The organism is Rhodococcus sp. AQ5-07, from assembly GCF_009707305.1.
Taxonomy (GTDB): domain Bacteria; phylum Actinomycetota; class Actinomycetes; order Mycobacteriales; family Mycobacteriaceae; genus Rhodococcus_F; species Rhodococcus_F erythropolis.
Window position 1 is genome coordinate 57,672 of the sequence record NZ_CP046099.1, and the last position, 115,343, is coordinate 173,014.

110 protein-coding genes and 1 riboswitch (2 of these 111 cut by a window edge) are annotated in these 115,343 nt (G+C 62.6%); of the genes, 55 read left to right on the top strand and 55 right to left on the bottom strand.

The window, feature by feature from the left end:
* The 5 genes from GJB56_RS00290 to GJB56_RS00310 all read left to right on the top strand — a co-directional run.
* Positions 1-254, top strand: partial view of an RDD family protein gene (locus GJB56_RS00290; protein ID WP_113682319.1) — the 3' portion only. 220 nt of this gene lie to the left of the window's left edge; 254 of the gene's 474 nt are visible here — the last part of the coding sequence; the start codon falls outside the window, past its left edge; its stop codon occupies positions 252-254.
* On the top strand, positions 251-598 hold the full coding sequence (locus tag GJB56_RS00295) for a YidH family protein (protein WP_019749510.1): 348 nt from the start codon (positions 251-253) through the stop codon (positions 596-598). The genes GJB56_RS00290 and GJB56_RS00295 overlap by 4 nt, the downstream gene beginning before the upstream one ends.
* A 108-nt stretch (positions 599-706) precedes the next feature.
* Entirely contained in the window at positions 707-1,720 is a 1,014-nt protein-coding gene (gene fgd / locus GJB56_RS00300) for a glucose-6-phosphate dehydrogenase (coenzyme-F420) (protein ID WP_003944371.1), read from the top strand.
* A gap of 146 nt (positions 1,721-1,866) precedes the next feature.
* Positions 1,867-3,945 (top strand): phosphate acetyltransferase, encoded by a 2,079-nt coding sequence (pta, locus tag GJB56_RS00305; protein WP_003944313.1) that lies wholly within the window; start codon positions 1,867-1,869, stop codon positions 3,943-3,945.
* A 2-nt stretch (positions 3,946-3,947) separates the two neighbouring features.
* Positions 3,948-5,147, top strand: coding sequence for an acetate kinase (locus GJB56_RS00310; protein WP_113682320.1), 1,200 nt, complete (start codon positions 3,948-3,950; stop codon positions 5,145-5,147).
* 15 nt (positions 5,148-5,162) lie between these two features.
* Here GJB56_RS00310 and GJB56_RS00315 read toward each other — a convergent pair whose 3' ends face one another.
* Genes GJB56_RS00315 through GJB56_RS00325 form a run of 3 tightly spaced genes read right to left on the bottom strand, consistent with a single transcriptional unit; the run spans position 5,163 to position 9,890 of the window.
* Entirely contained in the window at positions 5,163-7,520 is a 2,358-nt protein-coding gene (locus GJB56_RS00315) for a serine/threonine-protein kinase (RefSeq protein ID WP_113682321.1), read from the bottom strand.
* Positions 7,521-7,527: 7 nt separating this feature from the next.
* Positions 7,528-8,514, bottom strand: coding sequence for a glutamate ABC transporter substrate-binding protein (locus GJB56_RS00320; RefSeq protein WP_020968847.1), 987 nt, complete (start codon positions 8,512-8,514; stop codon positions 7,528-7,530).
* 14 nt (positions 8,515-8,528) lie between these two features.
* A complete protein-coding gene (locus GJB56_RS00325; protein WP_113682322.1) occupies positions 8,529-9,890 on the bottom strand; it encodes a hypothetical protein in 1,362 nt (453 codons plus the stop codon).
* A gap of 158 nt (positions 9,891-10,048) precedes the next feature.
* Between GJB56_RS00325 and GJB56_RS00330 the strand changes: the two genes are divergently transcribed.
* Complete coding sequence (locus tag GJB56_RS00330; RefSeq protein WP_029254778.1) at positions 10,049-10,693, top strand: NUDIX hydrolase; 645 nt, start codon at positions 10,049-10,051, stop codon at positions 10,691-10,693.
* A 78-nt stretch (positions 10,694-10,771) separates the two neighbouring features.
* Here GJB56_RS00330 and GJB56_RS31890 read toward each other — a convergent pair whose 3' ends face one another.
* Together GJB56_RS31890 and thiE are read right to left on the bottom strand one after the other, a co-directional pair.
* Complete coding sequence (locus GJB56_RS31890) at positions 10,772-10,903, bottom strand: hypothetical protein (protein WP_003944354.1); 132 nt, start codon at positions 10,901-10,903, stop codon at positions 10,772-10,774.
* 248 nt (positions 10,904-11,151) lie between these two features.
* Complete coding sequence (gene thiE, locus GJB56_RS00335) at positions 11,152-11,847, bottom strand: thiamine phosphate synthase (RefSeq protein ID WP_019749516.1); 696 nt, start codon at positions 11,845-11,847, stop codon at positions 11,152-11,154.
* Positions 11,848-11,873: 26 nt separating this feature from the next.
* Positions 11,874-12,019, top strand: a riboswitch (TPP riboswitch).
* Here thiE and thiO point away from each other — a divergent pair.
* The 7 genes from thiO to GJB56_RS00370 all read left to right on the top strand — a co-directional run bounded on the left by thiO (position 12,019) and on the right by GJB56_RS00370 (position 18,512).
* The gene (gene thiO / locus GJB56_RS00340) at positions 12,019-13,098 is read left to right on the top strand and encodes a glycine oxidase ThiO (protein ID WP_080910214.1); all 1,080 of its coding nucleotides are present in this window, start codon (positions 12,019-12,021) and stop codon (positions 13,096-13,098) included. (Overlaps the previous riboswitch by 1 nt.)
* Positions 13,095-13,310, top strand: coding sequence for a sulfur carrier protein ThiS (thiS, locus tag GJB56_RS00345; RefSeq protein ID WP_003944402.1), 216 nt, complete (start codon positions 13,095-13,097; stop codon positions 13,308-13,310). Before thiO ends, thiS begins: the two co-directional genes overlap by 4 nt.
* On the top strand, positions 13,303-14,055 hold the full coding sequence (locus GJB56_RS00350; RefSeq protein ID WP_113682323.1) for a thiazole synthase: 753 nt from the start codon (positions 13,303-13,305) through the stop codon (positions 14,053-14,055). Before thiS ends, GJB56_RS00350 begins: the two co-directional genes overlap by 8 nt.
* 129 nt (positions 14,056-14,184) lie before the next feature.
* Positions 14,185-15,174: an ABC transporter ATP-binding protein gene (locus GJB56_RS00355; RefSeq protein WP_046378165.1), complete on the top strand. Its 990-nt coding sequence runs from the start codon at positions 14,185-14,187 to the stop codon at positions 15,172-15,174.
* Complete coding sequence (locus tag GJB56_RS00360; RefSeq protein WP_019744508.1) at positions 15,174-15,944, top strand: ABC transporter permease; 771 nt, start codon at positions 15,174-15,176, stop codon at positions 15,942-15,944. The genes GJB56_RS00355 and GJB56_RS00360 overlap by 1 nt, the downstream gene beginning before the upstream one ends.
* A 132-nt stretch (positions 15,945-16,076) precedes the next feature.
* Positions 16,077-17,531: a M20/M25/M40 family metallo-hydrolase gene (locus GJB56_RS00365; protein WP_195849572.1), complete on the top strand. Its 1,455-nt coding sequence runs from the start codon at positions 16,077-16,079 to the stop codon at positions 17,529-17,531.
* Positions 17,532-17,660: 129 nt separating this feature from the next.
* The gene (locus GJB56_RS00370; RefSeq protein WP_019744506.1) at positions 17,661-18,512 is read left to right on the top strand and encodes an adenylate/guanylate cyclase domain-containing protein; all 852 of its coding nucleotides are present in this window, start codon (positions 17,661-17,663) and stop codon (positions 18,510-18,512) included.
* Positions 18,513-18,516: 4 nt separating this feature from the next.
* Here GJB56_RS00370 and thiD read toward each other — a convergent pair whose 3' ends face one another.
* Both thiD and thiC read right to left on the bottom strand, forming a co-directional pair.
* On the bottom strand, positions 18,517-19,359 hold the full coding sequence (gene thiD / locus GJB56_RS00375; RefSeq protein ID WP_113682324.1) for a bifunctional hydroxymethylpyrimidine kinase/phosphomethylpyrimidine kinase: 843 nt from the start codon (positions 19,357-19,359) through the stop codon (positions 18,517-18,519).
* Positions 19,356-20,987, bottom strand: coding sequence for a phosphomethylpyrimidine synthase ThiC (gene thiC / locus GJB56_RS00380; RefSeq protein WP_113682443.1), 1,632 nt, complete (start codon positions 20,985-20,987; stop codon positions 19,356-19,358). The genes thiD and thiC overlap by 4 nt, the downstream gene beginning before the upstream one ends.
* A gap of 248 nt (positions 20,988-21,235) precedes the next feature.
* Here thiC and GJB56_RS00385 point away from each other — a divergent pair, with 248 nt between their 5' ends.
* Positions 21,236-21,667, top strand: coding sequence for a GNAT family N-acetyltransferase (locus GJB56_RS00385; protein ID WP_223257849.1), 432 nt, complete (start codon positions 21,236-21,238; stop codon positions 21,665-21,667).
* 44 nt (positions 21,668-21,711) lie between these two features.
* Here the strand turns inward: GJB56_RS00385 and GJB56_RS00390 are convergent, their stop codons facing one another.
* From GJB56_RS00390 to GJB56_RS00400, 3 genes are read right to left on the bottom strand one after another with little or no spacing between them, the layout of a single operon-like run.
* A complete protein-coding gene (locus GJB56_RS00390; protein ID WP_019744503.1) occupies positions 21,712-22,512 on the bottom strand; it encodes an exodeoxyribonuclease III in 801 nt (266 codons plus the stop codon).
* Positions 22,513-22,528: 16 nt separating this feature from the next.
* Complete coding sequence (locus GJB56_RS00395) at positions 22,529-23,470, bottom strand: N-acetylglutamate synthase, CG3035 family (RefSeq protein WP_419789798.1); 942 nt, start codon at positions 23,468-23,470, stop codon at positions 22,529-22,531.
* Positions 23,471-23,480: 10 nt separating this feature from the next.
* The gene (locus GJB56_RS00400) at positions 23,481-24,080 is read right to left on the bottom strand and encodes a peptide deformylase (protein ID WP_019744501.1); all 600 of its coding nucleotides are present in this window, start codon (positions 24,078-24,080) and stop codon (positions 23,481-23,483) included.
* A gap of 244 nt (positions 24,081-24,324) precedes the next feature.
* On the opposite strand from GJB56_RS00400, the gene GJB56_RS00405 reads away from it, so the two are divergent.
* From GJB56_RS00405 to GJB56_RS00425, 5 genes are all read left to right on the top strand, one after another.
* Entirely contained in the window at positions 24,325-24,675 is a 351-nt protein-coding gene (locus tag GJB56_RS00405) for a DUF3263 domain-containing protein (RefSeq protein WP_019744500.1), read from the top strand.
* Positions 24,676-24,728: 53 nt separating this feature from the next.
* Positions 24,729-25,325 (top strand): LytR C-terminal domain-containing protein, encoded by a 597-nt coding sequence (locus GJB56_RS00410; protein WP_020968855.1) that lies wholly within the window; start codon positions 24,729-24,731, stop codon positions 25,323-25,325.
* 95 nt (positions 25,326-25,420) lie between these two features.
* Positions 25,421-26,122: a superoxide dismutase[Cu-Zn] gene (gene sodC, locus GJB56_RS00415; protein ID WP_019744498.1), complete on the top strand. Its 702-nt coding sequence runs from the start codon at positions 25,421-25,423 to the stop codon at positions 26,120-26,122.
* Positions 26,123-26,212: 90 nt separating this feature from the next.
* Positions 26,213-27,337: a glutamate--cysteine ligase gene (locus tag GJB56_RS00420; RefSeq protein WP_003945034.1), complete on the top strand. Its 1,125-nt coding sequence runs from the start codon at positions 26,213-26,215 to the stop codon at positions 27,335-27,337.
* A gap of 105 nt (positions 27,338-27,442) precedes the next feature.
* On the top strand, positions 27,443-28,810 hold the full coding sequence (locus tag GJB56_RS00425) for a phosphatase PAP2 family protein (RefSeq protein ID WP_019744497.1): 1,368 nt from the start codon (positions 27,443-27,445) through the stop codon (positions 28,808-28,810).
* Here GJB56_RS00425 and mnhG read toward each other — a convergent pair.
* The 6 genes from mnhG to GJB56_RS00455 are packed head-to-tail and all read right to left on the bottom strand — an operon-like array spanning position 28,776 to position 35,115.
* Positions 28,776-29,120 carry a monovalent cation/H(+) antiporter subunit G gene (mnhG, locus tag GJB56_RS00430; protein WP_003945045.1) on the bottom strand — a complete coding sequence of 115 codons (345 nt, stop codon included), beginning with the start codon at positions 29,118-29,120 and terminating at the stop codon, positions 28,776-28,778. The two genes, GJB56_RS00425 and mnhG, sit on opposite strands and share 35 nt — an antisense overlap.
* A complete protein-coding gene (locus GJB56_RS00435; RefSeq protein ID WP_003945061.1) occupies positions 29,117-29,386 on the bottom strand; it encodes a monovalent cation/H+ antiporter complex subunit F in 270 nt (89 codons plus the stop codon). Before GJB56_RS00435 ends, mnhG begins: the two co-directional genes overlap by 4 nt.
* Positions 29,383-29,955: a Na+/H+ antiporter subunit E gene (locus GJB56_RS00440; protein ID WP_003945063.1), complete on the bottom strand. Its 573-nt coding sequence runs from the start codon at positions 29,953-29,955 to the stop codon at positions 29,383-29,385. Before GJB56_RS00440 ends, GJB56_RS00435 begins: the two co-directional genes overlap by 4 nt.
* Positions 29,952-31,652 (bottom strand): Na+/H+ antiporter subunit D, encoded by a 1,701-nt coding sequence (locus tag GJB56_RS00445; protein ID WP_069146183.1) that lies wholly within the window; start codon positions 31,650-31,652, stop codon positions 29,952-29,954. Before GJB56_RS00445 ends, GJB56_RS00440 begins: the two co-directional genes overlap by 4 nt.
* Positions 31,649-32,281, bottom strand: a complete 633-nt coding sequence (locus GJB56_RS00450; RefSeq protein WP_019744495.1) for a Na(+)/H(+) antiporter subunit C — start codon at positions 32,279-32,281, stop codon at positions 31,649-31,651. Before GJB56_RS00450 ends, GJB56_RS00445 begins: the two co-directional genes overlap by 4 nt.
* Entirely contained in the window at positions 32,278-35,115 is a 2,838-nt protein-coding gene (locus GJB56_RS00455; protein ID WP_019744494.1) for a Na+/H+ antiporter subunit A, read from the bottom strand. Before GJB56_RS00455 ends, GJB56_RS00450 begins: the two co-directional genes overlap by 4 nt.
* A 190-nt stretch (positions 35,116-35,305) precedes the next feature.
* Here GJB56_RS00455 and GJB56_RS00460 point away from each other — a divergent pair, with 190 nt between their 5' ends.
* Positions 35,306-35,731, top strand: coding sequence for an NUDIX hydrolase (locus tag GJB56_RS00460; RefSeq protein ID WP_031331804.1), 426 nt, complete (start codon positions 35,306-35,308; stop codon positions 35,729-35,731).
* Here the strand turns inward: GJB56_RS00460 and GJB56_RS00465 are convergent.
* The 4 genes from GJB56_RS00465 to GJB56_RS00485 are packed head-to-tail and all read right to left on the bottom strand — an operon-like array spanning position 35,688 to position 40,599.
* Complete coding sequence (locus GJB56_RS00465; protein ID WP_230091108.1) at positions 35,688-37,067, bottom strand: hypothetical protein; 1,380 nt, start codon at positions 37,065-37,067, stop codon at positions 35,688-35,690. The genes GJB56_RS00460 and GJB56_RS00465 overlap by 44 nt on opposite strands.
* 48 nt (positions 37,068-37,115) lie before the next feature.
* On the bottom strand, positions 37,116-38,528 hold the full coding sequence (locus GJB56_RS00475; RefSeq protein WP_113682325.1) for a hypothetical protein: 1,413 nt from the start codon (positions 38,526-38,528) through the stop codon (positions 37,116-37,118).
* Positions 38,529-38,541: 13 nt separating this feature from the next.
* Entirely contained in the window at positions 38,542-39,954 is a 1,413-nt protein-coding gene (locus GJB56_RS00480; RefSeq protein WP_020968861.1) for a hypothetical protein, read from the bottom strand.
* A 9-nt stretch (positions 39,955-39,963) separates the two neighbouring features.
* Complete coding sequence (locus GJB56_RS00485; RefSeq protein WP_020968862.1) at positions 39,964-40,599, bottom strand: TetR/AcrR family transcriptional regulator; 636 nt, start codon at positions 40,597-40,599, stop codon at positions 39,964-39,966.
* 128 nt (positions 40,600-40,727) lie between these two features.
* Between GJB56_RS00485 and GJB56_RS00490 the strand changes: the two genes are divergently transcribed.
* Genes GJB56_RS00490 through GJB56_RS00500 form a run of 3 tightly spaced genes read left to right on the top strand, consistent with a single transcriptional unit; the run spans position 40,728 to position 43,817 of the window.
* Complete coding sequence (locus tag GJB56_RS00490) at positions 40,728-41,996, top strand: cytochrome P450 (RefSeq protein WP_020968863.1); 1,269 nt, start codon at positions 40,728-40,730, stop codon at positions 41,994-41,996.
* A gap of 46 nt (positions 41,997-42,042) precedes the next feature.
* A complete protein-coding gene (locus GJB56_RS00495) occupies positions 42,043-42,795 on the top strand; it encodes an isocitrate lyase/PEP mutase family protein (protein WP_007730096.1) in 753 nt (250 codons plus the stop codon).
* Between the two features lie 2 nt (positions 42,796-42,797).
* On the top strand, positions 42,798-43,817 hold the full coding sequence (locus GJB56_RS00500) for a DUF2804 domain-containing protein (protein ID WP_020968864.1): 1,020 nt from the start codon (positions 42,798-42,800) through the stop codon (positions 43,815-43,817).
* An 88-nt stretch (positions 43,818-43,905) separates the two neighbouring features.
* On the opposite strand, the gene GJB56_RS00505 is transcribed toward GJB56_RS00500, so the two are convergent.
* The 8 genes from GJB56_RS00505 to GJB56_RS00540 all read right to left on the bottom strand — a co-directional run bounded on the left by GJB56_RS00505 (position 43,906) and on the right by GJB56_RS00540 (position 52,683).
* On the bottom strand, positions 43,906-45,144 hold the full coding sequence (locus GJB56_RS00505) for an HNH endonuclease signature motif containing protein (protein WP_113682326.1): 1,239 nt from the start codon (positions 45,142-45,144) through the stop codon (positions 43,906-43,908).
* Between the two features lie 65 nt (positions 45,145-45,209).
* Positions 45,210-46,832 (bottom strand): amidohydrolase, encoded by a 1,623-nt coding sequence (locus tag GJB56_RS00510; protein ID WP_113682327.1) that lies wholly within the window; start codon positions 46,830-46,832, stop codon positions 45,210-45,212.
* A 9-nt stretch (positions 46,833-46,841) separates the two neighbouring features.
* Entirely contained in the window at positions 46,842-49,019 is a 2,178-nt protein-coding gene (locus GJB56_RS00515; RefSeq protein WP_113682328.1) for an AAA family ATPase, read from the bottom strand.
* A 21-nt stretch (positions 49,020-49,040) separates the two neighbouring features.
* Complete coding sequence (locus GJB56_RS00520; RefSeq protein ID WP_029254795.1) at positions 49,041-49,871, bottom strand: CDP-alcohol phosphatidyltransferase family protein; 831 nt, start codon at positions 49,869-49,871, stop codon at positions 49,041-49,043.
* Between the two features lie 59 nt (positions 49,872-49,930).
* On the bottom strand, positions 49,931-50,644 hold the full coding sequence (locus GJB56_RS00525) for a phosphatidylserine decarboxylase (protein ID WP_003941540.1): 714 nt from the start codon (positions 50,642-50,644) through the stop codon (positions 49,931-49,933).
* Positions 50,645-50,716: 72 nt separating this feature from the next.
* On the bottom strand, positions 50,717-51,736 hold the full coding sequence (locus GJB56_RS00530) for a DNA polymerase III subunit beta family protein (RefSeq protein WP_113682329.1): 1,020 nt from the start codon (positions 51,734-51,736) through the stop codon (positions 50,717-50,719).
* Entirely contained in the window at positions 51,726-52,178 is a 453-nt protein-coding gene (locus tag GJB56_RS00535; protein ID WP_019744481.1) for a hypothetical protein, read from the bottom strand. The genes GJB56_RS00530 and GJB56_RS00535 overlap by 11 nt, the downstream gene beginning before the upstream one ends.
* Positions 52,179-52,212: 34 nt before the next feature.
* Positions 52,213-52,683: an SRPBCC family protein gene (locus tag GJB56_RS00540; protein WP_003941500.1), complete on the bottom strand. Its 471-nt coding sequence runs from the start codon at positions 52,681-52,683 to the stop codon at positions 52,213-52,215.
* Positions 52,684-52,872: 189 nt separating this feature from the next.
* On the opposite strand from GJB56_RS00540, the gene GJB56_RS00545 reads away from it, so the two are divergent.
* Positions 52,873-54,264, top strand: coding sequence for an amino acid permease (locus tag GJB56_RS00545; RefSeq protein ID WP_113682330.1), 1,392 nt, complete (start codon positions 52,873-52,875; stop codon positions 54,262-54,264).
* Here GJB56_RS00545 and GJB56_RS00550 read toward each other — a convergent pair.
* Both GJB56_RS00550 and GJB56_RS00555 read right to left on the bottom strand, forming a co-directional pair.
* Positions 54,236-55,489, bottom strand: coding sequence for an NAD(P)/FAD-dependent oxidoreductase (locus tag GJB56_RS00550; protein ID WP_113682331.1), 1,254 nt, complete (start codon positions 55,487-55,489; stop codon positions 54,236-54,238). The genes GJB56_RS00545 and GJB56_RS00550 overlap by 29 nt on opposite strands.
* Positions 55,490-55,645: 156 nt before the next feature.
* Positions 55,646-56,791: a PucR family transcriptional regulator gene (locus tag GJB56_RS00555; RefSeq protein ID WP_113682332.1), complete on the bottom strand. Its 1,146-nt coding sequence runs from the start codon at positions 56,789-56,791 to the stop codon at positions 55,646-55,648.
* A gap of 82 nt (positions 56,792-56,873) precedes the next feature.
* Between GJB56_RS00555 and GJB56_RS00560 the strand changes: the two genes are divergently transcribed.
* The 3 genes from GJB56_RS00560 (at position 56,874) to groL (ending at position 60,197) form a co-directional block, all read left to right on the top strand.
* The gene (locus tag GJB56_RS00560) at positions 56,874-57,659 is read left to right on the top strand and encodes an HAD-IIA family hydrolase (RefSeq protein ID WP_003941506.1); all 786 of its coding nucleotides are present in this window, start codon (positions 56,874-56,876) and stop codon (positions 57,657-57,659) included.
* Positions 57,660-57,740: 81 nt separating this feature from the next.
* Positions 57,741-58,298 (top strand): DUF6764 family protein, encoded by a 558-nt coding sequence (locus tag GJB56_RS00565; RefSeq protein ID WP_019744475.1) that lies wholly within the window; start codon positions 57,741-57,743, stop codon positions 58,296-58,298.
* A gap of 273 nt (positions 58,299-58,571) precedes the next feature.
* Positions 58,572-60,197 (top strand): chaperonin GroEL, encoded by a 1,626-nt coding sequence (gene groL / locus GJB56_RS00570; RefSeq protein ID WP_003941476.1) that lies wholly within the window; start codon positions 58,572-58,574, stop codon positions 60,195-60,197.
* A gap of 342 nt (positions 60,198-60,539) precedes the next feature.
* Here the strand turns inward: groL and GJB56_RS00575 are convergent, their stop codons facing one another.
* Entirely contained in the window at positions 60,540-61,034 is a 495-nt protein-coding gene (locus tag GJB56_RS00575) for a hypothetical protein (RefSeq protein ID WP_020906712.1), read from the bottom strand.
* A 1,274-nt stretch (positions 61,035-62,308) separates the two neighbouring features.
* On the opposite strand from GJB56_RS00575, the gene GJB56_RS00580 reads away from it, so the two are divergent.
* From GJB56_RS00580 to GJB56_RS31305, 5 genes are all read left to right on the top strand, one after another.
* Positions 62,309-62,503, top strand: coding sequence for a hypothetical protein (locus tag GJB56_RS00580; RefSeq protein WP_020906713.1), 195 nt, complete (start codon positions 62,309-62,311; stop codon positions 62,501-62,503).
* Positions 62,504-62,962: 459 nt separating this feature from the next.
* Complete coding sequence (locus tag GJB56_RS00585; protein ID WP_113682333.1) at positions 62,963-64,423, top strand: wax ester/triacylglycerol synthase domain-containing protein; 1,461 nt, start codon at positions 62,963-62,965, stop codon at positions 64,421-64,423.
* A 136-nt stretch (positions 64,424-64,559) separates the two neighbouring features.
* Positions 64,560-66,005 carry a wax ester/triacylglycerol synthase domain-containing protein gene (locus GJB56_RS00590; protein ID WP_113682334.1) on the top strand — a complete coding sequence of 482 codons (1,446 nt, stop codon included), beginning with the start codon at positions 64,560-64,562 and terminating at the stop codon, positions 66,003-66,005.
* Between the two features lie 212 nt (positions 66,006-66,217).
* Complete coding sequence (locus GJB56_RS00595) at positions 66,218-66,403, top strand: hypothetical protein (RefSeq protein ID WP_223304379.1); 186 nt, start codon at positions 66,218-66,220, stop codon at positions 66,401-66,403.
* A 63-nt stretch (positions 66,404-66,466) separates the two neighbouring features.
* Positions 66,467-66,610: a hypothetical protein gene (locus GJB56_RS31305; RefSeq protein WP_003941503.1), complete on the top strand. Its 144-nt coding sequence runs from the start codon at positions 66,467-66,469 to the stop codon at positions 66,608-66,610.
* A 93-nt stretch (positions 66,611-66,703) separates the two neighbouring features.
* Here the strand turns inward: GJB56_RS31305 and GJB56_RS00600 are convergent, their stop codons facing one another.
* Positions 66,704-66,907: a PspC domain-containing protein gene (locus GJB56_RS00600; RefSeq protein ID WP_003941534.1), complete on the bottom strand. Its 204-nt coding sequence runs from the start codon at positions 66,905-66,907 to the stop codon at positions 66,704-66,706.
* A 145-nt stretch (positions 66,908-67,052) separates the two neighbouring features.
* Between GJB56_RS00600 and ppk2 the strand changes: the two genes are divergently transcribed.
* A complete protein-coding gene (gene ppk2 / locus GJB56_RS00605; protein ID WP_075835193.1) occupies positions 67,053-67,967 on the top strand; it encodes a polyphosphate kinase 2 in 915 nt (304 codons plus the stop codon).
* A 51-nt stretch (positions 67,968-68,018) separates the two neighbouring features.
* Positions 68,019-68,852: an alpha/beta hydrolase family protein gene (locus tag GJB56_RS00610; protein ID WP_020906717.1), complete on the top strand. Its 834-nt coding sequence runs from the start codon at positions 68,019-68,021 to the stop codon at positions 68,850-68,852.
* A gap of 4 nt (positions 68,853-68,856) precedes the next feature.
* Here the strand turns inward: GJB56_RS00610 and GJB56_RS00615 are convergent, their stop codons facing one another.
* The 3 genes from GJB56_RS00615 to GJB56_RS00625 all read right to left on the bottom strand — a co-directional run bounded on the left by GJB56_RS00615 (position 68,857) and on the right by GJB56_RS00625 (position 73,314).
* Positions 68,857-70,908, bottom strand: a complete 2,052-nt coding sequence (locus tag GJB56_RS00615) for a prolyl oligopeptidase family serine peptidase (protein ID WP_113682335.1) — start codon at positions 70,906-70,908, stop codon at positions 68,857-68,859.
* Positions 70,909-70,992: 84 nt separating this feature from the next.
* A complete protein-coding gene (locus GJB56_RS00620) occupies positions 70,993-72,009 on the bottom strand; it encodes an alpha/beta hydrolase (RefSeq protein WP_007733734.1) in 1,017 nt (338 codons plus the stop codon).
* A gap of 255 nt (positions 72,010-72,264) precedes the next feature.
* Positions 72,265-73,314, bottom strand: a complete 1,050-nt coding sequence (locus GJB56_RS00625) for an alpha/beta hydrolase (RefSeq protein WP_007733735.1) — start codon at positions 73,312-73,314, stop codon at positions 72,265-72,267.
* 233 nt (positions 73,315-73,547) lie between these two features.
* On the opposite strand from GJB56_RS00625, the gene GJB56_RS00630 reads away from it, so the two are divergent.
* The 3 genes from GJB56_RS00630 (at position 73,548) to GJB56_RS00640 (ending at position 77,163) form a co-directional block, all read left to right on the top strand.
* On the top strand, positions 73,548-74,534 hold the full coding sequence (locus GJB56_RS00630) for a dipeptidase (protein ID WP_020906719.1): 987 nt from the start codon (positions 73,548-73,550) through the stop codon (positions 74,532-74,534).
* Between the two features lie 49 nt (positions 74,535-74,583).
* Complete coding sequence (lpdA, locus tag GJB56_RS00635) at positions 74,584-75,987, top strand: dihydrolipoyl dehydrogenase (protein ID WP_003941477.1); 1,404 nt, start codon at positions 74,584-74,586, stop codon at positions 75,985-75,987.
* Between the two features lie 183 nt (positions 75,988-76,170).
* On the top strand, positions 76,171-77,163 hold the full coding sequence (locus tag GJB56_RS00640) for an iron-siderophore ABC transporter substrate-binding protein (RefSeq protein WP_019744462.1): 993 nt from the start codon (positions 76,171-76,173) through the stop codon (positions 77,161-77,163).
* On the opposite strand, the gene GJB56_RS00645 is transcribed toward GJB56_RS00640, so the two are convergent.
* Entirely contained in the window at positions 77,139-77,588 is a 450-nt protein-coding gene (locus GJB56_RS00645) for a winged helix-turn-helix transcriptional regulator (protein ID WP_007735410.1), read from the bottom strand. The two genes, GJB56_RS00640 and GJB56_RS00645, sit on opposite strands and share 25 nt — an antisense overlap.
* 118 nt (positions 77,589-77,706) lie before the next feature.
* Here GJB56_RS00645 and GJB56_RS00650 point away from each other — a divergent pair, with 118 nt between their 5' ends.
* Positions 77,707-78,558 (top strand): SDR family oxidoreductase, encoded by an 852-nt coding sequence (locus GJB56_RS00650; RefSeq protein ID WP_030535537.1) that lies wholly within the window; start codon positions 77,707-77,709, stop codon positions 78,556-78,558.
* Positions 78,559-78,610: 52 nt separating this feature from the next.
* Here GJB56_RS00650 and GJB56_RS00655 read toward each other — a convergent pair whose 3' ends face one another.
* Positions 78,611-80,212 carry an MFS transporter gene (locus GJB56_RS00655; protein ID WP_003941517.1) on the bottom strand — a complete coding sequence of 534 codons (1,602 nt, stop codon included), beginning with the start codon at positions 80,210-80,212 and terminating at the stop codon, positions 78,611-78,613.
* A 68-nt stretch (positions 80,213-80,280) separates the two neighbouring features.
* Here GJB56_RS00655 and GJB56_RS00660 point away from each other — a divergent pair, with 68 nt between their 5' ends.
* Complete coding sequence (locus GJB56_RS00660; RefSeq protein WP_019744460.1) at positions 80,281-80,856, top strand: TetR family transcriptional regulator; 576 nt, start codon at positions 80,281-80,283, stop codon at positions 80,854-80,856.
* Positions 80,857-80,859: 3 nt separating this feature from the next.
* Here GJB56_RS00660 and atzF read toward each other — a convergent pair whose 3' ends face one another.
* From atzF to GJB56_RS00690, 6 genes are all read right to left on the bottom strand, one after another.
* Entirely contained in the window at positions 80,860-82,569 is a 1,710-nt protein-coding gene (gene atzF, locus GJB56_RS00665) for an allophanate hydrolase (protein WP_113682336.1), read from the bottom strand.
* 17 nt (positions 82,570-82,586) lie between these two features.
* Entirely contained in the window at positions 82,587-83,288 is a 702-nt protein-coding gene (locus tag GJB56_RS00670; protein ID WP_024487732.1) for a GntR family transcriptional regulator, read from the bottom strand.
* Between the two features lie 76 nt (positions 83,289-83,364).
* Positions 83,365-83,898, bottom strand: coding sequence for a carboxymuconolactone decarboxylase family protein (locus GJB56_RS00675; RefSeq protein ID WP_019744457.1), 534 nt, complete (start codon positions 83,896-83,898; stop codon positions 83,365-83,367).
* A complete protein-coding gene (locus GJB56_RS00680; protein WP_021343376.1) occupies positions 83,895-84,701 on the bottom strand; it encodes an SDR family NAD(P)-dependent oxidoreductase in 807 nt (268 codons plus the stop codon). The genes GJB56_RS00675 and GJB56_RS00680 overlap by 4 nt, the downstream gene beginning before the upstream one ends.
* A 97-nt stretch (positions 84,702-84,798) precedes the next feature.
* Positions 84,799-85,995 carry an MFS transporter gene (locus GJB56_RS00685; RefSeq protein ID WP_113682337.1) on the bottom strand — a complete coding sequence of 399 codons (1,197 nt, stop codon included), beginning with the start codon at positions 85,993-85,995 and terminating at the stop codon, positions 84,799-84,801.
* A 9-nt stretch (positions 85,996-86,004) separates the two neighbouring features.
* Entirely contained in the window at positions 86,005-86,994 is a 990-nt protein-coding gene (locus GJB56_RS00690) for an LLM class flavin-dependent oxidoreductase (RefSeq protein WP_020906723.1), read from the bottom strand.
* 227 nt (positions 86,995-87,221) lie between these two features.
* Here GJB56_RS00690 and GJB56_RS00695 point away from each other — a divergent pair, with 227 nt between their 5' ends.
* From GJB56_RS00695 to GJB56_RS00705, 3 genes are read left to right on the top strand one after another with little or no spacing between them, the layout of a single operon-like run.
* Complete coding sequence (locus GJB56_RS00695; protein ID WP_019744453.1) at positions 87,222-87,851, top strand: SipW-dependent-type signal peptide-containing protein; 630 nt, start codon at positions 87,222-87,224, stop codon at positions 87,849-87,851.
* Positions 87,852-87,858: 7 nt separating this feature from the next.
* Complete coding sequence (locus tag GJB56_RS00700) at positions 87,859-88,476, top strand: hypothetical protein (RefSeq protein WP_020906724.1); 618 nt, start codon at positions 87,859-87,861, stop codon at positions 88,474-88,476.
* Positions 88,477-88,486: 10 nt separating this feature from the next.
* A complete protein-coding gene (locus tag GJB56_RS00705; RefSeq protein WP_030535532.1) occupies positions 88,487-89,095 on the top strand; it encodes a signal peptidase I in 609 nt (202 codons plus the stop codon).
* A gap of 352 nt (positions 89,096-89,447) precedes the next feature.
* On the opposite strand, the gene GJB56_RS00710 is transcribed toward GJB56_RS00705, so the two are convergent.
* The 8 genes from GJB56_RS00710 to urtA all read right to left on the bottom strand — a co-directional run bounded on the left by GJB56_RS00710 (position 89,448) and on the right by urtA (position 96,017).
* Positions 89,448-89,669 carry a hypothetical protein gene (locus GJB56_RS00710; protein ID WP_125461331.1) on the bottom strand — a complete coding sequence of 74 codons (222 nt, stop codon included), beginning with the start codon at positions 89,667-89,669 and terminating at the stop codon, positions 89,448-89,450.
* A gap of 114 nt (positions 89,670-89,783) precedes the next feature.
* Positions 89,784-90,299, bottom strand: coding sequence for a hypothetical protein (locus GJB56_RS00715; protein ID WP_154606637.1), 516 nt, complete (start codon positions 90,297-90,299; stop codon positions 89,784-89,786).
* 190 nt (positions 90,300-90,489) lie between these two features.
* Entirely contained in the window at positions 90,490-91,179 is a 690-nt protein-coding gene (locus tag GJB56_RS00720; RefSeq protein ID WP_020906727.1) for a GntR family transcriptional regulator, read from the bottom strand.
* Between the two features lies 1 nt (position 91,180).
* Complete coding sequence (urtE, locus tag GJB56_RS00725) at positions 91,181-91,873, bottom strand: urea ABC transporter ATP-binding subunit UrtE (RefSeq protein ID WP_003941544.1); 693 nt, start codon at positions 91,871-91,873, stop codon at positions 91,181-91,183.
* A 3-nt stretch (positions 91,874-91,876) separates the two neighbouring features.
* Positions 91,877-92,713 (bottom strand): urea ABC transporter ATP-binding protein UrtD, encoded by an 837-nt coding sequence (gene urtD, locus GJB56_RS00730; protein WP_019744448.1) that lies wholly within the window; start codon positions 92,711-92,713, stop codon positions 91,877-91,879.
* Positions 92,710-93,816 carry an urea ABC transporter permease subunit UrtC gene (gene urtC, locus GJB56_RS00735; protein WP_021333894.1) on the bottom strand — a complete coding sequence of 369 codons (1,107 nt, stop codon included), beginning with the start codon at positions 93,814-93,816 and terminating at the stop codon, positions 92,710-92,712. The genes urtD and urtC overlap by 4 nt, the downstream gene beginning before the upstream one ends.
* Positions 93,813-94,697 (bottom strand): urea ABC transporter permease subunit UrtB, encoded by an 885-nt coding sequence (gene urtB / locus GJB56_RS00740; RefSeq protein WP_003941514.1) that lies wholly within the window; start codon positions 94,695-94,697, stop codon positions 93,813-93,815. The genes urtC and urtB overlap by 4 nt, the downstream gene beginning before the upstream one ends.
* Before the next feature lie 63 nt (positions 94,698-94,760).
* A complete protein-coding gene (urtA, locus tag GJB56_RS00745) occupies positions 94,761-96,017 on the bottom strand; it encodes an urea ABC transporter substrate-binding protein (RefSeq protein ID WP_019744446.1) in 1,257 nt (418 codons plus the stop codon).
* A 267-nt stretch (positions 96,018-96,284) separates the two neighbouring features.
* Between urtA and GJB56_RS00750 the strand changes: the two genes are divergently transcribed.
* From GJB56_RS00750 to GJB56_RS00790, 9 genes are all read left to right on the top strand, one after another.
* Positions 96,285-97,052 carry a TetR/AcrR family transcriptional regulator gene (locus GJB56_RS00750; protein WP_024487733.1) on the top strand — a complete coding sequence of 256 codons (768 nt, stop codon included), beginning with the start codon at positions 96,285-96,287 and terminating at the stop codon, positions 97,050-97,052.
* Between the two features lie 126 nt (positions 97,053-97,178).
* Positions 97,179-98,363, top strand: coding sequence for an ABC transporter substrate-binding protein (locus tag GJB56_RS00755; protein WP_113682338.1), 1,185 nt, complete (start codon positions 97,179-97,181; stop codon positions 98,361-98,363).
* Between the two features lie 15 nt (positions 98,364-98,378).
* A complete protein-coding gene (locus GJB56_RS00760; RefSeq protein ID WP_113682339.1) occupies positions 98,379-99,254 on the top strand; it encodes a branched-chain amino acid ABC transporter permease in 876 nt (291 codons plus the stop codon).
* Positions 99,254-100,282 carry a branched-chain amino acid ABC transporter permease gene (locus GJB56_RS00765; protein ID WP_019744442.1) on the top strand — a complete coding sequence of 343 codons (1,029 nt, stop codon included), beginning with the start codon at positions 99,254-99,256 and terminating at the stop codon, positions 100,280-100,282. The genes GJB56_RS00760 and GJB56_RS00765 overlap by 1 nt, the downstream gene beginning before the upstream one ends.
* Positions 100,279-101,052, top strand: coding sequence for an ABC transporter ATP-binding protein (locus GJB56_RS00770; RefSeq protein WP_113682340.1), 774 nt, complete (start codon positions 100,279-100,281; stop codon positions 101,050-101,052). The genes GJB56_RS00765 and GJB56_RS00770 overlap by 4 nt, the downstream gene beginning before the upstream one ends.
* A 1-nt stretch (position 101,053) precedes the next feature.
* Positions 101,054-101,758: an ABC transporter ATP-binding protein gene (locus tag GJB56_RS00775; RefSeq protein ID WP_020906733.1), complete on the top strand. Its 705-nt coding sequence runs from the start codon at positions 101,054-101,056 to the stop codon at positions 101,756-101,758.
* Positions 101,759-101,767: 9 nt separating this feature from the next.
* Positions 101,768-103,408: a class I adenylate-forming enzyme family protein gene (locus tag GJB56_RS00780; RefSeq protein WP_042951163.1), complete on the top strand. Its 1,641-nt coding sequence runs from the start codon at positions 101,768-101,770 to the stop codon at positions 103,406-103,408.
* 68 nt (positions 103,409-103,476) lie between these two features.
* Positions 103,477-104,496, top strand: a complete 1,020-nt coding sequence (locus GJB56_RS00785) for an alpha/beta hydrolase (protein WP_113682341.1) — start codon at positions 103,477-103,479, stop codon at positions 104,494-104,496.
* A gap of 131 nt (positions 104,497-104,627) precedes the next feature.
* Positions 104,628-105,650 carry an alpha/beta hydrolase gene (locus GJB56_RS00790; RefSeq protein WP_019744437.1) on the top strand — a complete coding sequence of 341 codons (1,023 nt, stop codon included), beginning with the start codon at positions 104,628-104,630 and terminating at the stop codon, positions 105,648-105,650.
* Positions 105,651-105,655: 5 nt separating this feature from the next.
* On the opposite strand, the gene ramB is transcribed toward GJB56_RS00790, so the two are convergent.
* The 4 genes from ramB to GJB56_RS00810 form a co-directional block, all read right to left on the bottom strand.
* Positions 105,656-107,068 carry an acetate metabolism transcriptional regulator RamB gene (gene ramB, locus GJB56_RS00795; RefSeq protein WP_113682342.1) on the bottom strand — a complete coding sequence of 471 codons (1,413 nt, stop codon included), beginning with the start codon at positions 107,066-107,068 and terminating at the stop codon, positions 105,656-105,658.
* Between the two features lie 121 nt (positions 107,069-107,189).
* Positions 107,190-108,449, bottom strand: a complete 1,260-nt coding sequence (gene fmdA / locus GJB56_RS00800; RefSeq protein WP_019744435.1) for a formamidase — start codon at positions 108,447-108,449, stop codon at positions 107,190-107,192.
* Between the two features lie 81 nt (positions 108,450-108,530).
* Positions 108,531-108,818 carry an FmdB family zinc ribbon protein gene (locus GJB56_RS00805; RefSeq protein ID WP_113682343.1) on the bottom strand — a complete coding sequence of 96 codons (288 nt, stop codon included), beginning with the start codon at positions 108,816-108,818 and terminating at the stop codon, positions 108,531-108,533.
* Positions 108,819-108,897: 79 nt separating this feature from the next.
* Complete coding sequence (locus GJB56_RS00810) at positions 108,898-109,521, bottom strand: hypothetical protein (RefSeq protein ID WP_020906738.1); 624 nt, start codon at positions 109,519-109,521, stop codon at positions 108,898-108,900.
* A 504-nt stretch (positions 109,522-110,025) separates the two neighbouring features.
* Between GJB56_RS00810 and aceA the strand changes: the two genes are divergently transcribed.
* The 4 genes from aceA to GJB56_RS00830 form a co-directional block, all read left to right on the top strand.
* Positions 110,026-111,315, top strand: a complete 1,290-nt coding sequence (aceA, locus tag GJB56_RS00815; protein ID WP_003941533.1) for an isocitrate lyase — start codon at positions 110,026-110,028, stop codon at positions 111,313-111,315.
* A gap of 184 nt (positions 111,316-111,499) precedes the next feature.
* Positions 111,500-112,396, top strand: a complete 897-nt coding sequence (locus GJB56_RS00820) for a 3-hydroxybutyryl-CoA dehydrogenase (RefSeq protein ID WP_003941541.1) — start codon at positions 111,500-111,502, stop codon at positions 112,394-112,396.
* A 91-nt stretch (positions 112,397-112,487) separates the two neighbouring features.
* Complete coding sequence (gene metE / locus GJB56_RS00825) at positions 112,488-114,794, top strand: 5-methyltetrahydropteroyltriglutamate--homocysteine S-methyltransferase (RefSeq protein WP_019744430.1); 2,307 nt, start codon at positions 112,488-112,490, stop codon at positions 114,792-114,794.
* Positions 114,795-114,866: 72 nt separating this feature from the next.
* Positions 114,867-115,343, top strand: partial view of an NAD(P)-dependent alcohol dehydrogenase gene (locus GJB56_RS00830; RefSeq protein WP_019744429.1) — the beginning only. 564 nt of this gene lie beyond the right edge of the window; the window shows 477 of its 1,041 coding nt (coding positions 1-477); the start codon lies at positions 114,867-114,869; its stop codon lies beyond the right edge, outside the window.

Consider the following 115,343-nt stretch of genomic DNA (forward strand, 5'->3'; position numbering starts at 1 on the left):
GGGCGACCACCGGCCGAACTGTCGGTTCCCTCGTGATGGGGTTGCGGGTGATCACGTCGGGTCACCGGTTGGTCCGTTGGCCGCTCGCCTTCATCCGTGCGGTGCTCTGTGTGCTCTTCGCCTTCGGATTGCTGTGGTCGGCGGTCGATCGACGGCGACGATCGTTGCAGGACATCGTTCTGCGCACCGAGGTCGTCTACGACTGGCGTCAGGACCCGGATCTGGTGGCACCCCACGGAGGCGAGCACGCATGAGTGAACCGAACCGCCCGGACGAGCGATTCACCCTTGCCAGCGAGCGCACCTTCCTCGCGTGGATGCGTAGCTCGCTTGCCCTGCTGGCGGGCGGCATTGCCGTCGTCCAGTTGGTCCCCGAGTGGAGTACAGGGTGGGTTCGTACGGCGCTCGGTCTGACGTTGATCGCACTCTCGGCAGCAGCCGCCCTCGTCGGTATGCGACGCTGGCTACAGGTGAAGAAGGCGCTCGAGGACGGCGCGGCGATGCCGGAACCGCATGCGCTGTGGCTGTTCGCACTGGCATTGGCCGGGGTTGCCGTCGCGGCCGGTGTGGCAACGGTGGTTACCAGCCTTGCTCGCTGAGATACCTCGCTGAGATACGCAGAGAAGTCCGAGCGGTGTCTGGATAGTCTGCAAAGAACGAGAAGCACGTCAGAGAAGTAAACGAAACAGACGACAAGGGAGTGCACGGTGGCGCAGGAACTCAAGCTCGGATACAAGGCATCGGCCGAGCAATTCGGCCCTCGCGAACTGGTAGAGCTGGCAGTTCTGGCAGAGCAGCACGGCATGGATTCCGTTGCGGTGAGCGATCATTTCCAGCCGTGGCGCCACAACGGTGGACACGCGCCGTTCTCGCTCGCCTGGATGACGGCCGTCGGTGAGCGCACCGAGCGCGTGCAGATCGGCACGTCCGTGATGACGCCGACGTTCCGCTACAACCCGGCGGTCATCGCTCAGGCGTTCGCGACGATGGGATGTCTCTACCCGGGGCGCATCATGCTCGGCGTCGGCAGCGGTGAGGCTCTCAACGAGATCGCCACCGGCTTCCAGGGCGAGTGGCCCGAGTTCAAGGAACGCTTCGCGCGCCTGCGTGAGTCGGTGCGGCTGATGCGTGAGCTGTGGCTGGGCGATCGTGTCGACTTCGAAGGCGAGTACTTCACCACTCGTGGCGCGTCGATCTACGACGTTCCCGAGGGTGGGATTCCCGTGTACATCGCGGCCGGTGGACCCGTTGTCGCCCGGTACGCGGGACGTGCCGGTGACGGCTTCATCTGCACCTCCGGCAAGGGCATGGAGCTCTACACCGAGAAGTTGCTTCCGGCGGTTGCCGAGGGCGCGGCCAAGGCCGAGCGCGACGTCGCCGACATCGACAAGATGATCGAGATCAAGATCAGCTACGACACCGACCCGGAGGCTGCACTCGAGAACACGCGCTTCTGGGCGCCGCTGTCCCTGACGCCGGAGCAGAAGCACAGCATCGAGGATCCGATCGAAATGGAAGCAGCTGCCGACGCTCTGCCCATCGAGCAGGTGGCCAAGCGCTGGATCGTCGCTTCCGATCCCGACGACGCCGTCGAGCAGGTCAAGGCCTACGTCGACGCCGGTCTCAATCACCTGGTGTTCCACGCACCGGGCCACGATCAGCGCCGCTTCCTCGAACTGTTCGAGCGTGACCTCGCGCCCCGCCTGCGTGCTCTTGGCTGATCCTCGAGATCAACTGAACGGTGTCTGCCACTCGACGTGTGGCAGGCACCGTTCGTCTTTCTCGTAGCGGCCGGTTGTCGGCTGCACCGTGAGCGTGACCACGATCAGTGGCAAGGTGGGCGGCGGCCCACACTAGGCTGTTGGGCATGCCAGAAGCGCCCGCTGCCGTGTCGAGTGTCTACGTCGCCTCCCCTGAAGGTGACACCGGAAAATCCACCATCGCGCTGGGCGTACTGCAGATGCTGTGCGCGACCGTCGCCCGGGTCGGTGTCTTCCGCCCGATCGCCCGCTCGACCGAGGAAACCGACTACATCCTCGAACTGCTGCTAGAGCACACCACTGCCGATCTCTCCTACGCCGACGCACTCGGCGTCACCTACGAGCAGGTTCACGCCGATCCCGAAGCTGCACTGGCCGACATCGTCGCGAAGTACCACACCGTGGCCGAGCAGTGCGACGCCGTCGTGATCATCGGAAGTGACTACACCGACGTCGCAAGCCCCAGCGAACTGAGCTTCAACGCCCGCATCGCCGTGAACCTGGGAGCGCCGGTCCTGTTGGCGGTTCGAGGCGCTCGGCGCAGCGTCGAGGAGGTTGCTCAGCTCGCGCACCTGTGCGCCGCCGAGTTGGCTGCCAACCACGCTCACCTGCTCGCGGTCGTCGCCAATCGCTGCGATCCCGACAAGCTCGACGAGGTCACCGCAGCCCTGTCCGACATCGGTGTTCCGACGTGGAGCCTGCCGGAGATTCCGTTGCTCGTCTCACCCACGATGGCCGAGTTGATGGAAGCCACCGGCGGCGAGTTGTACTCGGGTGACCCGGAACTGCTGCACCGCGAGGCACTGAAGGTGATGGTGGGCGGCATGACCGCCGAGCACATCCTCGAGCGTCTGGTCGAGGGCATGGTCGTCATCGCACCGGGTGACCGCTCGGACGTGCTGCTCGCGTTGCTCAATGCGCATGAGGCGGAGGGATTTCCGTCGCTCGCGGGCATCATCATGAATGGCGGGATCACGCCGCACCCGGCCATCGCGGCGTTGATGGCCGGCCTCAAACAGCGTCTTCCGATCCTCACGACAACCCTCGGCACTTTCGACACCGCAAGCGCTGCAGCCCAAACCCGCGGACGCGTGGCAGTCGGTTCGCAGCGAAAGGTCGACACTGCGCTGAGCTTGATGGAACAGCGCGTCGACGCCGACGTCCTGATGGACCGACTGGCACTGCCGATTCCGTCGGTCGTGACCCCACAGATGTTCGAGTACAAGCTCATCGACCGCGCTCGACGCGATCGCAAGCACATCGTCCTCCCGGAGGGTGACGACGACCGGATCCTGCGCGCGGCCGGCCGGCTGCTGCAGCGCCAGGTTGCCGACCTGACGATCCTCGGCGACGAACCCAGTGTGCGTCGACGCGCAGCGGAACTCGGCGTGGACATCAGCGGCGCGCAGGTACTCGCGCCCGCGCAGTCCGAGTACACCGAGCGCTTCGCACAGGAATACACCGCGCTGCGGGCGCACAAGGGCATGACCATCGAGCGGGCACGCGAGGTGATCGCCGACATCTCGTACTTCGGAACGATGATGGTGCACTTGGGTATTGCCGACGGCATGGTCTCCGGTGCCGCCCACACCACCGCTCACACGATCCGGCCCTCGTTCGAGATCATCAAGACGGCCCCCGGAGTTTCGACGGTTTCGAGCATCTTCCTGATGTGCCTGGCCGACCGCGTTCTCTCCTACGGTGACTGCGCCGTGGTTCCGGACCCGACGTCGGAGCAGTTGGCGGACATCGCGATCTCGTCCGCACAGACGGCGTCGCAGTTCGGTATCGATCCGCGCATTGCGATGCTCTCGTACTCCACCGGCGATTCGGGCAGTGGAGCCGACGTCGACAAGGTTCGCACCGCGACCGCCTTGGTGCGCGAGCGCCGACCGGACCTGTTGGTGGAAGGGCCCATTCAGTACGACGCGGCCGTCGAGCAGAGTGTCGCTGACAAGAAGATGCCGGATTCTCTGGTGGCGGGCAAGGCCACGGTGTTCGTGTTCCCTGACCTGAACACCGGCAACAACACCTACAAGGCAGTGCAGCGTAGCGCCGGCGCTATCGCCGTCGGCCCGGTTCTGCAGGGACTGAACAAGCCGGTCAACGATCTCTCGCGTGGAGCGTTGGTCCAGGACATCGTCAACACCGTGGCTATCACGGCAATACAGGCACAGGGAGCGTAAGCGTGAGCGACGGCACCGTACTGGTCATCAATTCCGGCTCGTCATCGATCAAATTTCAACTCGTGCATCCGGATACAGCGGAATCGGTAGCGCACGGCCTCATCGAGCGCATCGGTGAACCCGACGGCCACATCGTCTACAACCACCGCACCGGAATCGAAGACCGCAGCCTCCCCATCGCCGATCACCGTGCGGGACTGAAGATGGTGCTCGACATCGTCGCCGAGGTCGGACGGCCGCTGAGCGAGGCAGGAATCATCGCCGTCGGTCACCGAGTCGTGCACGGTGGTGACATCTTCTACTCGCCGACGCTCATCGACGACGGCGTCGTGAAAGCCATCGCGGATTTGTCGAACCTTGCGCCGCTGCACAATCCGGCCAACGTGATCGGTATCGAGGTGGCGCGCGAAGAACTGCCAGACGTTCCGCACGTAGCAGTGTTCGACACTGCCTTCTTTCACACGCTGCCCGCCGCAGCGTCGACCTACGCGATCGATCGGGATGTGGCCAAGGCCAACCAGATTCGTCGATACGGCTTCCACGGGACCTCACACGAATACGTGTCGGGACGAGTCGCGGACTTCCTCGGCAAGGATCCGGCCGAGCTGAATCAGATTGTTCTGCACCTCGGAAACGGCGCTTCGGCCTCGGCAATCAAGGGCGGCAAGGCTATCGACACCACGATGGGCCTCACCCCGCTCGAGGGTCTTGTCATGGGCACCCGCAGCGGCGACATCGACCCAGGCATCATCTTGCACCTCAATCGCAACTCGGGAATGAAGGTCGACGAGATCGACGACCTCCTCAACCGTCGTTCCGGTTTGAAGGGACTGTCGGGAGTCAACGATTTCCGTGCCCTGCTCGCACTGATCGAGGGCGGCGACGAAGACGCACAACTTGCCTACCACGTCTACGTACACATGCTCCGTAAGTACATCGGCGCCTTCATCGTTCAACTCGGTGGCGTCGACGTCATCACCTTCACCGGCGGTGTTGGCGAGAACAACATCGACGTACGACGCGACAGCCTGGCCGGCCTCTCCCGTCTCGGAATCGAGGTCGACCCGGCTCTCAACGAGGCGAAGAGCCGCGACGAGCGTCGTATCTCCGCATCCACGTCGGCCGTCGAGGTGCTGGTGGTCCCCACCAACGAGGAGTTGGCGATCGCCCGCGCGGCGAAGGCTTTGGTGGCCGCGCTGTAAATCTCGGGGAGCGCGTCAGAAATTGCTGCGCGGACGCACCGCGTTCGCCCGGTCCACGAGGGCGTAGCGGTGCGTGCGGGAGGTCGTGGCGCGGGCGAGGGCGCGAAGGCAGGCTTCGGCTCCGGTGCGCAGACCCTGCTCGGTGAATGGCAGGTCGAGGATGGGTTCGAGTTCGGTGTGCGAGCGGTTTCCGTAGCGAATCCAATCGAGTGCCGTACCCAACACCAGGGTTCGCATCTGCAGACTTCGGCTCTCCTCGGCCGGTAGCGCGCGAACGCGACGGGCGGCTTCCCTCAGAGTCGATTCGTCGAGTTCGGCGATCGGAACGCCGGACAGCATCGTCAGAGCGCTCGACATCCGTGCGACGTTGTAGTGCCGGGAAGACGTGGGAACTTCGTCGAGGGCGGCGATGGCTGCCTTCTTGTTGCCGTGATCGGCGAGTTGCCTGGCGAGCCCGAATGCTGCGCTGACGTAGTTCCGTTCGGTCCGCCAGACGGTGCGGTAGTACTTCTCCGAGAAGCGGCACCATTGGTCCGGGTCGTCGCTCTCCCAATGCTGGAGGATCAGTTCTGCTGTCGCCGCCAACGCGAGTTTGGGTGCAGCCTCGCCCGGCAGAGCCGTCAGGACGGTCTCGAAATGACTGAAGGCGGGCTCGAATCGGTCCAGTTGCAACGCTGCAAGCCCTCGATACCACTCGATCTTCCAGTGATCACCGATGCTCTGCTGGAGTTCGTCCAGAACACTCAGCGCGGTCTCCGGATCGCCGAGATCGAGATGAGCCTTGGCCTCGGCCAGTCGGACCTCGCCGGAGATGGCGGCCGCCGGTGTGCCTGACGTTCGGTCGATTCCGTTCTCGCGGGCGTGTTTCAACGCATCGAGAGTCTGAGACGGTTCGCTGTGCACCGCTGCCGCCAGCAACGGCGCGCTGGGATCGGTGGGGTCGACCAACGGGATGGGAAGTGCGTGCGCAACTTCGCGCGGATCGAGAGCAGCGTCGTGGCTGACACCGTCGACGTACACATCGGTTTGCCCGACCAATTCATCGGTGCCGAAAGACGTTCGCTGCCTGCTGAACACGAGCGAGAGCCCGGGATTCTCCTGCCCGGTCTGCTCCGCGAGGATTTCTCGCAGAACGCCGGTGAGTTGGCCCGCGATCTCCTCGGCCGACTGGAAACGCTTCTTCGGATCCGGATCGGTGGCGCGCAGCAGCAGGCGGTGGAAGAACTCGTTGTCCCGCAGCAGTGGCTCGTCCTCGGGTTCGGGAAGGCCGTCGAGGTACCGTCCGTGCTTCGAGGGCATGTCGAGGGTGAGAACCGCGAGTGTTCTTCCGACGGTGAAGATGTCGGAGGCGATGGTCGGGCCGGTCTCGATGATCTCCGGCGCTTGATAGCCGGCAGTGCCGTACAGGTATCCGTAGTCTTCGATCCCGGACACGGCGCCGAGGTCGATCAGCTTCAGTTGGTCCTCGGTGACCATCACGTTCTCAGGTTTGAGGTCGTTGTACGCCAGGCCGGTGGAATGCAGATAGCTCAGAGCCGGAAGGATTTCCAGTACGTAGCCGATTGCCTGCTCGATCGGCATGTGCTTGCCGTCCGGGAATTCGGCCAGCACCTCGCGCAATGATCGCCCGCCCACGTACTCCATGACGATGTACCCCATGGGTGTCCCGTCCGGGCGCGGATGCTCCACGAAGTTGAAGATCTTGACGATGCTCGGGTTGGCGACCTCGGCGAGGAACTGACGCTCGGCCACCGCAACGGCTTGCGCTTCGGAATCACCGAAATGCAAGAGTCCCTTGAGAACTACCCACCTGTCGCTGACATTGCGATCGATCGCGAGGTAGATCCATCCCAGGCCGCCGTGCGCGATGGGCCCTTGAACCTCGTACTGACCTGATACCAATTCGCCCTCTTCGAGGAGTGGGCGGAAGTCGAAAGTGGAACCGCACTTGGGGCAGGTGCCGTGCTGAGTTGCCTTGGTGCTTGCGCTCTTACGGCCGACCGGTTCGTTGCATTTCCAACAGAACCGTTTGCGCTCGGGGACCGTCGGGTCACTCATCACCGCAGATGCGGGGTCGATCTGCGGGACGGGGGGAACTTCGACCAGGCCGCCGCCGAGGCGCAGCTTTCGTCCCGACCGGCTGCGGCGGGATCGAGTGGAGCGGCCGGTCGGGGAGGAGGATGCGGACGGCGTGGTTCCTCGTATCTGGGCCGAGGTCGGTTCGAGGCGCTCGTAGGCACCGGTGGCTTCGGGTTCGGGGCGTACGGAGGCTTGCGTGGAGTCAGGCTCGCGGTGAACCGCCTGCGTGGAGTCAGGCTCGGGGCGTACGGAGGCTTGCGTGGCGTCGGGCTCGGGGCCGGATTCTTCGGTCATGTCAGCCTCAATCCCGGTAGACGGCCGGCGGGGGACCGGGTGACGGACCGAGGACGCTGAGCCAACGGTCGTAGATACGGTTCCAGGTCCCGTCACCCCGGATTCGCTCGAGGGTTCCGTTGACGAATCGGACCAAGTCGGGGTTGTCCTTGTTCACTCCGATTCCGTAGGGTTCGACGCCCAGTGAACCACCGACCATCATGAGATACGGGTCTTGCGAGGCGAGGCCCGCGAGGATCGTGTCGTCGGTGCTGATCGCGTCCACCTGCCCCTGCTGGAGGACGACGAGGCAGTCGGACCACATCGGGACGGTCACGACGGTGGCTTCGGGTTGGAGCTCCTGGATTCGCGTGGCCGACGTCGTTCCCCGGGCAGCGCAGACTCGCTTGCCTGCGAGATCGGCGATGCCGCGTACCGGTGAACCCTGCAGGACCTGAATTCGTTGCTCGGCGGAGAAGTACTGCGTCGAGAAGTCGACCTTCTCGCGCCGCTCGCACGTGATGGTCATGGTTTTGACGACTACGTCGACCATGGATTCCTGGAGTGCGGCGATCCGATCGTCCGAGGTCAGGATTCGGTACTCGATCTTCTCCGGGTCGCCGAGCAGATCGCGGGCGATCTCGCGGGCGATGTCCACGTCGAAGCCTTCGAGGCGTCCGGTCGCCGGATCGCGAAAGCTCATGAGGTTGGAACCGGTGTCCAGACCCACGATCAGCCGCCCGCGGGCGCGGATGGCGTCGAGGCTCGGCGTGGGTGGCTGCGGAGATGCGTCTGCGGGTGTGGGGCGCAGGCTCGCAGTGAGGTTGGTGCACGACGCGGTAGTCGTCGGTGTCGGACTGGGCGCGATGGTGGCCTCGGCCGGCAGCGGCGGTTCCGTGTACGACGTGGCGGCCGCGTTGTTCAGGTCTTCGGCTCGATCTGCACCGCAACCGGCGAGCGCCAGCACGGACGCTGCCAGAACCGCGACGCACACGGCCGGGAGCTTCCTCCGCATCTCCGGTACTCCCGTCACTGATACTCCCGCAGTCGGGGCCAGAACCCGATGAAGATTCCGGCAACTCCGAGAACTGCCAATACAGTCATGCCCGGTGCAGAGGCAGCCAACACACGTGAGGCGTACGAGACGTCGGACCGAAGATTTGTGCGCGAATCCACGATTCCTTGCCACAGTTCGTGATCGAGCTTTCCGTATTCCGCGGCCGAATCCTGTTCTCCGGAGCCGATGGTGATGGCGGCAGCGGAAGTGAAGTCGCCGGTCCCGAGACGGTCGTACATGCGCGTGTGCGCAGCCACCCATTGCTCGCGCGAATCCAGTGCGGCGGTCAGCACCTCGTTGTTCACTCGGGCGCGTTCGTCGCTGCGTAGGCCCTCGAGGATGTCGCGCAGGGCGTCGACCTTGCGAGTGAACGTCACGTTGTCCTCGGCAGTTGAATCCCGTCTCGCCAACGTGAGGGTTTCGACGGTACGTGCCTGCTGTGCCATGATCCGGGCCTCGGTCAGTTCGTGCAGTGGCTCGGCGCCCGCGTCGAGTGCACGTCCGGTGGCAAGTGCGGACACCAGTCCGACGGTGAGCAGCCACAGCAGCGCAGCCGCGACGGCGAGCGAGGCAAGGATCAACCCGAGATTGAAGCGTCGGCGACTCTTGCGGGAGAAGTACACCTGTGTTGCCACCAGCGCGCACAGCACGAGGACGAATGCCACGATCGGCCACCACGGTGGAGTCTCGAAATCGCGCTGTACCTGCGAGACCAGGGTCTCCTGCGAGGCGTGCAGTTGCTGAGCCATCGGCAGCAGCGAGGTCTGCATCAACTGCGAGGCCTCGCTCAAATATGCTGCCCCGACCGGGTTTCCGACGCGATTGTTCGCCCGTGCAGTTTCGACCAGCCCGGTGTAGACGGAGAGGTCGGTCGAGATGGTGGTCAACGCGCTGTGCCCGGCAAGATCAGTCGAGTCGAGACCGGCCGACGCCTGGACGATCTCCGCCGACGCCTCACCGATCGACTGCGTGTATCGGTCGCGTGCTTCGGCGGGTTCGAGGCCGCCGGAGATGAAGGCGGTGGCCGCGGCGGCGTCTGCCAAAGACAACGCGCTGTAGAGGTTCTGGGCCGAGTTGGCGAGAGGTTCGGTTTCGACGAGGAGGAGGTCGAGGTTCGCCTGTCGGTTCTCGATCGCTGCGGTGGCGAGGAGTCCGGCGATCAAGGTGATCGCAATCAAGATCACTCCGACGACGGTCAACCGGCCAGGCGTCGAGGACATGAATGCCTGGAGTTCGCGCCGCAGAAGTGCTCGCTCGTCCTCCGCCGATACCGAAGTGCCCTCGGCGGGCGGCAGCGACCGGGGTTCGATGGACGGGACGACACGGTCGACCATCGAGCACCTCACTTCGCTGTAGGCGGGCTACCGAGAAATGATGCCGCCGAGAAATGATTCAGGGCATCTTCGCGAGCATATAAGCATCACCTACACCTGGAGCAGTTTGAAACGGTTAGTGTGGGACAACGGCGAGAGCAGGCGGAGCGAGGTAGTCGATGCGTGGTGACGGTGACGGTTGGTCGATCGGACCGGACGGTACTCGGCATTGGGGTAAACACGGAGCCGCTGGACTGCTTCTGCGCGCCCCCGATTCGGACGGATCGCCCCTGGTCTTGCTGCAGCATCGTGCGGCGTGGAGCCATCAAGGTGGTACCTGGGCATTGCCCGGTGGAGCACGGGACTCACACGAAAGCACGACGCACGCCGCTGTCCGGGAGGCACACGAAGAAGCCGGAATCGCCGAAGACGCCGTTCGCGTCCGCGGTGAGGTAGTGACGATGCACGCGGAGAGCGGGTGGACCTACACCACCGTCGTGGCTGATGCGGCACATCCACTGTCGACGGTTGCCAACGGTGAGAGCACCGAGTTGCGGTGGGTGCGTGAAGCCGACGTCGATTCGCTGCCATTGCATCCGGGATTCGGTTCCTCGTGGCCCGAGCTCCGGACTGCGCCTGTACCAGCCGAGACTGAAGACCTACAGGCCGGCGACCCACACACCGTCGTACTCGAAGACGGTGGCTTCGGATGGTTGTCGGTCAGCTCGCACCAAGGCAGTTCCCACCAAGGCAGTTCCCATCAAGGCAGTGAGCAGTCAGGCAGTGACCAGAACCTGTCCGAGGCGTCGAGTACGCAGTCTTAACAGGGCATATACACAGAAGGGCCGGACTCCTCAGGAGTCCGGCCCTTCTGTGTTTCGGTCTCCCGACCGAAACGAGGCTCAGCTGAGCGAGTTCAGCGCCGTGATGAAGCTGACCGCGGTGATACCGAGCTTGAGCAGCTCGCTGATCTTGCCGAGGTTCAGGTCTTCGAGCGATTCGGTGCTGAGCGAGCCGGTGTCGAGGGATCCCATTTAGTGCTCCTAGGTTCAGTTAGTAACTGGAGGTAAACTACAACAAACCGAATGGGATGTGACACGCAATCGAAACAACTGTGATCAAGATCACGTAATCCGACTTTTCGGACATCCAATCGCACCTAGGAACTGGGGGTTTGTTGTCTGATCGGACAACTTCCGTTCATGTTTCGAGTCAGGCGTGCTGACCCGTAACTGTGTGGAAATCGCCCGGCAAACAGTTGACGGTCGCCAGTTACCGGTTTTCAGCGTCCAGCGACGGCCGCGGCGAGGCGCTGCGCAGCCGCCTGCGGATCCGACGCCTGCGTGATTGCACGCACGACGACGATGCGCGTGGCACCGGCATCGAGCAGCTCCGGCAGGCGTTCCTCGTCGATGCCGCCGATTGCGAACCATGGGCGCGGCGGTGCGGCGTCGGCGGTCGATCGAACCAGTTCCAGACCGGACGCACTTCGATTCGGTTTGGTCGGTGTCGCCCAGACCGGCCCGGTGCAGAAGTAGTCGACACCCTCTTCGATGGCGGCCAGACTCGCTTGCGCGCGACTACTCGTCGAACGCCCGATGACGACGTCTTCACCGACAACGGTTCGCGCGTAGGGGACGGGAATGTCGTTCTGGCCAAGGTGGAGGATGTCGGCACCGGAAGCCATCGCGAGATCCGCGCGATCGTTCACGGCCAACAATGCGCCGTGGCGTCGCGCTGCGGCCGCGAGAATGCCCAGCGCTACCAATTCGTCCTTGGCCTCGAGCGGGCCGAACTCGCGCTCACCGGCAGAGCCCTTGTCGCGCAATTGGATGATGTCGACTCCGCCGGACAATGCTGCCTCGGCGAACTGCGCGAGGTCGCCTTTCTCGCGGCGTGCGTCGGTGCACAGGTACAGCCGTGCTGCTGCCAGGCGCTCGCGCCGGTCGATGACGTTACTGGGATGTGTGGGGTGCACGGAGCAAACGGTAGCCTCTAGGGAGCAAGGTTCGACACGGGAGTCCTGAAACGTCGTTGCCACTTTTGTCGTGACTGCGAGGTTCGTGGGGCTGAGAGGGGATCGCGACCAGATCCCGACCGTCAGACCTGACCCGGATCATGCCGGCGCAGGAAGTGGAGGTGGAGTTTCGTGAGTACACACGCTCGTACGGTGTCGGTTGTCGGCGGCGGTGTCATCGGTCTCGCCATTGCGTGGCGAGCCGCCCGCGACGGGTGGTCCGTTCGGTTGTACGACCCGTCCATTGGATCAGGTGCTTCGTGGGTGGCGGGCGGAATGCTCGCCCCGCTTTCCGAAGGGTGGCCGGGTGAAGAGACAGCGTTGACGGTTGGTGCAGCGTCCCTGGAACGGTGGCCGACGTTCGGTGAGGAGCTCGGAAAGTTCGGGCCATCGGTCTTCACCGCGGACAGTTCGCTGACGGTTGCACTCGATGCGGCCGACGCGCAGGACCTGCAGACCATCGCCGAGTGGGTGACCGCGCAGGGCCATGAACTCGAAGTTCTCGGTCGCGCCCGCATCCGCGAACTCGAACCGATGCTCGGCCGGGGCATCCGGTCGGGACTGATGGCTGTCGGTGAGTCCGCCGTCGACAACAGACTTCTGCTGGAGGCGTTGCAGAAGGCCTGTGCGGAATCCGGTGTCGAATTGATCGCGCGTGCCGTCAACGACCTCGCCGAACTCGATACCGACCAGATAGTGCTCACCGCCGGTATCGCGTCACCCAAGCTGTGGCCCGGGTTACCGGTACGCCCGGTCAAGGGCGAAATCCTTCGCCTGCGGAGTAGGCCTGGAGTCACCCCGGCGCCCAGCCGCACCATCCGCGGAAGCGTCCACGGGCGGCCCGCCTACCTCGTCCCGCGCGGTGACGGAATCGTCGTCGGCGCAACACAATACGAGTCCGGTGAGGACACACAGGTCACGATGGCCGGAGTACGCGACCTGATCAACGACGCCGAGGCACTGATGCCGGCGATCGGCGAATACGAACTGTACGAATGCGCGGCAGGCCTGCGTCCCATGACGCCGGACAACCTGCCCTTGATCGGGCGCGTGTCCGATCGTGTTGTCGTCTCCACCGGACACGGACGCAACGGTGTCCTGCTGACGCCCGTCACCGCCGATGCGACGGTCGCGTTGCTGAACGGCACATCTTTGGTCGAGGTAAAAGGAACCGAACCCGAGCGGTTCGCAGTAGTTAAGGAAAATTCATGAGTGAGCAGGTCCCGATCGGGATCACCGTCAACGGCGAAGATCTCGAGTTCGATCGAGCAGTCACGGTGACCGAGCTACTGACGCACCTCGAGTTGCCGAGCAAGGGTATCGCCGTCGCCGTCGACGGTGCGCTCTTTCCTCGCGGGCGTTGGGACGAATCCGTCGGACGTGGTTGGGAAATCGAGATCCTCACGGCGGTGCAGGGTGGCTGAGCAGGACCCTCTCACTATCGCTGGCCGCAGCTTCGGTTCCCGGCTCATCACCGGAACAGGCGGCGCCGCCAACCTTGCGGTGCTCGAGGAAGCGCTCGTCGCCTCCGGCACCGAACTGACCACCGTCGCGATGCGGCGAGTCGACGCGGCCGGCGGCACCGGCGTTCTGGACCTGCTTCGTCGCCTCGGAATCGAACCGTTGCCGAACACCGCCGGGTGTCGGGGCGCCGCCGAAGCAGTGCTGACGGCGCAGTTGGCACGCGAAGCGCTCGAGACGAACTGGGTCAAACTCGAAGTCATAGCCGACGAGCGGACACTGCTGCCCGACGCAATCGAACTCGTCTCCGCCGCAGAACAATTGGTGGACGACGGATTCACCGTTCTGCCGTACACGACGGACGATCCGGTGCTGGCGCTTCGCCTCGAAGAGGTTGGTTGCGCCGCGGTCATGCCGCTCGGTTCACCCATCGGCACCGGGCTTGGTATCGCGAATCCGCACAACATCGAGATGATCGTCGAGCGCGCCGGCGTACCCGTCATCCTCGACGCCGGGATCGGAACGGCCAGCGACGCCACCCTTGCCATGGAGTTGGGCTGCGACGCCGTCCTACTTGCGACAGCGGTGACGCGGGCCAAGAATCCCGCGCTGATGGCGTCGGCGATGCGTCACGCTGTCGTGGCAGGTTTCGAGGCGCGGCACGCCGGCCGGATCCCCAAGCGATTCTGGGCTCAAGCGTCGTCCTGAGGGACGAGATCCGGGTGATTTCTCGGGGTTCTGCCCGAATTGCCCGGACTCATGTCCTACCTGAGTACCACTCGGAACTAGACCTGTGGCCGATGTGCTGGTCATTGCCGGTAGGGCAGAGTTCTCCTCATGATTGAACTGAGGGGATTGACCAAGGTTTACGGACCGACGAAAGCGGTGGACGATTTGTCGTTCACGGTCAAGCCGGGCATCGTGACGGGCTTTCTGGGCCCCAACGGTGCGGGTAAGTCGACAACGATGCGGATGATCCTGGGTTTGGATCAGCCGACGTCGGGTGCGGCGTTGATCGAGGGCAAGCCGTACCGGGAGTTGAAGACGCCGTTGCGGACGGTGGGCGCGTTGTTGGATGCGAAGTGGGTGCATCCCAATCGCAGTGCGCGGGCGCATCTGCAGTGGATGGCTGCTTCGAACGGGATCCCGAAGTCCCGCGTGGACGAGGTGCTCGGGTTGGTCGGGTTGTCCGAGGTGGCGGGCAAGAAGGCCGGCGGGTTCTCGCTCGGTATGTCGCAGCGTCTCGGGTTGGCGGGTGCGTTGTTGGGTGATCCGAAGGTGTTGTTGTTCGACGAGCCGGTCAACGGTCTCGATCCGGAGGGCATCGTCTGGATTCGTAAGTTCATGCAGCGGTTGGCGGCCGAGGGCCGCACGGTGCTGGTGTCGAGTCACCTTCTCTCGGAGATGGCATTGACGGCGGAGCAGTTGGTGGTGATCGGTCGGGGACGGTTGATCTCGGATTCGACGGTCGCGGAGTTCGTGGATCGCTCGTCGGAGTCGACGGTGCGGGTGCGTAGTCCTCAGCTCGATGCGTTGCGCAGTGTGTTGCTCTCGCAGGGGTTGACGGTGCGTGAGGACGGTTCCGGTGTTGCGCCGGCGTTGGTGGTCGTGGATTCGACCACTGACGTGATCGGCGGTCTGGCTGGTTCGCAGGGAATCGTGTTGTACGAGTTGGCGTCCCAGCAGGGTTCGCTCGAGGATGCGTTCATGAAGTTGACCGGAGACGATGTCCAGTACCACGCATCCGGTATCGATCCGGGTGCTGGTGCACACCATGCAAATACGCAGCAGGCAAACACACAGCAGGCTATGGGAGGTGCACTGTAATGGCTGTTCTCAGTGCTGAACGTATCAAGATCACCACGACCAAGTCGCCGCTCTGGTGCTCGGTCATCATCGTCGTGCTCGCTCTCGGCTTCGCTGCCATCATGGGCGCGGTTGCCAAGTCGGCTTTGACGTCCTCCGATGTCCAGGGAGCACCGGACCTCGACACCGCCGTTGCCACGGCCGGCATCTCGGGTTTCGGAATCATGGTTCTCATGATCATGGCGGCCCTCGCGGTCACCAGTGAGTACCGCTTCGGGACCATCCGCACCACGTTCCAGGCAGTTCCGAACCGTGCCTCGGTTCTCATCGCCAAAGCCGGCCTCATCGGTGCCTTCGGCGCGGTGCTGACGTTTGTCCTCGCTTTCGGGTCCTATGCGGTGGCCAAAGCCATGGCCGGTACCGAGGCCAGCACGGGCCTGACCCTGTCGACCGGCGATGACTGGCGTGCGATTTACGGCATCCCGGTGTACGCCTTCCTCTGCGTGATTCTTGCTGTCGGCGTCGGATCGATCATCCGGCAGTCGGCGGGCGCTATTGCGTTGCTCCTGCTCTGGCCGCTGCTCATCGAGAGCCTTTTCGGACTGTTCGGCAGTGTCGGCGAGAAGATCACCCCGTTCCTGCCGTTCGCGAATGCAAACCACTTCCTCAGCCCTGGCGGCGGAAGCCTTGATTTCCACTGGGGACCCTGGGGCAGCCTGATCTACTTCGCGGCCTTCGTTCTGGTGATTTTCGGAGCAAGTATTGTCATCGTGAATCGTCGCGACGCCTGATCTTGTCGCTCCCTCGGTAGGTGTTGTCGGGAGACCTACCGAGAACGAGGAGTGACAGCAGAGTAGGGACCCAGTACGAAAAACCATTCGTACTGGGTCCCTTTCCTGTGCTTCGGCCGATATCCTCCGAAGATGAGACTCTTCGGTGTGGTTGTGGTCGGAATGGCTGGAGCACTCGTGGTGAGTGGATGCTCGTCGTCAGGAAGTGAAGCAGCCGTCCCGGCAGATCCGGTGGCATTCTCCGAGACCGTCACGGTCGACGCCGTGACCGGGCATCTGGAGCAACTCGAGAAGATCGCCGGTAACAACGACGGCAATCGATCGGCCGGAACCCCCGGCTACGACGCCAGTGTCGACTACGTGGCAAACCTGCTCGAAGACAAGGGCTTCGACGTCAGTACCCCGGAATTCGACTTCAGCTCCTTCGATCCCGGCACCGAATCCCTGAAAGCTACTGACGGCTCCGATGTTCCGGTGCGGGCGTTGACATATTCCCCCTCCACGGGACCGACCGGAATCACGGCACGCCTGGTGGTGATTCCCGCCGACGAGACACCAGGTTGCGAGGCCACCGACTACGACGGCCGCGACGTGAACGGTGCAATCGTGCTGGTCACCCGCGGAGTGTGCCCGTTCGGCGACAAGCAGAAGATCGCCGCTGACCGCGGCGCGGCAGCGTTGTTGGTTGCCAACAACGAGGACGCGATGCTGGGCGGGGCAACCTTGGGTGAACCCGAAGACGCCCGCATCCCGACCGGCGGGGTGAGCAAGGCGTCGGGCGAGGCTCTTGCCGTAGCGCCCGGAGACCTCACGCTGATTCTCGACACGTCGACGGAAACGACGAAGTCGCGCAACGTGATTGCACAGACCAAGACCGGCGCGACCGACAACGTGGTTGTCGTGGGCGCCCACCTGGACAGTGTGCCGGAAGGTCCCGGAATCAACGACAACGGAAGCGGCACCGCAGCCGTGCTGGAAACCGCGCTGCAGATGGGAAGCTCACCGAGCATCGAGAATGCCGTGCGTTTCGCTTTCTGGGGAGCGGAAGAAGTGGGATTGGTCGGCTCCACCCGTTACGTGGAAGGTCTGAGCGATCAGGAACGGGCCGACATCGCCCTGTATCTGAATTTCGACATGCTCGGTTCGCCCAATGCCGGATACCTGGCTTACGACGGTGACAACTCGGATGCCGTCGGGGAGGGGCCAGGGCCCGAGGGGTCGGCGGGCATCGAGCGCACCTTCGTCGACTTCCTCGCCGATCGGGGGATTGCGGCGGACGGAACGGACTTCGACGGGCGTTCCGACTACGGCCCGTTCATCGAGATCGGAATCCCGGCGGGCGGTGTGTTCAGCGGCGCGGACGAACGCAAGACGCCGGCTCAGGCCGAGAAGTGGGGTGGCGAAGCGGACGAGACCTTCGACCCGAACTACCACAGTGCCCAGGACAACCTCGCGAACATCGATCGCGAAGCGCTCGCTGCCAACGCTTCTGCAGTAGCCTTCGGAGTTGCGACGTATGCCCAGGATTTGAGCGGGCCGAACGGCGTTCCCGTCGGCGATGCTCGAACGCAGGCCAGAACCGAATGATCGACTGACCGAATGATCGACTGACCGAATGATCGACTGACCGAATGATCGACTGTGCGAGCGACCAGGAGGCCACTGTGCGAGAACGGCGGCAGCACACTGTCTGTAACTCTGAGTTACGCTTGAGTTATGGCTGATCTGTCCCCGGAGGGCACCGACACGACAGGTGCTCCTTCCTCCTCGGTTCGAGGCGTCGTCGACGTCGTCTTGAACTCTGCGGCAGAACTGAACCGTCGGCAGCAGCTCATCGACGCGCTACGACGGCTGCGGCGGGCACTACCCGGTGATCCCGGATTCGGAGATCCGCTCTCGCTGGCAGGTCCTGGCGGTGCCCGCGCCGTGGCCCGCGTCGCTGACAGATTGCTCGATCAGAAGCCGGCAGCCACTCGCGAAGTGAGCCTCGGAGCACTGCAGGTGTGGCAGGCGGCGCTGGAAAAGATGGGCCGCGGCCGCGGTGATCAAGAACTGACCATCGTCTTCACCGATCTGGTTGGCTTCTCCACCTGGTCACTCGAAGCCGGTGACGGCGCCACGCTGACGCTCCTGCGTGCCGTGGCGCAGGCCGTGGAAACCCCGATCACCGACAACGGCGGACACGTCGTCAAACGGATGGGCGACGGTCTGATGGCCGTGTTCATTCGCCCGGATGCGGCTTTGAAGGCGGTGTTCACCGCGCAGGACGCACTCGCGGAAGTCGACCTCGACGGATACACCCCACGAATGCGCGTCGGCCTCCACACGGGTACTCCGCGCCAGATCGGCGACGACTGGCTCGGCGTCGACGTGACCATCGCCGCCCGGATGATGGGCTTGGGCGGCGACGGCAACGTCATGATGTCGGCGACAACTCTCGAGGAACTCGAAGCCGGCACCCTGGAGGATCTCGATCTCACGATCCGTCCGTGGCGGCGAGGGTTCTTCGCGACCACTCCCAACGGAGTTCCCGTCGACCTGGGAATCTGGCGCGTACGCCGGAACTAGCGCACTAGACCTGGAGCCGCCAAAGCGGGGACACCGGACCATGTCCTGCGCCGAGGTCGTACGACGCCTCGAGACACTTGGTCACCCACTCTTTGCCGAACGCCACCGCGTCCGGAACGGAATAGCCATGTGCGAGAGCGCAAGTGATCGCAGCGGCCAGCGTGTCTCCGCCGCCGTGATCGTTGCCGGTGTCGATCCGGGCACTGCTGAATTCGAGGAAACGGTCGCCGTCGAACAACAGATCGGTGGACAACTCCGAAGTACGAAGGTGGCCGCCCTTGACGATGGACCATTGAGCGCCGAGCGCATGCAACGCTTCTGCCGCTTGGCGGGCGCTCTTGTCGTCGACGACCTCGATGCCGGTGATCAACCGAACCTCGTCGAGGTTCGGAGTGACCACCGTGGCAGCCGGAATCAAGGTGTTGCGGACCGCGTCGAGAGCTTCTTCGTGCAACAGCGGATCGCCATGCATCGACGCGCACACGGGGTCGACCACCAGCGGGATCGGTCGGTCGCGGCCGATCCCCACCTCGGCGGCAACTGCGGCTACCGCTTCTATGATCGTCGTCGAGGCCAGCATTCCCGTCTTCGCTGCGCCGACGCCGATGTCCGAGACCACAACGCGCACCTGGTCGGCGACGATCTCCGGCGGAATCTCGTGGAATCCGCTGACGCCCAACGAATTCTGGACCGTCACAGCGGCGACGGCCACACAGGCGTGTACTCCGCACATCGCCATCGTGCGGGAATCGGCTTGAATGCCGGCTCCGCCGCCGGAGTCGGTTCCGGCGATGGTCAATGCCCGAATCGGGGTCTGTCCGGCGGGGGTCAGGGGCAGCAGCTTCACGACGACGAGCCTACCGACCGGACCTGGGGAAACGGCAGCTCGGTCCGGATGGACTCGGTTTCCGGGATTTCCGCTTCCAGGATTTCCGCGTACTGACGTACGTCCGCCGAGATCCGCATCGAGCAGAAGTTCGGCCCGCACATCGAGCAGAAATGTGCGGTCTTGGCGGGCTCGGCCGGTAGTGTCTCGTCGTGGAACTCCCTGGCGGTGTCCGGGTCGAGTGACAAAGCGAACTGGTCCAACCAGCGAAATTCGAAGCGCGCCTTGGACAGTGCGTCGTCGCGGGCCTGTGCATTCGGGTGCCCTTTTGCCAGGTCTGCTGCATGGGCAGCGATCTTGTAGGTGATCACACCGGTTTTCACGTCGTCTCGGTTGGGCAGGCCGAGGTGTTCCTTGGGTGTGACGTAACAGAGCATCGCCGTTCCCGCCCGTGCGATCATCGCCGCACCGATGGCGGAGGTGATGTGGTCGTACGCCGGCGCGATATCGGTAGCGAGCGGTCCGAGGGTGTAGAACGGTGCCTCGTCGCAGAGCTCTTCTTCCAGGCGGACGTTTTCCTCGATCTTGTCCATGGGAACGTGTCCGGGGCCCTCGATCATGACCTGGACTCCTGCGGATTTCGCAATCTGCGTGAGTTCTCCCAGAGTGCGAAGCTCCGCGAATTGGGCGGCGTCGTTGGCGTCGGCGATCGATCCCGGTCGAAGCCCGTCACCGAGGGAGAACGTGACGTCGTATCGGCGCAAGATCTCGCACAGTTCGTCGAAGTGGGTGTAGAGGAACGATTCCTGCCTGTGGTGCATGCACCACGCGGCCATGATCGCGCCGCCGCGCGAGACGATTCCCGTGACGCGACCAGCAGTCAGAGCGATGTAACCGATTCTTACACCGGCATGCACGGTCATGTAGTCGACGCCCTGCTCGCACTGCTCGATTACCGTGTCGCGGTAGATTTCCCATGTCAGAGCGGTGGGATCTCCGTTGACTTTCTCGAGTGCCTGGTAGATCGGTACCGTGCCGACCGGTACGGGTGAGTTGCGGAGAATCCATTCACGGGTCAGGTGGATGTCCTTGCCGGTGGACAGGTCCATGATGGTGTCGGCGCCCCAGCGGATCGCCCACACCATCTTTTCGACTTCCTCTGCAACAGAGGAGGTTACGGCCGAGTTCCCGATATTCGCGTTGATCTTGACGGCGAACTTCTTGCCGATGATCATCGGCTCCAGCTCGCCGTGGCGATGGTTCGCGGGAATTACCGCCCGCCCGCGAGCCACCTCGGAACGCACCAGTTCGGCTGAAACGCCCTCGCGTGCAGCGCAATAGCGCATCTCCGGGGTGATCACACCGTCTCGGGCGCATTCCAATTGCGTCCGATTGCTTTCCGGGCGTTCCCAGGTGTCCCTGGTCGTCGGGAGCCCTGCATCGAGGTCGATGTCGGCGTCCGTGTCGGTGTAAGGACCTGACGTGTCGTACAGGTCCAGATGCTCACCATTGGTGAGAGTGACGCGTCGAAGTGGGATCCGGAGAGAATCCGATTCGACGTAATGCTTGCTACTGCCCTCGATCGGGCCGGTTGTCACAGCGGTGTGGACAGTCGCGTGAACAGCCGTACGGACAGACTTCTCCTGCATGGTGCGCTCCCTACGCCGGCATTATCCGGTCAGGTTCATCCGGTCGACGGCCCTAGCCGTCCTCTCAGCCCGCTGGTGCGAGCCCCCGTGGTGGTTGTATGAAATTTGTGCCCGCTGTCACAGCGGCACCGGGCGACTCTATCTCAACCCCGAAAAAGCGTTTCACTGCGATTGCGGTGGAGTCGTTCGCGGTGCAAAAATTGGTCGAACCCGGGACAGCGTCGTCGGTAGCTGATTCTATGAGTGGCATGGATCACAGTTATGGAGAGCGTGCGAACGCAGCAGTCGCAGATCGCGCAGTTGCAGATCGTGCCGTGGAGGTCGCCGCAATGAACGACATCGAAAACTCGAGAACCGGAACCTCACCGGAAGTCACGCTCGTGGACAATCCGTCGCACGAACGATTCGAACTGCTCTCCGACGACGAGTTGGTCGGCATCCTCGGATACCGCGACGAGGACGAGATTTCGGGGAGCGGAGCCGAAGCGGGCGACGTGGTTGCGTACATGCATACCGTCGTCAAGGAGGAGTACGGCGGGCAGGGACTGGCAGCCGTACTCGTGCAGTTCGCGATGGACTGCGCCCGTGAACGTGAATGGTCGGTGCGGCCTGTGTGCACCTATGTTCAGCGGTACCTCGGCGAGCATCCCGAGTATCTGGAACTGCTCGTCGAGGACTAGCCGCCGGAGGTTGCAAACAGACGATCAGGCTCCGAGCTTTACAACTACCCGAGATTCACGATCACCGGAGCGTGATCGCTGGCGCCCTTGCCTTTTCGCTCGTTTCGATCGATCTCGGCCGCCTCGACGCGCGCTGCGAATGCCGGTGAGCCGAGGATGAAGTCGATTCGCATGCCCTGCTTCTTCGGGAAGCGAAGCTGCGTGTAGTCCCAGTACGTGTACACACCGGGGCCGGGGGTGTACGGGCGAACGACGTCCGCGAACCCGGACTCGGCGAAGGCGGTGAACGCAGCTCGTTCCGGCTCCGACGTGTGGGTCTTGCCCTCGAAGAAAGCGGGATCCCACACGTCGTCGTCCGTAGGAGCGACGTTCCAGTCACCGACCAGGGCGATCTGCGCGTCGGGATCCTGCTTGAGCCAGCCCTCCGCGTCGTCGCGCAGTTTGGCCAGCCAATCCAGCTTGTAGGCGTAATGCGGGTCTTCCAGCTCACGGCCGTTGGGGACGTACAGGCTCCACACCCGCACACCACCGCAGGTGGCACCGATCGCACGGGCCTCACGGACCGGGTCTGCCTCGGGATCCTTGTCGAACCCTGGCTGATCCTCGAATCCGATCTGCACGTCGTCCAAGCCGACGCGGGAAGCGATGGCGACACCGTTCCACTGGCTCAACCCGACGTGGGCGACCTCGTAGCCGATTTCCTTGAAGCGTTCGTACGGAAACTGCTCGTCCTTGCACTTGGTTTCCTGCATTGCCAGGACGTCGACGTCGGATCGACCGAGCCAGTCGATGATCCTGTCGGTACGGGCACGGACGGAGTTGACGTTCCAAGTAGCGATGCGCACGAGGGCAAGCCTAGCGTCAGCCGCCGACAGGATCGGTGGCGTATCGGTAGCGGTGGTGTTCGACGAATCCGAGCCGCTCGTAGAGCGCGATCGCCGCGGAGTTCTCCGCCGAAACCTGGAGGTACGCGTGCGTCGCACCGTTCTGACGACCCCGAGAGAGTAGATCTCCGCAGATCAGCGACCCGATTCCGTGACGACGGTGTTCAGGGGCGACGTGAATGCCGGTCAGTCCTACCCAGCGCTTGCCATCGGGTGCCTCGGTGAGCGCAGCGCGCCCGATGGCAAGCGTCGTGTCGGTGTTTCCGATCGCGCCGAAAGTTGCACTGCCCACGACAGCCGTGAGGACCGCCTCGACGTACGCCGGATCTCCGTGGGCGTCGTACGTCGACAGCCAGTTGTGGTCGGGGCGGTCGGCGAACGAGGTGACCGGAGGACCGAGCGGCAGCGTGACACTGCCCAGATCGGCGGCCATCACGATGGTTTCCTTCTCGCTGGTCCACCCGTCCGGAGCGGTGCCGAGTCGATCGGGGAGGAGCAGCAGGGTCGGCAGGCCGCGGTCACCGAACCACTGGCGTATCCGCTCGATGGTGCTCGCGTCGAAGCCGGCAACCGTCCCCGCACCACCGAGCGGCAAAGCCGAATTGGCGCGGCCGGTGAAGCCGTGACCGGCGCGCAGCAACCAACCGTCGATCCACGCCTGCTCGACCCCCGGCCACGCCGCAGCAGCAGCCGTTTCGAGGTTTCGAATCTCGCCGATGCGAATCGGGCGGGCCGAGAGAGTCTTGAGTGCAATCACCTGATCGGCGGAGACCTGGACCAGCCGACCGTCGCCGCTGCGGACGGCGATGGGATCGGCGCCCTCGAGGATGCCGATGACGTCGGTCATGGGATGCGAATAGCCGGGTGGGAGCTTGTATCGCAAAACCACCCGGCTACCGATCGAAATGTTGCCGTTCAGAGCGGAATTCTCAGTCTTCGTAATCGTCGTCGTCGTGACCGAACGGATCGTCGACGGTGCCCGGCGTCCAGGTCAGACCGGGCTTGCCCCAACCGGAACGCTTGATGATCTTCTTGGCGGCGCGCGCGTTGCGGCCGATCAGCACGTCCGTGTAGAGGAAACCGTCGAGATGCCCGGTCTCGTGCTGGAGCATCCGTGCGAAGAATCCGGTGCCCTCGACCTCGATCGGGTTGCCGTCGGCGTCGGTGCCGGTGACCTTCGCCCAATCGGCGCGGCCCGTCGGGAACTGCTCGCCGGGAACGGAAAGGCAACCCTCGAAGTCTTCTTCCGGGTCGGGCATCGTCTGGGGGATTTCGGACGTCTCGAGTACCGGGTTCACGACGACGCCGCGACGACGCTCGCTGCTGCGGTCGTCACCGGGGCAGTCGTAGACGAAGACTCGGAGTGAAACGCCGACCTGATTGGCCGCCAGACCGACGCCGTTGGCGGCGTCCATCGTCTCGTACATGTCTGCGATCAGTTCGGCGATCTCGGCCGGAGACTGAGTGACCGGCTCTGTCGCCTTGTGCAGTACCGGGTCGCCGACGATTCGGATGGGGAGGATAGCCATGCGGACAAGGATAGTGCGGCGCGCCCGCGTAGTTATCACGGCCCGCACACTCGATCATGGTTCAATGGTTGCTGAAGAACAGCGATGTAATTCGTTGCTCGGTCGGAACGTGGGCCGCGGGGGAAATTGTGAGTTACCTTCGGGCCAGGGGACCGGGAAACTCACGGCCGCGAGAATATCGGTCGGAAAAGAACACCGGGCATACGAGTCTCGCTGACGCCGAGCACAGCAGTCGAGGAGTGACATGGACGGCGCAACCGCGCGTAGTCGGAACCAGTCCGAAGGCACTGGCGCCGACGATTCGGTAGCAGATACAGCAGGCATGCACGAGGTGGGCGAAGACGGCCTCACCCGCCGCGAGCACGACATCCTCTCCTTCGAGCGCCAGTGGTGGAAGTACGCCGGTGCGAAGGAAGAAGCCATCAAGGAGTTGTTCGACATGTCGGCAACCCGCTACTACCAGGTTCTCAATGCCTTGGTCGATCGCCCCGAATCCTTGGCGGCTGATCCCATGCTGGTCAAGCGCCTGCGTCGTCTGCGTGCCAGCCGTCAGAAGGCCAGGGCCGCCCGTCGCCTCGGCTTCGAGGTCACCTGAATCACGCGTACATATGATCGGGCTGTCCACACACTGGCGATAAGGTCGACATCGTGAGTACCCCGAAAGAGCAGCCGTCCGGACCTCCGCTTCGCGCAATCGCCATGGTGTTGATCGCGTTGGCGATCGTGTTCATCGGTCTCGGAGCAGCCTCACTGGGTGGATCGAGCGACGGTGGATCGGGCGACGAGAACACCGCAGCAGAGCAGACCGAATCCTCGGCGTCTGCCACGACGAGCGCCCCCGCACCGGCATCTGCCACTTCCAAGCCGGCAGCGACGACGCAACCCGCTTCGGGCGATACCACCACTACGTCGCGTCCCTCGGGAACTGCGACGACCACGACTTCCAGCTCCGCGAGCGGCGTCGACACGTCGAATATCAGCGTTCGAGTTCTCAACAACAGCACCGTCTCGGGTCTGGCAGCAGGCACTGCCGAGGAATTGACGGCTGCAGGTTGGAACGTCGAGGAGACGGGTAACTACAGCGAGGGCACCGTCAGTACGACGACGGTGTACTACGGATCGTCCGCGGCGGAGAAGGCAGCGGCGCAGAAGATCGCAGCTGAACTCGGAGTCACCGCAGAACCTCGATTCGCCGGCATCGCGAACGCGTCACCTGGCGTGATCGTGATCGTGACCTCCAACTGACCGGTCGTGAAGGTGGAACTGACCCGTCGGTTCCAGCTACTACACGCGCCGTTATGATCAGAAGCACTTTCTCGCCACCTCAAAGGAGCGGTTCGATGGCCCCCAGCAGCACCCGGCGTTTGTCCTGGCGCGTCGTTGCCCCTGTAGTCGCGATTGCCGCTTTCGGCTTGACCGCTTGCAGTAACAGCGAAGAGCCCAGCAGCGTCCCCGGCACGACTCCTCCGGTGTGGACCGGTGCAGCCGATCCCAGCGCGCACGAAAGCGCGGGCGGCCACGGTTCCGAGACGGCTCACGCCGGCGCTTCTGCCGAGACTGTCACCGCAACGCTGAACGGCACCGACGGCGCCAAGGTCGGAACGGTCACGTTCGCGCAGGAAGGTAGCGACGTCAAGGTCACCCTCGACGCCAAGGGCCTGACCCCCGGCTTCCACGGATTCCACGTTCACCAGGTCGCCAAGTGCGAGACCAATTCCGTAGCTCCCAGCGGCGGAGAGCCGGGTAACTTCCTCTCGGCAGGCGGACACTTCCAGGCCGAGGGGCACTCGGGCCACCCGGCGAGCGGTGACCTCACTTCGGTTCAGGTCCTCGAAGACGGCACCGCCACGCTGGTCACCACGACCGACGCGTTCACCGTCGACGAACTGGTCGCAAACGGTGGAACATCCGTCATGATCCATGCCGGTGCGGACAACTTCGGCAACATCCCGACGCGTTACGCGCCGGCACCGGATCAGCAGACGCTCGACACCGGTGACGCCGGCGGACGCGTCGCTTGCGGTGTCATCACCAAGAGCTGACAAACTCACCTGAGTTTTGCATCACTTCCGGCGACTACCACGCAGTAGCCAGCACGGTGTTTTTACCGACACTGTGATTGGATTCTCTGCGTGGTAGTTCCATTTCCAGGTTCGCCGCGCCCGACGCTGGGCGTGGAGTGGGAGATCGCGCTGGTCGATCGCAAGACCAGAGATCTCTCCAACACAGCAGCCGAGGTGTTTTCGGCGGTCGAAGAGCTTGCCGGCTCGGAAACCCCGCACATCACCAAGGAACTACTGCGAAATACCGTCGAACTCGTCACGGGTATTCACTCGACGGTCGGCGAGGCGATGAGTGATCTCGACAGGTCACTGGATCTGCTTCGCCGCGCTGCGAATCCGCTCGGCGTCGATCTCATCAGCGCGGGCACGCACCCGTTCGCGCAATGGTCGACGCAGCTGGTCACCCGGACACCCGACTACGACGAACTCATCGAACGCACGCAGTGGTGGGGTCGGCAGATGCTGATCTGGGGCGTGCACGTTCACGTGGGTGTCTCGTCCGCGGATCGCGTTTTCCCGATCATCAACGCACTGCTGCAGCGCTATCCGCACCTGTTGGCGCTGTCGGCGTCCTCGCCGATGTGGGCCGGTGTGGACACCGGCTATGCGTCCAATCGCGCGTTGATGTTCCAGCAGCTGCCCACCGCCGGCCTTCCGTACCAGTTCGAGAACTGGGCCGAATACGAGTCGTTCATCGACGACCAGATGAAGACCGGTGTGATCACCAAGATCGGCGGCATGCACTGGGACATCCGTCCCGCGCCGAAGTGGGGAACCATCGAGGTCCGGGTCTTCGACGGCGTCTCGACACGCGCCGAACTGGGTGCTCTCGTTGCTCTGGTCCACTGCCTCATCGTCGATCTGGACCGCAGACTGAGTGCCGGTGAGACTCTGCCGAACATGCAGCCGTGGCACGTCAAGGAAAACAAGTGGCGCGCAGCGAGATACGGACTGGACGCCGAGATCATCCTCGACTCCGACGCAAACGAGTGCCTCGTCACTGACGATCTGGATCGCCTGCTCGACGACTTGGCGCCGATTGCGGTCTCACTCGGCTGCGCGGACGAGTTGGCGTCGGTGGCGGACATTCCCCGTCGCGGTGCCTCCTACCAGCGTCAACGCCGTGTCGCGGAAGCGACGGGCGGCGATCTGGTTGCGGTAGTCGACGCATTGGTCGCGGAGTTGGGTACTTAGAGCACTCCGTGTTGCCGATGGTTTCGTAGGGTCGAAATACGGGCATACAGACCGATTGTCCAGTCTGCGTCCATATTCGGTTCACACGGCGTTTACTATTGTCCGGTGTTGATAGACAGTTGGTCCCAACGAGGGGGCGTACCCGGACAGTCGGATCGTTCGTGGTCGAGTTCTCATCGACTCCTTCTGATCGGCACAGCAGCATTGACCGTGCTGGTCCTGGGTGTGCAGGCGTTCGCGTCGTACAAGGGCTATCTCGGCCCGGTGGAAAGCCTGTTCGGTGACTACTTCCTCGTTCCTCGCTCGGCGACCATGCCCTGGGTGGGTCTCGCTCTCGCGCTGGTTGGGCTGAACAACAAAGAACGCATCTACGCGGTATCCGCGGCCGTTGTCATCGACGTGGTCGTCGGCGCGATCCGCTGGTTCTCGGGTGGACCGCTGACTATGGGCACCGGCGGCACCTGGGTGCTGACGGCCATCGCGGTGTACGCGGTGTGGAAGTTGTCCGGCGAGCGTCGACTCAGCGTTCTGCACGGCGTCGCTCTCGGCGCGTTGCTCATCATCGCCGCCAAGGTTGCCGAGACGTGGCTGGAGATCACCATTCTCGTCGGCACCGACGTGTGGGACGAGTACGTGTTCCTCGCCGACCAGGCTCTCGGGAATCCGTCGTGGGTGATGGGCCAGATCGTCGACGCCATGGGCCCCGTCGGTGCAGCAGCCCTCGACTGGATCTACGTCGAACTGCCCGTCGCGGTGATCGTGGTTGCCCTCTACCAAGCACGTAAGGGATGGCCGTCGCATCACCTGCTGCGTACGTTCCTGCTCATCGGGCTGATCGGCCCGATCTTCTACGTCCTGTTCCCGGTGGTCGGTCCGGTGTTCGCCTTCGGTCCGCGTGGGTTCGGATTCCAGATCGGTGACTACTGGCCGAACATCGTGCCCAACTTCGACTTCGCATCACCGTCGTCGCTGCCGTTCGACGACGCCGCACCGCGAAACTGCATGCCGAGCCTGCACACCGCGTGGGCGGTCGCATTGTTCATCCACTCGCGCAGCGGACCGTGGTGGATTCGCAGCCTGGGATCGTTCTGGCTCGTTGCGACCCTGACCGCGACGCTCGGCTTCGGATTCCACTACGGCGTCGACCTCATTGCCGGTGCCGTCCTGTGCTTGACCCTCGATGCGGCGCTACGGGATCCGGAGCGAGGCTGGGGGTGGTTCCGAGTGCGTCTGTTGATCGGTGGCTCGGCACTACTCGCGGGGTTGTTGCTCTCGTACCGGTTCGCTGCGGTGCAGATGGCCGAGTACCCGGCGATCTTCGGACCGCTGCTGATGGCTGTCCTGGTTCTCATGTCGGTCGCGTACTTCGCCACCTTCTTCGCCCGCCCCGGCACTGCACTTGCGGTGTGGGGCGAGCGCGACGGCGAGTGGGATGCCGCTACAGGAGAGAGTCCGGGTCTTCCAGCTCGTTGATCTTCATGAGGTCGTCCTCTTCGCGCTGTTCGCGGTAGGCGACTCGGCCGACGCTGTGCGCGATCACGGGCGCGGTCAGCAGCGTGAAAATGCCCACCAGGACCAACATCCAGATGTCGACGCTCCCACGAAGCAGGAACACGGCGCCCATCAGAACCAGGATCAGTCCGACCACCTGAGGTTTCGTGGCCGCGTGCATACGACGCAGGGTGTCGGGGAAGCGAACGATTCCCACCGCGGCGGTCAGCGCGAGCAGCGCGCCGAGGAAGATGGAGATGGCCCCGATCGTGTCGAGGATGTTGCCGATCACTGGTCACTCACCCGGAAGCGCGCGACGGACACGGAACCGATGAAGCCGACCAGTGCCAGCGCCACGATCGCGGGAACGATAGTGGTGTCTTTGCTGTACGCGGCCCAGACGGCGAGTCCACACATCGAGACCGCGATGATCGTGTCCAGAGCGACGAGGCGGTCGAGTGAGCTCGGACCGTCGAGCAATCGGAACGTGGTCAGTACGGCGGCGATCAGCAGAATCACTCCGGAAATGATCAAGATCGTGGTGATGAACCCGTTCATGGTTGGTCCTCCTGCCGGGGTGCATCGAATTCGTAGTCGCGCTGGTGCCACGGGCTGGGTTGCCAGTCCGAATCACGTTCGAACGACGCGATGAACAACCGCTCGAGATCCTCCACCGAGCGGTAGAACGCGCTGACGGCTTTCTGCGATCCGACGTCGAGCACGTGGACGTAGACGATGCGCCGGTTCTGGTCGATCTCGAGAACCATGGTGCCCGGGATCAGGTTCAGTACGTCGATGCACAGCGTGAGAACCAGGTCGGACTTGATCCCGAGTTGGTAACGCAGAACTCCGGTGACCGGCGGCGGCGACGGACGGATCGCCAGCCACGCGACCTGGATACTCGACTGGATCGCGTAGTACACGATCATCCACAGCAGACGCAGAATCGACAGCAGATGTACCCGACCCTCGACCGGTACACGGGGGAGGGGAAGCAGGACCATGATGATCAGGCCGACGGCGAGTCCGCCGAAGATGTTGCCGAAACTGATGTTGCCCCACAACAGGATCCATACGACCATCAGCCACAGCAGGATCCCGACGCGGAGTACCTGTTCGCGTTTCATCGCGGAGCCTCCTCGGTGTTCGGGACATCGGTGTTCGGGGCGTCGGTACTGGGAGCTACAGCAGGGTCGTCTGCAGCGACGGGAGCTTCGTCGACCGGCACGGGTCGGTGGTTGCCGAGAACCGCGTCGATGTAGATGGACCGGTCTTGCAGATCCTTCGCCGCTCTGTCGCTGATGTCGATGATCCGGCCTGCGAACACCGTCAGTGCCAGGCCGACGATGACGAGTCCGACCGTCGGAATCAGCATGAAGACCGGAATCTTGCCGACGTCCTCGCGGTCGACGAACGCGATGTCCTCTTCGGACTCGTCGATCAGTGCTGACGGGCTGACGTCGGCGAGGTCACCTTCGGGCGCGTCGGCGCGGGCTCGCCAGAAGGCCTTGGTCCACACGCGGGCGACGGCGTAGAGCGTCAGCAAGCTGGTGATCGTGCCGCCGGCGACGAGGATCCAGGCCAGCGCGCTGGCGTCGGCCGCACCGGCCTGCAGGAGCGCGACCTTGCCGATGAAGCCCGAGAACGGCGGGATACCACCGAGATTCAGTGCCGGGATCAGGAAGACGATCGCGAGGATCGGGCTGGCGGCCGCCAGACCGCCGAGTCGGCGCAGCGACGACGACCCGGCTTGTCGTTCGATCAGACCCACGACGAGGAAGAGAGTCGTCTGCACGATGATGTGGTGGGCGACGTAGTAGATCGCGCCGGACAGCCCGGACGTCGTGGACAGTGCGATACCGAAGATCATGTAACCGATATGGCTGACCAGTGTGAACGAGAGCAGACGTTTGATGTCGCTCTGCGCGATGGCACCCATGATGCCGACCACCATCGTGAGCAGGCCGCACACCATCAGTACGTTGTCGAGTTCTCCTTGCGGGAACAGCAACGAGTGCGCGCGGATGATCGCGTACACACCGACCTTGGTGAGCAACCCGGCGAAGACGGCGGTGATCGGTGCGGGCGCGGTCGGATACGAGTCCGGTAGCCACGCCGACAGCGGGAAGACCGCAGCCTTGATGCCGAACGCCACGAGCAGGACAGCGAAGATGGCGGTTCGTGTGCCCGGCGGAATGTTGTCGAAGCGCAGGGCCATGTCGGCCATGTTGAGGGTGCCGGTCGCCGCATAGGCGAAGGCGATGCCCGCCAGGAAGATCAGCGAAGACACCATCGAGACCATCACGTACGAGACACCGGCCCGAACGCGGTCGGCGCTGGCACCGAGCGTCAGGAGCACGAAACTCGCGGCGAGCAGAACCTCGAATCCGACGTACAGGTTGAAGAGGTCACCGGCGAGGAACGCGTTCGAGATACCGGCGGTCAATGCGAGATAGGTCGGCAGGAAGATCGAGACCGGCTGGGCCTCGCTGCCGTCGCGAATACCCTGACCGATCGCGTAGATCATGACGGCGAGCAACACCACCGACGAGACCACGAGCATCATCGCCGAGAGACGGTCGACGACGAGTGTGATGCCGATGGGGGAGTCCCAGCCGCCGACCTGAACGGCCGTCGTACCGTCGCGGTCGGCGAGGTAGAGCAGCAAGCCAGACACCGCGACGACGCCGATGAGCGCGATCAGTGTGATGACACGCTGGAAACGCGGACGTCGGCCGACAACCAGCGTCGCAGCTGCGGCCAGCATCGGGATCAGGACGGGCAGGGGCGCAAGGGCTCCCATCAGGTTGTCCGAGATGGTCATGCGCCGCCACCTCCCTCGATCTTGGTCTGGCGAGCGTCTTTGCGCCGCTTCTCGGATTCCTTCTTACGAGCAAGGTCGGTGGCCCAGTCGGGTACCGGTTCGTCCTCGAAGTCGCCGTCGTGGAGGTCGTCGTAGCATTCGATGTCCTCGAGGTTGACCAGTTGTTCGAGGGGAATAGGGTTGCCGTCCTTGTCGAATGCGTCACCGCCGATGCTCGGGGCACCGGTGACCGGGTCGTCGGAGCGGTCGTGGTCGGGAGCGTCGGCAGGCAGGCGACGCTTGAGGATCTTGGTGTCCTCGGGATCGTCCTCGACGGCGTCGGCGGTGTTGATCTTGTAAGACCGGTACGCCAGTGCCAGAACGAAGCCGGCGATACCCATCGTGATCACGATGGCCGTCAGGATCATGCCCTGGGCGAGCGGATCCGCTATCTCCTCGTGGACCGAATCTCGGCCGACGATGGGCGGATTCCCGTCCGATCCACCAACAGTGAGGATCAAGAGGTTGATGGCGTTGCCGAACAGGAGCAGTCCGAGGAGCATCCGGGTGATGCTTCGTTCGATCAGCAGGTAGACACCGGCCGACGTGAGGACGCCGATCAGGATCAGCATTCCGATATTTGCGCTCATGGTGCTTTCACCTCGATTTCTGCGTCGAGGCGGGCGCCGAGACTTCGGAGTACGTCCAGGACCAGGCCGACCACGATGAGGTAGACGCCCAGGTCGAAGAACAGTGCGGTGACCAGTTTGACGTGGCCGATGAGTGGGAGCGTGAACTCGAAGACAGCCGACGAGAGCGCCGGAGCGCCGAGGAACAGCGACACCAGGGCGGTGCCCGCGGCCAGCGCCAAACCGAGGCCGAGAATCTTGCCCGCGTCGATGGGTACGGCTTCACCGAGTTCGTAGCGGCCACCAGCGAGGTAACGCAGCACGAGGGCGAGGCCCGCCGTCAGGCCTCCGGCGAAACCGCCGCCGGGGGCATTGTGACCGGAGAAGAAGAAGTAGATCGACAACACCATGATGGTCGGGAAGATCAACCTCGTGGTGACCTCGAGAACCAGCGAACGGTGTCGAGGATCGATGAGGTCTCCGCCGCGCAACCACGTCGTGTCCGAGTTGGCGGCTGCCTTGTCGACGATGACGGAGGGGGCGTCCGCGACTCGCGGCGCGATACCGAAGCGGCGGTTGCGGAACACGAGGCTGGCGACGCCGGTTGCCGCGACCAGCAGCACCGAGATCTCACCGAGCGTGTCCCATGCGCGGATGTCGACGAGTAGGACGTTGACGACGTTCTTGCCGTTGCCCAGGTCGTAGGCCGCGTCGGGAAGCAGTTCGTAGATCGGACGAGTGTTTCTCGCATTGGTGGCGAAGGCCGCGATGGTGGTGACGGTGATACCGACGGCGACGGCGAGTGCGGCACGCGGCCACTTGAAGCCGATTGCCTTGCTCTCGTCGACCTCTGCGGGGAACTTCCGCAGTACCAGCACGAAGATCACGAGGGTCAAGGTTTCGACGAGGAACTGGGTCAGCGCGAGGTCGGGTGCGCCGTGCAGCGCGAACAACACGCCGCAGCCGTAGCCGGTGAGTCCGACGAGGATGACACTGGCGAGTCGGTTGCGCATCAGCGTCGCGGCGATGGCGGCCGAAATCATCATCAGCGCGATAGTGAACTGGATGGGTGAATCCCACATCCGAAGGTCGACTCCGCCGCCATCGGTGTCGATGATCAGCAGGAACAGTGGCACCACGACCAGCGTCGCAAGAATCGTCGACTGCGTGCGGGGGAGCGAACCACGCTGAGTGGCACCGGTCAGGCGCATCGAGATGGTGTCCATGCCGCGCAGGGTCGCGTCGTAGATACGGTCGGCGTTGCCGAGCGGCGGGTGCTCGAAATGCAGGCGGCTGATCTGACGCTGCGCGATGTAGAGCGCGATGCCGCCGGCGATGACGATGCAGGTGAGCAGCAGCGGAGTGTTGAATCCGTGCCACAGCGCGAGGTGGTAGTCGGCGTGCGGTCCGGGGGCCAGTGTGGTCGAGTACGGCGTCAGCAGCTTCTCGAGCTGGGGCGAGAGAATGCCGGCGGCCAGACCGAGAACCGCGAGTAGGCCGGGCGCGAACAGGAACAGCCAACCCGGCTTGTGCATCTTGCTCACAGCCGGACTCGGCTTGCTCAAGGTCTTGCGCCCGAAGGCTCCCCAGATGAAGCGGACGCTGTAGCCGACGGTCAGGATCGAGCCCAACACGATCACCGTGACGACGGCGATCGACGACCAGTGGCCGAGCGCGTTCGTTTCGAGAACTGATTCGAGTGCGGCTTCCTTGCCGACGAATCCGAGTAGCGGTGGTAGACCGGCCATGCTGGCGGCAGCGAGGCTCGCGATGATCGCGAGAGCGGGTGCCGCTTTACCCAGGTGAGCAAGTTTGCGCAGGTCACGGGTGCCGGTGGTGTGATCGATGATGCCAACGACCATGAAGAGTGCGGCCTTGAACATCGCGTGCGCCACGACCATCGTCATGCCGGCCAAGGCGGCGTCACGCGTGCCGATGCCGACCAGGACCATCATGAAGCCGAGTTGGCTGACGGTTCCGAAGGCGAGGACGAGTTTGAGGTCGTACGCGCGCATGGCTCGCCAACCGGCGAGGATCATCGACAGCAGACCCAAACTGATGATGGTGATGCGCCACGGCGGCGAATCGGCGTACCCGGGAGCCAGGCGCGCGACGAGGTAGATACCGGCCTTGACCATTGCTGCCGCGTGAAGATAACCGCTGACAGGGGTGGGCGCGGCCATCGCACCTGGCAGCCAGAAGTGCAGGGGCACGATTGCCGATTTGGAGAGCGCACCGATCAGGATCAAGACGATCGCGACGGACGGGAGCCACCCCGTCGGCGGGTTCGCGACCAGTTCGGACAGGTTGTAGCTGCCGCCGACCTGGCCGAGGATGATCATGCCGACCAACATCGCCAGACCACCGGCGGTGGTGACCAGCAGTGCCTGGGTCGCGGCGCGGCGACTGGTGGCGCGTTCGGCGTAGTGACCCACGAGCAGGAACGACAATACCGTCGTCAGTTCCCAGAACACGTAGAGAAGCAGCATGTTGTCGCTGGTCACGAGTCCGAACATGGCACCCGCGAAGGCGACCATCTCGGCGGCGAAGATGCCGAGTCGAGGTTCGTCGTCGTTGAAGTAGCGGGCGCAGTAGATCAGGATCAGCGTGCCGACGCCCAGGACGAGCACGGCCATGATGGCGGAAAGCGCGTCGAACCTGAAGTCGATGTCCATCGACAGGCCGGGAACCCAGGTGATGTGCAGCGTCTCGACGGTGCCCCATTTGTCGATGACCCAGCCGAGGCTGGCGAGGGGGACTATCGCGAGGGGGAAGAAGCCGTTTCGCCCTAACCTGCGCACCACAAGCGGAGCCAAGAGGGCGGCAACGGCATGGGCAAGCAAGATAGCGAGCAAAAGGCACTCCGTCGTGTTGTCAGCGGGCGGCGGGGTGTCCGAACAAAATCGAACCTATCGGATTAACGAGACAATTCACCTTGTCGGAGAGGTTGTCTTTGCGTACATATTACCGGGCGTGGCAGTTTCGATGTGCAGCGAGTCGATTCGGACATCATCGGCACTCGCTGATACACGTAGGTTGGACGACGTGAATTCGTCGACTCCCACCACGATCATCCGTACCGCCGCCCTTGCGCACATTCGTGACCGCAAGCTGATCCAGACCCGCTCCGTGGGCAAGACCGCGTTCTACATGGCCGGCGGAAAGATCGACCCGGGTGAGACGCCCGAGCAGGCACTGCACCGCGAAATTCGGGAGGAACTCGACGTCGATCTGGTCGACGGGACGGTCACGTTCCTCGACGTCTTCGAGGCTCACGCTTTCGGACATTCCGCGGACACGGGCCTGCACATGAGTTGTTATCTGGCGGAGATGGCCGGAGACCCGCGCCCGACCAGCGAGATCGCCGAGTTCCGCTATTTCACGCTCGCCGAGTACGCAGCGATGGACGAGGTGGCGCCGGGATCGCTCAAAGTGTTCCATCGCCTGGCGTCGATGGATCTGATCGACTGATCGGCGGAGGTCCGGATCGATTGACTCGCCGCAAGCGCAGACTTGCATAGGCGCAGACGGCCACGATGATCAGTGCCACGGCGTCGAGTATCAGGATGTCGGTCGAGATTTCGAACGGGCCGAGCGTCGTGATGCCGTTGAACGGCTTGTTCTCGTCGAGCGGCGTGTACGCCGTCCATCCGTAGTCGAACTGCGGATAGACGAGCAGGGCCAGCGCCGTCGGGCCGAAGATGACACCGAGTCCGACGAGGGCTCGTGACGCTCCGGTCCGCGGTGGCTCTCGGTACATCGCGCTGGCGATCGCGTAGGTGACGACCGCAGAGGTGAAGGCGACAAGAAGATCGCTGATCGTGAGAACGTCACCGATCTTCGGCGACGGCGACGTGGCGTAGCTGACGATCCCGGCGACCGTCACCGCCAGGAGCAATCCGTAGCCGACGACCCGCGAGGGAGCGATCGCGCCGATTGCTGCCGCGGCGACGATGACGACGCCGATCACGACGGCGGTCGAGGCGGGGGTTTTCGACCATTCCATGGCTTCGGTTGCGGGACGGTTCGCCGACACCGCCGCCAGAGTTGCGACGGCGGCGGTACACATCAGCAGGATTCGACCGCCGTCGCCCAGCACCCGCGCGCAGATCACCGTGATTACGAGCGCGACGAGTAGAAGGGGTACGGCCGCCGTGACGGTGGTGATCTCGAACCACCAATTCGCCGCGACCCCGAAGAGAGTGAGCACCGCCGCGATAGTCACCGGCCGAACGGCCATCCGTTCCTTGGGGTGGTCCTTGTCGAAATCGTGGAACCAGAACGCGGCGACGCAGGCGGCGGCCAAAGCGAGCGCGAGCAGTGTTGCCCCCAACACCGGTGGTTGAAACTGGTTGGTGTTGTCGGCGATGTAGTCCGCGTACCGCCGAGGAATTGCGTCTTCGTCCAGGAGTGAATCCGAGACATGCACGGCCACAATCGTTCCCGCGACCGAGGCAGCTCGAACCCGGGGAGCGGCAGCAACCGTCACCGCGCCGACAGCGACTCCCGCACCGACGGGCGAGAGTGCCTCGAAGTTGTGATCGTAGAGCCCGGGCAGTTCGAGGAGGAGCCCACCGAAGACCGTCATGGCCGCGGTCCGCAATCGGCAACGGGCCATCATCGCGGCTGTCCCGACCGCGACGACAGCCAAGACGCCGGCGCCGATGGTCGAGATGGACCAGAATCGGTCGCCCGTCGAAATCGACGTCGACTGGCTGTTCACGAACGGTGCCAAAGCGACGACGGTGACGACGAATGCAGTCACACCACTCAGTGCGACGAGCAGCGTCCTGCGGGCGATGGGCACTGCTCCAAAATAGTCAATCCGGTACCAGTTGCACCGCAATAGGAGGTCTCAGTCCGGTGACGGTGTGTCAACGGGGCTGCGGCGGCGGAGCGCGATCCCGGTGGCGACGACGACTACACACATCAGGAGTGCCGCGCCGTCGGAGCGTGGCGGCGCCTCGTACGCGTAGGCAATGGTCGCGGCCTCGGCCCGGAAGGCTGCGTCGGGCGCGGTTGCGTCGACGTAGGCTCGCAGTCCGGACTCGTCCTGCAAGTACGTCGATGACGGATCGTGCTTGACGTACGTTGACGACACTGTCTCGATCTCGTGCTGCCCGATCGACATGAAGACCAGGGCAGTGAAAGGAATCGTCAACCCCAGCGTCGCTGCGACGGGATTCGACGGCAGAACGGATCCGAGCAGTAATCCCGATCCGAGGCCCAGCGTGACGATCCGGAGCAACAGAGCCAGTTCGTGTTCGCCGTCGAAGATCCACTCCGACAACGGGATCGCGGCCAGCAGAGCCAGGCCTGCGATCGTGCGATCCCGGTGTCGAGAACGCGACAACCCGAAGACGACCGCGATGATCGCGAGGGCAGCGATCACCAACGGCGAGGTTCGGTCACCGTCGAGAAAGAAGCGGTCGGTCAGATCCGCGAACACCGTCGTGGCGGCGGCTCCAACAGCGGGTGCAGCCCAAAGGAATCCGCCACTGCCTGAAGTTGTGTCCAGTCTCCTCACACAGAACCAGGTCAGGGTGAGGACGGCGACGGTGGACGCGACCATGACCAGCCAACCCGAAAACGTCGGTGGGTTCTCTTGCCGGTCGACGACCGAACTCAGAATCCGTTGGGTGATGGCGAGGCCGGTGACAACTGCCAGAGCGGCTGCGGCGACGCCCGGTTCGCTTTCGCTGATCCGCAATTCGGAGTCGTCTGTCACTGCGCACGCCACTGCGCAGATCAGGGTCAGCAACAGAAGTGCCCAGGCAGGTTCGCCGATGGACGACGTGCTGACGGGTATCAAATCGCCGGTGGACGATTGCGCGGCCAACCACGTCGACACCACGCCAATGATCAGCAGGTTGCGTCCGAGGCGGCTGTCCCACGATGCGGCGACAGCGCCGCCCAGGATGAGTCCGGCTGCAATGGTTTTGGCGAAACCCAGAACGCTCAGCAGATCAAGACCGACTTCTTCGGCGGCGAGGAATCTGATCAGAATCAACACGACGACGCCCGAGTACACAAACGCCCACGCACGCCTGCGAGAACCGCGGTGCTGGAGATACGCGCAGGCCCCTACGGCGACGATGGCACCCACCACGACGCTGGTGGATTGGCTGCTGATCCATTGGTCGATCTTCGACTGCGGTTCGGTAACAGGCCATCTCATTCGCGCTGGGTTCGTCAGCGCCACGGCGGCAAGGATTCCCGAGAGAAAGGCCGCGAGGGCGCCGGTCCATGACCGGAGGTCGATGGTCATCGGTCTGTCCCGATCAGGCGGTCTCGGTGGGTTCCGATACCTCGACGGGTGGGTGGGATCGTCGAAGGATCGCCGCACCACAGAAGCCGATGATCAGGGCGAAGAGGATTGCAGTGCCGACAGTCTGAGCGGTGACGTAGTCGACGGTGATTCCGATGCCGCGTCCGAATAATCCTCCGTCGCCGTGGGGAGAGACCGCATCGATGTCGAGCTGGCCTTGGATGTATATCGACGTCATCATCGGTGGGAAAGAGAGCTGATCGGTGAGAATGGCGATCGACGAGAAGGTCATCGCGGCAAAGGGAATGGCGATTCCGAGTGTGGCGTCGACCAGGCTGCCGGGAGCAAGGGAACCGAACAGTAAACCGGCGGCGAGGCCCAGCGCGGCGATCTTCAGCGCGATTGACCAGACGCCGTGCGCGGAGTCGAAGGGCAGTAGTTCCGACAGTGGAACCGCAACGAGAACGGCGATGGGCACGAAGTTTGGCACCTGCTTGTGCAGTCTCAATCCGACGGCAACCGGCAGGGCCGCGAAAAGCACCAGTACCCAAGGGGACTTCAGGTCTCCCCAGTGGCCGGAACCCTTCGCGATGTCGACGAAGAGCGGGGCCGACGCAGCGGCCAGTGCGGTTGCCGCCCAGAGGAACTTGCCACCAGCACCGGAGGCGTCGCCGAGGCGGTAAGCGGCGATCCACGTCAAGGCGAGCGCAGCGCCTGCCGCCAAAACCATGACGATCCAGGCGGTCGCCTCGGACGCGTATTGCTGGCGGTCGATCACGGCGCCGAGCACTCGATGCCCGATCGCCAGCGCGGTGATCACCACGAGAGCGATGCGGATTTCACCCGAGTCCGGCTTGCGAATCCGGAAGCCGGCTTGCGCGGTCACTGCACAGGCGATTGCTGCTGCGGCCGTGGCGCCGATCAGCCACCACGACGGCTCACCCACCGAAGACGTCGTCATCCTGGCTGTCCCACCGGCGAACGTGCGGATCGCGAGGAAGGTGGCGAGCACGCCGAGGAGTGTCGCGTTCTTCGTGGCAGTGCGGTCCCAACTGACGGCAACCACGCAGCCCAGAATGGTGCCGGCTGCAACACTTTTGACGATGATCAAGGCGATCAGCAGGTCCAGTGACGCAACTTCGGGTACGACTGCCCGAACGATCGCGATGACGGCGACGCCGGCGGCGATCGCGATCCACGCCGCCCGACGGGACCCGCGACGTTGTGAGAGGGCGCAGGCAAGCACGGCGATCACGGCGCCGAGTCCGACAGCAGTCGGTCCGCTGCTGATCCAGCGATCTACTTCCGACGGGGAGGCCACGATGGCCCAGTCGCGAAGAACGGGATTGGTCAGGGCCAGCGCCGCGAGTATCCCGGACAGGAGTGCAGCGACGGTGGTGAGGATCGCTCGAAGGTCGAGTGGCATCGGGCCAACCTATCGCGGCGCCGCAACATCGGTCGTGGGCGGCGTGAGTGCCGGAAACCAGATGTCGGTGAGAACGTCTGCTGCGACGTCCGCACCCGCGGTGATCGCGCCCTGTTCCGCCCACCGAATGAAGAAGCGCTCGATCTGTGTCAGCAGGAGCTCGACCCGGAGTTTCGCCTCGTCGTGTCGGCTCTGCGGCCAGCGTGCCAGGTACGACGGCATCGCGTTGGGCAGTGCAGAGATGCCTTCACGTGCCAGTGTTCGGAATTCGGGTTCGAGGACCATGGCCTCGTCCCATGCCCGCATCATGTGGTGGTGATCGCGGCACCAGTCGAGAGCGCGGTTGATCCAGCCGGCGAATTCTTCGCGCGAACCGGAATCGAGTACGTGGTCGAGATCCTGGAATATCGCGAGCGTGCTGGATACGACCGTGTTCGAGCCGAGGGCCTTGAGTATGTCGATCTTGCCGGGGAAGTGCAGGTAGAAGGTGGCGCGGCTGCAACCGACCCGGCCGGCGATGTCCTCGACGGTGACAGCCGCGTATCCGCGTTCGGTGAAGAGCGCGCCGGCGGCATCCACGAGGTCTGCGCGGGTTCGCTGCTTCTGCTTCTCTCGCAGCGTCAGTCTGCCGGAGGTATCTGTCATTACCGGGATCCTAGTGCCGCGGGGGCTCTCACGGGTCAGTTGCACGAGACTCTCCGTCTTTCACTTGACAGCCCGTTAGTGAAAGCTACTCTGTGGTGTAGCGCACAATCGACCGATCAGAGGACGCCATGACCATCTCGGACACAACTCGCACGCCTGACCTACCGGCCGGATTCGACGTCACCGATCCTGCTGTCCTCGGGGAGCGGATCCCTTTCGAAGAATTCGCCGAACTGCGTCGAAGCGCGCCCGTGTGGTGGTGTGAGCAGCCGCCGACCGTTGGTGGATTCCAGGACGAGGGCTACTGGGTGGTCTCGCGTCACGCTGACGTCAAAGAGGTCAGCCAGCGCAGCGATGTGTTCTCGAGCTGGGAGAACACCGCGATCGCGCGTTTCGCCGACGACATGCCACGTGAGGCCGTCGAGATGCTCCGGCATCTTCTGCTCAACAAGGATGCGCCGGAGCACACCAAGCTCCGCAAGCTGATTTCGAAGCTGTTCACGCCGCGCGCGATCAACGGCATGCGCGACGAATTGGATCGTCGTGCGCGCAGCATCGTCGACACCGCTGTGAGCGAAGGCCCGGGCGACTTCGTGAAGCAGGTTGCCAGCGAGCTGCCGCTCCAGGCGATCGCGGATCTGATCGGTGTACCGCAGGACGATCGGGACAAGCTGTTCAAGTGGTCCAACGAGATGATGGGCTACGACGACCCGGAATACCAGGGTGATCCGGCAGTCGCGTCCACCGAGGTCCTCGGATACGCGTACCAAATGGCAGACGCGCGTCGTACCTGTCCGGCAGATGACATCGTCACGACTCTGGTCCAGGCCGACATCGACGGCGACGCTTTGAGCCCGGAGGAGTTCGGGTTCTTCGTGCTCATCCTGGCGGTCGCAGGGAACGAGACCACCCGCAACGCCATCACGCACGGAATGATCGCGTTCCTGGACAACCCCGAGCAGTGGGAGCTGTACAAGAAGGAACGTCCCAAGACGACGGCCGACGAGATCGTCCGTTGGGCGACACCCGTCACCGCCTTCCAGCGCACCGCGCTCGAGGACACGGAATTGGCAGGAGTGTCGATCAAGAAGGGGCAGCGCGTGGTGATGCTGTACAGCTCCGCGAACTTCGACGAGGACGTGTTCGATAACCCGATGACGTTCGACATCACCCGTAACCCCAATCCGCACTTGGGCTTCGGCGGAACGGGCGCGCACTTCTGCATCGGTGCCAACCTCGCTCGCATGGAGATCGACTTGATGTTCAACGCCATCGCCGACAACGTCCCGGACATCACCAAGATCGGTGATCCGCGCCGTCTGCGCTCGGGTTGGATCAACGGCATCAAGGAGTTCCAGGTCGATTACAAGAGCACAGGCTGCCCGGTCGCTCACTAGAGTCGGTAGGTGAGAGGTACACCCCACGATCTCGAGGAGCCACCGCATGACTTCGATCAACGACAAGGCAACTGCTCTACTGGCGTTGCACCAGCCAGGTAACCCGGTCATTCTCCCGACGGTCTGGGACGCGTGGTCGGCGAATCTTGCGGTGGCTGCCGGTTTTGCAGCCCTGACGGTGGGCAGCCACCCGGTTTCCGATTCCATCGGCAAGCCGGACAACGAGGGCATCACCTTCGACGAACTTCTGCACCGGATCAAGCAGATCACCGGTGCGGTCGACGCCCCGATCTCGGTGGACATCGAGGGTGGTTACGGGCTCGAGCCGGCAGTTCTCATCGACGGGTTGATCGATGCCGGCGCTGTCGGACTCAACATCGAGGACACCGTCCACAGTGAAGGCGGACGCTTGCGTGAGGCGCAGGAGCACGCCGACTTCGTGGGTGGGCTTCGTCAGGCCGCCGACGCAGCCGGAGTTCACGTTGTCGTCAACGCGCGCACCGACCTGTTCGTGAAGCAGGTCGGTGACGAGTCCGATCGTGTCGATCGCGCCATCGCACGCCTCAAGCTGGCGGCCGACGCCGGCGCCGACGTTCTTTACCCCGTCGGGCGGCATGACGACGCGACCCAGCGCCGCCTGACGTCCGAACTTCCACTTCCGATCAATGCGATCGGAATCCCGGACCAGGACGATCCGGCAAGTTTCGGTCCGCTCGGAGTGGCACGTGTGAGCTTCGGTCCGTTCTTCCAGATGGCATTGGCCAACCGTGCGAACGAGATCTTGGGACGCTGGAAGTAAGAATGCAGACACTGATGTCGCCCGGCCCGCTTCTCGACGATCGCGGACATTTGGTCGAGACGGGTTGGGCCCCATCGGAGATTCGCAAGTATCGACGCTCTGCGATCACCGCTCCCAAGTTCCGGATCAAGGAGTGGGACTACTACTGCGTTCTCACTGCGGATTACGGCATCGCGTTGACCGTCGCCGACAACGGGTACATGGGCTTGCTCGGAGTCTCCTGGCTCGATTTCCGAACACCACACGAGATCACCGAAAACGTGATGCTGCCGTTCCCGATGGGAAGGCTCGGTCTGCCCGAAAGCGCGGACGACGGTGATGTGGTGGTGTCGAAAGGTAAAGCTCGCTTCGAGTTTCGCCATGTGGACGGTGGGCGCCACCTGATTGTCGACTACCCGGCTTTCGACGGTGGGCGAGGCCTTCATGCCGATTTGTTCCTGGCGGGTCCTGTCGATGACCGGATGGTGATCGCCACACCGTTTCCGAAGGCGTCCCGATCGTTTTACTACAACCAGAAGATCAACTGCCTGCCCGCTGCCGGGACCGTGCGAATCGGGAGCGACGACTTCACATTTCGCTCGGAAGACTCGTTCGGCGTTCTCGATTGGGGCAGGGGAGTCTGGACTTACGACAACACCTGGTACTGGGGTTCTGCATCCGGACTGGTGAACGGCGAGCGGTTCGGATTCAACATCGGTTACGGCTTCGGCGACACGACGGCGGCCAGCGAGAACATCGTGTTTGTCGGCGGTCGGGCACACAAACTGGACAGGATCGACTTCGGCATCCCGCAGGGAACGTACGACGGCGCTCCGTGGAACTTCTCGAGCAACGATGGTCGCTTCGAGATGACTTTCGAGCCGATCATCGACCGTGCCGCGACTTTCGACGTCGGGGTACTGCGTTCGATTCAGCATCAGGTGTTCGGAAAGTTCTCCGGCACAGTGATCCTCGACGACGGTACCTCCGTGGCCGTTCGAGATCTCCTCGGATTTGCCGAGGAGGTTCGGAACCGCTGGTAGGCCGTACATCTCCGCGAAGATGACGGAACGCAGCATGGGCACCGGGGCATGATCGTGCCCCGGTGCTCGCGTCTCGAGTTGTTTCACTTCAGGCTGCTGTGGGTGGGCTGTTCCCGCCGATCGGCTGTTGATACGGATCGATCGACATCGGCGGGTAGAACACCGTCTTTCGATCCGGGCCGATCTCCACCCGCCACTCCGTGTGATGCATCGTCCGATGATGATGACCGCACAACAAGATCAGATTGTCGAGATCCGTTGGGCCGCCATCATTCCAGTGAACAATATGATGAGCATCGCACCACCCCGACGGAGTCCCGCACCCCGGAAACGCGCACCCGCCATCCCGAACCGCAAGAGCCCGGCGCTGCGGCACCGTCGCCGTTCTCGCTTCCTTACCGCAGTCGAGCGGAACACCATTCTCATCCAGGAGGATCCGGGTGACGGTGCAGTCGCACGCCAGCATCCGGGCAGTGTCGATACTGATCGGACCCACCCAATCCGTCCACGCAAACCCCAACTCCTCAGTGGACGGCAACAGGTCTTTCAGAACTTTAAGGTCCGTCATGTCTTTCGCCGACGCGGTCACCGTGATGTGCGGTTTCACTCCGCCCTCGATCGGACCCAACCCCGCCCGCTCATACCGGCGCAACAATTCACAAAACCCATCCGCACGCCGTAATGCAGGAGTACGGGTGTCCTTGACACCGTCCCTCTCCGGCGTCGGAGCCGACAGACTCGACAACAACGTGATCAGACGCGCCCCGTTCACCGCATCCAGATCACCCTTCACAGTCACTCTGCCGTACAAGCCTTTCGAGGCGTAGAACTCATTCCGCTCCGAATCTTCCCCGACCGGAACACCATCCTCACGCTTGCCATATTGCTTCTCGATCCGCCGAATCGCCGCCCGCACCGCATCACAATCGGCAATGTTCTTCGACGCCAGGCCAAGCAGAATCCCCCGGGCCTTGTCCACATCCGCCAGGGTCATGTTCTTCGGCGGATGCTGACAAAACGACGCCACCTGACGGGCTTTCAACGCATCCACATCACCCCGGTGAAACGCATCGCCCACAACAGGTTCGAGCATCAACAACCGCGCCAACCCGACCAGCAGACTGCACTCACCGATCTCCAAATTCGTCGAACCGTGCAACCACTGCGCGATCGCCCGAAAACCCTTCCCGCCAAGAACCTCCCGGGAAAACATCTCCACGATCAACAACACCATCCGCGACTGCAACTCGTGCCGGGCACGCACCAGATCCAGAACCTCACTCTTGAGGTCCTCGCCATCCAGCTGCCATGCTTCCCGACTGTTCATACCGAAAGTTTAATCGAACATACTTTCGAGAGCCAGGGACAAAACGGACTACTTTGAGTTCGAGATCAGCCGATCGCGCTCAGGTCTCCGTACACCGTCCGACCCTCCAGGATGGTGGCGAGCACCGTGATGTCGGCCAGCCTGGTCGGCTCGACGTCGAGGGGATTTGCCGACAGCACAACAAGATCCGCGTAGGCGCCGGGAAAGATGGACCCGATGTGATCTTCGCTGAACAGCTGCCAAGCGGCGTTGACCGTATGGGCGCGCACAGCTGCGTCCACGGGGATCCGTTCCTGGGGTGCGACGACGCGGCCGCTGGGCGAAAGTCTGGTGACGGCGTCCTGCATATTCCGTAGCGGATTGGCGGGGGTGACGGGACCGTCGTTGTGGAAGGTGAATCGTTGCCCGGCTGCCAGCGCAGAACCTGCTGCGGCCCAGACGGATCCGTATTCGGGGCCGAACAGGTCATCCACCAGAACGTCACCCCAGTAGTGCAGGTGGTCGATGAAGATGCTGACCGTGACGCCCAGTTCCGCTGCGCGGGCGAACTGATCCGGACGCATCGCGCCGACGTGTTCGAGACGCAACCGGTGATCGGGCCGGGGGTGTTCCTTCAGAAGCTGCTCCCACGCGTCGAGAACCATGGTGATCGCGTCGTCGCCGTGGGCGTGGCACGCCATCTGCCACCCTTTGACGAAGTAGGCGGAACTGATGTCGTGGATCTGTTCGCCGGTGTAGTTGGCGTGCCCGTGCGTGCAGGCGATCCCGAGCGCGCGGGTGGCTTCGGTATCGAGATACGGGAAGCTGGTGGCGATGTTGCCGACCCACGGTGAACCGTCGGACCAGACCTTGATGCCGATCTGGCGCACCAGGTCGTTTCCGTCGCCCGGTGACGCCTCGGTAGTGCGCGCGTCGTTGGACATCTCGTAGAGCCGCAGGCGGGTGGTGAGCAGTCCGGCGTCGGCTATCGCTGCCAGGGCGGGCCGCATCTTGGGGTCGAACGACAATTCGGCGATGGTGGTGATTCCGGCGGCGTTCAGCCGGGCGCATTCGGCCGCCACCAGTGCGGGGAAGTCATCACCGATAGTGACTGCGTGGCCCGCGACTGCGAATACCGCGGGCATTTCGTACGCGGATCCGTCGAGTGCGCCCGTCGCGTCGTGGCCGTACGATCCGCCGATCGGATCGGGGGTATCGCGGGTGATGCCGGCCTGCACTGCTGCCGCCGTGTTGAAATACGCGACGTGTCCCGAGTTGTGCATGATCACGAGGGGGTACTCCGGCGCTACGGAGTCCAGCCAGTCGATGGTCGGGTCGGGTAGGCCCTTCTGCAGCAACGGGTCCCAACCGTTCAAAGAAGCGCCGGCAGCACCTCGCGAACGAAGAGTGTCGACGACGGCAGCAACTACGGCGTCCGCCTCGGCGATCGTGACAGGCCGAATGTCGACGACGTCAGGCCCGAGCACGATGGCTTCTTCCAAAGGGTGACCGTGTGGCTCGATGAACCCCGGCAGAACAGTGGCACCTCCGACGTCGACGACGCGGGTATCCGGCCCCACCAGTTCCTCGACGTCCGTGCGCGCGCCGACGGCTGTGATCCGGCCGCCCGTCACGGCGAGCGCCTGGGCGCGTGGTGCTTCCTCGTGCATGGTCACGATGTCGCCGTACAGAACCAGATCAGCAGCCATGGTCAGTCCTTATCGGTTGTCCGCGTACGCCTGTAGGTGTGCCACCTGCTCGGGATCGAGTGAGGGACGTACCTTCTCACGGGCGGTTGCCACGTCCGCGGCCGTCACGTCGGCCGCGTCCATGCTCCGACGCATGGCGGCGAGTGCAGCCTCACGCAGGAGAGCCGAGCAGTCTGCTGCCGAGTATCCCTCGAGATCGACGGCCAGAATGTCCAAATCGACATCTTCGGCGAGCGGTACCGACTTGCCGGAAGCACGCAGAATCGCTTTGCGAGCCTCCGCATCCGGCGGCGGTACGAATACGAGACGTTCGAGTCTGCCGGGGCGCAGGAGAGCCGGGTCGATCAGATCCGGTCGATTGGTGGCGCCCAACACCACGACGTCGCGTAGCGGTTCGACGCCGTCGAGTTCGGTCAACAACGCGGCTACGACGCGATCCGACACCCCGGAGTCGGAACTTTGACCACGACGCGGGGCAAGCGCGTCGATTTCGTCGAGGAAGATCAACGAGGGCGCCGAATCGCGTGCGCGCTGGAACAACTCTCTTACGGCCTTTTCGGAGGCGCCGACCCACTTGTCCATCAGCTCTGCGCCTTTCACGGCATGAACGCTGAGGTGCCCCGAGCTGGCAAGGGCGCGAACGAGATACGTCTTACCGCAGCCGGGAGGGCCGTAGAGGAGCACGCCGCGGGGTGGGTCGACACCGAGGCGTGCGAAGGAGTCGGGGTGCTGTAGCGGCCACAGCACCGCTTCGGTGAGCGCCTGTTTGGTTTCGACCATGTCGCCGACGTCGTCGAGGGTGACGCTGCCGATCGACAGTTCTTCGGTACTCGAACGAGACAGTGGCCGAATCACTTCGAGGGCACCGACAAGATCTTCCTGCGTGATCTCCGGAGAATCACCGGATTTGGACACCCGCGTCGCCGCTCGCAAAGCAGCTTCACGGCAGAGCGCCGCGAGGTCGGCGACCACGAATCCGGGTGCGCGCGAGGCGATGGCGTCGAGTTCGAGGGTTCCGGTGGGCACGCGGCGGAGCAGGAGTTCGAGCAACGCCTTGCGGGTTGCGCCGTCCGGCAGGGTAAGTGCGAGTTCCCGGTCGCAGAGATCCTGGCCGCGAAGGCGCGCGTCGACGGTCTCCGGATGGGCGGAGGTCGCGACGAATGCCACGCCCGGGGTTGCGACGGCGCTGCGCAATTGTTCGAGGATCAGTGCGGACACCGGTTCCGCGGTGGCCGGAAGCAGAGCGTCGATGTCACTGATCAGCAGTACACCACCGCCGCGCACGGCAGCAACGGCGTCGACGATTCGCTGCAGGCGGGTATTCGCCTCGGTGGCACCGACTCCCGGGCCGTCGAGTTCGACCAGTTTGCGTGAGGACAGGACCGAGCGGGCCAACGTGGCTTTGCCCACGCCGGCGGGGCCCGTGATGAGGACGCCGAGGTGCGGTGAGGCGCCGAGCGTACGGAGCAGTTCTGGTTCGTCGAGTGCCAGGCCGAGCCACTCGGTCAGCTTGGCTGCCTGCGCTTGCGCGCCGACGAGGTGATCCAGCGGAACCGACGGTGCAGGCTCGATCGCGGCTGTAGCGGGACTGGAGACAAGCGCACTCGGTGTCAGCGCACCCGCCGAGCCGGAACCCCAGTTGACCGCCGAATTCGGCTGGACGCTGACCGGACCACCGGCAGGTTCGACGGCCGTGACGGTGAGCAGTTCGGATGTCCACGCGACGCCGAAGGTACGGGAAAGCGCTTGGGTGGCTTCGGAAGTGCTCGTACCCGGACCGAGATCGCGGGGGAGGAGCGAGACCGTGTCGCCGACGCTGACGACCTTGCCCAGAAGAGCTTGTCGCAGAACCGTCGAGCTGATCGAATTTGTCGCCATGGACGAGCCGGTGACGGAGACGGATCGCGCTCCGTACACCGTCACCGGACCGACCACGACGGAAGAGTTCTCGGTCAGGCCGACGTTCGACATGGTGACGTCGTCGAGAAGGATCGTGCCTGCCGGGGTTCCGGTGGGTGCACGGCCCGCGACGGTCGCGGTGCCGCGGGCTCCCATGAGTGCGATGGCATCCCATTCGCGGATGCCCAACGCCGCCAACGCTTCGGGGTGCAAGCGCACGACCCCGCGGCGTAGGTCGGCGGCAGAGGTGTTGAGTCGAACGGTGAGGGCGAGTTCCGGCGAAGTCACCTCTCGAGAGTACGTCGTGGACTAGCGGGGTCGCCGCAATCCGAGACGAGCGGCCGAGCGGCGGCCACCGACGTTGGGTTGGCGTCGGATCGCGCGGCGTTCGGAAGGCTTGATGTCCCAGGTTTCAGGACGTGCTGCCACCCACCGCTTCGAGTGCACGGCAAACGGGATGTGCACCAGGTAGATCGCGATGAGAACGATCAGCAGGATGTACGGGTAGGTGATGAGTGCGGCCGCAGCCAACGTCACCAGGACGAGCAGGCCGGCCGCCATGTGCGGCGGCACGGATACAGACTTCATCGCCAGCGTCGGGATGCGGCTGACGATCAGTGCAGCCGAGAAGAGCGTCCACACGATGACGACGAAGTGCGAAGACCACCAGCCGTCACCCCACTGAGCCGTCGCGGCCAGGGGAGTGAGGGCGATGAGTGCGCCGGCCGGAGCCGGCACGCCGACGAAGTACTCACGTGCGTACGCGGGGACGTCGTCGTCGTCGAGCAGGGTGTTGAAACGTGCGAGTCGCAACACGATGCTGACCGCGTAGATCAACGCGATGATCCAGCCGATGCTGGTGCCGTCCAGCAAGGTCACGTACAGGACCAGGGCCGGGGCGACGCCGAAGGAGATGGAGTCGGCCAGTGAGTCGAGTTCGGCGCCGATCTTGCTGGTGGCGTCGAGCAGTCGCGCGATGCGGCCGTCGAGTGAATCGAGGACGGCAGCGGCGCCGATCATCGCGAGCGAGGTACCGGGTTGTCCGTCGAGAGCGAATTTGACGGCGGACAGCCCGGCGCACAGCGCCAGGATGGTGATGACGGACGGCAGCAACCGCACCGCCTGGGTGCGTTTGGGCATCTTCGCGCCGGGTTGGGCTGCTCCCGGCTTCTTCACGGCTGACTTCATCTTCGGCGTCTTCACGGCAGTTGCGCGATAACTGTTTCAGCACCGATCGTGCGTTGTCCCGGCTCGACCAGGAGTGTGGTTCCGGCGGGGAAATACGTGTCGACGCGTGAGCCGAAACGGATCAGTCCGTACGTGTCGCCGATCGGCAGGACGTCACCGACACCGGCGTAGCAGACGATGCGGCGCGCGAGCAGTCCCGCGATCTGGACAACCGCAACGTCGTGACCATCGGCGGTTTCGATCAGCATGCTGTTGCGCTCGTTGACCTCGCTGGCGTCGGCGAGATCTGCGGAGAGGAACTTGCCTGCCTGGTGAACGACCTCTTTGACCGTTCCACCGACAGGGCTGCGCTGGACATGCACGTCGAGAACAGACAGGAAGATGCTGACGCGCGGGCGCGGCTCGCTTCCGAGATTGAGCTCGGCGGGCGGAACGGCGTTGTCGACCAACGCCACCTCGCCGTCGGCGGGCGCGACGACGACGCCGATGCGGTTCGGCGGCACCCGGTGCGGGTGACGGAAGAACGTGGCGCATGCGGCGGCGGTGGTCAGACCGGCTCGGCGCACCCACTTACGGTTGCGGCCTAGAGCTGCAACTCCCAGCGGGGCCAGCACGAACGGCAGGCCGGCGGGATGAAGTGGCGGAATCGCATGGCGAACCAGATCGACGATATGTCCGATCCCGGTGGGTTGCGGGGTTCCGGGGGGTGTGGGTCGGCGTGCCACAGGCTCCTCTAACTACTCGGTAGGTCTTCTGCTGGTCGCACTGACAGTACGGGGTGGTAGAGCATCCATAGATTACGTGAACGCCTTCTCTCCTACAGGCTGTAGTGGCATCAAGTACGAGTAGTACCCGACACAGTCGCCGGTGCGTATCGCCAGCGGGAGCGTCGCGCCGCTTACTCGGATCACCAGTTGCCGCCCCGGTTGGGCTGCGGCGGCGTCGCGTAGTCGCTGCCGGTCGACCAGTACGCGGAACCTCTCACGGGGATCCATTCCACCCGGATCCACCCGGGCACCACCGTCTTCGCCGATGCTGACGACGGCTCCGTGTCCGGTGCCGTTGAGCAGGGCGGCAAGTTGGTCGCCGCTCAGTTCGACCGCGTCGTGGTGCTCGCGCAGGATTCGGTGATCGGGGAACTCGCCGTCCTCGATCAGCGGGCTGGACACCTCACCTCCCGGATACGACGCAGTCACCGTGCGCGCGGAGAAAGTCAGCGTCACGACGCCGGCGACATCGCGCAACAATCGCGCGAAGGCCACGGGAACGACAGCGGACACCGTCAGAGCAGAGTGAACTTTCACCTCGGCGACCGCGAGCCGGAACTGATCAGTGGTGACAAACGCAGCGACGCCGTCGTGAATGTCGAGGTGGACGCCGCGAAGTATCGGGAACTCCGATTCCTCGTTCACGGCGAACAGCACGGCGTCGAGTGCGCGTCGTAGATCCCACGAGTCGATGTCCACGCCGCCGGAGGCAGGTAGCGAATCGATCAGCCGGTGAATTCGCCCCAGTTCGGCGCGGGCGTCGGCGAGACCGTACTCGAGGTTGCGCAGATGGGCGTCCAGGCACGAATGCGGTTCCGGCCCGGTCAGGACGGCCATCATGTCGCGGATCGGAACACCGACGCGTCGCATACCGGCGATCATGCGGGCGTCGCGGAGCTGATCGTCGGTGTACCAGCGGTAACCGGTGTGCGGATCGACGGAATGCGGGACGAGCACGCCTTCCTTGTCGTAGAACCGCAGAGCGCTGATCGGGAGCGCCGACGCCCGGGACATCTCGCCGATCGTCAAGAGGGCGGAACTAGTGGTCACGGATCAATTCTGCCCGCAGTCGCTCGATAGCGCCCCTGATCATCCGGCCGTAACCGTCGTCGGCGAGTGTGCCGACCGACGCCTCGGCCTTCGTCAGATGCTCGACGGCCTCGGTGTCGCGTCCGAGTTTGCGGTAGTCGGCAGCCAGGTTGAGGTGCAGCGATGGATAGAAACCGGCGACCTGCAGCGATGCGTGGTGTTCCTGGGCTCGCGCGTCGGTCAACGAATCGGCAGCGTCGAGGGCGCGCAGGTCCCAGCAGAGCTCCTGAGCCGGATCGTCTTGAACGTCGGCCATGTAGTGCGCGAGGGAGACGATGTGGAGCGCATCGGGGGCGGCGCTGATCTCTTCCCACATCTTCTCGAACGCAGAGCGAGCCCCGGCTCGATCGCCGGAGCTCGCCAATTCTTGTGCCTGCGCTATCTGTGTCATCACGGGATCCATGGAACGGATCCTGATGCCTCGACCAGGTCGAGGGTCAAGCAGAGGTGCGTGCAGCCGCCTCGGCCTCGCTCTTCACACGCTTCAATGTGGCATTCATGCCTTCGACGAGCTCGACCTCGAAGTCGGCGTTTCCGCCCAGGACGGTCTTGACGAGGAACTGCGAGACCTTCGACGTTCCGGTGGGAGCCTCGCGACGCTCGGTCACCTTGGTGCCGGTAGCGGTCGGCTCGAGTTCGTAGGACCAGATCGTGCGGTTCTCCGCGATGCGGAACGCCACCGACTTGTTGGGCTCGAAGCGAACGACCTTCGACGACGTCGGCCAGACCAGCAGGCCCTTGCGGTTGACGTTGATCGTCTTGGCGCCCTCACGCACGGTCCCGCCGATTACCTTCATCACCTTGCACTGGGGGCTCCATTCGCCCATGCGCTGCAGGTCGGCGACGATTGCCCACACGTCCTGCGGTGATGCGTCGATGTCGATGCTTGCTTCGAGGGTGTTGGACACAGTCTCTCCAGTCGAGTTGATGCTACGTAAAGTTACAAACACTTTTGTCGATCGTAAGCGATCCGTCAATGGACCATGTGTGTCAGGTCACTGTACGGCCGTCCAACAGGGTCGTGCGGGAACACGCGCGGTGGTAGCGGACAATGGTTCGCGCACGTATGACGATCCATCCGACTGGAGTACCGAGAAGTGAACAGCGACGCCGCGACGCAGGATGGCCTCAAGCGAGGGCTGACAGCGCGCCATATCCGCTTCATCGCCCTCGGATCAGCCATCGGAACCGGACTGTTCTACGGCAGCGCCGAGGCCATCAAACGAGCCGGCCCGTCGGTGCTCCTGGCCTACCTGATCGGCGGTATCGCGGTCTACCTGGTGTTGCGAGCGCTCGGCGAGATGGCGGTCCGTAACCCGGTTTCCGGTTCGTTCAGCGAGTACGCGAACAAGCACCTCGGACCACTCGCCGGTTTCATGACCGGGTGGACGTACACGTTCGAGATGGTGATCGTGTGCCTCGCCGACGTCACCGCCTTCGGGCTGTACATGCAGTTCTGGTTCCCGGACGTACCGAGATGGATCTGGATTCTGGCTGTGGTCTTCTTCATCGGCGCGATAAACCTGTTGAGCGTCAAGGTGTTCGGCGAACTGGAATTCTGGTTCACGCTCGTGAAGATCACCGCCATCATCGCGATGATCGCCGGCGGCATCGCGATCATCGTGTTCGGATTCGGCGTTCACGACACCGATGCCGGAATCAGCCACCTCTGGTCGGACGGCGGGTTCTTCGCGACGGGCTTCGGCGGATTCGTCGCGTGTTTCGCGATCGTCATGTTCGCGTTCGGTGGCACCGAGATCATCGGTATCACCGCGGGCGAAGCCGAGGATCCGGCGCAGACCATCAGGAAAGCCGTCAACACGGTCCCGGTGCGCATCATTCTCTTCTACATCTGCACCCTCGCCGTCATCATGGCGATCATTCCGTGGCAGACCATCAACTCCGACAACAGCCCGTTCGTCCAGATCTTCGAGAACCTCGGATTGGGAACGGCCGCATCGATCCTCAACATCGTTGTCATCACCGCGGCCCTGTCCGCCATCAACAGCGACGTTTTCGGTGCGGGTCGCATGATGTTCGGAATGTCGCATGCCGGTCAGGCCCCGCAGGTGATGAAGAGAGTCTCCGCCAACGGTGTTCCGTGGATGACCGTTGTCATCATGACCGGTGCCCTGTTGGTGGGAGTACTGCTCAACTACCTGATCCCGGACCAGGTGTTCCTCGTCATCGCCTCGCTGGCCACCTTTGCCACGATTTTCGTCTGGATCATGATCCTGCTCTCGCAGTTCCGTTCCCGCGCTCAGATGAGTGCAGACGAAACAGCGGCACTGAAGTTTCCAGTGCCGCTGTGGCCGTACGGTCAGATCTTCGCGATCGTGTTCCTGGCTTTTGTCATCGTGTTGCTCGGCGTCATCGCCGATACCCGAGTTGCGCTGCTCGTCGGTGCCGGATGGCTGGTTCTGCTGACGGGCGCGTACTACAAGTGGGTGAAACCGGCTGTCAGCGCAGCGGATCGAAGTGGCGCATGACGGTCGGCGTCTGAGCGCCGGTCATCGAGTCGGCCACCATCTTTCCGGTCAACGGACCCAGGGCGATTCCCCACATCCCGTGACCACCGGCGACGTGCACCCGCGGCGACTTCGTGGCTCCGATCAACGGCAAGCCGTCGGTAGTGCACGGTCGTGATCCCACCCATTCCTCTTCCCGCGCAGTCCAGTCGATGCCGCTGAGCATCGGCTTGGCCGCATCGATGATCGCCTGCACGCGGCGCGGATCCAGCGGCGCATCAGGGCTGCGGAATTCCATCATTCCGGCCACTCGGAAGCGATCGTGCAACGGAGTGCATGCGACGCGCTGGGTGGGGAAATACACAGGGTTCTTGGGGAGGTGCTCGGGCTTGACACTGAAGCTGTATCCGCGTCCGGCCTGCACCAGTTTGCGCACACCGAACGGTGCTGCGAGCTTGTTCAAGCGGGCACCGCTCGAGAGGACTACGGAGTCACCGTCGCGTGAATCACCGTGTGCACTGCGAACAGTGACTCCGCCGACCCGATCGTCGATCTGCGTGACGTCGAAACCGCTGACGATTTCTCCACCGCGTTCACGAACCGCGTCCGCCAACGAGTTCACGAACAACGGGGGATCGATGAAACGCTGATTGCGCAGGCGCAAACCGGCTTTCACACCCTGGCCGAGTGAAGGCTCGAGCGAATGAATCGCGTCGTAGTCGAGGAGGTCGAAGTCGACTTCTCCGCCGGCAGCTTCGACGTGGTGGAACTCGTCCACCAAGGTCTGTCGGTCCTTCTCGGACGCAAACGCGGCGAGGAAAGGATCGGCCAGGCGCGTCAGCTCTTTGACGCCACCGTCGGCGAGTTCGTCGTACGCGCCCAAGGCTGTTCGGTTGACCTCGGTGTAGACCGACATCGCTTCCTGCCACTTCGACGGCGTGCAGTGGCGCGCGAACCCGACCAGGAACCGAATCAGCTTCAGATCGGTGGTCAGTGGCACGTACACCGGGGACGACGGGCTGAGCATCGCGCGCAAGCCGTATTGGAGCACTGCGGGTTCGGGCAGCGGAAGCGTCAATGCGGGGGCAAGCCAACCGGCGTTGCCCCAGCTCGCGTCGGCTGCGACGCCGTCGCGATCGACGACGGTGACCTCGACTCCACGTTCCTGCAAGAACCAGGCCGTCGACAATCCGACAACACCCGCACCGACCACGACCACACGATCGGGGCTCTGACGAGTTCCCATGACGCACTCCTTCTACAGACTCTGCTCGAACCGAGACGCCGGTCACATCCGGCTCTTCTCTCAAGCATGAATCGCGGGGGCGGCAAAAGGACTGGCCGTTCGGCCATCGTCGGAGCTACCTCGTTGTGGATTCGCACAACGCACCGCCGCGCCTGCTCAGCGAGCGAGTTTGAACTGCAGCATCAGAATCAAGCGGGTGTCGGCGTCGGTCAGGTCGACGCCGCACATCTCCTTGCCTCGACGCAGACGGTTGCGGAGCGTGTTGGGGTGAACATGCAGTGCGGCAGAAGAATTCGCCACGTCACCGCCGTGCTCGAGAAAGGCCTTTGCCGTCGCGACCAGATCGCTGCCGTGCTGAGAGTCGTGGCGTTCGAGGCTTCCGAGTGGTGTGGAGTCGCCGAGTCCGTCGATGATGTCGGCGACGTGCAGGGCGAGAACGGAGGCCAACGTGTCCCTCATTCCCGCGACGGTTCCGCCGGACCGGCCATGACGAAGCGCTCCGAGAACATGGTCGGCGTCCGAGCGCGAAAGATGTGATTCGCTTGCAGACTTCACGGTCCGACCGACGGCCACTGCCAGGAATTCGCGGCCACGGGCGCGGGTGAGGAAGTCGGCGGACAATCGGCGAGCGTTGGTCTCGTCGGTCGCGATGACAAGGTAGATGGTCTCGGACAGTTGAGCGGCAACGGCGTCGACGGCCAGAGTGTCGAGGTACAAGCTCAAAGAGGCGACCAACCCCGCCGGCAGTGGTCCCGCAACGGTTCCGACGGCGACGACGGTGAGCGGGCCTGCCAACCGCAAGTCGTCGGCGGCGCGGAATGCGGGTTCGCCACCGCCGACCAGAGCTTGGACGCGCTGGGATTGGCGACGGCGTGTGCTGTCGACCCGGTCACGCTCCGAGGCGATTCTCTCGGCCACGACAGATACCGCGGATCGAAGTATCGATTCCTGTGTGGGCGTCGGTGTTCCAGCGAGTGCGACCCAGATCGAGCCGACGGGGTGATCGTTCTCGCGAACTGCGATAACCAGGCGCGGAGTGATCGCAGGGTCTTCGAGGTCGACGTAGATTGGGTCGCTCTCTCGGTGGAGGCGATCGAATACTCCTGCATCGGAGAGTAATTGGCGGAATCGGCTGGGTACCTGCCGGCCGAGGATCGTGCCGATGCGAGCTTCGTCCACGGCCTGCTCGCCGCCGGAGTACGCGAGGACAGTCGAGTTCTCGTCCTCGATCGTGACGGGAGCGCCGAGCAATTCGGCCAGAGAACCGGCAACGGAGAAGAGGTCGTCGTCGCGCAGGTCCATGGGTGGGAGCCTACTGAGCGATCGACGGATTTCGGGTTCCGACGCCTCGGCAGGACCTCGATGGCGAATATAGGCTGGTGCAATGGCCGACATCGAAGGTGTTCTGTTCGATATCGACGGAGTCCTGCTCACGTCCTGGCAGCCGATCGAGGGAGCAGGGGAAGCAGTACGCGAAGTTCGGCGGCGCGGATTGGCCTGTGGGTTTCTGACCAACACGACCTCGCGCAGTTCGACGCTCATCGCGCAGGGGTTGTGCGACGCCGGTATCGAGGTCGAGGCGAGCCAGATAGTTACTGCCGCCAGGCTCACAGGGGAGTACGTGCGGGCGACGTACCCGGACGCGCGGGCGTGGGTCCTCAATCACGGTGACGTGTCTGCCGATCTCGAGGGAATCGAATTCGACGACGCCGATCCGGAGGTCGTGATTCTCGGCGGCGCCGGCCCGGAGTTCACCCACGAGGCGCTGAGCCGAGTGCTCGAACTTCTGCTCGCCGGTGTGCCCGTCGTCGCGATGCACCGCGGGATGATGTGGGAGACCGTAGACGGCCTTCGGATCGACACCGGAACGTACTTGCCGGGCTTCGAGGAAGTGGCAGGTGTAAATATCGCCGCAGTGGGTAAACCGTCTCTCACGGGGTTCCTGACAGCCACGGAGCTGATGCATGTCGAACCTGAGGCGACGGTGATGGTCGGCGACGACCTGATCGGGGACGTCCTCTCCTCACAGCGGGTCGGCCTGACCGGAGTTCTGGTGCGCACAGGCAAGTTTCGGCAAACAGTGCTCGACCTGTCGGTTCAGAAGCCTGATCATGTCATCGATTCGGTCGCGGATCTTCCGGCCCTTCTCGGGGTCGTCCTCGAGGCTTGACCAGGCGGGGGTGACGGACTTCACTCGAGCGGGTACTCTCGCGCCCGAATCCAATGAACTTGTTCCACGAAGGAGTTTTCTATGCCCTTGATCTCGTCAGTCTGGTTCCGTCGCTCATCCTCTCGAGTCAGCGGAATTTCCAGTAGTCGGTTGGGGGGCCGCCTGGCGAGAACAGGGGCTGTGATGACTGTAGGTATGGGGCTCGCCGCCGGGCTGGCGCTGACCGGTGCGGGAGCTGCTTCGGCAGCCCCCGTCACGTGTGTCTCGCCGCCGTCGGCCAATGACATCCAGGTCTCCGAGACCGCGAGCTGCGGCGCGCAGTCCGTCGGAGCCGGCCGTTCGCAGGCCGGTGCTGCCGAGAGCGGTACCGCTGTGAGCGTCGCCGCCGACAACGGCTACTCCAATTCATATGCAAACGGCTTCGGAACCGCGCTGGGGGCTTCTCGCGGTAACGGTCAGGCGCAGGCATTTGCGCTCGGCGGCGGTATCGCGCGGGCCGGGGCGGCTGACGGCAACGTCACCTTCGCCATCGCCGGTTACGGAGCGGGCGCTACGGCCGATGCCAACGGCGTCGACTGCGTCGGAGTGCTCTCGTTTGCGGTCAATTTGAGTAACGGACAGTTCTGCATCGCGGGCTGAGGCTCAACCTTGCACTCGGCACGCTCGAGTGCTAAAAATGCAGTTGGCACTCGCGAACCGTGAGTGCCAGGTCGAGGCAGTGAGACCGGGAACCATAGACACCCCCGGTCGTCCGTCGCGGGCACTGACTAGACCACAGGCGTAGATGGGTGACCAGGCAAATCGGTCGCCCGTGTAATGAGGTGACTGGTCAAACGGTCGCCTTGTGCCGATGAGGTGACCCGACGAGCGGTCACCTTGTGTGTCACCCCCTATCCGGAGGATCACTTCGCAATGGCAAAGATCATCGCGTTCGACGAAGAGGCACGTCGTGGCCTCGAGCGAGGCCTCAACGCCCTCGCCGACGCTGTCAAGGTGACGTTGGGCCCCAAGGGTCGCAACGTCGTTCTCGAAAAGAAGTGGGGCGCCCCCACGATCACCAACGATGGTGTTTCCATCGCCAAGGAGATCGAACTCGACGACCCGTACGAGAAGATCGGCGCCGAGCTCGTCAAGGAGGTCGCCAAGAAGACTGACGACGTCGCTGGCGACGGCACCACCACCGCTACCGTTCTCGCACAGGCTCTGGTCCGTGAAGGCCTGCGCAACGTCGCAGCCGGCGCGAACCCGCTCGGCCTCAAGCGCGGCATCGAGAAGGCTGTCGAGGCTGTCACAGCTCGCCTGCTCGAGACCGCCAAGGAGATCGACACCAAGGAGCAGATCGCTGCTACCGCCGGTATTTCCGCCGGCGACCCGTCCATCGGTGAGCTCATCGCCGAGGCTATGGACAAGGTCGGCAAGGAAGGCGTCATCACGGTCGAGGAGTCCAACACCTTCGGCCTGCAGCTCGAGCTCACCGAGGGCATGCGCTTCGACAAGGGCTACATCTCGGCGTACTTCGCCACCGATGCAGAGCGTCAGGAAGCCGTCCTCGAAGACGCGTACATCCTGCTCGTCAGCTCCAAGATCTCCACGGTCAAGGACCTGCTGCCCCTGCTGGAGAAGGTCATCCAGTCCGGCAAGCCGCTCCTGATCATCGCCGAGGACGTCGAGGGCGAAGCTCTCTCCACCCTCGTGGTCAACAAGATCCGTGGCACCTTCAAGTCTGTTGCCGTCAAGGCTCCCGGCTTCGGTGACCGTCGTAAGGCTCAGCTCGCCGACATCGCCATCCTCACCGGTGGCGAGGTCATCAGCGAAGAGGTCGGACTCTCCTTGGAGACCGCAGGCCTCGAGCTCCTCGGCCAGGCACGCAAGGTCGTCATCACCAAGGACGAGACCACCATCGTCGAGGGTGCCGGCGACGCCGACGCAATCGCCGGTCGTGTCAGCCAGATCCGCGCCGAGATCGAGAACAGCGACTCGGATTACGACCGTGAGAAGCTGCAGGAACGTCTGGCCAAGCTGGCCGGCGGCGTTGCAGTCATCAAGGCCGGCGCTGCTACCGAGGTCGAGCTCAAGGAGCGCAAGCACCGCATCGAAGATGCAGTGCGTAACGCAAAGGCAGCCGTCGAAGAGGGCATCGTCGCCGGTGGTGGCGTTGCACTTCTCCAGGCAGCTCCCGCACTGGACGACCTCAAGCTCGAAGGTGACGAGGCAACCGGCGCGAACATCGTTCGCGTTGCACTGTCCGCTCCGCTCAAGCAGATCGCATTCAACGCAGGCCTCGAGCCCGGCGTTGTTGCGGACAAGGTCTCCAACCTGCCCGCAGGTCACGGCCTCAACGCTGCGACCAACGAGTACGGCGACCTGCTCGCTGCAGGCATCAACGACCCGGTCAAGGTCACCCGCTCGGCACTGCAGAACGCAGCGTCCATCGCGGCTCTGTTCCTGACGACCGAAGCCGTTGTCGCTGACAAGCCCGAGAAGGCCGGAGCGCCTGCAGGCGATCCGACCGGCGGCATGGGCGGCATGGACTTCTGAGTCCATCTCCACCTAGCTCCTAGAGCCCGGCCCACCGTTTGTTGGGCCGGGCTTTTTGGGCAATGAAGTTCTGCCGATGTCGAGTTGGATAGCACGCTTTTCGACGCCGAACGCCCACTGACGTTCGGTTTGGTGCTGAACGTAGGGCGCTGTCGGGTTAACGCGTAGTAGGCCTCTCAGCCGAACTCGGTTCTAGTCACGAGATGACTGTTCGTCCGATCGGGGCCGAAATCCGCTCGGTGCTAAGTCCGGCGGGTATTTCCGATGTGCGATCATAGACAGTGTCCTTGCCCCGCCGAGTTCCGATCGGCGGGGCAAGGACATTGTCAGCGATGGAGATTGTCAGTACTTGAAATTGAATCCAGTGGCAGAGTTGAACGTGGCATCCTTGTGGTCAAGGAAGTCGAGGGCGTTGATCGACGGATGCGTTGTGGTGCCGCCAGCGGACTGCAGTCGGACGGTGCCGCCTGTCGTTACCGTAGTAGCCAAAGTCGAACTTCCCGTGTAGCACCAGTCACCCGACGAGTTGGTGGTGATCAGCACGGACTTTCCGTCCGGGGAGACATTGGCCGGATCCAGATCGACCTGCGTATTGAACACCGTCCACAGGCTTGCCACGATCACCTTTCCGCTAGCGGCGACAGCGCCGGCTGGTGCAGGTGTGGACTTGCCATCGACGACTGCCCCGCTGCCCCCGCCGGAGTACGCCATACCGCAAATCATGTAATCGGCAGTCGGGGCCACCGGTGCCGGAAACGCACTAGCCGTCCCGCCTCCGATGATTGCCATCGTCGCAGCTCCGGCGAGTACGGCAGTTCCGATTCCAAGTCTCTTCATTTGAATCTCCTATTGGTGAGGGAGAAACGCAGAACGCGCTTCTCTTGAGTGCCACAGTGAGAATCTTCGACGCCACTCAGATTGCTCGAGTGCGAAATCTTGTGGCTTGCATCACAATACACAAGAAAGCGGAACTTGTTCCAATTCGGATCAAATTTTTGTCGACGCCCGTGGCTGGGGGTGGCGATGGGATGGAGTAGGGATGTGAGTGTCTCGATTTCATTGGGGGGCAGGTGCTTTGCCGTGGTTGGCCGGGCGGTCGAGGTGGATCGCGGCGGTCGCCTGGCTTTGAGGGGTGGAACGGTGGTGTAGCTCTTTTGGTGGGGTTTGCACCTGTTTCGATAGTGCTTTTGGTGGATCAATCTCCGCCAAATGATCTAGGAGACGCAAACTTCCGTTGGGCATTCTCCAACTCCATTCGGGCGCTAGTCCTTTCGGATGGCGGGGTTGATTACCTTGTAGGGCTAGTACTTTCGGATGACTTATGTTTGCGGAACTAAGTTGGTGTGCTTCGGGTTTCAGGTTTTGCCATGGGCGTTTCTCATGACTGTGGGCGGTAGCTCGCAGGTGCGCCGGGCAGCTGGGTGCGTGTCGTCGGTCGTGTCATGGGGGTGAATAGTGCCCGAAGTGTGCGTCGGCTTGCAGTATTTTTGCTGCCCTCGTGAGCGTGACCAGCAGAAATAGAACGCGTTGCAATCTGGTCGGAAATTACTTCGCTGAAACCCTGCCGAATCGGACGCGTCTGGGTTAGCGTGTTCGCAGACACGGCCGCGAGGAGCGCTAACTAAAGGTCTCGGATTCGAGGACCACTCAATCCTTATTTTTGATACTAACCGGTATCGGACTCTGCCGGAGGTGACTCTTTCGTGGCAGTGGTGCAAACGCCTGTTCTAGATCCAGACGAAGTTCAAAATCTACAGAAGGGTAGACGGCAACATGCTGACTATGTTCCTCGAGACCGTTTCAACATTGGTCAACGGACTGCTGACCAATGTGTACAGCGGGTCGTTGATGCCCGGAATTGACGGAGTTACGGGGTCGATGGTTTCGGCCATTGAACTCAGTTGATCGATTCTTCAAAATTCGACATGAATCTAACGTCAAGGAGAGAATGATGGATTTCGGATCAATCGGGAAGATGTTTGAGCCGCCCTTTGGTGACCTTGTGAAGGGGATTATTGCCGGGTTGGTATTCGCGCCGTTCGTCGCATCCTTCGATTTCGGTTTTCAGCCCCCTCAGTGAATTTCAACTAACGTAACGAGATGGAGAGAACATGGACACTGCGAGTTTGATCGATGTGATCGGAAGTTTTGATGTGGCCTCGCTCACGGCCCCTCTGGCTAGTGTGCAGGAACTGATTTCAACTGCTTTCTCGGTCGTATCGGCGTTCATCGACGTCGGCGTCAGTGGATCCGCCGCGTCGGCGGGAAGCATCCAAACTGCCCTCGGCTCCATCGCAGCCCAGTAATCGGGATAGGAAAAAATGCTAAATCTACTTCTGGACTACATCTCTGGACTGGTTGATTTCGGATCAGTTGACCTCGTGGGCACGTTTGCAAAGTTCTTTGACACCCTGTCCGCTGAGCCTGGAATCTGAGGGAAGGTATTTCGATGCTTGAACGATATCTCAACGGAATGGTCGGCTGGCTTTCCGCGACTCTCGGTCTGATATCCACCGGCAGTAAGCTCATAAAAGATCCGCCGCCGCCGAAATGATAATCCTTTCACCGGCGCGGGATCCTCGATCACGCTTGCATCGGTGACCGACGTTCCTGCGGAACTCCGGAGATCCCTGAGGCTGGTTGGCCTCGGGGGTTTTCGGCTTCTTACAGAAGTGTGGTTCCAGTCGAAGTGGCTTCACCCTGGATCCGTCTTTCCGGTGAATTCTGGGATCGAGCTCAGCTGAATCGCAGAACAAGGAGTCCATATGAGAATGTCCGGCCGGTTGACTGTAGGAGTCGACCCGTTGAGCCCGCGTGATGCCGATTTCATCTACAACGAGGCGGACGGCCATCTGGGGCATTTGATAGGGGTGTATTTCTTCGATACTTCTCAGCGCCCTGAGTCGGAGTTCTCGCGCGAGCAAGCAGTCGAATGGGTGACCGCACGGCTCGGCCACCATCGCATGTTCACCCACAAGGTAGGTCGTATCCCGCTCGGACTCGATCATCCGTACTGGATGCCAGTCAATGACTTCGACATCCGTGACCACGTACACGTCACAGACCTCACGGAGCCTGGTTGGGCGTCACTCGAGAAGCCTTTGAGTGCTTTGATGACTTCACGGATGGACTTGACCCGTCCGCCATGGGAGTTGCACTTCTTCAACGGAATCGAAGGTCTCGACGATCTGGACGGGAGGCTGACCGCCGTAGTGCTCAAGTCCCACCACAGCGCAGCGGATGGGATAGCAATCCGGATGTTGGGTGAATCCATCTTCTCGGGCGAAGAGCGAGCCGCCCGACACGTTCCAGTACCTCGACTATTGAAGGTGCGTGTACTCCTCGAATCGTTGGCGAGCATTCCCAGCCAGATGTTCAGATTCGCCCGGAGCGTTCCAGGGAATCGCGCTGCTCAACGAAGTGCGAACGCGGCCCAATCGGCCGGTGAATGGGTAGAGAGCCTCAACGAACGTCCGGCTACCAGGTTCAACGGCAAAGTCAGCGGATCGGGAACGCTGCAGCAATTAACCCTTCCCGGTGCCGTAATCGGTGGGGTCAAACACGCGGTTCCAGGCGCCACTGTCAACGATGTTCTCCTGGCGATCGTCGGTGGTGCGCTGTCGCGGTATCTGACAGAAAATGGTGAGCCGCCAGGGGGATCCTTGGTGGCAATGGTGCCTCGCTCGATGCGCAAGGTCGAGGAGTGGCAGTCTGCCAATCAACTGGTGACCTTGTCAGTCGATATGCACACGTCCGTTGCGGCGCCGCTGGAACGATTGGCACTCATCGCGCAATCCTCGCGTTCGGAGAAGGTACGTACTTCCCACCCTGCCACTCGCCGTGTGGACGCCGCGATCGAAACGGCGCCGGCATTCCTGCTGAGATTCATTGCTTTTGCGAGAAGTAGGAATTCCCACGATGTCACTCGTCCCCGCTACCAGCACACAATGGTGAGCAATATTCCGCTCTCTGTTGAAGGGCTGACATTGAACGGTGCACCGGGTGCAGCCGTGCTGGCAACCCAGCCCCCGGTTGACGGCGACGGGCTACGGCATTTCATGGTCGCCGCAGCAGGTGGGGGACTGACCCTCAACGTCATCGCGGACACCGCGACCATGCCCGATCTCCACCATTACATCGAACTACTGCGAGCAAGTTTCGATGACTTGGCAGCGGCAGCCGCGATGCAGACTGCGGATTCACCTGACCAAGAGGTTGCCTCCTGATCGATCGGAATCGCAGGCACCTTCTCCGATTGCTGGATTTGGTGATACCCAACGATTCCGAGCAGAACCCAGAGGATCTGCATGTCAGCTCGCTACAATTCGGACATTCGTTCAGCGTCGGAATTGAGGGGCATGCATGATCTTTCGGAACTCGTTGCCAGCCGCGGTATCTCAGATGGGACCGCGAGACGCGGAGTTCGTCTACAACGAGTCCGGCGGACATCTGAGCCACATGGTCTGCGCCTACTTCTTCGACACGACGGGCCATCCGCTCGCAGAGATGACGCACGACGACGCGGTTCGGTGGATCACCGAAAGATTCGGGTACTGGCCACTGTTCACGAGTCGGCTCCAGCGAGTTCCGCTGGATCTGGACTATCCCTATTGGGTCCCGGCCGATTTCGACGTCGATGATCACGTGCACGTCCATCGTGCCCCTGTTGCCGGGTGGGCGCCGGTTCGTGAATTGCTCGGGCGCTCGCTCGGGGAGCCGATGGACCTGTCCCGGCCGCCCTGGGAGTTGCACGTCATGACCGGCGTGCGCGGGATCGACGAGCTACCTGGCAATCTGACGCTGATCATGCTCAAGACCCACCACGGGGCCGGTGACGGTCTGGCGATCCGCGATCTGACCAACCTTCTGTTCTCCGGTCCGCCGAAACCGCAGACGAAGCGTGCCGGTTCGGGGCTTTCGTCGCTGGATTTGATCGGGCGCACGGTCGTGGGTCTGCCCGGCCAGGCGATCCGTTTCGGCCGGGGTCTGTCCGTGACAAAGGTTGCGGCCGAGACGGTTCGGGAGGCGGAAGAGGCCGGAGAGCTGCCTACGTACTCGGCCGACCGCCTACCGACCCGATTCAACGGCGTGCTGGGTGGAGACATCACGATCGATTTCCTGACGCTGGACGGCGCAGACATCAAGGCGATCCGAGCGGCCGTTCCGGGCGTGACGGTCAACGACATCTTCCTGACCGTCGTCGCCGGTGCTCTCGACGCGTACCTGTCGGAGAAGGGTGAGAAGTCTGCCAGTGGGTTGGCGGCGATGGTTCCCCGATCGATGCGGCAGATAGCCGAATGGGAGTCGGCCAACCAACTGGCGCTGTTGACGGTCGATCTGCACACGGACGTCGAAGATCCGGTCGAGCGGCTGACACTGATCAGAGATTCGGCGTTGAGGGCCAAAGGGCGGAGTTCGCACCCAGCCGTCCGTCGTTACGGCACACGCATCGAAACCTCGCCTGCGGCTCTGCTCAGACTCACCGGTCTCTCGCGTCGGCTCAACAAGCTGGACCCTTCGCACAAGGTCATTCAGAACACGACGATCAGCAATGTCCCGGTATCGGTCGACGGCAATGTTTTCGAAGGTGCGCCGGCGGTGGCAGTTCTCGGCGGGCAGGCGCCGGTCGACGGAGACATTCTGCGCCACTTCCTCATTGCCGCGCGTGGAGGTTCTCTGACGCTCAATGTCATCGTCTCGCGAGAGACGATGCCGGATATCGAGCACTATGTCGAATTGTTGCGGGTGGGGTTCACGACGCTTCTGCAGGCAGTTTCTGACCAAAATCGTGAGGTAGTCGAACGATAAAGAGTAACTTGCGTCGGAACTTGTGGTGAATCGACGATTTGTGTTCGGGAAATTTCTGTCGAATTCGTCCTAATTAAGGTAATTGTCCGTAGTGGTGTCGAGTCGTTATCTCGCGGATTAATGTGACTGTCGACACGTCGAGTGTCTACCGCCGGACTGGTTCGATAATCGTCACCGACGGTAAAAAGAATCACCTACGCGAGGAGCTGAACATGGGTTCGTTGATGGATATTCTCGGTGGTCCGAATGGGGACGGTGCACCGATGCAGGCTTTGCTGACAATGCTGCTGGGATTGGACAATGTCGGTGCAAACCTCTTCGGTTCACTGGCTGATACCGCCGGTGGAATCTTCGGATCTCTCGACACCCTCAGCTTTACGCCGCCTGTCGTTCCCTGAGTTTTCTGATCGGCGTCATTTGCTCGTCCCAAGTGAACCACTGAACATCTAAAGGAGAACGTCATGCTTGAAGGATCTGTCATGGACGCTGCCGGCTCAGTCGGTGCGATCATCGGTCAGGGGTTGGGCAGCGTCAGTGGCCTGGCCGTCAAGGGTCTCGAGGCCCTCGCTGCGCTCAGCGGTGGAGAGTTGAAGGCCGCCAAGTAGATTGTTGATTTCGGGGCCTGCTCGTGTTGGCGCGTAGGCCCCGAAATACCTTTTGTCGGCGCGTAATTCTCGCCATGTCAAGTGCCGGAATTCTCAACCTAACGGCATGAGCATCCAGGCGGCGAGATATACCAAAGCCGCGGTTCCACCCGTGCAAATAGCCGCGATAACGGCGAGTAGACGGACAAGATTTACGTCGGCGCCGAAGTAATCTGCAATTCCGCCGCACACTCCGGCGAACATTTTCTTGTCGTTGGAACGGGTGAAGGGGCGAGGTGTGTTGCTTTCGAATGTCATGCTTCAATTCTGAAGCGAGATGGCGCCGCGCACCATCGGGGACGACCCCCATCTGCACCCTGATCTTTTGAGGCCGCCGTGTCATACCCCGGTAGTTCATCCCAGCTTCACCGAACAGTTGCTGCGGGAGACTAACTTGTCGGCGGTGACCGATTTAGCAGAACGCCGACCGTTCCTCAGCGCCTTCGCGGATCTCTCGACCGCCGTCGATCTGGCCGACACCGCCGCCTTCACCGTCGACGACAATGACGACGACGATCCGGTGCTGCTGACGTCGCCGGACGGTTTCGAGGTCGACACCTGGCGGGAGGGCTACCCGTACGAGGCACGGATGCCTCGGGACGAGTACGAAATGTCCAAGCGTCTGCTGCAGATCGAACTCCTCAAGCTGCAGAACTGGTCGAAGGAAACCGGCGCACGGCACGCCATCGTGTTCGAAGGACGCGACGCTGCCGGCAAGGGCGGAACGATCAAACGATTCATGGAGCACCTCAATCCTCGAGGCGCTCGCGTCGTGGCGCTGGAGAAGCCGTCGGCCCGCGAGTCGACGCAGTGGTACTTCCAGCGCTATGTGCAGCACCTTCCCGCCGCTGGGGAACTGGTGATGTTCGATCGGTCTTGGTACAACCGGGCCGGGGTCGAGCGGGTCATGGGCTTCTGCACCGACGGGGAGCACGAGCGTTTTCTGCGCCAGGTGCCGTTGTTCGAGCAGATGCTCGTCGACGACGGCATCAGCTTGATCAAGTTCTGGTTCTCGGTTTCACCGCTGGAGCAGCGCACGCGGTTCGCGATCCGACAGGTCGATCCCGTTCGGCAGTGGAAGCTTTCGCCGATGGACATCGCTTCTCTGGACAAGTGGGATGCGTACACGGCGGCGAAGGAAGAGATGATTCGGTTCACCGATACCGACACCGCTCCGTGGACCGTCATCAAGAGCAATGACAAGAAACGCGCGCGGATAAACGCGATGCGTCACGTGCTCAGTCAGTTCGATTACGACAACAAGGATTACGAGATCGTGGGTACTCCGGATCCGCTGATCGTGGGAAGCCTCGAATAGTCGGCGCGTGGGCTCTGCCCATCCGCGGCGTGGGTGGTTAGTGTGAGTTGAATGGAGACCGTACCGATCCAACTCCCCGACGGCACCGTGACCCCGATCCGTCTGTTTCCCGGACCGAACGACGACGCACCCGTGGTGGTGATGTTGCCCGGGCTCGGAGTTCCCGCCGGGTTCTATGATCCGGTGGCGCAGGCCCTGGTCGAAGCCGGCTTCAATGCGGCCATCGGTGAACTGCGTGGCCAAGGTGACAGCAAACCGCGCCCGAGCGCGTCGAGTGTTTTCGGATATCAGGAACTGGTCTCGATCGATTGTCCGGCGACATTCGAGGTAGTGCGCGAGCGGTTCCCGGCCAGCACACCTTTTCTGATGGGGCACAGCATGGGCGGCCAGATCGGGGTGATGTACGCGTCGAGGATTCGGGGCCGGCTCGGCGGACTGATCCTGGTTGCCTCCGGATCGCCGTATCACCGCGGATTCCCCGGAATCCGTGCGCCCGGACTCTATCTGGGTTCGTCCGCGATGTCGGTGACAGCCAACATCGCCGGCTTCTGGCCGGGAGACCGGGTCAACGTCGGCGGCTTCGGTCGACAGTCGAAAGTACTGATCACCGATTGGGCACGATTCGCCAGGACCGGTCGCATGGAACCCGTCGGTGCGGATATCGACTACGAGGAGCGGATCGCTCGCCTGACCTTGCCGGTTCTGTCGATCACGATCGAAGGGGACGATCTCGCTCCACGCCGGTCGGCAAAGAACCTGGTGGACAAGCTCTCCGGGGCCCAAGTGACGATGACGCACATCGACGAACCACTCGGTCACAACGGTTGGATACGCAATCCCACCGCTGTGAGCGAGCGCGTCGTCGCGTGGTTACGCGACCGCTGAAAGATCAGGCGAGTTTCTGCCAGAGGAACTCGTAGGTCAGCGCAGTCTTGAAGGCCAGCTGAGCATTGTCCGCGGCGCCGCCGTGGCCACCCTCGATGTTCTCGAAATACAGCACCGGCTTGCCGACCTCTTCCAGCTTTGCAGCCATCTTGCGGGCATGCGCGGGGTGGACGCGGTCGTCGCGGGTGGACGTCGCGATCAGGATCGGTGGGTACGACGCGGCGGCGTCGATGTTCTGATACGGCGAGTACTCCGAGATGAATGCCCACTCCTCCGGGACATCGGGGTCACCGTATTCGGCCATCCACGAAGCGCCGGCCAGCAGGAGATGGAATCGGCGCATGTCCAGCAGCGGGACCTGACAGACGATGGCGCCGAAGAGCTCGGGGTACTTGGTCAGCATGATGCCCATCAGCAGGCCGCCGTTGCTACCGCCCTGAGCTGCCAGAAGATCCGGGGTCGTGATTCCGCGATCGACGAGGTCTCTCGCGACGGCAGCGAAGTCTTCGTGCACCTTGTGGCGCCCGGCCTTGAGAACCTGTGTGTGCCAACCGGGTCCGTACTCGCCGCCACCGCGAATATTCGCAACCACATAGGTTCCGCCCTGCGTCAGCCAGGCACGGCCCAGAGAACCGCTGTACGACGGTGTCAGCGAGATCTCGAATCCGCCGTACCCGTAGAGCAGGGTGGGGCCGGGCTCGCTACGCGGACTGCGCACCACGAAGTACGGAACTTGGGTGCCGTCGGCAGAGGTGGCGAAGAACTGCTCCGTGGTGATGCCCTCGGCGTCGAAGAACGAGGGAGCCTGCTTGAGGGCAGTGGGTTCGGTTTCGCCGATCACGCCGTGCAAAAGAGTTGCAGGGGAGGTGTATCCACTCGAATTGACGAAGTACTCGTTGCTGACATCAGGGTCGGTGTCGAGAATTTCGATACTGGTCAGTTCTGGAAGCCCTTCGAAAGGTCGATCCTCCCAGCCGTTTTCGCCCGGCGTCAGGATTCGCAGCGTCGTGCGCACGTCGGTCAGGACCACCAGAATCAGATGATCGCGTGTCCAGGTGGAGTGCTCGAGCGAGGAATGTGCGTCGGGTTCGAAGATCGATGTCAGTGCTCGTGAGCCGGCAAGGAAATCGTCGTAACGGATGGCAAGCAGTGCGCCGGTCGGATATTCGGTGTCCTCGACGGCCCACACGGACTTGGTGCGGATCAACAACCACTCGTGGTGAATCGAGATCCCGGCGTCCTCGGGGACGTCCACGAGCACCAGTTCACCGTCGGGGCGAACTTCGAAATGCTGAGAGTTGTAGAAATCGACCGAGCGAGTGACGAAGTCTCGTTCGAACCCGGGCGTCGGATCGTGCGAAGCCGAGATGGCCACGTCCGTGGCCTGGCCCTCGTAGACGGTCTCGGCGCTGGAGAGGGGAGTGCCGCGCTTCCACCGCTGGGCCAGACGGGGATATCCGGAATCGGTGAGCGACCCCGGTCCGATATCCGTTCCGACGTAGACGGTATCGATGTCGATCCAGTCGATGTCGGTCTTGGCCTCGGGAAGGTAGAAGCCGGGATTCTCGCCCTCGGGAGCGAGGAACTCGCGCTTGTCGATGTCGAACTCGCGAACGACCGCCGCGTCTGCCCCACCGCGGGAGAGGCTGATCAATGCACGGTTGCGGTGTGGCCGTAGAAGTTGCGTGCCCTTCCAGACCCAGTTCTCGCCCTCGGCCTCGGCCAGGGCGTCGAGGTCGACGAGGACGTCCCATTCCGGGTCGTCGGTGACGTACTGATCCAACGTCGTGCGTCGCCACAATCCGCGAACGTGGGTGCTGTCGCGCCAGAAGTTGTAGAGGAACTCACCTCGACGGCGGACGTAGGGAATTCGCGCGTCGGTATCGAGGATCTCGCGCACGTCGCTCTGCAGTCGATCGAAGCGCTCGTTGTCGGTGAGCTGCCCCTCGGTCACGGCATTGTGCTGACGGACCCAATCGAGTGCAGACTCACCGGTCACGTCTTCGAGCCAGAGGTAGGGGTCGTGGCCGGTGGTGGGCTGCTGATCGGAAGTCATACGTCCATTCTTACTGCTCGCTCCCGACAGCACTCGACCCCGCTCCCGAAACACTGGAGCGGGGTCGAGTGAGAACGAATCGGGTCAGACGCCCAGGGAGTGAGCGAGCATCGGCCAGGAGTTGTGGAGATCGTCCTGCCAGTAGCCCCACGAGTGGGTGCCGGTCGGCTTGAAGTCGAAGGTGGCCGGGATCTTCAGGTCGCTCAGGCGGTAGGCGAGGTTGTGGGTGCAGTAGTTGACCGCTGCCTCGATGACGCCGCCGACGATTGCCTGGTTGGCGAGCGCACCGACCTGACCGTTGATCGCGGGATTGGCGAGAGTGTCGTGTGGGCCGGGGAGTCCGGAGCCGGTGGAGACGTAGAGTTCGGTGCCGCGGAGCTTCTCGGCGTTGAGGACCGGATCGTTGTCCTTCCAGCCCTGACCGTCGAGCGGGCCCCACATGTTGGTGATGTCAGCTCCGCCGCGGGTACCTGTGACAAGTTCGATCGCACTCTGACCGACGGGGGTGCTGGTCTCAGCGCATCCGCTGTACGCCCCGACGCCCTTGTAGAGGCCGGGAGCCGCGATGGCGAGGTTGAGGACCGAGGTCGCGGTCATGGAGATCGCGGAGATCGACTGGACCTTGTTGGTGTTGAACTCGGCGTCGATGACGGGCGGGAGTTCCTTGGTCAGGAACGTCTGCCACTTCTGGCGACCGAGAACCGGATCGTCGTTCACCCAGTCGGTGTAATAGCTGAACGCGCCTTCGAGTGGAGTGACGACGTTGACGTTCTTGTCCTGGAAGAAGTTCATGACGTCGGTCTTGCGTTGCCAGGTCGCCGAGTCTTCGCCGCCGCCTGCACCGTTGAGCAGGTAGAGCGTCGGGCGGGGTTCGCTGTTGTCTGCGGGGAGGATGACCTCGAGCGGGATGTTGCGATCCATCGCCGGGGAGAAGACCGAGATGGTGACCTTGCGGTCGCCGGTCTTGGTGTTGCTCACGACGTGCGATCCGGACGTGTCACCGCCCGCAGAAGCTGTCGCCGGACTGATCAGCATCGGCAGCACCGTGGCCACTGCGAGAGCTGCGATCACACTGCCACGCTTGAAAATTCGAGCACGCATACGTTCGGATCCTCCACCTGAATGTCTTCGGATCCGGAACGGATCGAAGTGCCTGTGAGCCCTTACTGGAACAGGTTCACTTTTTGTTATGTGTCAGTAAAGCAGAGCGGGCGCAGAAAGTGACGCGATTCGATTGCCTGACAATTGAATTGGCCCCGGAATTAACCCCCGAATTAACCCCCGAATCGGCCCAGACAAGCACTCGACCCCGCTCCCGGAAGTGCAGGGAGCGGGGTCGAGTCGGAACGATTTCGGTCAGATGCCCATCGAACGAGCGAGCATCGGCCAGGAGTTGTGGAGATCGTCTTCCCAGTAGCCCCACGAGTGGGTGCCGGTCGGCTTGAAGTCGAAGGTGGCCGGGATCTTGAGATCGTTGAGGCGGTAGGCGAGGTTGTGGGTGCAGTAGTTGACTGCTGCCTCGATGACGCCGCCGACGATCACCTGGTTGGCGAGTGTGCCGACCTGTCCGTTGATCGCCTCGTTGTTCAGGGTGTCGTGCGGGCCGGGGAGTCCGGAGCCGGTGGAGATGAAGAGCTCGGTGCCGCGGAGCTTCTCGGCGTTGACGACGGGGTCGTTGTCGATCCAGCCCTGGCCGTCGAGGGGGCCCCACATGTTGGTCACGTCAGCGTCGCCGCGCATGCCCACAACCAGTTCGATGGAGGACTGGCCGACCGGTGTGCTGGTCTCGGCGCATCCGCTGTATGCACCGACGCCCTTGTAGAGGCCCGGAGCTGCGATGGCGAGGTTGAGGACCGAGGTCGCGGTCATCGAGATCGCGGAGATCGACTGGACGCCGTTGGTGTTGAACTCGGCGTCGATGACGGGCGGGAGTTCCTGGGTCAGGAACGTCTGCCACTTCTGACGGCCGAGGGACGGGTCGTCGTTCACCCAGTCGGTGTAGTAGCTGAATGCACCTTCGAGCGGGGTGACGACGTTGACGTTCTTGTCAGCGAAGAACTCGTTGACGTCGGTCTGACGCTGCCACGTCGCCCGGTCTTCGCCGCCGCCTGCACCGTTGAGCAGGTAGAGGGTCGGGCGGGGTTCGCTGCCGTCTGCCGGGAGGATGACCTCGAGCGGAATATCGCGTTCCATGGAAGGGGAGTACACCTTGATGGTGGCGATGCGCCCGTTGTCCGTGCGGCTCGAGAGCTTGGAACCCGTTGTGTTTGCCTTGGCAACAGTTGCCGTGGTGGTCGACGGATCTCCGCCTGCGGACGACACTGCAGGGCTGATCAGCATCGGCAGCACGGATACTGCGGCTACAGCGGCGACCAGACGGCCACGCTTGAAAGTGCGAGCACGCATACGTTCAGAAACCTCCACCTAAAATTCCTTCGAATCCGCCCAGGAGTGAACGGTCCTTTGTTGCTGTTCCCGTACGGGAATTCATGCTGGGTACATGCTCTGTCGATAGGTACAGGGCGTGTGAGTCTTGTAAGTTCTACCGCATCGGTGCGTTATCCGCCAGTGAACCAGAGATTTGCTGAACGTACGACCAGTTTCAGGTGAATTTCCCTGATCATCGACGGGATTAGTGAGTGAACCGGACATATCCACTATGGGAACAACATTGTTGCCTACCTCTGCAGTCGAACGCGTCTGTCGAAGATCTTCTCCGATATCAGCGCCCAGCGGGGAGTTACGTTTCGGTGAACGTCGGTTACTCGCCGCAGACTCGCGCGGACTCGACGGCAATCGCCAAGAGTTTCGCGTGGCAGGCGCGCGTCGAGTTCCCGGAGATCACCCCTGTCTTCAGCGTCGACGGCGTCGTGGAGATTCAGGAGTCCGGCGGAATCGCCCTGGCCTTCGACCTGGAAGACTCGAATCCGCTGGAGGGAGACCTGGCCAACGTCTCGTACTTCTGCGACCTCGGAGTCCGCTCGATGTTGCCGACGTACAACTACATGAATGCTGCCGGCTGTGGCTGCTTGGACCTGGCGGACACGGGGTTGAGTGGATACGGCCGTGACCTGGTTGCCGAGATGAATCGCGTCGGAATGACGGTCGACGGCTCACATTGTTCGGTACAGACGGGGTTGGACATCTCAGCTATCACCCAGCGAGCAATGATCTACAGCCACTCGAATCTCCGAAGGTTGTGGGAGCATCCGCGCAACATCACCGACGATCAGGCCAGGGCGTGTGCGGAGACCGGCGGCGTCATCGGGATCAACGGCGTCGGCATATTCCTCGGCGTCAACGGACCGGATGACGACCAGGCTCGGCTGTCCGCGATGGCCGACCACATCGAAGAGGCTGTGGGACTCGTCGGCATCGATCACGTCGGGATCGGCTCCGACTTCTCCTTCGACGCCGACGACTTCCGCGAAGAGATCGAGCAGAACCCGTCGTCGTTCTCCGAGGCGTACACCGCGTGGGGGCCACTGCAGTGGACTCCTCCGGAGGACGTGCTGACACTTGATCAGGTATTGCGTGAGCGGGGCTTCGACGAGCCGTCGATCGAGGCCGTGTACGGCGGAAATTTCGCCCGAGTTGCCCGAGAAGTGTGGGCTACCGACGGGTAATGCGACCATCTGGGGACAGCGAAACGATGCAGGACTACCCTGGTGAATCGTGACCTCACACTATGACGTCGTTGTCCTCGGAGCCGGCCCCGGTGGGTACGTCGCTGCTATCCGCGCGGCACAACTGGGCCTGAGCACCGCCATCATCGAGCAGAAGTACTGGGGCGGTGTATGCCTGAATGTCGGCTGCATTCCGTCCAAGGCGCTTCTCCGTAACGCCGAACTCGCGCACATCTTCACGAAAGAAGCGAAGACGTTCGGCATGTCCGGAGACGTGTCCTTCGATTTCGGCTCCGCTTTCGATCGCAGCCGCAAGGTCGCGGACGGGCGAGTCAAGGGCATTCACTTCTTGATGAAGAAGAACAAGATCCCGGAGTACGACGGCAAGGGCACGTTCGTCGACGCCAACACCATCAGCGTGGAGCTGAGCAAGGGTGGCACCGAGACGATCACGTTCGACAACGCGATCATCGCGACGGGTTCGTACACCAAGCTGCTGCCCGGCACCTCGCTGAGCGAGAACGTCGTGACCTACGAAGAGCAGATCCTCACCCGTGACCTTCCGGGTTCGATCCTGATCGTCGGTGCCGGCGCGATCGGCATGGAGTTCGGTTACGTCCTCAAGAACTACGGCGTCGACGTCACGATCGTCGAGTTCCTCGATCGGGCACTGCCCAACGAGGACGCCGACGTCTCGAAGGAAATCGCCAAGCAGTACAAGAAGCTCGGCGTCACCATCAAGACCGGTGCCGCTGTGCAGTCCATCAGCGACGACGGCAGCAAGGTCACCGTCTCGATCAAGGACAACAAGTCCGGCGAGATCGAGACCGTGGTCGTCGACAAGGTTCTGCAGTCCGTCGGCTTCGCACCGCGCGTGGAGGGCTTCGGTCTCGAGAACACCGGTGTCGCGTTGACCGATCGCGGCGCCATCGCGATCGACGACTACATGCGCACCAACGTCCCGCACATCTTCGCCATCGGTGACGTCACCGCCAAGCTGCAGCTCGCGCACGTCGCAGAAGCTCAGGCTGTCGTCGCTGCCGAGACCATCGGCGGCGCGGAGACGCAGACACTCGGTGACTACCGGATGATGCCGCGTGCGACGTTCTGCCAGCCGCAGGTCGCCTCGTTCGGTTTGACCGAGGAGCAGGCCAAGGCCGAGGGCTACGACGTCAAGGTCGCGAACTTCCCGTTCGCCGCCAACGGCAAGGCACACGGTCTCGGTGACCCGACCGGTTTCGTCAAGCTGATCGCCGACAAGAAGTACGGCGAACTGCTCGGCGGGCACCTCATCGGACCGGACGTTTCGGAACTGCTGCCCGAGCTGACCTTGGCCCAGAAGTGGGACCTCACGGTCAACGAGTTGGCACGCAACGTCCACACCCACCCCACACTCAGTGAGGCATTGCAGGAAGCGATCCACGGCCTCGCCGGCCACATGATCAACTTCTGACGGCAGGGCCTTCGGCCCCGTGCGCCTTTTCGGTAGTTCGCACTACCGGAAAGACGCACGGGGTTTTTCGTCTTTTGTGTCGAGTTGTGTTGCGAAACCGCCATCTGAGGCCTTCGAGTCGGGGTGTAGGCGCGCAACGCATTAGCGTCCCGAGTCGACCATCCGGCTTTCGAAGGACCACTCATGAAAACTCGTTCCGTACTGCTCGCGGCTTGCGTCGCGCTGACGCTCTCCGCCTGTGGAACCTCAGGTGACTCCGGATCGGACACCGAAGCTTCGGGTGCCGCCGAGGCGGGGGCGTTCCCCGTGACCGTCGACCACGCCTACGGTTCGACGACGATCGACGCGGAGCCTATGCGCATCGTGACCATCGGATGGAGTGGCCAGGATGCGGTGATCGCGCTGAACAAGGTTCCGGTCGCCATGGAGAGCTTCTCCGGCGACGGCATCGAGAACAACATCCTGCCCTGGGACGCTTCGCGTCTGAACGGTGCCAAGCCCGTTCTCATGACGACCAATCCCGATATCCCGTTCGAGCAGATCCTCGGGCTCGATCCCGACGTGATCCTCGCCGTCTACTCCGGCATCGACGAGGGCGAGTACAAGCGTCTCAGTGACATCGCGCCGACCGTCGCGTTCCCCGACCAGCCGTGGGATACGGCGTGGGACAAGCAGATGAGCATGATCGGTGCAGCGCTCGGACAGCCGGAGCAGGCTCAGACGCTGATCGACGAGACCGGGGCGTACTTCGAGAAGCAGGCCGCTGATCACCCACAGTTCCAGGGCAAAACCGCAACGTATGCAATGCGCACCGACGAGGGCCTGATCGTCTTCTGCGGCACCGACCCGCGGATCCGTCTTCTCGGCCAGCTCGGGGTGAAGACCTCGCCCGGTGTCGACGCAGTGTGCACTTCCGGCGACAGTTCGGTGTCCGTGGGTATGGAATCCATCGACACACTCGACGCCGACGTCTTCATTCTCGTCGACGCCGATGGCACCAACCTGGACAAGCTGATGTCCTTCGGTCCGTTCGCGAACATGACCTCGGTGTCGAACGGCCGTCTGGTTCGTCTGGTCGGAATGGACTACGCGATGGCTACGTCCGCTCCGACGGTGCTGAGCGTTCCCTACGCATTCGACGAGTTCATCGCTCAGCTTTCGGACAAGTTGAGCTGATTCCGAGCGTCGTACGACGCTTGTGACGCAACGATTTTCGGAACCTGCGACTCGAGTAGTTCGATCAGGGCCGTGATCTTTGCGGCGACGTCGGCGCCGAGTTCGGTCAGGCTGTATTCCACTTTGGGCGGGATGGTTTCGAGTACCTCACGGTGCACGAGGCCATCCCGCTCGAGTGTTTGCAGGGTCTGCGAGAGCATGCGCTCGCTGACTCCGTCGACGCGTCGGCGCAGGGCACTGAACCGGTACGGGCCCTCGTTCAATGCCGCCAGCGCGAGTGCGCCCCAGCGTCCGGTTGCATTCTGCAATGCCGCCCGAGAGTTGCACCCGCGAGCGAAGACGTCAGCCTCGAGCGTTGGGTCCACGACGTCGGCATTCGGATCAGGGGTCTGGGCAGCACGTGAAGGTGAGTCGGTGCTGGTCATGAACCCATGTTACTACTGCACGATCCCATAGCGCTAACTCGACGTGTTGCACTTACGAAAAATAAGTGCATGATGGTTGCAGAACGCATTTACGCTTCAACCTGGATCGGGAGTTCGCATGAGCATTGCAGTCACCGGCGCAACCGGAAACCTCGGACAACTGGTAGTCGAGTCGTTGATCGAGCGGGGAACCGCCGCGTCCGACATCGTCGCAGTCGTCCGCAATCCACAGAAGGCGGAAAGCCTCGCCGCCCGCGGAGTAGTTGTACGTCAAGCGGACTATGCCGATGCCTCGGCGTTGGAAACCGCATTGGCGGGCGTCGACAAGCTGGTGCTGATCTCGGGAAGTGAAGTGGGGTCACGGCTCGCGCAACACACCAACATCATCGACGCGGCGAAGGCTGCCGGCGTCGGATTCATCGCCTACACGAGCATCTTGAATGCTCAGGACACGCCGATGAAGCTTGCTGCCGAGCACAAGGCGACCGAGGACGTGCTCACTCGGAGCGGTATTCCGTTCGCGCTGTTGCGCAACGGTTGGTACTGGGAGAACTTCACCAACGACCTGGCCGGTGTGATCGAACGCGGCGCACTGGTCGGTGCGGGAGCGGAAGGCAAGATCGCGGCTGCGGCGCGTGCGGATTACGCCGACGCCGCAGCAGTAGTCGCGACCACCGATGGTCATGAAGGTGCAGTGTACGAGTTGGGCGGTGACGAGAGGCTCACCTACGCCGAATTGGCCGAGAAGATCAGCGAATTTGCCGGCAAGCCCGTCGCGTACCAGTTCGTGAGCGAGGACGCATACAAGGGGATTCTCGAGAGCGTCGGCCTGCCTGCCCCGGTCGCAGAAGTTCTCGCGGATTCCGATGCTGCAATTGCCAAGGGGGCGTTGGACACTGAGTCTGGTGACCTGCAGAAGTTGATCGGCCGCAGCAGCACTCCGGTGGCTGAGGTGTTGAGGAAGGCCTGACCTGCTGTGCGCCTTTATTAACCGCGGGCGGTTAATAAAGGCGCACAGGGGGTTATCCCATGTGGACTGCACCCTCGGCGGGCAGATCACCCTTCTTGGCGCGGACCAGAACCAGCACTACCGGTGCGATGATCGCCAACAGGATTGCCGCCCAACCGAATGCGGCCGAGTATCCGGATACCTCGGCGCCGAAGAAGTAGTCCGTCATCGAGGCGACGAAGTCCTGCACCGGCTGGGGGAGTAGTGCCAATTGATCGCCGGTCGGGATGGTCGCATTCGACATGTCGACAGGAATGCCTTCCGGCGGGATCGGCGCCGCGTTGTCGGCGGTGAAGGCCGACTTGGCCGAAGCGTAGATCGTGGTGAACAGTGCGGTTCCGAGTGCGCCGCCTATCTGCAGGGTGGCGTTGACCAGGGCACTGGCAGCGCCGGCGTCGTGGTCGGGAACGCCGATCAGCGCGAGGTTCTGCATCGGCACCATCAGCAGGCCCAGTCCGAAGCCGAAGATCGCGAGGCCGGGGAACACGTGCGTCCAGTAGGAGCTGTGTACCTCGATCTGGGTCAGCATGAGCAGTCCTACTGCGGCCACCAGCGGGCCGGCGACCATGAGCGGCTTGGGGCCGATCTTGGTGGACAACTGCGCTGCGATGGTCGACGCCAAGACGATGAAGAATGCCATCGGCAGCGATCCGACGCCGGCCATGACCGGGCTGAATCCGAGCACGATCTGCAGGTAGAACGTCAGGTACAACGTGCCGCCGAGCAGGGCGGCGCCCACCAGCATGGAGCCGATCAGAGCAGCGCCGCGATCACGATGCCACGGAACGCTCAGCGGTAGAAGCGGATTCTTGCTGCGGCTCTCGACGACCACGAAGATCGCGAGGAAGACCAGACCCAGTGCGATGAACAGCAAAGTGTCCGCCTGACCCCAGCCGTGCTCGGCGCGTGTGAATCCGTAGACCAGTGAGCCGAGCCCCAGGGCGATGAGGACAGCGCCGGGAAGGTCGTAGCTCGTGTCGCCGTGCGCTTTGGTTTCCTTGACGATCGGGACGGCTGCAGCGATGGCGATCAGCGCGATCGGGATGTTGACGAGCAGGCACCAACGCCAGTCGACGTACTGCGTCAGCACTCCACCGAGGAGCAGGCCGATGGCAGCGCCACCGCCGGAGATCGCGCCGTAGACGGCAAAAGCCTTGGCGCGCTCCTTCTCTCCGATGAAGGTGGTGGTGAGCATCGACAGCGCAGCGGGCGCGAGCAATGCTGCGAAGACGCCCTGGCCGGCGCGGGCGATGAACAGTTCGATACCGCTCTGCGCGATGCCGCCGATGCCGGAGGCAACCGCGAAGCCCGCCATGCCGACGATGAAGGATCGCTTTCGGCCCCAGTAGTCTGCGATACGTCCGCCGAGGAGCAGCAGCGCACCGAACGCCAAGGCGTACGACGTGACCACCCACGCGCGGTCAAGGTCGCTGATGCCCAGTTCCTCCTGGGCTGCCGGCAGGGCGATGGAGACGATGGTGCCGTCGAGCACCACCATGAGTTGAGCGAACGCGACGATGCAGAGCACCAGCCAGCGACGTTGATGATTCGGATTCTCGGAGACAGCCGGGATCGGTGGCAGAGTGCCGCCGTCGACGTGGGACGTGGTGGTCATTGGAAAAAGGTATTCCAGCCTCCTCAGGTGAGTCAAACGAAATAGTTCGTTCGGTTACCATCATCACTATGGCTCCCACTGACGTGACCGCGACGAAACAGCGAATCCTCGACGCTGCGCAAGAAGAATTCGGCACCTACGGGCTTGCCGGTGCGCGCATCGATCGGATTGCGAAGAACGGAAACGCCAGTAAGGAGCGCCTCTACGCCTATTTCGGTGACAAGGTCGCGTTGTTCCACGCGGTGCTCGACGTCGACTTCGAGCAGGCGATGGAGTCTGTCGAGTTCACCGGTGAAGACATGCCCGCGCATGCCGTCGAACTGTTCGACGCAATGCTCGCCAAACCACAGATTCAACGGATGATGATCTGGGGTCAATTGCAGGGTGAGGCACCACGGATGAAGAAGCTGGCCGAGGAACATTCCAGCTGGGTTCCGCGAATGGCCACGATCCGCAAGGCTCAAGAAGACGGCCTCATCTCGAAGCACTGGGATCCCCAGGACCTGATCACGATGCTGTTCGGCCTCGTGTTCGGTTGGGTCGTGGCCCCCGGTGTGGCCGACAACCAGAACGTCGACGCCGACGAGATCGCGCGCCGCCGTGAAGTGGTGCGCGAGGCCGTCACGCGAATCTGCAAGCCGTGACTGTCAGCGAGAGAGGTACGCGGCCCAACCGCCGTAGCCGGTGATGTCAGCTGCGCCGTTTACGGCGTCATGAGTGCAGCTGAAACCGACTGTCGTTCTGCCGTCCGATAACTCGACGCTGGTGAGCGCCATCGGCGCGGGCAAGGCGGCGAGAAACGTTCCCAGGCCAGCCGGTGAGATCCGGAAGATCTCGCCGACGACCGGTGCGCCGAGTCCAGGGCCACGGCGTACCAGGCCGGGCTTCGGTGGCGTCGTGTCGAGAGCGAAGAGCCGGTAGGCATCCGAGGTCGTGACGGTTTCGACGTACCGCGCGCCGAGGTCGACCAACTGTGTGTTGAGGGGTTGCCCGCGCAGGTGAGCGCCGAATACTGCGAGGTCGATTCCGGTATTGACGAGGGTGGGTGAAGGCACATCACCGAGTCGTGCGGCGAGGTCGATGGCGATCTGGTCGTCGAAAGCGGGTACGACGAACATGACGCCGAACGGGTGATCTTCGGCAGTGCGGTGTCCGGGCGCCGCGACGGCCGCCATGTCGAGCAGGTTGCAGAAGTTGGTGAAAGTTCCCATCCGGCGGTTGATTCCGAATGGATCCTCGGTCACGGCAGCGATGGTCGGATGTTCGGTGGTGGTGGGAAGCAGTAGGGCGTCGAACCCTGCGAGGAGTTCCCGGGCGGCAGCCTTGGCGTGGGTGAGAGCGTCGAGATCGTCGACTAGCTGGTATCCGGTGGGGTGCTTCGCGCCGAGCACGATGTCGGACACCGCGGGATCTGCTCCGGCAGGACGAGTTTCGAGGAACTCGCCGGCAGCGGCGTACCGCTGCGCCACCACGGCGCCGTCGTAGAGCAATCGGGCCGCGTCGAGCAGTCCGGAGATGTCGACGGTCTCGGTCTCGGCGCCGCCGGCTACCAGAGCTGTCACAGTGTCCTGAAATGCTGCCAGATACGAGGGGCTCAGTTGAGCGAGATCCTCGATTCGGGGGACGGCGACGCGGGGATTCGGCGCCGCCGCGAGACGAACGTCGGAAGGCCAGACGCGGCTGCGGGGATCTCGAGGTTCGTGGCCGACCATGATTGCCGCTGCCGCGGTTGCCGATTCGAGGTCGCCGGCGAACACCGTCAGAGCGTCGTAGTCGATGCAGGCGGGCACTACTCCGTGGACGGGAATGACGCCGAGCGAGAGCTTGAGTCCGTAGATCCCGTGGAACGCTGCCGGCACCCGGCCGGAACCGGCGGTGTCGGTGCCGATTCCGATGTCTGCAATCCCCAGTGCGACAGCGACGGCGGATCCGGAGCTACTACCGCCCGAGATCAACTTCTCGTCCCAGGCGCAGCGAACGGCTCCGTACGGACTGCGCGTTCCGACCAGTCCGGTGGCGAACTGGTCCAGATTGGTCTTCCCCAGAACAACAGCCCCGTGCTCGATCAACCGCGCAACGGCACTGGCAGTTTCGTCCGGCGCATACGCGAATTCGGGGCACGCCGCTGTGGTCGGCAGACCGGCGACGTCGACGTTGTCCTTGACGGCGACCAGGCGCCCAGCCAGGGGAAGATGCTCGCCCGCGGCGAGTCTGGCCTCCACCGAGGCGGCATCGGCAAGCACATCTTCCTTGCAGCGCAACGTGATCCAGACTTCGGGGCGATCTACTTCCTCGATCCGCTGGAAGGCCTGCTCGACCCGGGCTGTCGGGGTGAAAACTTCTGCTGCGATGGTCATGCTGTGTACTGCTCCGATCAGTCCGTGATGGTGGCGAGTGAGAGCGCGGTGATCGCGCGGGTCACCCGGTCGAGGACGACGTCGAGAGACTCGCCGATGTGCTGGTGCAAAAGCGTGCGGGCCTCGGGCAGATTGCCGGCACGTAGTTCTTCGAGGATTCGAATGTGCTCCGCGATCGAGGTGTCGATGCGGCCGTTGACCATGAAGTCGTACATCCGAACGTGCCGGATACGGGAATTCACCGACAGCAGCGACGCGACCAGTTCATTGTTTCCCGACGCCCTCAGTACGGCGACGTGGAATTCCTCGTCCAGTTCGACGAACCCCGGTTCCTGAGCCGGCGGATCGAGAGCCAGGGCACGCCACCGCACTAATTCGTCGTCGAGGATTGTTCGGTCGTGCCGGATCGTCGGATCTGCGATCGCCCGGGTAATTCCTTGTAGTTCCAAAGTGATTCGGAGCTCGTACAGGTCTCGGATCCGCGGGATGCTCGGGCGCACGGCGGAGAACCCGTATTCTTCCCGGCGCAGGAGTCCATCGGCGCACAGCATCGTCAACGCTTCCCGTACTGGTGTGCGAGAAATGCCGAAACGCGTGGAGAGTTTCGGTTCCGTCAGGCGTTGATCGAACCCGATGGTCCCGTTGACCAGTTCGGTGCGTAGTTCCCGGTAGACCACCTCACGCAGTGGCTCCGGCGCCGTATTCATCCCTGTCGACATACCTGTATACGCTATTGATCAGGTGTTTCGTCCAGATGTCTTCGGGTAAGAGCTGAGTTACGGCCGCCGCGGAACTTCAGGAGAAGTCGCGCTGAACCCGCAAGGTTCCGATCGTGGTGGCCAGGCCGTCGTACTGAGTGACCAGCAAGGTGAATTCGATCAGCCGACGATCGTCGAGATGCTGCGAGAGCGTTCCCCACGTGTTGTCGGTGATGTCCTTGGTGGTGACCAGCTCGTCGACCGCAGTCAAGATCGCACGGTGACGCGGACTCAACTCGGAAGCGCCAGGGCCCTCGATGATTCGGGCCAGTTCTTCTGCGTCGATTCCGGCTTTGCGGCCGAGCCTGATGTGGTGATCCATCTCGTAACCGCAGTCCCGCAGGTGCGCGACCCGCAGGATGATCAGTTCGGTGTCGTGGCGAGAGATCTTGCCGCCGGGCATGAGTGAGCCGGAGTAGTGCAGCCAACCGCGGAAGAGCCCACCCGTGCGCCCCAAGGTGCTGAACAGATGCGCATCGGGTGCTCCGGCAGCCTTCGACAGGACACGCCAGATTCCCCAGTTGATCGGACCGAGGTCCTTGAATCGGCCGGGCGGGATGCGGGGGTTCATGCGACTCCACGAATGTGAGAGGGACGGAGGTCGATAGCTCGTTGCGCGATGTGGCGAACCGCAGCGCTGCGGCGGGGCGCGTGTACGCGTGACTTCCGGCCGACGATACCGCGCTCGAACGCGTCGACGGCGTCAGCGACGGTCGTGGTGCCGGCGCTGGCGAGGGTTCCGCGAGCGCCGTCGAAAGAGAGTGCGGTGGTATCGGTGTCGATGTCTCCGATATACGCGACGCCCACCTTGGTACCAAGGTGTTTCATTTCCAGGCGCAACGCGTCGCCCAACGCTTCGACACCGGCGCGCGAAGCACCGAACGGTCCGCGGAACGGGTGCTTCGCCGCGCCGTGGGCCGAGGCGACCACCAGGGCGTAACCATCTTCGTGACTGATGTGGGGACCCGCTGCGCGCAGGGTGTAGTACGTGCCCATGAGGTTGACTTCGACTGCGCGACGCATGTCTTCGACGTCTCCGCCGAGGATCGACGAGTTCGCCTCGACGCCGGCATTGGCCACGACGACGTCGATGCCTCCCAGCTTCTCGGCGATGTAGTCGACGCCGCGAGATACCTGCTCGGGGTCGGCGACATCGCACAACTGCCACGGCGCGCGGCCGCAGGAAGTGGCGACTTGCTCGAGAAGTTCCGGCTCGAGGCCGAGCAGTCCCACGGACGCACCACGGTCGTACAGGCGTCTGGCCAGCAAAGAACCGATATTACGGGCAGCACCGGTGATCAGGATGCGCCGACCCGTCAGATCGTCGGCACTGCTCTTGCCCGATTCGGCCTTGCCCGCCTCGCTCTTACCCATGTGCTGTGTCCCTACGCAGTTACCTTCTGGTCCTCCGACGCTAACACCGCCGGGTAGCTGCGACTGCAAGTACCGCCAACTCCGTCCGAACGGGTGTTCAGACCGATGCGGCTTCGAGACGCGGATGTGACGTGGAAGCCTGGGTCGACCGCAATCGACGGAATCGGACCACGGCAACGACGGCGGCAACAGCGGCGAGGATCACCAACGGCAGTGACGGACCCATCGTGGGCTCGATGACAACCAGTAGCACCGGCAGTCCGAATCCGAGATAGGTGCCGACGTAGAAGATCCCGGTCAAAGCGCCCCGCGAGGCCGGGGGAGCCAGCGACTCGAGGTCGAGCAGTCCCTCACGCAGACACAGTCCGTAGGCCGTACCGAGGACGAGCGCGCAGACGATGAACAACCCGAGCGCGGGGTGCGCGCCGCCGACTGCGACCAGGCAGTATCCGAGTGCCGCCAGTGCGGCGCCGACCGTGCCGGCCTGAGGACCCCAATTGCGATGGCGCGCAGCGGTTTGAACCAGGATTCCAGCACCCAGAGTCAGCGCCGCCGCGAAACCCGGAAGGAGAGGACCTGAGTAGCGGTCCCCGAGCCTGGCCGTCATGGTCACGAAAGACACTGTTGCGCTGGCGAACACCCATGGCGCCAACGGAAGTGCCCAGAGCAGTGCGACCTTCACACCGGTTCCCGACCGCTCTGCGCGGTCGGGAATCTGTGTGAACATCGCAGCTTTGGTGGGAGCAGGAGTACGACTCCACACAGCTGCCGCGGCAACCGAACCCACCGACAAGACGGCCGAGACGACAAAGGGCGTAGCGAGTGGGAAGGCGGCAAATTGTGCCAACAGACCCGAAAACAGTGGTCCCAGTGCAAAACCCGAGGTGAGTGCGACACCCGCCATCACGGTTCCGGACTTGCCGCGAAGGTCAGCCGCCCACGCGGTACCGGCGCCGATTGCCAGACCGGCACCGATACCGACTACGAGGCGCCCGACCATGAGCCCGGGCGCGTCGTGCCAGAGAAGAAGAATCAAGGTTCCGAGCGAGGCTATGAGTGCTCCGGGAAGGACGACTACAGCTCGGCCGACGCGGTCCGACACTGCTCCACCGGTCAACAGGCCGGGTAGGAGTCCGAGCGCATAGATACCGAAAACACCGTCGAGCACGGTATGCGAAAGGCCCTCGTCCACCCGGAGAACCGGGATGAGCGAAGCAAAGTGGTTAGCGGCCCAACCCGTCGAAAGTAGTACGGCCAGTACCGAGATGAACCCGCGACGGGATGGATCGCCCATACCGGCAGCTTAGGCGGGCACCAGATCGCTCACGTCGGCGAGGAGTTCAAACGTGCGCAACCATGCCTCGCGGTTGGTGCCGGTCGACACCGTGATCAGCTCGTCGGCCTGCGCATGCTCGGTGAATTCGTCGAGGTACGCACGCACCTCGGCGGGCGTGCCGATGGCGCTGTACTTGGTCATTTGCAGAACCTGCTGACCGGCGGGGGAGTCGAGCAGCATGTCCGCTTCGTCGTCCGTGAATTTGCGTCCACGCCCGAGAAGAAGACTGACGCGCGAACGCTTGGCCGCGAGGAAGTCCTGCTGCGCCTGCTCATGGGTGTCGGCGGCGATGACGTTGACGCCGGCGATGACGTACGGCTCCGCCAACTGCTCCGACGGCTTGAACTCGCGTCGGTAGATTGCGACGGCGTCGCGCAGGGCGTTGGGGGCGAAGTGCGAGGCAAATGCATACGGCAGGCCGAGCATCGCGGCGAGCTTGGCGCCGAACAGTGACGATCCGAGAATGTAGAGCGGAACGTGAGTGCCCTTACCGGGAACGGCATTGATTCCGGGGACGCGCGAGGTGTCGCCGAGGTAGCCCTGAAGCTCGAGTACGTCCTGCGGGAAGCTGTCCGAAGAACTCGGGTCGCGTCGCAAAGCCTGCATCGTCTTCTGATCACTACCGGGCGCGCGGCCGAGACCGAGATCGATTCGACCGGGGTGCAAAGTCTCGAGGGTGCCGAACTGCTCGGCGATCGTCAGCGGTGCGTGGTTGGGCAGCATGATTCCACCGGCGCCGAGGCGGATTTTGCTGGTGTTCGCGGCGACGTGGCTGATCAGAACGCTGGTTGCCGAAGACGCGATGGAACCCATGTTGTGGTGCTCGGCGTACCAGATTCGCTTGTAGCCCCACTCCTCGGCACGCTGCGCCAAGGTCACGCTGGCGTCGAAGCTGTCTTTGGCGGTTTCGTCGTCCCCGATGTGGGCGAGGTCGAGGATGGAAAGTGGTACGGCCATGGAGGTGGAGCCTTTCTCAGCGAATAGAACGCAAGCGTCGTTGGAAGGTGCAACCATCTGGCCGGCTTTCCTATTTCCCCCTGGTCAACGCCCACAGATGGCGGCGAGGAGGAGAAGGCGTCAAGTCTTTGTCTCAATTTCGGTCATTTCGGATATTTCGGGTGAAAGTGGGGGCTAGATTTCCCGAATCGGAGGTTCTTTCGCATTCCAAGTGAATCGAGACCAGCATGGCCACTGATCGGAAGGCTGTAAACAAGCGCAAAGTACGTGCATTACTAGCCGGAGGACTTGTCCTCGGTATCGGCGCCGCTGTCACCTTGGCAGCGTGGACAGACAATGTTTTCGGCGACGCGCAGTTCAAGACGGGAAGCTGGAATCTCCAGGGCAGTTTCGACGGACTGACGACCTGGGGTGAGTATCAAGTCGACGCTTCCGCCGGCCACTTCCAATTCAGCACGGGATTCAACACACTCGCACCCGGAACGACGGTATATGCGCCGGTAGCGCTACGGATCGGTCCCACGGCCAGCACTTTCGGCGCGACGGTACAACTACTCGGTGCGACGGGCGGTGATGCCGATCTCAAACCCGCCCTGCGGTACTCGGTGTATCGAGGTGTCTCCTCCACGGCCTGCACGGCGGCGGGAATTGGAGCAGGCACAGCATGGGTGGGCACGACAGCTAGTCCGGTGGCCTTGACGGCAGGTTCGGGTTCGGATGTCGCCTTGCTAGGCACGGGTGTGCCGGTCGAACTGTGCTTCGCGGTCACGCTGCCCGCCGGAGTCGACCCCTCGATCGTGTCGGGCAAGGACACCGGGCGCTTGCTTTGGCAGTTCACCGGCCAGTCCACCCCCTGACGCCTGCGTGGTCACACGGCGAATGCGTCAGGTGTACGCACTGGCGGCCTCGGGACTCGTCCTGGGTATCGGTGCAACTACCGTGGCTGCCAGTTGGGTGGACAGCACGATGGGCGATGCATCGTTTCGCACCGGAACCTTCGGAATCGAGTCGAACGTCGGCGGTGGATGGTCGTCGCATGCATCCAGTGCCCCTGGCATTTTCACGTACACACCCTCGGCGCTCCTGATTCGCCCCGGTGCGTTCTCGTACGGCCCGATATCTCTTCGAACAGTGCCGGTCTCGCCGGCAGCATCCGTCACTCTGCAGGCGGCCACGGTTGCCGGCGACTCCACTCTGGCGTCGGCGCTTCGGTATCGGGTGGTCAAGTCGACGACCTGTGATGCGTCAGCCTTCTCCACGGGAACACCACAATTCGTGGTGGGAAGTGCGACGGTGTTTCCGTCTCTCTCAACTGGTTCCGCAGTCGGGGCCATCGCGCTACCCGCCGGTGGAGCGTCCCCGGGCGCCGCGGTGGCGCTGTGCTTCGAGATTTCGCTGCCCGGAACCTCGGCTAATTGGAGTAACTCGGCGTTGATCGGTAAAACGGCAACTCCCACTTGGCAGTTCAGTGCAACACCCTGAAGGAGCTGCAATGCCAACACATGCCCGGGCAACACATGCCCGGACGAAGAAGCGTTCGGTCCCCACGATCATCGGGGACTGCATCCTTCAGGTTCTCGCTGCCGGTGGGGTTGTTTGTATCGCTTTGGTGATCTGTGCCGTCGCCTTCGACATCACACTGATCATGTTCAAGACCGGATCGATGTCGCCGACCATTCCGACCGGATCTCTGGCAGTTGTACGGGAAGTACCGGCAGATTCCGTCGAGGTGGGCGACGTCGTCACCGTCGATCGGGGAGTGTCCGAACTACCGGTGACCCACCGGGTCGTCTCCGCTCGTACCCAGGACAACGGCATCACGATTCTCGATCTCAAGGGTGATGCCAACGCTTCGGCTGATCCCGCGGTATACGAGGTCACCACGGTCCGAAAGGTGCTCTGGCACGTTCCGGGATTGGCGCGAGTGATCGTCTACTTCTCGAATCCTCTTGTTCTGGGGGCGATCACGCTGACCATGGCCGCTTTGGTGGTTGCGGTATTCTGGCCGCGCAATACCGATGACGACGATGATGCCGAATTGGCCGAACCGAAAACCGAACCCATTCAGGTTCTTCTACCGCCGGACGGCGGGAGGCAATGAAGCGTCGCCACCTGTTCTCAGTCATCGTATTGGCAGTTGCGGTTGTTCTGGGCTCCGGTTTCTCGTCTCACCCACTGTTCGGAGAGACCGAAGCGGCGTGGACAGACTCCGAACACGTGACCGGTCCGATTTCCACCGGTTCATGGACGACGAGTGGGTACGGCAGAGGCGCCGGCGGGCTCGGGTTGTCCAGTGGCGGAATCGTGATAGATCTTTTCGGCAGTTCGATGTTCGAAGGTGTCTCACAACAGAACACGATTGGAAAGGACCTGGACACAACCAATCTTGTGGTTGCAAAGCTGCTGGGCGTCAACTCGTTGTCCCGGACCGGATCGATCTCGTCGTGCGCTGCCTACTCGGTCGGGCAGCCTGCGAGCGGCCGCTGCCAGTCGGCAATTGTTTCGGATACCGATGCGACGTCGACACTCACCTCGATGACCGTGACAGTGAACTTGCTGTCCCTACTGGGGATTGATCTGGTCAGTGCGCCGATAGTCACTGTGGCATCGCCGATTACGGCAGGGGCTGCGTGCGATACCTCGAACAGGGCATCGGTATCGGCGAGTAGCCCCACGAATCAGGTGACGGTGGGATCTCGCGTCCTCACGATTCCACAGCCTGCCGAGAACGCATCGGTGACGGTGACAGGGGCGGACGCCACTGTGAACGCCGCTGGCTTGGCGACGATTCAATACACGAACATCAAGCTCGTGAGCACGCGAACGTCCACGGCAACAACGGCGCAATCGACGCTGAGCGTAAGTCTTTCGATGGCAGCTTTTGCGATTCTGGGGGCGCAGATACTGGGCACCACAAACGTGACGTTCAATCTTGTAACGGCCCAATGCGGAATTGGCAGCGCGACATACCCGGTCACGCCGCTGAGCCTCCCAACCGGATTTGCTGCGCGTGCGGTCAGCCCGACGCCTACTTCGGTGAGCGAACCCCCATCATCGACGACTTCTTCGACCACAGCAGCTGAGACCACGGCAGCTGAGAACACGGCAGGGATGACGACCACCGCGTCTGTGCCGACACCGACAGCAATCCCGACATCGACAGCAACGCCGACATCGACAGCAACGCCGACAACGACGGCTACACCAACCACGAGTACACCGGCTCCGGCGGACCCAATCGGGACAGTAATCCAGGGGCCCGTCGGTTCGAGTATCTCCGCCTTCACCACGGATGACGGACTCACCTGCGACGTTGCGCCTGATACGGACTACACGAGCGAAGTTGCAGTCGAATGCTCGGACGGCACAACGGGTACGGTCCCCGGTTCTGAACTCGGCCCGAAGCCAACCGCACCGGGGGAGTACCTCAGGATCCCCCTGACGAGAGACCACGTCACCGAAGTCGTCACCCTGAAGTCAGCGACACGACGCTGATCAGTTGCGCACGGCATTGGCCATAGCGGCCAACGAGAGGGCCTGACGAGCACGGTCGAGGACAACCGCACGAGAGATGTCGATGTGCGATACCAGTGCCTCGTGTGCTTGCGGAATCTTGCCGTCCAGAACCAGTTCGACGACGGAGATATGTTCCTCCACGGTGGCCTTCATACGGTCGGGAGTCAGGTAGTCGAACATCCTCACGGGGCGCAGCTTCGAGTTGACGGCCTGCAAGGCGTCGACCAACGCGTGGTTTCCGGACGAGGCGAGGAGCGCGATGTGGAACTCCTCGTCGAGCGTCACGAAACCGGCGTCCGGTACCGGCATCTGTTTGAGAAATGCGTACCACTTGTCGAGTTCGGAACCGAGCGCGTCTCGATCATGAGCGGGGGCCTCACCGTCGAGTACCCGACGAAGCCCGTGCACCTCGAGGAGTATGCGCAGCTCGTAGAGGCCACCCAACTCGTCGAGGTGCGGTCGGTACGGAAAGAGTCCATGTTCGTCGCGCTCGACCAGCCCGTCGGATTCCAACTTTGCGAGCGCTTCGCGCACCGGTGTTCGCGAGACACCGTAGAGATGGGCCAGGCGTTCCTCGCCCAGTCGTTCCGAGGGCGCGATCTGACCGGACATCAGATCGTTTCGGATCGACCGGTAAACCTGTTCGCGCAGCGGCGGCCGCACACTCATGTCAGATTGCCATCGCTCGACGAACCGCCTCGGTGGACGTGGTGCCGCCCTCACCGGTCGAGGTCACGTGTCCGGCCGCGAGAATGCTGTAATGCTGAGCAGATTGGAGCGCGAAACCGATGTGCTGCTCGACAAGGAGGACACCGAGATCGCCGCGCTCGGTGAGTTCCATGACGGTTCTTTCGATTTCGGCGACCACGTTGGGCTGAATGCCCTCGGTTGGTTCGTCGAGGATGAGGATCTTGGGCTCGGTGATCAAGGCGCGGGCGATGGCAAGTTGTTGTCGCTGCCCACCGGAGAGAAGTCCTGCGCGACGGTCGAGGAGTGTGGTGAGGGCGGGAAACAGATCCAATGCCTCTGCGATGAGTGCCTTTCCGCGTTTGCGCCCGTCGGCGACCACCCGAAGATTCTCGGCAGTTGTCAGTTGTCCGAACGACTGCTGACCCTGCGGTACGTAGGCAAGTCCGCGAGCGACGCGGGCGCTCGGCCGTAGTCCGGTGATGTCCTCACCGTTCAGAAGTACCTTTCCCCGCGTAGGTTTGATCAGACCGACGGCGGCGCGCAGCAAGGTGGTCTTACCCGCACCGTTGTGACCCATGACTGCCGCAACCCCGTCACTGGGAACCAGTAAGGATACGCCGTGGATTACTTCGGTGCGTCCGTAGCCGGCGCGGATGTCGACGAGCTCGAGCATGATTCAGTCCTCCGGGGTCGGTTCGGTGTCGGCGCCGAGATCGGTTCCGGCAGCGGCTGTGCCGAGATAGACCTCTTGCACCTTTGGGTCGGCTTGAACCTCCGCCACAGTTCCTTCGGCGAGTACTTTCCCAGCGGCGAGCACTGTGACGGACGTGGCGAACGATCGCATGAAGTCCATGTCGTGCTCGACCACGACGACGGTTCGTGCACCGCCGATGCGACGCAGAAGGTTTCCGGTCTCCTCGCGCTCCTCCAGGCTCATCCCAGCGACGGGCTCGTCGAGTAGTAGCACGGAACAGTTCTGCACCAACAACATTCCGATTTCGAGCCACTGTTTCTGCCCGTGCGCCAGAATGCCCGCGGGAGTGTCTCTGAGGTGCTCCAAGCCGGTTGTCTCCAGAGCCTCCTCGATCTCGGGGAGCACACCTTTGCGCCTTCGGAGCAGGTTCCACGCCGAGCGACCGGCTCCCGCCGCGATGTCGAGATTCTGCAGCACCGAGAGTTCTTCGAAGACGCTTGCCGTCTGGAAGGTTCGCCCGACGCCGAGGCGGGCGATCTTGTGAACCTTCTTGCCGAGTAGTTGCTCGCCGGACTTCGTGATCGAACCCGTCGCGGGAACGAGTCCGGTGATGGCGTCGACCAGCGTTGTCTTTCCAGCCCCGTTCGGGCCGATGAGAAACCTGAGGTCGCCCTGCATGAGGGTCAAGTCGACGCCGTCGACGGCCTTGAAACCGTCGAAGCTGACCGAAAGGTTCCGTACTTCGAGGTACTCGGACGACATTCCGGCGTTGCCGCCCAGTGCCGGTGTGGGTTCGCTGGTGGCGGTTGTGTTGGTCATGACGACACCTCCACTGGTTCGGGTTGGGAGACCTTGACCGGCGGGTCGGCCGGGGTCTCACGCTTCTTGCGGTGGCGCATCAGGGCGAACAATCCGGCCACACCTGCCGGGAAGAACCCGACCACGACGATGAACATCAACCCTTGTGCGTAGATCCATCCCGAAGGGAGTTTCTCCGAGAATGTCGACTGCGCCCAAGCGACGCCGATCGCACCGAGTACCGGACCCAGAAGCGTTGCGCGGCCACCGATCGCGACCCCGATGAGGAAGGCGATTGACGGAACGATCCCGACGTCGGCGGGGGAGATGATGCCCACGATCGGAACGAAAAGCGCACCGGCGATACCGGCGAGGAACGCCGCGGTCACGTAGGCGACCAGTTTGATGTTCGCCGGATCGTATCCGAGGAAACGTACGCGCTCCTCTTGATCGCGGACGGCGACGAGGAGTTCGCCGTATCGGGAGTTCATCAGCTGGCGAATCAGAGCGACCGATGCGAGAAGAACTCCGGCGGCGATGAAGAACAACATCTGCTTGTTCGCCGGATCGTTGAGGTTGAAACCGAAGAATGTGCGAAAGCGGTTGAGGCCGTTGCTGCCACCGATCGACTGCTGGCCGATCAAGAGGATCGCGAAAGCCGCGGCGAGTGCTTGCGAGAGGATCGCGAAGTATGCGCCCTTGACTCTCCGCTTGAACACACCGAGTCCGAGGAGAAAGGCAACAGCGGCCGGCAGGAAAAGGATGGCGAAGATCGCCACGAATGGCGAGGCGAACGGTTGCCAGTATCCCGGAAGTTCGGTCTTGCCCGCGATGGACATGAAGTCCGGTACCGCGTCGCCCTTGAGTTCGGCATCGGCGATCTTGAGGTGCATCGCCATCACATATGCGCCGATTCCGAAGAAGACGCCCTGGCCGAGCGTGAGCATTCCGCCTCTGCCCCAAGCCAAGCCGATGCCGACAGCGACTATGGCGAAGCACAGGAATTTGGCCAACAGTGACAGCCTGAAGTCCGAGAGCACAGCCGGAGCGATGGCGAACAGCACGATCGCGGCAAGTGCAAAACCGCCCCACACCCGAATTCGGGAATTGTTCAGGATGCTCATACGAGGCTCCTCGTCTTGACTGCGAACAGGCCCTGCGGCCGAACTTGAAGGAAGACGACGATAATGACGAACACGATCACCTTCGCGATCGACGCTGTCGTCGAGTACTCGATGAACGAGTTCAAGATGCCGAGGGCGAAGGCTGCGATCACGGCTCCCTTCATCTGACCGAGACCGCCGACGACGACAACAAGGAAGGCGTCGATCAGATACGACTGGCCGATGGTCGGGCTGGTGGAACCGATGAGTGTCAACGCGACACCCGCGACGCCGGCGAGTCCGGAACCGAGGAAGAAGGTCGTGATGTCCGTACGACGAGAAGAGATTCCGCTCGTCTCGGCCAGATCGCGATTTTGGACGACGGCCCGGATGCGTCTACCCATCGACGACTGCTTCAGTGCGACCGAAAGCGCGATCACCGCTGCGATCGCCAACACCAGAATGAAGATGCGGGTTTTCGGTACCACGGCGCCGAAAATATCGACCCCGCCCGAAAGCCAGCTCGGCGCCGAAACATTGACTGCCGGCGCGCCGAAGATGTCGCGCGCCAACTGCTGAAGGATCAATCCGACGCCGAATGTCACCAACAAGGTATCGAGGGGTCGGTGGTACATCCGCGATACCAGGACCACTTCGAGCACGACACCCATCAGTCCGCCGACGACAAAACCGACGAGCAGAGAAATGATCAACGATCCCGTTGCATTCGAGATCACCTGCTGCACTACGTATGCGGTGTACGAGCCGGCCATGATGAACTCGCCGTGTGCCATGTTGATGACACCCATCTGCCCGAACGTGAGAGACAATCCCAACGCTGCCAACAGGAGAATCGATCCGATACTCAAACCCGTGAACAACTGTCCGATCACAACATCCATGACAGACGCTCCACCTCTCTACTCGTCGATTCCGTCAATTCCGTCAATTCCGCCTTTCGTCGATCAGCTGCCGAGTCCCTCGGCCCAGGGGTAGTTCTTCAGGTACGGATCCGGCTCGATCGGCTGTCCCGAATCCCAGACCGTGTAGATCAGTCCGTCGGAACGGATTTCGCCGATTCGGGCAGTCTTGGTGATGTGATGGTTGTCGCCGTCGATGGTGACGAGTCCTTCGGGTGCCTGGAAGGTCACACCGTCGGCGTTGTCCTGAATATCCTTGACCGCAAACGAGTTGGCCTTCTCGACTGTGTTCTTCCAGAGGTAGACGGAGGTGTATGCCGCTTCCATCGGATCGGACGTGGGCTTGTCCTGGCCGAACTTCGCCTTGTACGCCTCGACGAACTTCTTGTTCTCGGGGGAGTCGATGGTCTGGTAGTAGTTCCACGCCGTCAGCTGGCCTTCGACGTTCTGGACTCCGATACCGCCGACCTCTTCCTCCGCAATGGAGACGGAGACGACGGGCATGTCGGCGGGCTTCAGGCCGACATTCGAGTATTCACGGAAGAACGCGACGTTGGAATCACCGTTGAGTGTGTTGAACACGGCATCGGCGTCGGCTGTGCGGACCTTGTTCACGATGGTGGAGAAGTCGGTCGAACCCAATGGCGTGTAATCCTCGCCCTTGATCTCGATGCCGTTCGCTGCCGCGTAGGCCTTGATGATGCGGTTGGCGGTCTGCGGGAACACGTAGTCGCTGCCGACCAGATACAGCGACTTGACGCCCTTCTCCTTCAGATAATCCAGAGCCGGGATGATCTGCTGGTTGGTCGTTGCACCCGTGTAGAAGATGTTCTTCGAATCTTCCAGCCCCTCGTACTGGACTGGGTAGTAGAGCAGGGAGTTGTTGTCCTCGAACACCGGCAGCATGGCCTTGCGGCTCGAGGAAGTCCAGCCACCGAAAACTGCTGCGACGCAATCGCTGCTGATCAGTTTCTCGGCCTTCTCGGCGAACACTGTCGGCTCCGACGCGCCGTCCTCTGCCACGATCTGGATCTTCTTGCCCAGCACACCGCCGGAATCGTTGATCTCCTGCACCGCCAACGAGATGGAGTCGCGGACCGTCACTTCACTGATGGCCATGGTGCCCGAGAGTGAATTCAGAGAACCGACCTTGATCGTGTCCCCCGAGGTGTCGACGCACGACGTAGCCGTCGAATCTCCCGATGCGGTGTCTGTCGCCTTGCTTCCGCAGCCGGTGAGAACCAAGCCCAGCGCGGCGAGAGCGGCCGGCGCGGCAAGGGTGCGCTTCGAGAAGGTTCGCATGTACGGGCCTTTCGTGTCGATGGCTCTGGCAGACAATGGCTCTGACAGATCTGTATCCGGAGTGCGTATACAACGCTGTATTCGTCGAGTGCACAGAGTAGGTGGAAGTTGTTGCGGTGGAATGACTGTCGGTGACAAGTGTGTGTCCGGTGTTTCGATTGGATGTCCAGGACCTCACACCGCAGGTCAGCGAGGGTGCGGTGTTAGCATCGACGAGAAATTGATCAAGCACTCGCTTGACGATCGGAACGTCGGAAGGATCTTCTCGTGCGCTCGACCCGACGGGACGAAATACTCGCTCATGCGGCCAAGCTGTTCAGTGAGCGGGGAATCGCCGCGACGACGGTACGCGACATCGCCGACGAAGTCGGGATTCTCTCCGGCAGCCTCTATCACTACTTCGACTCCAAGGATGCGATAGCCAACGAGATCGTCGTCCGGTTTCTCGAAGACCTCAACGTCAGGTACGAAGACTCGATCGAGTCGGGAGGTTCGGCCCGAGATCGCCTGGCAACGATGGTCTCGGTGTCTTTTGCATCGGCGGTGGATCACCCGTATGCCACGGAGGTCTATCAGGGAGAAGCCATACTTTCGTCGCAACCGGCGGACGCGCCCATCACCATCCTGGTTCAGAAGGCACACAGCTACTGGCGATCGGCTATCGCTCGCGGAATTGCCGACGCGGAGTTTCGGGAAGACATCGATCCCGAACAGTTTCACCGTCTCCTGCGTGAATCCGTCTGGTCCACCGTCGCGCAGTATCGCCCGCAGCTTTCCGAGTTGGCGGATGATCTGCAGCGCAATCTGATTTCGGTTTTCCTGGACGGCTTCGCCGCACGTTCCGTCGACGGCGAGCCGGTGGCACGCATTGCGCAGCCCACGACGAAGAAGGAAGCGCAGACCGTATCTCCTGCCTCCGAATTTGCAGAACTCCGCTCTGACTCCCAAATGGCCGAACTCCGTTCGGACGTCGACGAATTGAAGTCCGTCATTCGCGAACTCAGCTCCTCGATCCGGCAGCTGCAGAAGCCGTAACACCGCAGTTCCTGCGCGTGTAGTTCGAATTTTGACTATCGGTGTGACCCAGTGCATACTTCTGTCCACACTCGTAAATCAAGCGCTTGTTTGATTTACCAAGCAGAGTTTGGACGGGAGATTGATGTGAGACTCGGAAAGGCGATTGCCGTCTGCGCGGCAGTGGTCCTCGGGGCGAGCGCGTGCGCATCTGCCGGTGTCATTCCCGAAGACACCATCGTCATCGGTTTGGACGAGGACTCCACCGGGCCCGGTGCGTCGTACAGCACGATCGCCGGCAAGACCGTGCGTATGACTGTCGACCTGATCAACCAGGCCGGCGGAATCAACGGCAAGCAGGTGGAATTGGTTGTCGAGAATGACGAGAGCAGTCCCACCAAGACCCCGTCGATCATTCGGAAGTTGGTCGATCACGGATCAAGTGCGGTCATCCTCGCCACCGGCAGCGGGTCGGTGCTGCAGGCCAAGTCGATTCTCCAGCAGTCGAAGATCCCCGCGATAGCTCCGGTCGTTCTCAGCGACGCCTTTGCCTCGGCGCCCGACAACGACTACTCGTTCATGATTCCGAACTCCTTGAAGCAGTACGCGCAGGTGTACTGCGGGGCTTTCGAGAAGATGGGGTACAAGTCCCTGGGAATTCTCGGTGACGCGAGTGCGTCCATCGACGGAATCATCAAGACCCTGCGGCCGGCGCTCGAGAAGTGCGCGAGAGTGACGGGCGTCGAAAAGGCGCCGGTCGATGCCGCGGACATCACCGCACAGGTCTCACGTCTCGCGGAAACCGAACCGGACGCGATTCTGGTCGCCAGTATCGGCGGGCACTTCGAAATCCTCGCGCACAACACCTTGTCGAAGATCACCCCGCAGACGCAACGCTTCTCACTCGCTTCCATCGGAAACCAGCCCGCATCTTGGGCTTTGGCGGACCCGAAGGCGTTGAGCGGCATGGTGTACATGGGCTCGCTCAGTGAGAACAACCCGAGAACCGCCGAACTGCGTCGCAAGGTGCAGGCAGTGAAGGGGCCTGATTATCAACTGACTGCCTACGACGCACAGGCGTACGACGCCGTCATGATGTTGGCCGAGGCAATCGAAATTGCCGGCGACCACCGAGATCGGACGGCCGTTCGTGATGCTCTTCAACAGGTTTCGGCACTTCCCGCCAGCTTCGGCCAGGACGGATTGACACTGTCGTTCTCCTTGCAGGATCACCTGGCTCCGGACAGCCTCTGCGGACTGGTGCTCGTCGAATTCGGTGAGGACAACAAGCCGGCCCATCCGTGGGATTCCTACCAACCCCCGTGTGGATAACCGAGGAGCCTTGACATGACAGACGCACAACTGTGGCTCGCTGCCATCGAGATCGGTGCATTCTTTTCACTGATAGCCCTCGGAATGTATCTCGTGGTGGTCGGCGCCGATTTCTTCAATTTTGCGATGGGTCCGTATGCGATGGTTGCGGCCATGGCGTCGAGTTGGGTCGCGATCAATTACGGGCTCGCTCTCTGGATTGCCATGCCGCTAGGGATCGCGGTAGCGGTGGCGCTGTCGATCCTGACGGAAAAGCTTGTGGTCAAACAGGTTCAGAAGCGATCGGGTCGTGGGGAACTACCGGCGTTGGTGGCTGTGACCGCAGTACTGTTCGGGATCCAGCAGCTCGCCGGCACTGTCTTCGGCCGAACACCACTTCCCGGGCAGAAGATCTTCGACTTCGATCCGATATCGGTGCTCGGTGCCACCGTCGACAGTTCGACCGTTGTACTCGTCGTCGGAACTGCAGTGATCTTCGTCGGTATCGGACTGTGGCTGAACCGGTCCACCTCGGGCCGTCTGCTTCGCGCCGTCGGCGACAGTCCGGATGCCGCCCGCGTCCTGGGCTTGCCGGTGGATCGGGTACGCCTCATCGCGTTCACCCTCGCGGGTGTGATCGCCGCCGTCGCCGGACTTCTGTTCGCTCCCAAGGCCGGTGTTCAGTTCACGAGCGGTCTGTCATGGACGCTGACGGCATTCATCGCACTCGTCATCGGTGGTACCGGCCGGAGTTGGGCTCCGCTGATCGGCGGAATGGTGTTGGGCGTCGTCCAGGTATTCGCCCCGTACTACTTCGGTGCGAGTGCTGCTCAAACCGCGATTCTGTTGATTGCCCTGGTGTTCTTCGCTTTCCGTCCGGAAGGCTTGCTCTCGAGGAAGGTTCGCGTCTGATGGCCTCGCTTTCTACCAGTCCGCTGACGTCAAATCCGCCCACTCCGGCCGGCAGTTCCCGGACGAGGATGCTCGCTGTGTCACGGGAAGCGCTGATCACCGTGGTCGTGGTCGCTGCCGTGCTGCTGTGGATGGGGCCGAGTCTGTACCGACAGGATCTGGTGTTCCTCGCTGCGACGTATTCGCTGATCGCCCTCGGCATGTACGTGCCATTCGTGCTCGCGGGATCACTGTCGATGGCGTACAGCGCGTATGCGGCGATCGGCGCGTATGCCGTTGCGCTGATCTCGGTTCGGACCGGGTTGTCGATGTGGTGGGGATGGATTCTCGGCGCCCTCGCCGCTGCAGCGGTTGCAGTACTCCTCAGCTTGGCAACGCAGAAACTCTCCGGCTTCTACCTTGCCGCTGTGACCTTGTTGTTCGGTATCGCTTTCGAGCACTGGTTGATCGACGGGCCGAGTTTCACCGGCGGGTCGGCCGGGGTCTCGGGCGTCGAGACTGTGACGATGTTCGGCTGGGAGCCACCGCGCTACGCATTGGTCGTGTTCGCGATCTTGTTCGTGTGTCTGATCGCGGTCGCTGTCGATCGACTTCGGAAATCGGTGTGGGGGCTGATGTTGCAAGCTGCCCGCGACAATCGTAATGTCGCACGGTCTTCCGGCGTCAATCCTGCGCACCTGACCGTTGTGGCGCTGGCGATCGGTGCCGCGATCGCGTCGACCGGCGGATCGCTGTTCACCGTGTCGGTGCAAGCTGTCACTCCTGAAACCTTCACTCTCAGTATTGTTTTCCTTGCAATCTTTATGCCGATCATCGGCGGTCGCGGCTCGGCGTGGGGTGCTCCGCTCGGTGCATTGATCGTGGTGATCGTGACGCTGAACATGCCCGGCTACCAGGGAAGTGGCGAACTCCTGCTTGCCGGAGCCGTCCTGGTGATCCTCATCGTGGCGCCTGGTGGGGTGATCGGGTGGAGTCAGAACGTTCTCGGTCGAATGAACCGTCTGTACAAGGAGCGTGGCAATCGATGACTCGGCTACTCGAAGTGAGCGGGCTCCACAAGTCCTACGGCGGCGTCCGCGCTGTCGACGATGTCTCGTTCAGCGTCGGACCGGGAGAGGTGATCGGACTGGTCGGCCCGAACGGGGCAGGCAAGACCACACTGGTGGACTGCATCTTCGGCACACAGCAAGCAGATTCCGGAACCGTCGCGCTCGCGGGTGCTGCCTTGACCGGGCCGTCGGAGCGCCGTGCACGGCAAGGGCTCTCGCGCACGTTTCAACATCCGCAGCTCGCGGCGGAACTCGACGCCGTCGACAACATCATCCCGGGACTGTACGGACACAAGATCACCTCACCTCTGCACTCGCTGTGGTGGGCGATCAAAGGACCTTTCGAGAACTGGGATCGGACAGCACAGCGGGCCCGGGAGATTGCTGCGCGATACTCGGTCGCCGACGTCGAGAGTGCTTGCGGGGATCTCAGTTTGGGGGCGCAGCGTCTGGTCGAGGTGGCGCGGGCGATGGCGACCGAACCCGATGTTCTCCTGTTGGACGAACCGTTTGCCGGCGCGGATCACGACGGCATCGCTGCCATCTCCGGTGCCGTGCGATCGATTGCCGCGCAGGGCAAAGGAGTAGTCCTGGTCGATCACAACGTCGATCTCATCGCGGCGCTCGCCACCAAGATCGTGCTGCTCAATTTCGGATCAGTGGCGTTCTACGGACCACCGCAGGAGTGCTTGGCCAGCGACGCGATGCGAGAAGTCTATTTCGGTTCCGAATACGAGGAAGGCGCCTGACATGCTCGAACTCGACAGAGTCACAGTTCGATACGGATCCGCTGTCGCCGTCCGGGAAGTCTCCCTTGTCGCCCCCGCCGGTGAAGTGACAGCGATCGTCGGGCCGAACGGTGCAGGCAAGACCAGCTTGGCGGGATCCATCTACGGCTCGGTTCCCGCCACCGGGACAATCAAATTCGATGGTCGAGAGATCCAGAAATTATCGGCACTGGATCGTGTCCGCAGCGGATTTGCCTACGTTCCCCAAGGCAGGCAACTGTTCATGCGAATGTCCGTTCGCGAGAACCTACGCGTCGGCGCAGACCTGCTGGGATTGAAAGCCGAAGCCGTGGAAACAGCTTTCGAGAGGTTCCCGATCCTGCGTGAACGCTCCGAGAGTTATGCCGGGGTCCTCAGCGGTGGTGAGCAGCAGATGTTGGTTCTGGGGCGGGCCCTTCTGGAAACCCCGAAGGTGTTGCTCCTCGACGAGATGATGACAGGACTGGCACCGAAAATCGTCGCGGAGCTGCGAGCGCTGGTCGGGGGTCTGGCCGCCGAGGGTGTGACCGTCATCGTGACGGAACCGGCACTTACTGCACTGAAATCGGTTGTCGACCGCGGATATGTCATGCAGCGCGGCGAACTCGTCCGCGAATGCGATTCCGCAGCGACACTGGACAACGCGTACAAACAATCGATGGGCGTACTCAGCGCCGACGGGAGATGATCGACGATCATGCTTGAAACGAAGACACTCGACTTCACCGTCGGTGAATTCGCCACGAATCCGGACCGGTTCGCCGGCGTCAGCATCAGCGAAATGGTCAGGCATTGGTCTGAGACCATCCCGGACGAAACCGCCTTCGTCACTCCGGAATCGAGGGTGTCGTGGAAACAGTACGACGCGGCTGCCGATGCGATCGCGTCGGCGCTGGATCTAGCTGGTGAGGGATACGGACATGTAGCCGTGTTGCTCCCCGACACCGCTGTATTCCATGCGGCTCTCTGCGCAGCATTTCGTACCGGCCGCGTCGCGGTCGGAATCGGTTCGCGCTCGGGCATTCGCGAGATCTCTCATCTGATCGCCCGCTCGGAAGCCTCCGTTCTCGTCACCACACGCACGCTGCGCGGCGTCGATACCGCCGAACTCGTGGCGAGTCTGCGGGCAGAGCATCCCGGACTGGACGTCGTCTTCGCCGACGAACGCGCCGACGTGAGTTTCGAACGCGTGAGCGCAAACGGCGAACTCACCTCGTTGCCGGTCGAGCTAAAGCAGTTCCCCGCAACCAGCCCGTGTTTTGTCACGTCAGCCGTTTCGATGCTGAACTCGACGTCCGGCACAACCGGCCTACCCAAACTGGTCACACAAACCGAGGATCGTTGGGTTGGTTTCTCCGAGATTGCCGCCGAGGCGGCGGCGATCGGTCCGGATGAGGTGTTCTTCGGTGCGGTTCCGGCACCTTTCGGATTCGGCCTCTGGACTTCGCATTTCCTGCCGGCGCTACTCGGTGCTCGCAATGTCGTCATGGAACGCTTCGACGTTTCGGTGATGATCGAGTTGATCGAGCGCGAACGAGTGACTGCTTTGAATTGTGTGAGTACACAATTCAAGATGCTGTTGCGTTCGGAGGCCGCGGAATCGGCCGATCTCTCGTCACTTCGTTTCATGTTCACCGGTGGTGAAGCCGTGCCGTATTCGGAGGCACTGGCCTTCGAACAACGTACCGGAGCGGCTGTCCTGCAGTTCTACGGATCAAACGAAACCGGCGCTGTCTCGGTGACGACGGTTTCGGACGGTTCCGATACCCGACTGAAGACGTGCGGCCACGTCATCGATCGCATGCAAGTTCGTGTATTCGACGATGCGGCAAAGGAAGTGACCGGCTCCGTCCGTCGCGGTCAGCCTGCGGTCAACGGCCCGCTGATGTGCCAGGGTTATTGGGGGGACGTCGATGCAAACGACGAGTTGTACACCGACGACGGTTGGATGCTTCTCGGCGACATCGTCGAGATCGACGAGACCGGGCGGGTGCGTGTGGTCGGGCGCAAAGCCGACATCATCATTCGAGGCGGCAAGAACATTTCCGCGGTCGAGGTCGAGGAGTACGTGCGCGCGCACCCTTCGGTGGAACTGGTCGCCGTGGTCGGAGTCGACGATCCGCTGTTCGGTGAGAAGGTCTGTGCGGTCGTCGTGTCCGCCGATGACGATCTGAGTTCGGTGGACCTGACCGCCTGGCTGCAGAGCCGAGGAGTGACCCGCGAGTACATACCCGAGTACGTGATGACGGTCGCCGAATTGCCGATGGCGGCAGGCGGCAAAGTAGCCAAGGGCGAAGTCAAGGCACTCGCGCAGAGGCGGATCGCTGAACTCGGCTGATCGCGCCTGACAGTACCGGCGTCGCGTTACGCTGATCCGGACATTTTGCCGAGAGTGAAGGAAACCCGATGACGAACCCTTCACCGCATCGGTGGCGCAGGCGCTTGCTGTGGGCTCTGGCAATTGTGTTCGTTCTGGTCGGAGCCGTGGTTCTGGCCTTCGTTCTGAGCCCGAGACCTGGCGCACTCACCGTGCGATGGGTCTTCGATCGTGATGCCGTGAAAGTCACCGAGGCGCTCGAGAAGCATGCGCCCGAAGGCGTCGACTCGATCAAGGACCAGCAGTACCGCGCCGATGACGACGACGCATACCTGGATGTCTACTTTCCCGCAGCGACGACGACCGCATTGCCTACGGTGATCTGGACTCATGGCGGTGCCTGGATCTCGGGAAGCAAGTCCAACTACGCGCCGTACTACGAGTTGCTGGCCTCTCGTGGCTACACCGTTGTGTCCCTGGACTACTCACTCGGACCTGAGCATCACTATCCGACAGCGGTGCGGCAGCTCAACGACGCTCACGCGTACGTCGTCGCGAATGCGGAACGGCTGCATGTTGATCCGACGACGGTCGTTCTCGCCGGTGATTCTGCGGGAGCGCAACTCTCGAGTCAGCTCGCCACTCTCGTCACTGATCCCGCGTATGCGAACCGTGTGGGCGTGGTCCCGTCGCTGCGGCCGGATCAGTTACGTGGAGTAATCCTGAACTGTGGAATCTACGACGTCGGGAACATGGTCGGCGGACCCGGCATCATCGGTTGGGGGGTTGATCGGTCCCTCTGGGCGTATACCGGCGTGCGTGACTTCATGAGTACCGACGCAGCGGATCAGATGTCGACCTTGAACTACGTCAGCGCTCAATTTCCGCCTGCCTACATCAGCGGCGGCAACCGGGATCCTTTGACAGATTCTCAGTCGAAACCGTTGGCTGACAAATTGACGGGGTTGGGAGTTGCGGTCGACACACTGTTCTATCCGGCCGATCACGTTCCGGCGCTCGGTCACGAGTATCAGTTCGATCTGGACAATGCCGACGGTCTCACTGCCCTCGATCGCACGGTTCAGTTTCTCGACGCACACACCCGCTAGTTGTCGGATGATGCTGAGACGCTGAAGAAATGGTCATTTCAGACAAAGCGCCGCGGGTGTGTTGCCGGGGAATTCTCGACTAGTCCTTTTGGTCTAGCCTGGGTGAATCCGATCCGACCCCAGGAGTTGTTGTGCGCGCGTCTTCCCCCGACAGACGGCGAAGGCGCATTGTCGGAATCGCGGCGGTATTCGTCGTCATTCTGCTGTCCGGGGTAACCGCGGCAATCGTCAGTCCGTGGCCAGGAGTTCTCCTCGTACGGTGGATGTCAGCGGGTGGCTCCGAAGCGACTCACGCACAACTCGACAGGCATGCACCGTCAGGAATCGTCTCGATTCTCGATCAGTCGTACCGCGACGGCGACGACGATGCACAACTGGACGTTTACTACCCGTCGGAGTCCACTTCGGCGCTACCCACGGTGGTCTGGGTGCACGGCGGTGGCTGGATATCAGGATCGAGAACTGATGCCGACGGTTACTACAAACTGTTGGCAAATCAAGGCTTCACTGTGATTTCGGTGGACTACTCACTGGGACCAGATGCGTATTACCCCACCGCAGTGAATCAACTGAACGACGCGTATCGATTTATCGTGAGCAATGCGGACAGGTTGCATGTCGATTCGAACAATCTCTTTCTTGCGGGAGATTCGGCAGGCGCGCAGTTGTCCAGTCAGTTGGCGACGGTCATGACCAGCCCTGACTACGCGTCGGAAATGGGTGTGGAACCGGCATTACGTCCCGAGCAGATACGCGGAGTTGTCCTCGACTGTGGGGTCTTCGATCTGAAACCCCTGCTGTCGCAGGGGAAGTACTTCGGTTGGGGCGTCGACAAGCAGTCGCTGTGGGGGTATCTCGGAACGAGGGACTTCGACGGGTCGACTGCAGTGGGTCAGATGTCGACACTGGGCCATGTGACCTCGGACTTTCCAGCGACGTTCATCACCGGCGGAAATGTCGACCCACTGACCGCCAGCCAGTCGAAACCCATGGCAGAACGGCTCGCCGATCTGGGCGTCGAAGTAGACGCACTGTTCTACCCCGAAGATCACGAGCCTGCGCTGGACCACGAATATCAGTTCGACCTCGATACCGTGGACGGGATGATCGCGTTCGATCGCACAGTCGCGTTCCTACGCAACTACGTGCGTTAGCGCGGTCAGCGAATCACGTAAGGCGAAATCGAACTCCGGTGCTCGCTGATGTCGAGGTCTTTACCCAACGGCGGGAAGGCACGCTGCGGACAGTTGAGGCGTTCGCAGACACGGCAGCCCGAGCCGATCGGAGTTCCCGGATTCGACTCGTCCAGATCCAGACCGTCGCTGTAGACGAGTCGGTGGGCGTGTCGAATCTCGCATCCCAATCCGATGGCGAAGATCTTTGCGGGCTGTCCGTATCGAGCCGCTCGACGTTCGACCGTGCGAGCAACCCAGAGGTATCGGCGGCCGTCGGGCATCTGTGCGATCTGGGGCATGATCTTGCCCGGATAAGAGAACGTCTCGTAGACGTTCCACAGCGGGCACGTACCGCCGCTGGTGGAGAAGTGGAATCCGGTGGCGGACTGACGCTTCGACATGTTTCCGGCACGGTCGACACGGACGAACATGAACGGAACCCCGCGAAGTTTGGGGCGCTGCAGAGTCGAGAGGCGGTGGCAGATCGTCTCGTAGCTCGCGGAATAGAAGGCGGACATGCGCTCGATGTCGTACCGGAAGTCCTCGGCGACGTCGTGGAACTGGCTGTATGGGAGCACGGTGGCCGCCGCGAAGTAGTTGGCCAATCCAAGTCGCGCCAAAGAGACCGACGCTTCGCTGGTGAAGTTGCCTTCGGCCACCAACGAGTCGAGCAGATCGCCGTGCTCGAGGTACGCGAGTTCTGTCGCGAACTTGAAGACCTGTTGCCCGCCGGAGAGCCGTGCGGAGATTTCCAGGACCCTGTTATCCGGGTCGTAACGATGAAGTATGTTCTCGCCCAGGTCGACTCGTCGAACGATCTGCACGCCGTGGACGGTTTCGAGGCGTCTGGCGATCTCGCCGGCGACGTCGCCGCGATGAAAGCGCATCCGGGCAGTGAGTTCTTCGGCCGCGGTGTCGAGATCGTGAATGTAGTTCTGCCGCTGATAGAAGTAGTCGCGCACTTCCTCGTGCGGCATGGTGATCGAACCGCTGCCGCTGCCGTCCGAGAAGCGGTCTTCCGTCGCTGCGGCGAGCTGCGCCGTCGTGTTGCGGAAGCGGCGATGCATGTTGACCATCGCCTTTGCCAGGCCCGGGTGTGTGGAGACCATCTCCGCGATTTCGTGGGCGTCGGCGTCGATGCCCATCTCCTGATCGAGGGCAACTTCACGCATTTCCGCGATCAGGCGCGTGTCGTCCTGTGGGGAGAAGAAGGTGGTGTCGACGCCAAAGACTTCACTGATTCGCAGGAGGACCGGCACGGTGAGTGGCCGGACGTCGTGCTCGATCTGATTGAGATAGCTTGCCGAGATCTCCAGCGTCTTGGCCAGCGAAGCCTGACTCAACCCGCGCTCCGTCCGCAGTTGGCGGAGCCGGACACCGACAAAGGTTTTCGACATTTTCCCAGGATACGAGTGACAGTCCGGCTTCGCAAAGGTGGGTTTGCAGAATTCGCACCGGTACCCCCTGTGAGTGGTTGAGGAGTCCTCACACTCCTCAACCACTCACGGGGCCGGAGGCCTAGACCCTGTTCTCCGAACGCGGAGCGCCGATTCCGGGATCGATCTGGAACGGTCCGCTCGACGAGGGTGCGAGGGGGAAGTCGAAGATCGCAGTCGGGAGATACACCGTCGAACACGAGTTGGGGATATCCACGACGCCAGACAGGCGGCCCTCGATCGGTGCCGCACCCAGCAGCAGGTACGCCTGCTCCGGCGCGTACCCGAACTTGGTCAGGTACTCGATCGCATGCAGGCACGCACGCTGGTAGGACAGATGTGAATCCAGGTACTTCTGTTCGCCGTCCAACGTGACGGAAGTGCCCGAGAACGCAAGCCACTCGGAATACTGCGGATCCGTGTTGCCCGGCATGAAGATGGCGTTCTCGGAAACGCCGTAGGTATCCATTCCGCCCTTGATGATGTCCACACGAAGATCGATGAAGCCGCCCATCTCGATGGCACCGCAGAAAGTGATCTCACCGTCGCCCTGGGAGAAGTGAAGATCGCCGACCGACAGATTCGCACCGTCCACGAACACCGGATAGAAGATTCGGCTGCCCTTGGTGAGGTTCTTGATGTCCTGGTTTCCGCCGTTCTCACGCGGGGGAGCGGTGCGCGCCGCCTCGCCGGCCACGCGGGTGTACTCGTCACCGGTCAAGGTTCCCAGTACTGCATCGCGGGGCTCGGGCGGAAGTGCAAGCGGGGGAACCCGATTGGGATCGGTGGCAATGAGGGCGCCCTCGCGGGCATTCCACTTGGCGAGCAAGGCTGCCGACGGAGCCGTGCCCATGAGTCCCGGGTGGACGATGCCCGTGAACGAGACGTGCGGAATGTGACGCGACGTCGCCGTTTGGCCGGAGAAATCCCAGACGGCCTTGTACGCGTCGGGGAACTGTTCGGTGAGGAAGCCGCCGCCGTTGTTCCGAGGGAAGATGCCCGTGTACCCCCAGCCTTGGCCGGCCAACGGACCCGAATCTTCTTGGGGGATAGGCCCGATATCCAAGATGTCGACGATCAAGAGGTCGCCGGGCTTCGCGCCTTCGACGGAAAAGGGGCCGGACAGCGTGTGGACCGTGGTCAGTGGTGCATTGAGAATGTCGTCGGCTGAGTCGTCGTTGTGTATTGCGCCGTCGAACCATTCGCGGCAATGGACACGAAACGCATCACCGGGTTTCACCGTCACCGCCGCCGGGATGTCCGGGTGCCACCGATTGTGGCCGACGATCGCCTGGTCGGTGAATTTCTTGGCGGAATCGAGTGGAAACAGCAGTTCAGGCATATGCACTCCTCATTCTCGAAGAAACGGAAAACTCGTGGCGGCAGGACTTTCGTGTCGGATCGGGACGCGCGGTGAGGACGCTCAGGGGCGAGGTAGCTTGCGGTGCAACGGATTGGACGTCGTCGGGGCAGATTGTCTGGCACGGCCCGGAAGTGACCCACTGACCACGGCAGGCTCGTGAGCTGATCGGGCAGTGCTGTCCAGCAGACCCATCGCGGTTGACGAGCTGTGACTCAAACGGGGAGACGAGACAACACGCTTCGATTCGAGACTGCACTGGGGACAGCTGATCGACTGGGGCACTTCGGCCATCGCGAACGACCGCTCGAGCGGGCCGCAGCCGGTACAGCGAAACTCGTACAGAGGCATGCGGTCACGCTATCGGAGGATCCGTAAGTGCGACACTGGAACGACACGCACCGGGTTGCCGATGCCGCAATTGCGCCCGTCAGCGCAAGTACACAACCGCGTTGTCGCCGCCGGTACAGGTGACGATGCCGGAGGTCACCTTGCATGCCATCGTGTACTCCTTGCCGGTCACCGGACTACGTGCGGACACGGTGCTGGAGGCACCGGTGGCACCGGAGTTTCCGTAGGCGATCCGAACTGCCTCGGCAAACTCGCACGAAGTTTTGCCCCCACTTGTCGCGGACTCCTTGTAACTTCCGGCCGGCTGCCCGCCGGGGCAGGCGGACGCACCGGCCGGGAAGTTCGCGGCGCGTGTGGTCGTCGGGGATGTCGTGCTGGGAGCGGTTGTCGTGGTGCCGGGTGTGTTCGCGGCGGTGATGGTGGTCTGGGCCGCGCCACCGGCGGCCGAGTTGGGGACGTCCTTCGGCCAGAGGACCCAGGCAAGCCCGCCGAAGAGAGCCAACACAGTGATGACTCCGATTACGGATACCGGAATCACCCAGCCGGGCCGACGCGGCGGCGGATTTCCACGTGGCGGTGCAGGCGGGAATCCCTGGGGCGGGGGATACGACTGCGGCGCGGCCCGGTAGCCCAACTGCGGCGGCTGTGGACCGGATTGCGACCATGCCTGGTTGTTCGGTGGCCGCTGATAGTTGTCCGGCACCGCTTTATCGCCCGGTCGGGGGCGTCGAACGACAAGTCATGGTTCGACAGCATATGGCCGGCGAATGGGTTGTCTGTGGCTTTCCGACGGGTGGATCCCTGGAATTGCCCGAGCGAAGCCTGTTGCCACGAAGTGATTGCGGTCACTTGCGAGTCGTGAAGTTGGCTCCGAAGTAGCGGATGGGCCTGTTCCGAGTGCCGCGCGAACTGCCGGAATTTGCAAGTGGCGGAGTTGAGTGCATTTCGTTCACAGCCTGCGGTTTCTTTGCTACTCGCCAGTACGGAACCTGTCCGATTGGGTAGTACCAGCCGTGTAGGAATCTTCACAGACTTAGCAAAGTGTGTTGAAAAGGTAGCGAAGATTGGCATTAGCAACAGGTAGACGGCACTTTTTCGATGTGCCATTCTCGGTAAGTACACAAGAAGGGCCTGGCAAGTATGTGAAGTAGTACGCACGTACTGCTCACAACAGGCCGGACCAGCAGATCAAAGAGATGGAGTCTTGATGTCGACCACCGGCACCCCGAAGACCGCAGCTGAGCTCCAGCAGGATTGGGACACCAACCCTCGCTGGAAGGGCGTTACTCGTAACTACACGGCCGATCAGGTCGTCAAGCTCCAGGGCACCGTCGTCGAGGAGCAGACCCTCGCTCGTCGCGGATCCGAGATCCTGTGGGATCTCGTGAACAACGAGGACTACATCAACTCCCTCGGTGCACTTACCGGCAACATGGCTGTGCAGCAGGTTCGCGCCGGCCTGAAGGCCATCTACCTCTCCGGTTGGCAGGTTGCCGGCGACGCTAACCTCTCGGGCCACACGTACCCGGACCAGAGCCTCTACCCGGCCAACTCGGTTCCGACCGTCGTTCGTCGCATCAACAACGCACTTCTGCGCGCCGACGAGATCGCCAAGACCGAGGGTGACACCTCCGTCAGCAACTGGCTCGCTCCGATCGTTGCCGACGCCGAAGCCGGCTTCGGTGGCGCTCTCAACGCTTACGAGCTGCAGAAGGCCATGATCGGCGCCGGCGCTGCCGGTGTCCACTGGGAGGATCAGCTCGCTTCGGAGAAGAAGTGCGGCCACCTCGGTGGCAAGGTGCTCATCCCCACGCAGCAGCACATCCGCACCCTGACCTCGGCTCGTCTGGCTTCCGACGTTGCGGACGTTCCGTCCGTCATCATCGCCCGCACCGACGCTGAGGCTGCAACCCTCATCACCTCCGACGTGGACGAGCGTGACCGCCCGTTCCTCGACGGAACCCGCACGGCTGAAGGCTTCTACGGCGTCAAGAACGGCATCGAGCCCTGCATCGCTCGCGCCAAGGCTTACGCACCGTACGCAGACCTCATCTGGATGGAGACCGGCGTGCCGGATCTCGAGGTTGCAAAGAAGTTCGCCGAGTCCGTTCGCAGCGAATTCCCGGACCAGCTCCTGGCCTACAACTGCTCCCCTTCCTTCAACTGGAAGGCGCACCTGGACGACGCGACCATCGCGAAGTTCCAGAAGGAGCTCGGCGCGATGGGCTTCAAGTTCCAGTTCATCACGCTGGCAGGCTTCCACTCGCTCAACTACGGCATGTTCGACCTGGCCTACGGCTACGCCCGCGAAGGCATGACGGCATTCGTCGACCTGCAGGAGCGCGAGTTCAAGGCTGCCGAAGAGCGTGGCTTCACCGCTATCAAGCACCAGCGTGAGGTTGGCGCCGGCTACTTCGACACCATCGCCACCACCGTTGACCCCAACACCTCGACGGCAGCTCTCAAGGGCTCCACCGAAGAGGGCCAGTTCCACTAAGAACTGACTTCGGGTGGGGGAGAGGCTCGGCTTCGGGTCTCTCCCCTGCTTGTATCACCGCACTACTTTCTCTCGTCTTCAAGGCAGTTCCGATTGCGTCGGCCACCAGCGTCGACGCCGTTCGAAGTGCTTCTTTTACAACACCTTCACCAGACAAACTCCACGAGACAAACAAGGAGCTGACGTGACCAGCGAAAAAATTCAGCGCGTCGGCGTTATCGGCGCCGGAATCATGGGTGCCGGAATCGCCGAGGTGTGCGCCCGCGCACATGTCGATGTTCTGGTCTTCGAGCAGACTCGCGAGCTTGCAGCAGCCGGGCGTTCACGCATCCTGCGTTCGCTCGACCGCGGCGTGAGCAGCGGAAAGATCACAGAACGTGAGCGTGAGCAGGCCGCATGGCGTCTGCGTTTCACCTCCGATCTGGGAGATTTCGCGGACCGCCAGCTCGTCGTGGAGGCCGTCGTCGAAGACGAGAAGATCAAGAGCGAAATCTTCGCCGAGCTCGATGCGGTCGTGACGGACCCGGATGCGGTTCTCGCGTCCAACACGTCGTCGATCCCGATCATGAAGCTCGGCATCTCGACCAAGCGTCCCGAGCGAGTCATCGGTATGCACTTCTTCAACCCGGTTCCGGTTCTGCCGCTCGTCGAATTGGTGACGACGCTCAAGACCAGTGCCTCCGTCTCGCAGCGCGCCGAGGCTTTTGCCAGCGACATCCTCGGCAAGCAGGTCGTCCGCAGTGCCGACCGCTCCGGCTTCGTCGTCAACGCACTCCTGGTGCCGTACCTGCTCTCGGCGATCCGCATGGTCGAGTCTGGCTTCGCTACGAAGGAAGACATCGACAAGGCAACGGTTCTCGGCCTCGCGCACCCCATGGGTCCGCTGGCTCTGACGGACCTGGTCGGACTCGACACCGTCAAGTCCATCGCCGACTCCATGTACGAAGAGTTCAAGGAGCCGCTGTACTCCGCTCCGCCGCTGCTCCTGCGTATGGTCGAAGCCGGATTGACCGGCAAGAAGTCCGGCGCGGGCTTCTACGAATACGCCGACAACGGTCGCTCCACCAAGCAGGCAAGCTAAGGCCCAAAGCCCCTGTGCGCGTTTGTGGAGTGTAGAGACTCCATAAACGCGCACAGGGCGCTCGCGCCCCTCGGTTAGAAAGGTCGACCGCATGTCCAGCAGCACTGCAGCATTCGGCTCCAGCGTCCTGGGGTATCCGCGCATCGGGCCGCGCCGTGAGCTCAAGCGCGCCCTCGAGTCCTACTGGCACGGTACTTCGGACAAGGACGCACTTCTCGCGGTCGCCAAGGAACTCCAGGAATCGACCTGGAGTGAACTGGCTGCGACGGGACTGAGCCAGGTTCCGGGCAACACCTTCTCCTTCTACGATCACGTCCTCGACAATGCGCTGCTCTTCGGCGCAGTGCCGGAGCGGTTCAAGCCGCTCGAGGGCGCCCTCGATCCGCTCGATTTCTACTTCACGATGGCCCGCGGTCGCCCGGACTTCCCGCCTCTCGAGCTGGTGCGCTTCTTCGGCACGAACTACTACTACCGTCAGCCCGAGATCGACGCGAACACGGTGTTCTCGCTCAACTCGGAGGCACTTCTCGACGAGTTCGAACGCGCTAAGGCGCGCGGCATCGAATTGCGCCCCGTCATCATGGGGCCCGTCTCGCTGCTTCTGCTCTCGAAGGTCGGACCTGCCACCGAGAAGTCCGATCCGAACTTCACCCCGCTCGACTTGTTGGACGCGCTCCTGCCCGAGTACGAGAAGCTCTTCGAGCAGCTCGCCAAGGCCGGTGCCACCTGTGTTCAGTTGGACGAGCCTTCGGTGACCGAGGACCGCACCCCCGAGGAGCTAGCCGCTCTTGGACGTGCGTACGAGAAGCTGTCGACGGCTCCGCTCCGCCCACGCCTGTTGGTGACGGGTCCGTACGGCAAGTTCGGCGAAGCCCTCAACATTTTGGCGCCCACCAAGATCGAGGCCTTCGGTCTGGACTTGGTGCACGGCAAGATCACGGCCGAGGAACTGGCCGCGGTGCCGAACATCAAGCGCAAGCGCATCTACGCGGGCGTCGTCGACGGTCGCAACGTCTGGCGCGTCGACCGGTTCAACACCTTGACGTACCTGAACGAACTCAAGGACGTTGTGCCCGACCTCGTCGTCTCCACGTCGTCGTCGCTGCTGCACGTGCCGTACGACGTGCTCTCCGAGTACGACATTCCGGGAGACGTCGCAGACCGTCTGGCTTTTGCGAAGCAGAAGGTCGGCGAGGTCGTCTCCCTGGCGAAGGCACTCACCGAAGGTCCTTCGGACAAGTGGCGTAAGCGTCCGACGAAGGTGCACTTCAAGCTCAAGCACGCTGTCCGTGCTCGGGTCAACGCGATCAAGCCCGAAGATCGTGTGCGTGCACCGTACGAGGAGCGTCGTAAAGCCCAGCAGGAACGGTTGAACCTGCCCTTGGTTCCGGCCCAGACATTGGGTTCGTTCCCGCAGACCGACGCGATTCGCCAGGCTCGTTACGAACTCGGCCAGGGGCGTTTGGAGTGGGACGACTACTACAAGCGCATCCAGGAAGAGATCGAGCGCACAATCCGTCTGCAAGAGGACATCGGTCTCGATGTCTTCGTGCACGGCGAGCACGAGCGCAACGACATGGTCCAGTACTTCGCCGAACTGCTCGAGGGCTATGCCTTCACGCACAACGGTTGGGTTCAGGCCTACGGATCTCGTTGTACGCGTCCGCCGATTCTCTACGGCGACATTGCACGTCCGAAGCCGATGACGGTCGAATGGATTGCGTACGCGCAGTCGCTGACCGACAAGCCGGTCAAGGGCATGCTGACGGGTCCGGTCACCATGATCGCCCGTTCGTTTGTTCGTCAGGATCAGCCGCTCTACGAAACGGCAGAGCAACTGGCACTTGTCATTCGAGACGAAATCGCGGATCTCGAAGCTGCCGGAATCGCCATCATCCAGGTGGACGAGCCGGCAATTCGTGAACTGCTGCCACTGCGTGAGGACGGCCGGGAGGCCTACCTGGAGTGGGCCGTCGACGCGTTCCGTCTGGCAACAGGTGGAGCGAAGCCGGAAACACAGATCCACACACATCTGACGTACTCCGCTCGGTCGTCGGTGGTCGACGCCATCGAACGGTTGGACGCCGATGTGACGGCTATCGTCGCGACCCGCTCCATCACGTGGGTTCTCGAAGCACTCAAGGAAGGCGCGCTCACGCACGGCGTCGGCCCCGGCGTGTACGAATCTCGTTCGGCTCGGATTCCCGACATCGACGAGCTCGACGAATTGCTCACCGAGGCAAGCGAATCGATCTCTCTCGATCGTTTGTGGGCCAACCCGGACGGTGGCCTCAAGACCCGCCATCCATGGCAGCTCGAGCCTTCGCTGCGCAACATGGTTGCGGCCGCGAGGCGCCTGCGTCGTCGCGCCGAACAAGCGGAGCGCGACGCCGGGTAAGTCACGTCAAGAACACGTCATGGAGGGGCCTGCGATTTGCAGGTCCCTCCATGCACGGGTAGGCATGTGTGCATGGTTACTGCTGCTGCTTACGCCGCGACGTCCGCTGACGGTCCGCTCGAGAAGACCACCGTCGAACGCCGCGAGCTCGGTCCACTGGACATTCTCATCGACATCAAATTTGCCGGCATCTGCCACTCCGACATCCACACCGCTCGCAACGAGTGGGGCGGAGCCAAGTACCCGATCGTCCCCGGACACGAAATCGCCGGCGTCGTCGCCGCGGTGGGTTCGGATGTCACCAAGCACAAAGTCGGCGACCGCGTGGGCGTCGGCTGCTTCGTCGACTCCTGCGGGGAGTGCGACGCCTGCCTGGCCGGCGAAGAGCAGTACTGCCGCAAGGGTGTGACCGGTACATACAACGCCACCGGACGCGACGGCGAGCGCACTCAGGGTGGCTACTCGACGCACATCGTCGTCACCGAGCATTTTGTTCTCTCGATCCCCGAGGGCATCGAACTCGACGTTGCCGCGCCGCTGCTGTGCGCC

Coding starts and splice junctions, on each gene's coding strand:
- GJB56_RS31890 (WP_003944354.1), bottom strand. CDS start 10,903: ATGGGATCCCTCGACACCGGCTCGCTCAGCACCGAATCGCTCGAAGAC.
- GJB56_RS00685 (WP_113682337.1), bottom strand. CDS start 85,995: ATGGGCGATCCATCCCGTCGCGGGTTCATCTCGGTACTGGCCGTACTA.
- GJB56_RS00770 (WP_113682340.1), top strand. CDS start 100,279: ATGACTCGGCTACTCGAAGTGAGCGGGCTCCACAAGTCCTACGGCGGC.
- groL (WP_003941476.1), top strand. CDS start 58,572: ATGGCAAAGATCATCGCGTTCGACGAAGAGGCACGTCGTGGCCTCGAG.
- GJB56_RS00590 (WP_113682334.1), top strand. CDS start 64,560: ATGATCTTTCGGAACTCGTTGCCAGCCGCGGTATCTCAGATGGGACCG.
- GJB56_RS00330 (WP_029254778.1), top strand. CDS start 10,049: ATGCGTGGTGACGGTGACGGTTGGTCGATCGGACCGGACGGTACTCGG.
- aceA (WP_003941533.1), top strand. CDS start 110,026: ATGTCGACCACCGGCACCCCGAAGACCGCAGCTGAGCTCCAGCAGGAT.
- urtC (WP_021333894.1), bottom strand. CDS start 93,816: ATGAGCATCCTGAACAATTCCCGAATTCGGGTGTGGGGCGGTTTTGCA.
- GJB56_RS00785 (WP_113682341.1), top strand. CDS start 103,477: ATGACGAACCCTTCACCGCATCGGTGGCGCAGGCGCTTGCTGTGGGCT.
- GJB56_RS00565 (WP_019744475.1), top strand. CDS start 57,741: ATGCCCTTGATCTCGTCAGTCTGGTTCCGTCGCTCATCCTCTCGAGTC.
- GJB56_RS00315 (WP_113682321.1), bottom strand. CDS start 7,520: ATGACCGAAGAATCCGGCCCCGAGCCCGACGCCACGCAAGCCTCCGTA.
- GJB56_RS00780 (WP_042951163.1), top strand. CDS start 101,768: ATGCTTGAAACGAAGACACTCGACTTCACCGTCGGTGAATTCGCCACG.
- sodC (WP_019744498.1), top strand. CDS start 25,421: ATGGCCCCCAGCAGCACCCGGCGTTTGTCCTGGCGCGTCGTTGCCCCT.
- GJB56_RS00480 (WP_020968861.1), bottom strand. CDS start 39,954: ATGCCACTCGACCTTCGAGCGATCCTCACCACCGTCGCTGCACTCCTG.
- GJB56_RS00585 (WP_113682333.1), top strand. CDS start 62,963: ATGAGAATGTCCGGCCGGTTGACTGTAGGAGTCGACCCGTTGAGCCCG.
- GJB56_RS00360 (WP_019744508.1), top strand. CDS start 15,174: ATGGCTGTTCTCAGTGCTGAACGTATCAAGATCACCACGACCAAGTCG.
- GJB56_RS00620 (WP_007733734.1), bottom strand. CDS start 72,009: ATGCGTGCTCGAATTTTCAAGCGTGGCAGTGTGATCGCAGCTCTCGCA.
- GJB56_RS00600 (WP_003941534.1), bottom strand. CDS start 66,907: ATGACATTCGAAAGCAACACACCTCGCCCCTTCACCCGTTCCAACGAC.
- GJB56_RS00670 (WP_024487732.1), bottom strand. CDS start 83,288: ATGTCGACAGGGATGAATACGGCGCCGGAGCCACTGCGTGAGGTGGTC.
- GJB56_RS00680 (WP_021343376.1), bottom strand. CDS start 84,701: ATGGGTAAGAGCGAGGCGGGCAAGGCCGAATCGGGCAAGAGCAGTGCC.
- urtB (WP_003941514.1), bottom strand. CDS start 94,697: ATGGATGTTGTGATCGGACAGTTGTTCACGGGTTTGAGTATCGGATCG.
- GJB56_RS00595 (WP_223304379.1), top strand. CDS start 66,218: ATGGGTTCGTTGATGGATATTCTCGGTGGTCCGAATGGGGACGGTGCA.
- GJB56_RS00400 (WP_019744501.1), bottom strand. CDS start 24,080: ATGGCTATCCTCCCCATCCGAATCGTCGGCGACCCGGTACTGCACAAG.
- GJB56_RS00550 (WP_113682331.1), bottom strand. CDS start 55,489: ATGGGAACTCGTCAGAGCCCCGATCGTGTGGTCGTGGTCGGTGCGGGT.
- GJB56_RS00650 (WP_030535537.1), top strand. CDS start 77,707: ATGAGCATTGCAGTCACCGGCGCAACCGGAAACCTCGGACAACTGGTA.
- thiC (WP_113682443.1), bottom strand. CDS start 20,987: ATGCAGGAGAAGTCTGTCCGTACGGCTGTTCACGCGACTGTCCACACC.
- pta (WP_003944313.1), top strand. CDS start 1,867: ATGCCAGAAGCGCCCGCTGCCGTGTCGAGTGTCTACGTCGCCTCCCCT.
- GJB56_RS00655 (WP_003941517.1), bottom strand. CDS start 80,212: ATGACCACCACGTCCCACGTCGACGGCGGCACTCTGCCACCGATCCCG.
- GJB56_RS00450 (WP_019744495.1), bottom strand. CDS start 32,281: ATGAGCGCAAATATCGGAATGCTGATCCTGATCGGCGTCCTCACGTCG.
- GJB56_RS00440 (WP_003945063.1), bottom strand. CDS start 29,955: ATGAAACGCGAACAGGTACTCCGCGTCGGGATCCTGCTGTGGCTGATG.
- GJB56_RS00775 (WP_020906733.1), top strand. CDS start 101,054: ATGCTCGAACTCGACAGAGTCACAGTTCGATACGGATCCGCTGTCGCC.
- GJB56_RS00495 (WP_007730096.1), top strand. CDS start 42,043: ATGACTTCGATCAACGACAAGGCAACTGCTCTACTGGCGTTGCACCAG.
- GJB56_RS00295 (WP_019749510.1), top strand. CDS start 251: ATGAGTGAACCGAACCGCCCGGACGAGCGATTCACCCTTGCCAGCGAG.
- urtD (WP_019744448.1), bottom strand. CDS start 92,713: ATGACCAACACAACCGCCACCAGCGAACCCACACCGGCACTGGGCGGC.
- GJB56_RS00580 (WP_020906713.1), top strand. CDS start 62,309: ATGGACACTGCGAGTTTGATCGATGTGATCGGAAGTTTTGATGTGGCC.
- GJB56_RS00660 (WP_019744460.1), top strand. CDS start 80,281: ATGGCTCCCACTGACGTGACCGCGACGAAACAGCGAATCCTCGACGCT.
- GJB56_RS00365 (WP_195849572.1), top strand. CDS start 16,077: ATGAGACTCTTCGGTGTGGTTGTGGTCGGAATGGCTGGAGCACTCGTG.
- GJB56_RS00385 (WP_223257849.1), top strand. CDS start 21,236: ATGGATCACAGTTATGGAGAGCGTGCGAACGCAGCAGTCGCAGATCGC.
- GJB56_RS00435 (WP_003945061.1), bottom strand. CDS start 29,386: ATGAACGGGTTCATCACCACGATCTTGATCATTTCCGGAGTGATTCTG.
- GJB56_RS00500 (WP_020968864.1), top strand. CDS start 42,798: ATGCAGACACTGATGTCGCCCGGCCCGCTTCTCGACGATCGCGGACAT.
- thiS (WP_003944402.1), top strand. CDS start 13,095: ATGAGTGAGCAGGTCCCGATCGGGATCACCGTCAACGGCGAAGATCTC.
- GJB56_RS00505 (WP_113682326.1), bottom strand. CDS start 45,144: ATGAACAGTCGGGAAGCATGGCAGCTGGATGGCGAGGACCTCAAGAGT.
- GJB56_RS00695 (WP_019744453.1), top strand. CDS start 87,222: ATGGCCACTGATCGGAAGGCTGTAAACAAGCGCAAAGTACGTGCATTA.
- GJB56_RS00475 (WP_113682325.1), bottom strand. CDS start 38,528: ATGACCATCGACCTCCGGTCATGGACCGGCGCCCTCGCGGCCTTTCTC.
- GJB56_RS00640 (WP_019744462.1), top strand. CDS start 76,171: ATGAAAACTCGTTCCGTACTGCTCGCGGCTTGCGTCGCGCTGACGCTC.
- urtA (WP_019744446.1), bottom strand. CDS start 96,017: ATGCGAACCTTCTCGAAGCGCACCCTTGCCGCGCCGGCCGCTCTCGCC.
- GJB56_RS00555 (WP_113682332.1), bottom strand. CDS start 56,791: ATGGACCTGCGCGACGACGACCTCTTCTCCGTTGCCGGTTCTCTGGCC.
- GJB56_RS00560 (WP_003941506.1), top strand. CDS start 56,874: ATGGCCGACATCGAAGGTGTTCTGTTCGATATCGACGGAGTCCTGCTC.
- GJB56_RS00370 (WP_019744506.1), top strand. CDS start 17,661: ATGGCTGATCTGTCCCCGGAGGGCACCGACACGACAGGTGCTCCTTCC.
- ramB (WP_113682342.1), bottom strand. CDS start 107,068: ATGTCGAAAACCTTTGTCGGTGTCCGGCTCCGCCAACTGCGGACGGAG.
- GJB56_RS00405 (WP_019744500.1), top strand. CDS start 24,325: ATGGACGGCGCAACCGCGCGTAGTCGGAACCAGTCCGAAGGCACTGGC.
- GJB56_RS00705 (WP_030535532.1), top strand. CDS start 88,487: ATGCCAACACATGCCCGGGCAACACATGCCCGGACGAAGAAGCGTTCG.
- GJB56_RS00645 (WP_007735410.1), bottom strand. CDS start 77,588: ATGACCAGCACCGACTCACCTTCACGTGCTGCCCAGACCCCTGATCCG.
- GJB56_RS00690 (WP_020906723.1), bottom strand. CDS start 86,994: ATGGCCGTACCACTTTCCATCCTCGACCTCGCCCACATCGGGGACGAC.
- GJB56_RS00520 (WP_029254795.1), bottom strand. CDS start 49,871: ATGCCCAAACGCACCCAGGCGGTGCGGTTGCTGCCGTCCGTCATCACC.
- fmdA (WP_019744435.1), bottom strand. CDS start 108,449: ATGCCTGAACTGCTGTTTCCACTCGATTCCGCCAAGAAATTCACCGAC.
- GJB56_RS00615 (WP_113682335.1), bottom strand. CDS start 70,908: ATGACTTCCGATCAGCAGCCCACCACCGGCCACGACCCCTACCTCTGG.
- GJB56_RS00765 (WP_019744442.1), top strand. CDS start 99,254: ATGGCCTCGCTTTCTACCAGTCCGCTGACGTCAAATCCGCCCACTCCG.
- GJB56_RS00720 (WP_020906727.1), bottom strand. CDS start 91,179: ATGAGTGTGCGGCCGCCGCTGCGCGAACAGGTTTACCGGTCGATCCGA.
- GJB56_RS00445 (WP_069146183.1), bottom strand. CDS start 31,652: ATGACCATCTCGGACAACCTGATGGGAGCCCTTGCGCCCCTGCCCGTC.
- GJB56_RS31305 (WP_003941503.1), top strand. CDS start 66,467: ATGCTTGAAGGATCTGTCATGGACGCTGCCGGCTCAGTCGGTGCGATC.
- GJB56_RS00485 (WP_020968862.1), bottom strand. CDS start 40,599: ATGACAGATACCTCCGGCAGACTGACGCTGCGAGAGAAGCAGAAGCAG.
- GJB56_RS00355 (WP_046378165.1), top strand. CDS start 14,185: ATGATTGAACTGAGGGGATTGACCAAGGTTTACGGACCGACGAAAGCG.
- GJB56_RS00575 (WP_020906712.1), bottom strand. CDS start 61,034: ATGAAGAGACTTGGAATCGGAACTGCCGTACTCGCCGGAGCTGCGACG.
- GJB56_RS00675 (WP_019744457.1), bottom strand. CDS start 83,898: ATGAACCCCCGCATCCCGCCCGGCCGATTCAAGGACCTCGGTCCGATC.
- GJB56_RS00510 (WP_113682327.1), bottom strand. CDS start 46,832: ATGGCTGCTGATCTGGTTCTGTACGGCGACATCGTGACCATGCACGAG.
- GJB56_RS00760 (WP_113682339.1), top strand. CDS start 98,379: ATGACAGACGCACAACTGTGGCTCGCTGCCATCGAGATCGGTGCATTC.
- atzF (WP_113682336.1), bottom strand. CDS start 82,569: ATGACCATCGCAGCAGAAGTTTTCACCCCGACAGCCCGGGTCGAGCAG.
- GJB56_RS00490 (WP_020968863.1), top strand. CDS start 40,728: ATGACCATCTCGGACACAACTCGCACGCCTGACCTACCGGCCGGATTC.
- urtE (WP_003941544.1), bottom strand. CDS start 91,873: ATGCTCGAGCTCGTCGACATCCGCGCCGGCTACGGACGCACCGAAGTA.
- GJB56_RS00610 (WP_020906717.1), top strand. CDS start 68,019: ATGGAGACCGTACCGATCCAACTCCCCGACGGCACCGTGACCCCGATC.
- GJB56_RS00320 (WP_020968847.1), bottom strand. CDS start 8,514: ATGCGGAGGAAGCTCCCGGCCGTGTGCGTCGCGGTTCTGGCAGCGTCC.
- GJB56_RS00805 (WP_113682343.1), bottom strand. CDS start 108,818: ATGCCTCTGTACGAGTTTCGCTGTACCGGCTGCGGCCCGCTCGAGCGG.
- GJB56_RS00535 (WP_019744481.1), bottom strand. CDS start 52,178: ATGGATCCCGTGATGACACAGATAGCGCAGGCACAAGAATTGGCGAGC.
- GJB56_RS00625 (WP_007733735.1), bottom strand. CDS start 73,314: ATGCGTGCTCGCACTTTCAAGCGTGGCCGTCTGGTCGCCGCTGTAGCC.
- GJB56_RS00325 (WP_113682322.1), bottom strand. CDS start 9,890: ATGGTCGACCGTGTCGTCCCGTCCATCGAACCCCGGTCGCTGCCGCCC.
- metE (WP_019744430.1), top strand. CDS start 112,488: ATGTCCAGCAGCACTGCAGCATTCGGCTCCAGCGTCCTGGGGTATCCG.